Source organism: Streptomyces sp. NBC_01622 (assembly GCF_045209635.1).
Lineage (GTDB): Bacteria > Actinomycetota > Actinomycetes > Streptomycetales > Streptomycetaceae > Streptomyces.
The window spans coordinates 6566755-6679504 of record NZ_CP109293.1; the positions used below are offsets into that span (position 1 = coordinate 6566755).

General features: G+C 69.7%; 105 protein-coding genes, 4 pseudogenes and 1 riboswitch (2 of these 110 running past the window's edge). Of the genes and pseudogenes, 64 read left to right on the forward strand and 45 right to left on the reverse strand.

Annotated features, from left to right (window positions below; genetic code table 11):
- The 6 genes from OH768_RS30255 to ccsB form a co-directional block, all read left to right on the forward strand.
- Positions 1-13, forward strand: partial view of a histidine phosphatase family protein gene (locus OH768_RS30255; RefSeq protein WP_406458827.1) — the 3' portion only. It extends 677 nt beyond the left edge of the window; only the last 13 of its 690 coding nucleotides appear in the window; its start codon lies off the left edge, out of view; it ends in the stop codon at positions 11-13.
- Between the two features lie 147 nt (positions 14-160).
- Positions 161-1462 carry a hypothetical protein gene (locus OH768_RS30260; protein WP_406458829.1) on the forward strand — a complete coding sequence of 434 codons (1302 nt, stop codon included), beginning with the start codon at positions 161-163 and terminating at the stop codon, positions 1460-1462.
- A gap of 77 nt (positions 1463-1539) precedes the next feature.
- The gene (locus OH768_RS30265) at positions 1540-2142 is read left to right on the forward strand and encodes a TlpA family protein disulfide reductase (RefSeq protein ID WP_406458831.1); all 603 of its coding nucleotides are present in this window, start codon (positions 1540-1542) and stop codon (positions 2140-2142) included.
- 6 nt (positions 2143-2148) lie between these two features.
- The gene (locus OH768_RS30270; RefSeq protein WP_406458833.1) at positions 2149-2910 is read left to right on the forward strand and encodes a cytochrome c biogenesis CcdA family protein; all 762 of its coding nucleotides are present in this window, start codon (positions 2149-2151) and stop codon (positions 2908-2910) included.
- Positions 2911-2913: 3 nt separating this feature from the next.
- Entirely contained in the window at positions 2914-4650 is a 1737-nt protein-coding gene (locus OH768_RS30275) for a cytochrome c biogenesis protein ResB (protein ID WP_406458835.1), read from the forward strand.
- On the forward strand, positions 4647-5729 hold the full coding sequence (ccsB, locus tag OH768_RS30280) for a c-type cytochrome biogenesis protein CcsB (protein WP_406458837.1): 1083 nt from the start codon (positions 4647-4649) through the stop codon (positions 5727-5729). Before OH768_RS30275 ends, ccsB begins: the two co-directional genes overlap by 4 nt.
- Before the next feature lie 150 nt (positions 5730-5879).
- On the opposite strand, the gene OH768_RS30285 is transcribed toward ccsB, so the two are convergent.
- From OH768_RS30285 to OH768_RS30305, 5 genes are all read right to left on the reverse strand, one after another.
- Positions 5880-7118: an RNA-guided endonuclease InsQ/TnpB family protein gene (locus tag OH768_RS30285; protein WP_406458839.1), complete on the reverse strand. Its 1239-nt coding sequence runs from the start codon at positions 7116-7118 to the stop codon at positions 5880-5882.
- Between the two features lie 164 nt (positions 7119-7282).
- On the reverse strand, positions 7283-8824 hold the full coding sequence (locus OH768_RS30290) for a hypothetical protein (RefSeq protein ID WP_406458841.1): 1542 nt from the start codon (positions 8822-8824) through the stop codon (positions 7283-7285).
- Positions 8821-10965, reverse strand: coding sequence for a hypothetical protein (locus tag OH768_RS30295; RefSeq protein WP_406458843.1), 2145 nt, complete (start codon positions 10963-10965; stop codon positions 8821-8823). Before OH768_RS30295 ends, OH768_RS30290 begins: the two co-directional genes overlap by 4 nt.
- A 128-nt stretch (positions 10966-11093) precedes the next feature.
- Entirely contained in the window at positions 11094-12071 is a 978-nt protein-coding gene (locus OH768_RS30300) for an isopenicillin N synthase family dioxygenase (RefSeq protein ID WP_406458845.1), read from the reverse strand.
- On the reverse strand, positions 12064-12522 hold the full coding sequence (locus tag OH768_RS30305) for a nucleoside deaminase (RefSeq protein WP_406458847.1): 459 nt from the start codon (positions 12520-12522) through the stop codon (positions 12064-12066). The genes OH768_RS30300 and OH768_RS30305 overlap by 8 nt, the downstream gene beginning before the upstream one ends.
- 100 nt (positions 12523-12622) lie before the next feature.
- Between OH768_RS30305 and OH768_RS30310 the strand changes: the two genes are divergently transcribed.
- The gene (locus OH768_RS30310; RefSeq protein WP_406458849.1) at positions 12623-13888 is read left to right on the forward strand and encodes a PucR family transcriptional regulator; all 1266 of its coding nucleotides are present in this window, start codon (positions 12623-12625) and stop codon (positions 13886-13888) included.
- Here OH768_RS30310 and OH768_RS30315 read toward each other — a convergent pair.
- The 3 genes and pseudogenes from OH768_RS30315 to OH768_RS30325 all read right to left on the reverse strand — a co-directional run bounded on the left by OH768_RS30315 (position 13885) and on the right by OH768_RS30325 (position 17037).
- Positions 13885-14826 carry a transglutaminase-like domain-containing protein gene (locus tag OH768_RS30315; protein ID WP_406465507.1) on the reverse strand — a complete coding sequence of 314 codons (942 nt, stop codon included), beginning with the start codon at positions 14824-14826 and terminating at the stop codon, positions 13885-13887. The genes OH768_RS30310 and OH768_RS30315 overlap by 4 nt on opposite strands.
- Positions 14802-15410 (reverse strand): annotated as a pseudogene (locus OH768_RS30320) (TetR/AcrR family transcriptional regulator); the annotation flags it as partial. The pseudogene OH768_RS30320 and the gene OH768_RS30315, both read right to left, overlap by 25 nt.
- Before the next feature lie 601 nt (positions 15411-16011).
- Entirely contained in the window at positions 16012-17037 is a 1026-nt protein-coding gene (locus OH768_RS30325) for a zinc-binding alcohol dehydrogenase family protein (protein WP_406458851.1), read from the reverse strand.
- A 94-nt stretch (positions 17038-17131) separates the two neighbouring features.
- On the opposite strand from OH768_RS30325, the gene OH768_RS30330 reads away from it, so the two are divergent.
- Complete coding sequence (locus OH768_RS30330) at positions 17132-17470, forward strand: ArsR/SmtB family transcription factor (RefSeq protein ID WP_406458853.1); 339 nt, start codon at positions 17132-17134, stop codon at positions 17468-17470.
- A gap of 53 nt (positions 17471-17523) precedes the next feature.
- Positions 17524-18030, forward strand: coding sequence for a hypothetical protein (locus tag OH768_RS30335; protein ID WP_406458855.1), 507 nt, complete (start codon positions 17524-17526; stop codon positions 18028-18030).
- On the opposite strand, the gene OH768_RS30340 is transcribed toward OH768_RS30335, so the two are convergent.
- The gene (locus OH768_RS30340) at positions 18006-19433 is read right to left on the reverse strand and encodes a purine-cytosine permease family protein (protein ID WP_406458857.1); all 1428 of its coding nucleotides are present in this window, start codon (positions 19431-19433) and stop codon (positions 18006-18008) included. The genes OH768_RS30335 and OH768_RS30340 overlap by 25 nt on opposite strands.
- Positions 19434-19520: 87 nt before the next feature.
- Positions 19521-19820, reverse strand: a complete 300-nt coding sequence (locus tag OH768_RS30345; protein ID WP_406458859.1) for a PLD nuclease N-terminal domain-containing protein — start codon at positions 19818-19820, stop codon at positions 19521-19523.
- A gap of 76 nt (positions 19821-19896) precedes the next feature.
- On the opposite strand from OH768_RS30345, the gene OH768_RS30350 reads away from it, so the two are divergent.
- Together OH768_RS30350 and mqnP are read left to right on the forward strand one after the other, a co-directional pair.
- Positions 19897-21351: a menaquinone biosynthesis decarboxylase gene (locus OH768_RS30350; protein ID WP_406458861.1), complete on the forward strand. Its 1455-nt coding sequence runs from the start codon at positions 19897-19899 to the stop codon at positions 21349-21351.
- Positions 21348-22250, forward strand: a complete 903-nt coding sequence (mqnP, locus tag OH768_RS30355) for a menaquinone biosynthesis prenyltransferase MqnP (RefSeq protein WP_406458863.1) — start codon at positions 21348-21350, stop codon at positions 22248-22250. Before OH768_RS30350 ends, mqnP begins: the two co-directional genes overlap by 4 nt.
- On the opposite strand, the gene OH768_RS30360 is transcribed toward mqnP, so the two are convergent.
- Positions 22240-22842 (reverse strand): rhomboid family intramembrane serine protease, encoded by a 603-nt coding sequence (locus OH768_RS30360; protein WP_406458865.1) that lies wholly within the window; start codon positions 22840-22842, stop codon positions 22240-22242. The genes mqnP and OH768_RS30360 overlap by 11 nt on opposite strands.
- Before the next feature lie 142 nt (positions 22843-22984).
- On the opposite strand from OH768_RS30360, the gene OH768_RS30365 reads away from it, so the two are divergent.
- The 6 genes from OH768_RS30365 (at position 22985) to OH768_RS30390 (ending at position 26954) form a co-directional block, all read left to right on the forward strand.
- Positions 22985-23620: a UbiX family flavin prenyltransferase gene (locus OH768_RS30365; protein WP_406458867.1), complete on the forward strand. Its 636-nt coding sequence runs from the start codon at positions 22985-22987 to the stop codon at positions 23618-23620.
- A gap of 49 nt (positions 23621-23669) precedes the next feature.
- A complete protein-coding gene (locus OH768_RS30370) occupies positions 23670-24125 on the forward strand; it encodes an Lrp/AsnC family transcriptional regulator (RefSeq protein WP_019074324.1) in 456 nt (151 codons plus the stop codon).
- A gap of 40 nt (positions 24126-24165) precedes the next feature.
- Positions 24166-25329, forward strand: a complete 1164-nt coding sequence (gene mqnE, locus OH768_RS30375) for an aminofutalosine synthase MqnE (protein WP_019074323.1) — start codon at positions 24166-24168, stop codon at positions 25327-25329.
- A 15-nt stretch (positions 25330-25344) separates the two neighbouring features.
- Positions 25345-25869: a GNAT family N-acetyltransferase gene (locus OH768_RS30380; protein WP_406458870.1), complete on the forward strand. Its 525-nt coding sequence runs from the start codon at positions 25345-25347 to the stop codon at positions 25867-25869.
- A gap of 85 nt (positions 25870-25954) precedes the next feature.
- Positions 25955-26266 (forward strand): DUF4229 domain-containing protein, encoded by a 312-nt coding sequence (locus OH768_RS30385; protein WP_406458872.1) that lies wholly within the window; start codon positions 25955-25957, stop codon positions 26264-26266.
- A gap of 28 nt (positions 26267-26294) precedes the next feature.
- Positions 26295-26954: a TetR/AcrR family transcriptional regulator gene (locus tag OH768_RS30390; RefSeq protein WP_406458874.1), complete on the forward strand. Its 660-nt coding sequence runs from the start codon at positions 26295-26297 to the stop codon at positions 26952-26954.
- 22 nt (positions 26955-26976) lie between these two features.
- Here the strand turns inward: OH768_RS30390 and OH768_RS30395 are convergent, their stop codons facing one another.
- Both OH768_RS30395 and OH768_RS30400 read right to left on the reverse strand, forming a co-directional pair.
- Positions 26977-28269: a DUF6716 putative glycosyltransferase gene (locus tag OH768_RS30395; RefSeq protein ID WP_406458876.1), complete on the reverse strand. Its 1293-nt coding sequence runs from the start codon at positions 28267-28269 to the stop codon at positions 26977-26979.
- A gap of 207 nt (positions 28270-28476) precedes the next feature.
- Entirely contained in the window at positions 28477-29325 is an 849-nt protein-coding gene (locus tag OH768_RS30400) for a MaoC family dehydratase (RefSeq protein ID WP_406458878.1), read from the reverse strand.
- Positions 29326-29677: 352 nt separating this feature from the next.
- Between OH768_RS30400 and OH768_RS30405 the strand changes: the two genes are divergently transcribed.
- From OH768_RS30405 to OH768_RS30435, 7 genes are all read left to right on the forward strand, one after another.
- Positions 29678-31591: an AMP-dependent synthetase/ligase gene (locus tag OH768_RS30405; protein WP_406458880.1), complete on the forward strand. Its 1914-nt coding sequence runs from the start codon at positions 29678-29680 to the stop codon at positions 31589-31591.
- Positions 31592-31726: 135 nt separating this feature from the next.
- Positions 31727-33499 (forward strand): 3-oxosteroid 1-dehydrogenase, encoded by a 1773-nt coding sequence (gene kstD, locus OH768_RS30410; RefSeq protein WP_406458882.1) that lies wholly within the window; start codon positions 31727-31729, stop codon positions 33497-33499.
- A gap of 223 nt (positions 33500-33722) precedes the next feature.
- Complete coding sequence (locus OH768_RS30415; RefSeq protein WP_406458884.1) at positions 33723-34217, forward strand: SAV_915 family protein; 495 nt, start codon at positions 33723-33725, stop codon at positions 34215-34217.
- Positions 34217-34513 (forward strand): DUF6317 family protein, encoded by a 297-nt coding sequence (locus OH768_RS30420; RefSeq protein ID WP_406458886.1) that lies wholly within the window; start codon positions 34217-34219, stop codon positions 34511-34513. Before OH768_RS30415 ends, OH768_RS30420 begins: the two co-directional genes overlap by 1 nt.
- 7 nt (positions 34514-34520) lie before the next feature.
- Complete coding sequence (locus OH768_RS30425; RefSeq protein ID WP_406458888.1) at positions 34521-35810, forward strand: WXG100 family type VII secretion target; 1290 nt, start codon at positions 34521-34523, stop codon at positions 35808-35810.
- The gene (locus tag OH768_RS30430; protein ID WP_406458890.1) at positions 35788-36324 is read left to right on the forward strand and encodes a hypothetical protein; all 537 of its coding nucleotides are present in this window, start codon (positions 35788-35790) and stop codon (positions 36322-36324) included. Before OH768_RS30425 ends, OH768_RS30430 begins: the two co-directional genes overlap by 23 nt.
- Positions 36321-36602 (forward strand): hypothetical protein, encoded by a 282-nt coding sequence (locus OH768_RS30435; RefSeq protein ID WP_406458892.1) that lies wholly within the window; start codon positions 36321-36323, stop codon positions 36600-36602. The genes OH768_RS30430 and OH768_RS30435 overlap by 4 nt, the downstream gene beginning before the upstream one ends.
- On the opposite strand, the gene OH768_RS30440 is transcribed toward OH768_RS30435, so the two are convergent.
- The 3 genes from OH768_RS30440 to OH768_RS30450 all read right to left on the reverse strand — a co-directional run bounded on the left by OH768_RS30440 (position 36555) and on the right by OH768_RS30450 (position 38293).
- Positions 36555-37220, reverse strand: coding sequence for a class I SAM-dependent DNA methyltransferase (locus OH768_RS30440; RefSeq protein ID WP_406458894.1), 666 nt, complete (start codon positions 37218-37220; stop codon positions 36555-36557). The genes OH768_RS30435 and OH768_RS30440 overlap by 48 nt on opposite strands.
- Before the next feature lie 66 nt (positions 37221-37286).
- Positions 37287-37601 (reverse strand): AzlD domain-containing protein, encoded by a 315-nt coding sequence (locus OH768_RS30445; protein ID WP_406458896.1) that lies wholly within the window; start codon positions 37599-37601, stop codon positions 37287-37289.
- Positions 37598-38293, reverse strand: coding sequence for an AzlC family ABC transporter permease (locus tag OH768_RS30450; RefSeq protein WP_406458898.1), 696 nt, complete (start codon positions 38291-38293; stop codon positions 37598-37600). Before OH768_RS30450 ends, OH768_RS30445 begins: the two co-directional genes overlap by 4 nt.
- Positions 38294-38369: 76 nt before the next feature.
- Between OH768_RS30450 and OH768_RS30455 the strand changes: the two genes are divergently transcribed.
- A complete protein-coding gene (locus tag OH768_RS30455; RefSeq protein ID WP_406458900.1) occupies positions 38370-38936 on the forward strand; it encodes a helix-turn-helix domain-containing protein in 567 nt (188 codons plus the stop codon).
- 121 nt (positions 38937-39057) lie between these two features.
- Here OH768_RS30455 and OH768_RS30460 read toward each other — a convergent pair whose 3' ends face one another.
- Positions 39058-39261 carry a cold-shock protein gene (locus OH768_RS30460; RefSeq protein ID WP_003992177.1) on the reverse strand — a complete coding sequence of 68 codons (204 nt, stop codon included), beginning with the start codon at positions 39259-39261 and terminating at the stop codon, positions 39058-39060.
- Between the two features lie 287 nt (positions 39262-39548).
- Here OH768_RS30460 and OH768_RS30465 point away from each other — a divergent pair, with 287 nt between their 5' ends.
- The 5 genes from OH768_RS30465 (at position 39549) to OH768_RS30485 (ending at position 44529) form a co-directional block, all read left to right on the forward strand.
- Complete coding sequence (locus OH768_RS30465; RefSeq protein ID WP_406458902.1) at positions 39549-40397, forward strand: menaquinone biosynthetic enzyme MqnA/MqnD family protein; 849 nt, start codon at positions 39549-39551, stop codon at positions 40395-40397.
- Between the two features lie 59 nt (positions 40398-40456).
- On the forward strand, positions 40457-42244 hold the full coding sequence (locus OH768_RS30470; RefSeq protein WP_406465509.1) for a protein kinase domain-containing protein: 1788 nt from the start codon (positions 40457-40459) through the stop codon (positions 42242-42244).
- Positions 42245-42251: 7 nt separating this feature from the next.
- Positions 42252-42833 (forward strand): hypothetical protein, encoded by a 582-nt coding sequence (locus OH768_RS30475; protein ID WP_406458904.1) that lies wholly within the window; start codon positions 42252-42254, stop codon positions 42831-42833.
- Between the two features lie 72 nt (positions 42834-42905).
- The gene (mqnC, locus tag OH768_RS30480) at positions 42906-44105 is read left to right on the forward strand and encodes a cyclic dehypoxanthinyl futalosine synthase (protein ID WP_362972868.1); all 1200 of its coding nucleotides are present in this window, start codon (positions 42906-42908) and stop codon (positions 44103-44105) included.
- A gap of 7 nt (positions 44106-44112) precedes the next feature.
- Entirely contained in the window at positions 44113-44529 is a 417-nt protein-coding gene (locus OH768_RS30485) for an imidazolonepropionase-like domain-containing protein (RefSeq protein WP_406458906.1), read from the forward strand.
- Between the two features lie 77 nt (positions 44530-44606).
- On the opposite strand, the gene OH768_RS30490 is transcribed toward OH768_RS30485, so the two are convergent.
- A complete protein-coding gene (locus OH768_RS30490; protein ID WP_406458908.1) occupies positions 44607-45653 on the reverse strand; it encodes a chitinase in 1047 nt (348 codons plus the stop codon).
- Between the two features lie 401 nt (positions 45654-46054).
- On the opposite strand from OH768_RS30490, the gene OH768_RS30495 reads away from it, so the two are divergent.
- The 4 genes from OH768_RS30495 (at position 46055) to OH768_RS30510 (ending at position 50854) form a co-directional block, all read left to right on the forward strand.
- Positions 46055-46363: a hypothetical protein gene (locus OH768_RS30495; RefSeq protein ID WP_365308768.1), complete on the forward strand. Its 309-nt coding sequence runs from the start codon at positions 46055-46057 to the stop codon at positions 46361-46363.
- A gap of 19 nt (positions 46364-46382) precedes the next feature.
- Positions 46383-48785 carry a bifunctional polysaccharide deacetylase/glycosyltransferase family 2 protein gene (locus OH768_RS30500; RefSeq protein WP_406458910.1) on the forward strand — a complete coding sequence of 801 codons (2403 nt, stop codon included), beginning with the start codon at positions 46383-46385 and terminating at the stop codon, positions 48783-48785.
- Positions 48785-50086, forward strand: coding sequence for an acyltransferase (locus OH768_RS30505; RefSeq protein WP_406458912.1), 1302 nt, complete (start codon positions 48785-48787; stop codon positions 50084-50086). The genes OH768_RS30500 and OH768_RS30505 overlap by 1 nt, the downstream gene beginning before the upstream one ends.
- 63 nt (positions 50087-50149) lie before the next feature.
- Positions 50150-50854, forward strand: a complete 705-nt coding sequence (locus tag OH768_RS30510) for a demethylmenaquinone methyltransferase (protein WP_406458914.1) — start codon at positions 50150-50152, stop codon at positions 50852-50854.
- A gap of 14 nt (positions 50855-50868) precedes the next feature.
- Here the strand turns inward: OH768_RS30510 and OH768_RS30515 are convergent, their stop codons facing one another.
- Both OH768_RS30515 and OH768_RS30520 read right to left on the reverse strand, forming a co-directional pair.
- The gene (locus OH768_RS30515; RefSeq protein WP_019074295.1) at positions 50869-51183 is read right to left on the reverse strand and encodes a PASTA domain-containing protein; all 315 of its coding nucleotides are present in this window, start codon (positions 51181-51183) and stop codon (positions 50869-50871) included.
- 120 nt (positions 51184-51303) lie between these two features.
- Positions 51304-51810, reverse strand: coding sequence for a GNAT family N-acetyltransferase (locus OH768_RS30520; protein WP_406458917.1), 507 nt, complete (start codon positions 51808-51810; stop codon positions 51304-51306).
- A gap of 98 nt (positions 51811-51908) precedes the next feature.
- On the opposite strand from OH768_RS30520, the gene OH768_RS30525 reads away from it, so the two are divergent.
- On the forward strand, positions 51909-53192 hold the full coding sequence (locus OH768_RS30525) for a geranylgeranyl reductase family protein (RefSeq protein ID WP_400979569.1): 1284 nt from the start codon (positions 51909-51911) through the stop codon (positions 53190-53192).
- Here the strand turns inward: OH768_RS30525 and def are convergent, their stop codons facing one another.
- The gene (gene def / locus OH768_RS30530) at positions 53193-53819 is read right to left on the reverse strand and encodes a peptide deformylase (protein ID WP_406458919.1); all 627 of its coding nucleotides are present in this window, start codon (positions 53817-53819) and stop codon (positions 53193-53195) included. It abuts the gene before it with no gap.
- A 196-nt stretch (positions 53820-54015) separates the two neighbouring features.
- On the reverse strand, positions 54016-54819 hold the full coding sequence (locus OH768_RS30535) for a C40 family peptidase (RefSeq protein WP_406458921.1): 804 nt from the start codon (positions 54817-54819) through the stop codon (positions 54016-54018).
- Positions 54820-55564: 745 nt separating this feature from the next.
- On the opposite strand from OH768_RS30535, the gene OH768_RS30540 reads away from it, so the two are divergent.
- From OH768_RS30540 to nuoN, 14 genes are read left to right on the forward strand one after another with little or no spacing between them, the layout of a single operon-like run.
- On the forward strand, positions 55565-55924 hold the full coding sequence (locus tag OH768_RS30540; protein ID WP_007383963.1) for an NADH-quinone oxidoreductase subunit A: 360 nt from the start codon (positions 55565-55567) through the stop codon (positions 55922-55924).
- Between the two features lie 14 nt (positions 55925-55938).
- The gene (locus tag OH768_RS30545) at positions 55939-56493 is read left to right on the forward strand and encodes an NADH-quinone oxidoreductase subunit B family protein (RefSeq protein WP_006382209.1); all 555 of its coding nucleotides are present in this window, start codon (positions 55939-55941) and stop codon (positions 56491-56493) included.
- Positions 56490-57233, forward strand: coding sequence for an NADH-quinone oxidoreductase subunit C (locus OH768_RS30550; RefSeq protein WP_406458924.1), 744 nt, complete (start codon positions 56490-56492; stop codon positions 57231-57233). The genes OH768_RS30545 and OH768_RS30550 overlap by 4 nt, the downstream gene beginning before the upstream one ends.
- Positions 57230-58552, forward strand: a complete 1323-nt coding sequence (locus OH768_RS30555) for an NADH-quinone oxidoreductase subunit D (RefSeq protein WP_406458926.1) — start codon at positions 57230-57232, stop codon at positions 58550-58552. The genes OH768_RS30550 and OH768_RS30555 overlap by 4 nt, the downstream gene beginning before the upstream one ends.
- Entirely contained in the window at positions 58549-59397 is an 849-nt protein-coding gene (nuoE, locus tag OH768_RS30560) for an NADH-quinone oxidoreductase subunit NuoE (RefSeq protein WP_406458928.1), read from the forward strand. Before OH768_RS30555 ends, nuoE begins: the two co-directional genes overlap by 4 nt.
- Complete coding sequence (gene nuoF, locus OH768_RS30565; protein WP_406458930.1) at positions 59397-60743, forward strand: NADH-quinone oxidoreductase subunit NuoF; 1347 nt, start codon at positions 59397-59399, stop codon at positions 60741-60743. The genes nuoE and nuoF overlap by 1 nt, the downstream gene beginning before the upstream one ends.
- A complete protein-coding gene (locus OH768_RS30570; RefSeq protein WP_406458932.1) occupies positions 60740-63244 on the forward strand; it encodes an NADH-quinone oxidoreductase subunit G in 2505 nt (834 codons plus the stop codon). Before nuoF ends, OH768_RS30570 begins: the two co-directional genes overlap by 4 nt.
- Positions 63241-64608, forward strand: coding sequence for an NADH-quinone oxidoreductase subunit NuoH (nuoH, locus tag OH768_RS30575; RefSeq protein ID WP_406458934.1), 1368 nt, complete (start codon positions 63241-63243; stop codon positions 64606-64608). The genes OH768_RS30570 and nuoH overlap by 4 nt, the downstream gene beginning before the upstream one ends.
- Positions 64601-65203, forward strand: a complete 603-nt coding sequence (nuoI, locus tag OH768_RS30580; RefSeq protein WP_406458936.1) for an NADH-quinone oxidoreductase subunit NuoI — start codon at positions 64601-64603, stop codon at positions 65201-65203. The genes nuoH and nuoI overlap by 8 nt, the downstream gene beginning before the upstream one ends.
- Complete coding sequence (locus OH768_RS30585) at positions 65200-66045, forward strand: NADH-quinone oxidoreductase subunit J (RefSeq protein WP_406458938.1); 846 nt, start codon at positions 65200-65202, stop codon at positions 66043-66045. Before nuoI ends, OH768_RS30585 begins: the two co-directional genes overlap by 4 nt.
- A complete protein-coding gene (gene nuoK, locus OH768_RS30590) occupies positions 66042-66341 on the forward strand; it encodes an NADH-quinone oxidoreductase subunit NuoK (RefSeq protein ID WP_019074282.1) in 300 nt (99 codons plus the stop codon). Before OH768_RS30585 ends, nuoK begins: the two co-directional genes overlap by 4 nt.
- Before the next feature lie 14 nt (positions 66342-66355).
- Complete coding sequence (gene nuoL / locus OH768_RS30595) at positions 66356-68251, forward strand: NADH-quinone oxidoreductase subunit L (protein ID WP_406458940.1); 1896 nt, start codon at positions 66356-66358, stop codon at positions 68249-68251.
- A gap of 5 nt (positions 68252-68256) precedes the next feature.
- Positions 68257-69828 (forward strand): NADH-quinone oxidoreductase subunit M, encoded by a 1572-nt coding sequence (locus tag OH768_RS30600; protein WP_406458942.1) that lies wholly within the window; start codon positions 68257-68259, stop codon positions 69826-69828.
- Positions 69825-71480, forward strand: a complete 1656-nt coding sequence (nuoN, locus tag OH768_RS30605) for an NADH-quinone oxidoreductase subunit NuoN (RefSeq protein ID WP_406458944.1) — start codon at positions 69825-69827, stop codon at positions 71478-71480. Before OH768_RS30600 ends, nuoN begins: the two co-directional genes overlap by 4 nt.
- Before the next feature lie 58 nt (positions 71481-71538).
- Here the strand turns inward: nuoN and OH768_RS30610 are convergent, their stop codons facing one another.
- Positions 71539-72135: a hypothetical protein gene (locus tag OH768_RS30610; protein ID WP_406458946.1), complete on the reverse strand. Its 597-nt coding sequence runs from the start codon at positions 72133-72135 to the stop codon at positions 71539-71541.
- 216 nt (positions 72136-72351) lie between these two features.
- Between OH768_RS30610 and recQ the strand changes: the two genes are divergently transcribed.
- A complete protein-coding gene (recQ, locus tag OH768_RS30615; protein ID WP_406458948.1) occupies positions 72352-74388 on the forward strand; it encodes a DNA helicase RecQ in 2037 nt (678 codons plus the stop codon).
- A 27-nt stretch (positions 74389-74415) separates the two neighbouring features.
- Here the strand turns inward: recQ and OH768_RS30620 are convergent, their stop codons facing one another.
- From OH768_RS30620 to fahA, 8 genes are all read right to left on the reverse strand, one after another.
- Positions 74416-77226 (reverse strand): fumarate reductase/succinate dehydrogenase flavoprotein subunit, encoded by a 2811-nt coding sequence (locus OH768_RS30620; RefSeq protein ID WP_406458950.1) that lies wholly within the window; start codon positions 77224-77226, stop codon positions 74416-74418.
- A gap of 11 nt (positions 77227-77237) precedes the next feature.
- A complete protein-coding gene (locus tag OH768_RS30625) occupies positions 77238-78017 on the reverse strand; it encodes an ABC transporter ATP-binding protein (RefSeq protein ID WP_406458952.1) in 780 nt (259 codons plus the stop codon).
- A complete protein-coding gene (locus OH768_RS30630; RefSeq protein WP_406458954.1) occupies positions 78001-78885 on the reverse strand; it encodes an ABC transporter permease in 885 nt (294 codons plus the stop codon). The genes OH768_RS30625 and OH768_RS30630 overlap by 17 nt, the downstream gene beginning before the upstream one ends.
- Positions 78882-80228: an ABC transporter substrate-binding protein gene (locus OH768_RS30635; RefSeq protein WP_406458956.1), complete on the reverse strand. Its 1347-nt coding sequence runs from the start codon at positions 80226-80228 to the stop codon at positions 78882-78884. Before OH768_RS30635 ends, OH768_RS30630 begins: the two co-directional genes overlap by 4 nt.
- Before the next feature lie 15 nt (positions 80229-80243).
- Positions 80244-80471 carry a ferredoxin family protein gene (locus OH768_RS30640; RefSeq protein ID WP_010986276.1) on the reverse strand — a complete coding sequence of 76 codons (228 nt, stop codon included), beginning with the start codon at positions 80469-80471 and terminating at the stop codon, positions 80244-80246.
- Between the two features lie 36 nt (positions 80472-80507).
- Positions 80508-81296: a GntR family transcriptional regulator gene (locus OH768_RS30645; RefSeq protein ID WP_406458958.1), complete on the reverse strand. Its 789-nt coding sequence runs from the start codon at positions 81294-81296 to the stop codon at positions 80508-80510.
- A 519-nt stretch (positions 81297-81815) separates the two neighbouring features.
- A complete protein-coding gene (locus OH768_RS30650) occupies positions 81816-82754 on the reverse strand; it encodes a M56 family metallopeptidase (RefSeq protein ID WP_406458960.1) in 939 nt (312 codons plus the stop codon).
- A 174-nt stretch (positions 82755-82928) separates the two neighbouring features.
- Complete coding sequence (fahA, locus tag OH768_RS30655) at positions 82929-84143, reverse strand: fumarylacetoacetase (RefSeq protein WP_406458962.1); 1215 nt, start codon at positions 84141-84143, stop codon at positions 82929-82931.
- Positions 84144-84340: 197 nt separating this feature from the next.
- On the opposite strand from fahA, the gene OH768_RS30660 reads away from it, so the two are divergent.
- Entirely contained in the window at positions 84341-85612 is a 1272-nt protein-coding gene (locus OH768_RS30660) for an ATP-grasp domain-containing protein (RefSeq protein ID WP_406458964.1), read from the forward strand.
- A 67-nt stretch (positions 85613-85679) separates the two neighbouring features.
- Complete coding sequence (locus OH768_RS30665; RefSeq protein WP_406458966.1) at positions 85680-86882, forward strand: FAD-dependent oxidoreductase; 1203 nt, start codon at positions 85680-85682, stop codon at positions 86880-86882.
- On the opposite strand, the gene OH768_RS30670 is transcribed toward OH768_RS30665, so the two are convergent.
- From OH768_RS30670 to OH768_RS30690, 5 genes and pseudogenes are all read right to left on the reverse strand, one after another.
- Entirely contained in the window at positions 86879-87052 is a 174-nt protein-coding gene (locus tag OH768_RS30670; RefSeq protein WP_406465840.1) for a hypothetical protein, read from the reverse strand. The genes OH768_RS30665 and OH768_RS30670 overlap by 4 nt on opposite strands.
- Positions 87053-87132: 80 nt before the next feature.
- Positions 87133-87229, reverse strand: a pseudogene (locus tag OH768_RS30675) (DUF397 domain-containing protein); the annotation flags it as partial.
- Positions 87230-87242: 13 nt separating this feature from the next.
- A pseudogene (locus OH768_RS30680) lies at positions 87243-87593 on the reverse strand (Scr1 family TA system antitoxin-like transcriptional regulator); the annotation flags it as partial.
- Between the two features lie 222 nt (positions 87594-87815).
- Entirely contained in the window at positions 87816-88958 is a 1143-nt protein-coding gene (locus OH768_RS30685; protein ID WP_406458968.1) for an arabinogalactan endo-beta-1,4-galactanase, read from the reverse strand.
- Positions 88959-89011: 53 nt separating this feature from the next.
- Entirely contained in the window at positions 89012-91012 is a 2001-nt protein-coding gene (locus tag OH768_RS30690; RefSeq protein WP_406458970.1) for a beta-galactosidase, read from the reverse strand.
- 189 nt (positions 91013-91201) lie between these two features.
- Between OH768_RS30690 and OH768_RS30695 the strand changes: the two genes are divergently transcribed.
- The 5 genes from OH768_RS30695 (at position 91202) to OH768_RS30715 (ending at position 96396) form a co-directional block, all read left to right on the forward strand.
- Positions 91202-92536 carry an ABC transporter substrate-binding protein gene (locus tag OH768_RS30695; protein WP_406458972.1) on the forward strand — a complete coding sequence of 445 codons (1335 nt, stop codon included), beginning with the start codon at positions 91202-91204 and terminating at the stop codon, positions 92534-92536.
- Positions 92533-93525 (forward strand): carbohydrate ABC transporter permease, encoded by a 993-nt coding sequence (locus OH768_RS30700; protein ID WP_406458974.1) that lies wholly within the window; start codon positions 92533-92535, stop codon positions 93523-93525. Before OH768_RS30695 ends, OH768_RS30700 begins: the two co-directional genes overlap by 4 nt.
- On the forward strand, positions 93522-94388 hold the full coding sequence (locus OH768_RS30705) for a carbohydrate ABC transporter permease (RefSeq protein WP_406458976.1): 867 nt from the start codon (positions 93522-93524) through the stop codon (positions 94386-94388). The genes OH768_RS30700 and OH768_RS30705 overlap by 4 nt, the downstream gene beginning before the upstream one ends.
- A gap of 66 nt (positions 94389-94454) precedes the next feature.
- Positions 94455-95483, forward strand: coding sequence for a LacI family DNA-binding transcriptional regulator (locus tag OH768_RS30710; RefSeq protein ID WP_406458978.1), 1029 nt, complete (start codon positions 94455-94457; stop codon positions 95481-95483).
- 106 nt (positions 95484-95589) lie between these two features.
- Entirely contained in the window at positions 95590-96396 is an 807-nt protein-coding gene (locus tag OH768_RS30715; RefSeq protein ID WP_406458980.1) for an HAD family hydrolase, read from the forward strand.
- 133 nt (positions 96397-96529) lie between these two features.
- Here OH768_RS30715 and OH768_RS30720 read toward each other — a convergent pair whose 3' ends face one another.
- The 3 genes and pseudogenes from OH768_RS30720 to OH768_RS30730 all read right to left on the reverse strand — a co-directional run bounded on the left by OH768_RS30720 (position 96530) and on the right by OH768_RS30730 (position 100974).
- Positions 96530-96997 carry a transglycosylase SLT domain-containing protein gene (locus OH768_RS30720; protein ID WP_200711651.1) on the reverse strand — a complete coding sequence of 156 codons (468 nt, stop codon included), beginning with the start codon at positions 96995-96997 and terminating at the stop codon, positions 96530-96532.
- Positions 96998-97002: 5 nt separating this feature from the next.
- A riboswitch (cyclic di-AMP (ydaO/yuaA leader) is annotated at positions 97003-97204 on the reverse strand.
- A gap of 231 nt (positions 97205-97435) precedes the next feature.
- Positions 97436-99454: a CocE/NonD family hydrolase gene (locus tag OH768_RS30725; RefSeq protein WP_406458983.1), complete on the reverse strand. Its 2019-nt coding sequence runs from the start codon at positions 99452-99454 to the stop codon at positions 97436-97438.
- Between the two features lie 16 nt (positions 99455-99470).
- A pseudogene (locus OH768_RS30730) lies at positions 99471-100974 on the reverse strand (peptide MFS transporter).
- A 208-nt stretch (positions 100975-101182) separates the two neighbouring features.
- On the opposite strand from OH768_RS30730, the gene OH768_RS30735 reads away from it, so the two are divergent.
- Positions 101183-102193, forward strand: coding sequence for a polyprenyl synthetase family protein (locus OH768_RS30735; protein ID WP_406458985.1), 1011 nt, complete (start codon positions 101183-101185; stop codon positions 102191-102193).
- Positions 102194-102199: 6 nt separating this feature from the next.
- Here the strand turns inward: OH768_RS30735 and OH768_RS30740 are convergent, their stop codons facing one another.
- A complete protein-coding gene (locus OH768_RS30740) occupies positions 102200-102715 on the reverse strand; it encodes a hypothetical protein (protein ID WP_406458987.1) in 516 nt (171 codons plus the stop codon).
- Between the two features lie 314 nt (positions 102716-103029).
- On the opposite strand from OH768_RS30740, the gene OH768_RS30745 reads away from it, so the two are divergent.
- The 3 genes from OH768_RS30745 to OH768_RS30755 are packed head-to-tail and all read left to right on the forward strand — an operon-like array spanning position 103030 to position 106115.
- Positions 103030-104244 (forward strand): LolA family protein, encoded by a 1215-nt coding sequence (locus tag OH768_RS30745; protein WP_406458989.1) that lies wholly within the window; start codon positions 103030-103032, stop codon positions 104242-104244.
- Positions 104245-104281: 37 nt separating this feature from the next.
- Positions 104282-105259, forward strand: a complete 978-nt coding sequence (locus OH768_RS30750) for an ABC transporter ATP-binding protein (protein ID WP_406458991.1) — start codon at positions 104282-104284, stop codon at positions 105257-105259.
- On the forward strand, positions 105246-106115 hold the full coding sequence (locus OH768_RS30755; protein ID WP_406458993.1) for an ABC transporter permease: 870 nt from the start codon (positions 105246-105248) through the stop codon (positions 106113-106115). Before OH768_RS30750 ends, OH768_RS30755 begins: the two co-directional genes overlap by 14 nt.
- A 9-nt stretch (positions 106116-106124) precedes the next feature.
- On the opposite strand, the gene OH768_RS30760 is transcribed toward OH768_RS30755, so the two are convergent.
- Together OH768_RS30760 and OH768_RS30765 are read right to left on the reverse strand one after the other, a co-directional pair.
- A complete protein-coding gene (locus OH768_RS30760) occupies positions 106125-106715 on the reverse strand; it encodes a flavodoxin family protein (RefSeq protein ID WP_406458995.1) in 591 nt (196 codons plus the stop codon).
- Between the two features lie 99 nt (positions 106716-106814).
- Positions 106815-107345: a hypothetical protein gene (locus OH768_RS30765; protein WP_406458997.1), complete on the reverse strand. Its 531-nt coding sequence runs from the start codon at positions 107343-107345 to the stop codon at positions 106815-106817.
- A gap of 206 nt (positions 107346-107551) precedes the next feature.
- On the opposite strand from OH768_RS30765, the gene OH768_RS30770 reads away from it, so the two are divergent.
- Positions 107552-108967 (forward strand): tetratricopeptide repeat protein, encoded by a 1416-nt coding sequence (locus tag OH768_RS30770; RefSeq protein WP_406458999.1) that lies wholly within the window; start codon positions 107552-107554, stop codon positions 108965-108967.
- Between the two features lie 19 nt (positions 108968-108986).
- On the opposite strand, the gene OH768_RS30775 is transcribed toward OH768_RS30770, so the two are convergent.
- The 3 genes from OH768_RS30775 to OH768_RS30785 all read right to left on the reverse strand — a co-directional run bounded on the left by OH768_RS30775 (position 108987) and on the right by OH768_RS30785 (position 111518).
- Positions 108987-109469, reverse strand: coding sequence for a VOC family protein (locus OH768_RS30775; protein ID WP_406459001.1), 483 nt, complete (start codon positions 109467-109469; stop codon positions 108987-108989).
- A 67-nt stretch (positions 109470-109536) separates the two neighbouring features.
- On the reverse strand, positions 109537-110529 hold the full coding sequence (rarD, locus tag OH768_RS30780) for an EamA family transporter RarD (protein ID WP_406459003.1): 993 nt from the start codon (positions 110527-110529) through the stop codon (positions 109537-109539).
- Positions 110530-110663: 134 nt separating this feature from the next.
- Positions 110664-111518: an SDR family oxidoreductase gene (locus OH768_RS30785; protein WP_406459005.1), complete on the reverse strand. Its 855-nt coding sequence runs from the start codon at positions 111516-111518 to the stop codon at positions 110664-110666.
- Positions 111519-111607: 89 nt separating this feature from the next.
- Here OH768_RS30785 and OH768_RS30790 point away from each other — a divergent pair, with 89 nt between their 5' ends.
- Both OH768_RS30790 and OH768_RS30795 read left to right on the forward strand, forming a co-directional pair.
- Positions 111608-111997, forward strand: coding sequence for a winged helix-turn-helix transcriptional regulator (locus OH768_RS30790; protein WP_406459007.1), 390 nt, complete (start codon positions 111608-111610; stop codon positions 111995-111997).
- Positions 111998-112232: 235 nt separating this feature from the next.
- On the forward strand, positions 112233-112750 hold the 5' portion of the coding sequence (locus tag OH768_RS30795) for a DUF6082 family protein (RefSeq protein WP_406459009.1). The gene runs 43 nt beyond the window's last position; the window shows 518 of its 561 coding nt (coding positions 1-518); the start codon lies at positions 112233-112235; the stop codon falls past the right edge of the window.

Below are 112750 nucleotides of genomic sequence, written 5' to 3' on the forward strand. Positions count from 1 at the left end.
CTTCGGCGCCTGAGTATCACGGTCCGGTCACCCGTCAGGGCCAGTTGCTGAGACAGGCCTGTGACATTTGTTTCGGAACCCACATGGTTCCCGGCGAACTTTCCCGTCCGCCGCGTCCTCTCACAGGTAGACCACAGAGGATGCGACGGATGGGGAAGCAATGCGGAGTCTCACTCGACGGGGAGTGCTCGGAGTCGGTGCCGGCGCCGCGGCAGCCGTAGGACTCGCGGGGTGTGGCACGCTCGGCTCGGGCGGGCTGGGCTCCTCCGACAGTTCCGGCGGTTCCGGGAAGGGCGGCCACTCCGGCGGCCCCGCCAAGTCCATGGAACCCCGGGCCAAGCCCATCGGTGACGGCTCCACGTCCTTCACCGGCACCCAGCCCAAGCAGCCCGCCAAGCCCGTGCCGCTGGAGGCCGGGCAGACCCCGCCGCAGTTCGTGATCTTCTCCTGGGACGGCGCGGGCGAGGTCGGCAACGGACTGTTCCCCCGCTTCCTCGACCTCGCCAAGCAGCACGGCGCGAGCATGACCTTCTTCCTCTCCGGCCTCTACCTGCTGCCCGAGTCGAAGAAGCGCCTGTACAACCCGCCGAACAACCCGCGCGGCGCCTCCGACATCGGCTACCTCACCGACGAACACGTCAAGGCGACCCTCACCAACGTCCGGCGCGCGTGGCTGGAGGGCCACGAGATAGGCACCCACTTCAACGGCCACTTCTGCTCCGGCTACGGCACCGTCGGCAACTGGACGCCCCAGCAGTGGCGCAGCGAGATCGACCAGGCCAAGTCCTTCGTCAAGGAGTGGCGCACCAACACCGGCTGGCACGACCTGCCGTCGCTGCCCTTCGACTACGAGAAGGAACTCGTCGGCGGCCGTACGCCCTGTCTCCTCGGCCAGAACAACCTGCTGCCCACCGCCCGTTCGCTCGGCTGGCGCTACGACGCCTCCAACCCCGGCGGCCGGCAGGTCTGGCCCGACAAGAAGAACGGCGTGTGGGACTACCCCCTCCAGGCCGTCCCGTTCCCCGGACACAGCTTCGAGGTCCTCTCGATGGACTACAACATGCTGGCCAACCAGTCCGTCAACTCCACCAACGCGCCCGCCTACAACTACCCGGGCTGGCGTACCCAGGCCGCGCAGGCCTACATCTCCGGCTTCCAGCGGGCGTACGAGAGCAACCGCGCGCCCTTCTTCATAGGCAACCACTTCGAGCACTGGAACGGCGGCATCTACATGGACGCCGTCGAGCAGGCCTTCAAGCACATCGCCGCGGAGAAGGAGAAGGGCGCCGACGTCCGCATGGTCTCCTTCAAGCAGTTCACCGACTGGATCGACGTGCAGAAGCCCGAGGTGCTCGCCAAGCTGCGCGGCCTCGACGTCGGCCAGGCCCCGGCCGGCGGCTGGAAGTCCTACCTGGCCGCGAGCTCCAGCGCCTCTTCCACGGCCACTGGAGACGCCGCCTGAAATGCGGGTTTCCGCCCGCCCGGCGCCCTTGAGGGGGGCGCGCAAGATCCCCAGAACGGGCATGCGAAACTTTTCACATGAGTGCCGCCCGTCGCGCCCGTAGCCGCGCCGTCCTGTCGACCGCCGGCGTTGCCGTCGCCGCGTTGGTGCTGTCCGCCTGCAGCTCCGGAGGAACCTCCGGAGGCTCCGGCAACACCAACTTCATCACCGGCTCCGACGGCATCGCGACCGTCAAGAAGGGCGACCGCCAGGCCGCCCCCGACCTGTCCGGCAAGACCATCGACGGCAAGACGCTCGACACCGCCGACTACAAGGGCAAGGTCCTCGTCGTCAACGTGTGGGGCTCCTGGTGCTCCCCGTGCCGCGCCGAGGCGGACAACCTCGTCCAGGTCGCCAAGGCCACCGCGGGCAAGGGCGTCCAGTTCGTCGGCCTCAACACCCGCGACCCCGAGACCGAACCGGCCGTCGCCTTCGAGAAGAAGTACGACGTCCCGTACCCCAGCCTGTACGACCCGACGGGCAGACTGATGCTCCGGTTCAAGAAGGGCACCCTCAACCCGCAGGCCATCCCCTCCACGATCGTCATCGACCGGGACGGGAAGATCGCGGCGCGCACACTCCAGGCACTCAGCGAGGAGAAGCTGCGCGAGATGCTCGACCCGGTCATCGCGGAGAAGTGAGCTGACGTGCTGCTCGCAGCGGTCACCGACCCCAACACCACAGTCCGCAGTGGCGCTTTGCTGCTCGCGCTGCCGATCGCGGTCCTCGGCGGACTCGTCTCCTTCTTCTCCCCGTGCGTCCTCCCGCTCGTCCCCGGCTACCTCTCCTACGTCACGGGAGTCACCGGCACAGATCTCGGTGACGCCCGCCGGGGCCGGATGGTCGCGGGCGCCTCCCTGTTCGTGCTCGGCTTCACCGTCGTGTTCGTTTCCGGCGGGGCCCTGTTCGGCTACTTCGGGCAGACGCTGCAGGAGAACAGGGAAGTCCTGTCCAAGGTGCTGGGCGTGCTCATGATCCTCATGGGCGTGTTCTTCATGGGGATGATGCCCTGGCTCACCCAGCGCGAGTTCCGCTTCCACAAGCGGCCGACGACCGGGTTGATAGGGGCTCCGCTGCTGGGCGCCCTGTTCGGGATCGGCTGGACCCCGTGCATCGGTCCGACCCTCGCATCGGTGCAGGCGCTCTCCATGGACCAGTCGAGTGCCGGTCGCGGCGCCATACTGACTGTCGCGTACTGTCTCGGCCTGGGTGTCCCCTTCGTCCTCACCGCGGTCGCGTTCCGCAAGGCCCTCGGTGCCTTCGGCTGGGTCAAGCGCCACTACGTCTGGGTGATGCGGGTCGGCGGCACGATGATGATCGTGACCGGCGTGCTGCTGCTCACCGGCGCCTGGGACGCGCTGGTGCAGGACATGCAGAGCTGGTCCGACGGCTTCACTGTAGGGATCTGATCGATGAGCAAGACGACCACCGACTCGTCCGCCGCTGAGGAACAGGACCTCGGCGCCGCCGGCTCCCAGCTCTCCACCGCCCCCGTCGAGACCGCCATGCCCGGCTCCTTCGGCGGCAACCGGAAGCCCGGCCTGACCGGCTGGCTCGCCTGGACCGGCCGTGAAGTGCTCGGCTGGGCGCGCTGGATGTGGCGGCAGCTGACCTCGATGCGGGTCGCGCTGATGCTGCTGTTCCTGCTGTCGCTCGGCGCGGTCCCCGGCTCGCTGATCCCGCAGTCCGGCACCGACGCGCTGAAGGTGTCCGAGTTCCAGGCCGCGCACAAGACGCTCGGGCCGATCTACCAGAAGCTCGGCCTCTTCCACGTCTACGGCTCCGCCTGGTTCGGCGCGATCTACGTCCTCCTCTTCGTCTCCCTCATCGGCTGCATCATCCCGCGCACCTGGCAGTTCGTCGGCCAGCTCCGCGGCCGTCCGCCGGGCGCCCCCAAACGCCTCAACCGCCTTCCCGCCTACGCGACTTGGCGCACCGCCGCCGAACCGGACCAGGTCCGCGAAGTCGCCCTCACGGTCCTGAAGAAGCGGCGCTTCCGCGCCCACGTCGCCGGGGACGCCGTAGCCGCCGAGAAGGGCTATCTGCGGGAGACCGGCAACCTCCTCTTCCACCTCGCGCTGATCGTGATGCTGATCGCCTTCGCCTGGGGCCAGCTCTTCAAGTCCGAGGGCGACAAACTGATCGTCGAGGGCGACGGCTTCTCCAACACCCTCACCCAGTACGACGACTTCAAGTCCGGCAACCTCTTCAGCGACGACGACCTCGTCCCCTTCAGCTTCCACCTGAAGAACTTCGTCGGCACCTATGAGCGCACCGGCCCCAACCGGGGCACCCCGCGCACCTTCCAGGCCGACATCACCTACAGCCTCGGCGCCTACGGCAAGGCCAAGAAGCACACCATCAAGGTCAACGAGCCGCTGGAGATCGGCGACTCGAAGGTCTACCTCGTCAGCCACGGCTACGCCCCCGTCGTCACCGTCCGGGACGGCAAGGGCAACGTGGTCTTCCACCAGGCCGTGCCGATGCTGCCGATCGACTCCAACGTCACCTCGCAGGGCGCCGTCAAGGTCCTCGACGGCTACAAGAACGCCCAGGGCGTCGCCGAACAGCTCGGCTTCGCCGCCGTGTTCGTGCCGACGTACGCGAAGAGCAGCGGCACGATGTTCTCCCAGTACCCGGGCCTCGACTACCCGGTGCTCAACGTCACCGGCTACCACGGCGACCTGGGCGTCAACTCGGGTATCCCGCAGAACGTGTACCAGCTGGAGACCAAGAACCTGAAGCAGTTCAAGGACTCCAAGGGCAACATCCTCAAGCAACAGCTGCTGCCCGGCGAGACGATGACCCTGCCGAACGGCGCCGGGTCGATCACCTTCGACAAGCAGATCAAGGAATGGGCGGGCTTCCAGGTCGTCCAGCAGCCCGGCACCGACTGGGCGCTGGCCGGCGCGCTCACCGCGATCCTCGGTCTGGCCGGCTCCCTGTTCATCCAGCGCCGCCGCGTCTGGGTGCGCGCCACCACCGGCGACGACGGCAGCACCGTCGTCGAGATGGCCGGGCTCGGCCGCAGCGAGTCCGCGAAACTCCCCGAGGAACTCGGCGATCTGGCGGCACTCGTGCACGACCGGGCCCCGACGAAGACCGACGACGAACCCTCCGTACCCCCCGAAGGGGCTGAGCAGCAGTGAATCTCGCCGCCGCCACCAACGAACACCTCGCCAACGTCAGCAACACGCTGATCTACTCCTCGATGGCCGTCTACACCTTGGCCTTCCTGGCGTACATCGCCGAGTGGACCTTCGGCAGCCGCAGCAAGATCGGCCGTACGGCCGCCGCGCTGACCGGTGCCGCCGCGAAGAAGACGGGCGCGCCTGCCGTCACCGTCAAGAAGGCCGGCGGTACCGCCGTCCTGGAGCGGCCGAAGGTCGTCGTCCGGGCCGCGTCCGGCTCGCGCGACGTGCCGGACGGTCCCGGCGCGCACGGCGGGGACGAACAGGGTGACCTCTACGGCCGTATCGCCGTGTCCCTCACGGTGCTCGCGTTCCTCATCGAGCTGAGCGGTGTTCTCGCCCGCGCGGCCTCGGTGGAGCGGGCGCCCTGGGGCAACATGTACGAGTTCAACATCACCTTCTCCACGGTCGCCGTCGGCGTGTACCTCACGCTGCTGCTGCTCAAGAAGAACGTGCGCTGGCTCGGCCTGTTCCTGGTCACCACGGTCCTCCTCGACCTCGGTATCGCCGTCACCGTCCTGTACACCGCGAGCGACCAGCTGGTCCCGGCCCTGCACTCGTACTGGCTGTACATCCACGTCTCCACCGCGATCATCTGCGGCGCGGTCTTCTACGTGGGCGCCGTCGGCACGCTCCTGTACCTCTTCAAGGACTCGTACGAGAACAAGCTCGCCACCGGCGGCAAGCCCGGCGCCTTCGCCACCTCCGTGATGGAGCGGCTGCCCGCCTCCGCGAACCTCGACAAGTTCTCCTACCGCGTCAACGCGGCCGTCTTCCCGCTGTGGACGTTCACGATCATCGCGGGCTCGATCTGGGCCGAGTCCGCGTGGGGCCGCTACTGGGGCTGGGACCCCAAGGAGACCTGGGCGTTCATCACCTGGGTCGCCTACGCCTGCTACCTGCACGCCCGCGCCACGGCCGGCTGGAAGGGCCGCAAGGCCGCCTACCTGGCCCTGATCGCCTTCGGCTGCTGGATCTTCAACTACTACGGCGTCAACATCTTCGTCGGCGGCAAGCACTCCTACGCCGGCGTCTGAAGTCCCTTACGGCGAAGGCCGGTTCCGTGTGACGGGGGTCACCGGAACCGGCCTTCGCCGTATAGGACAGGCAAGGAGGCATGAGTCCGAATCTGCGAGGTCGTACGGTCACGAACTCGCGTGTTGGTCGCGCTGATGAAGCTTCTTTCCTCAAGGAGCATCTGTTGACTTCTCCCCTTCCGAATCTGGGGGGGGTCCACAGGTCGCCCCGTGGGTTTCCTGCTTCATCGCCGACTGCCCGCCCGGAATGCTCCGTTGAGGTCTTACACCGGCTCCACAGGCCGAGACCGCCAGCCCGGCGGCCAGAAGGTTGCGTGCCGCGTTCACGTCCCGGTCATGGGTTGTGCCGCAGTTCCCGCACGTCCAGGTGCGGACGTTGAGCGGCATGCGCTGGGAGAGCGCGCCGCAGTGAGAGCACAGCTTCGAGGAGGGGAACCAGCGGTCCACCGCGATCACCTCGCGGCCGTACCAATGGCCCTTGTACTCCAGCATGCTGCGGAATTCCGCCCACGCGGCATCGGAGATGGCGCGGGCCAGGCGGCCGTTCTTCAGCAGGTTCCGAACGGCCAGGTCCTCGATCACGACCACTTGGTTGTCGCGGATGAGCAGAGTGGTGACCTTGTGGAGAGCGTCCCGCCTGCGATCGACGATCCGGGCATGGATACGGGCGACCTTCCGGCTGGCCTTGGCCCGGTTGGCCCCGTCGCCCTTGCGCGACAGCTCCCGTTGGGCCCGAGCCAGCCGAGCACGGTCTTTGCGTTCGTGCCTCGGGTTGGCGATCTTCTCCCCGGTGGACAGGGTCAGCAGGTGGTCCAGCCCGGCATCCACGACGATTGAGCTACCGCTTGGGGCAAGCGGCTGGATGGCGGGATCCTCCACCAGCAGGGACACGAACCAGCGCCCTGCTCTGTCCTGTGAAACGGTCACTGTCGAGGGCTGTACCCCTTCAGGTAGGGGACGGGACCACACGATGTCCAGCGGCTGGGCCATCTTCGCCAGCGTCAGCTTCCCGTCGCGGAAACGGAAAGCGCTGCTGGTGTACTCGGCGGATCTCCTGGACTTCTTCCGTGATTTGAAGCGGGGGTACTTCGCCTGCCTGGCGAAGAAGCGGGTGAACGCTGCCTGCAGGTGTCGCAAGGTCTGCTGCAGCGGGACCGAGGACACATCGTTGAGGAAGGACAGTTCCTCGGTCTTCTTCCAGGCCGTCAGCATCGCCGAGGTGGTGTTGTAGTTGACCCGCTCCTGTCTCAGCGTCCATGCCTCGGTCCGGGCGGCCAGTGCCATGTTGTAGACCTTTCGCACGCACCCGAACGTCCGCGACAGCTCCGCTGCCTGCGCGTCGGTCGGGTTGAAGCGGTACTTGAACGCCCGCTTCACGTGAGTGATCATGTCTCACAAGTTAGCGCGGCTCCTTGTGAAGCAGTTCTTCCTTGTACTTCGGTATCTCACCGGGTGGCTTCCGGGACAGGCTGGTGTCATGACCGGTTCGCTCCGTCACCTCCTCGTCCGGCTGCCCCGGCTCGTCGAGCCCGCGTCGGGCGGGCGGAAGCCGGTCAGGCCGGAGGCAGGCACTCCTTCGACGGGGGCCTGCCCTCCGGCCAGGCAAGCTTCACGAAGCGGGCGGCGCCCTTCGGGGTGAGTTCGACGATCGGTACGGCCTTGTCGTACGGGTTGCCGTGGACGTCCAGGCAGATCCAGCCGCTCGCCCCGCTCACCCGCAACGAGCCCTTGACCTGCGGCCATTGGAGGCCGACGTCGGACAGCGGCGGGATCTTCCGCTGGGCCGGGGTGGCCTCGCGGACGCCGTGGACGGCGAGCTGCATCGCGTCGTAGGCGATGACCGACTGCCCGTCGGCGAGGGCGACCGTGCCGATCGGGCCGACCGGTGCGGCCTTGGCGGCGGCAAGGAGCCTGTCGAGCTCTGCCGAGTCCTGGGCCGAACCCCCGGTCGCCGGGGCGTTCTTGAGCCAGGCGTCCGGGTGGGCGAGCGCGGTGTAGCGGACCGAGACACCGTGCTGGAGCGCACTGGCGTCGAGTTGGCTGTCGCCGGTCAGGTAGGAGCCCTCGTCGCCGGTGAGCACCGTGAACTTCCGTGACTGGCAGCCGCGGCGGCCCAACGCGTTGATGAACTGGCGCAGTTGGGTGTGCCGCCCGGCGAAGAACACGGTGTCCAGCTTGGCGTCCGTGTCACAGACGAGATCGGTGATCTGCCGGAACGTGTTGGGCGTACTGCCCTCCTGACTGCGGTCCGCGGGCGGCGTGAACGGCCAGGAACCGTAGGGCGATCCCTTCAGCAGCGTGGTGAAGGCCTGCTGCAGCGTCTTCGTGTACGGGTCGCCCGGCTTGTCGTAGACCAGCAGCGCCCGGTCCGCCGTCACCTTGGCGAACGAGGCCAGCGCGCGGGCCTCGTCGGTGTTGGTGGGGGAGACCCGGGCAAGACCGGGGTAAGGGTCCTTGCCCTGCTGCCCGTTGGCGAGGTCGTCGGCGGTGATGGAGGAGCCGACCACCGGGACGCCGAGCCGGGTCAGCTTCGCCACGGCCTTCTTGTTGTTGTCGGTGCTCGTCCCTATCCCGGTGACCGCCCGCAGCCGGTCCGACGACTTCGTCATCGCCGCTATCCGGTCGACCGCCCGCTCCCAATAGGCGCCCGTGGCACCGGGGTTGGCGAGCACCAGCCGGATGTACGGGGTCTCGCCGTTGTCGTCGTGATTGGCCGCGTACTGCGCGAGGTACGCGCCCTGCAACTCGTGCAGCACATCGTTCATCGTGTCGGTGTCGGTCGCGGTGAACGGCTCGAAGAGCGCGACCGAGACATACGTCCCCGCCTTCAGGGTGCCGTTCTCGCGGGCCACCGCCCTGATCGTGTCGGCGAGCCGGCGCCGGCCGAAGTCGAACGCCGACGTCGACACCCCCACACACTCGTCGCTTTCCTCGGGACGGGCCACCCCGGCCGCGCAGGACCGGTCCTCGTGCAGCGCCGTACGGACCAGCACGACCAGTCCGGCGACCAGGACGGCCGCCACCACCAGGGCCGTGTACCGGTAGACCGGGATGGTCCGGATCTCCTCGAACAGCTCGCGCAGCCGTCGCCTCACCGCAGGCCCCCGCTTCCGTCGTTGTCGCCGTCCGCACCCGCGGGCACCCGCAGCGGACGCCCCGCCAGCGCGTTCTCCGGCCACTGCTGCGCGGCCCGATACAGCAGTTCGCTGCCCGCCGGCCAGACCGTCGACAGCTGCTCCAGATCGAAGTGCATCCGGTCCGCGACCTCCCCGTCCGGCAGCACCAGCGGATCCGTCACCTGCCACACCGCGTGCAGCAGCCGCCGTACCGTCAGATGCAGAACCGGGTCCACGCCGTCCGGCGGTCGCTCCTCGGCGTCCGTGCGGGCCAGCGCGACGGCCTTGCGATGGTCGCCGGCCGCGCCGATGTCCCGGCCGTGCGGATCGTGCGCGTGGTAGTAGGGCGCCGCGGTCACGAACAGCAGCGTCTCCAGCCAGGCCCGCGGCGGGATGAGGCGGAAGTTGTCCCGCAGATACTCCACCGCGTCCGCCGTGTCGCCGAGCGCGAGTTCGTGATGCAGCCGGTAACGGGCGCGGGCCGGGGCGTCCGGGCTGCCCGGCAGCCCCTCGTAGTGCGAGAGCAGCGAACGGTGCACCGCCCGCCAGCGCCCGTGGTCCGCGTCGTCCAGATGCAGCCGCAGCAGGAGCAGGGTGCGCAGGAACGGATCGCCCACGAAGTAGCCCGCCGCCGGCGGCAGACCCTCCGAAGTGAGCTGCGTGCGCAGCCGGTTCACCCCGGACGCGCCGAAACTGTCCCGCAGCCGCCGCCCCTGGGCCAGCGCCCGCGCCGAGTCCCCGTCGTGCGCGGTGGCCAGCACCGCCAGCTCCTCTGCGATCCCGGGCGCCACCAGCCGGTCCAGCAACTCCCGGTACACGGGCCGCGGATCACTCGTCACGTCACCCTCCGGCTTCAGCCCGGCGGTCAGCAGCTCCCCGGGACTCACGGCCCCGGCCGGCCGGGTCTGCCGTACCGCCTCCCCGAGCAGCGCCGCCCCCAGCGGACTGCCGGCCGTCAACCGGTGGATGGCGTACGGCAGTTGGGGCGGCACCTCGACCCGGATCTGCTCGGTCGCGCAGACGTCCGCGATCACCCGCCGGGTCTCCTCCGGAGTCAGCGGCGGCAGCGTCACCAGCAGGGCCCGCGAGGACGGCGAAGCCCCCGGCACCCAACCGCTCGCCCGCCCCACCTCCGGCAGCGGATGACGCACCGCGTCCGGCAGATCGGGATGCCGGTCGCCGCGCAGCGCGGCGAAGAAGGCCACCTGGTCGCCGACGCCGTCGGAACGCTCCTTCAGTACGGCCTTCATCAGCCCCGGGCCCGGCCCCGACTGCACGTTGTCGACCAGGACGACCGGCCGCCCGACCCGCCGCATCCGCTCCCACCGGCGCCGGTAGGTGTCGCCCAGATCGGCCAGCAGCGCGCGCAGCAGCCAGCGTTCGGCGTCCGTGCGGGAGGTGCCGTCGGCGCGGAAGTCCCGGGCGATCTCGATCAGCCCGCGCTTGGGGTCACCGCTCGCGCCCGGATAGTCGCGGTACCAGTCGGCGCCCGCCTTCAGCAGCCCGTTCGGCGTCCACACCAGGTCGAAGAGGGTGTCGAGGGTCGCCTCGATGAAGGCCTGGCCGACCGGACCGGTACCCGACACATTGGCGATCAGCCGGGAGGCGACCCTGGTCGCCCAGCCCTGCGCGATCACCGACCAGCGCCGGGCCGGATCGCTCAGCAGCAGGATCCGCCGGGCCTCCGCACGGGCACTGTCCTCGTCCCGGGCGTCCCAGCCGGTGGCGCACACCGCGAGCAGCCCGGCCTCAAGGCGCGGGAAGTCGATGGCGCCGGCGCCGTGCACCACCGGCTCCCTGAGCTGCTCCGCGATCGTGGTCAGCGCCTGCCACACCGGGGACCAGGTCGCGGCGGGCCGGCCGTCCGGCAGCCGGGTCAGCCGGTCGGCGTCGCAGTCGATCAGCGCGACCGGCGTGTGCCCGCGGTACGCGGTGCGCAACTCGGCCAGCACCGTGCTCTTGCCGAGCCCGCGCGCGCCCGCGAGCACCACGAAGGGCGGTTCCGGATGTTCGTACGGCGAGGTGAGCAGCTGGTAAGGGCGCAGCCCGGTCAGACGCGAGGCGAGACCGGGCGGCTGTGCCTCGAACAGTGCCCCGCGGCCGTGCAGCCCTCTACCCACCGCATCTCCCCCTGAGCGGTCGCCCTGCACACCGGAACCTGTCTATCAACACCAGGGTAAATAGGGGGAGTTGGTTCGGACTAGGTCACGTGGTGTCCGTTGGGTTACGAAAATGTCGGAACAGGGGCCTATTCGACGGTGATCGAGTCCAGCTTTTCTCGCAGATAGACATGCGAGTCGACGGCCCCGTACGCCACCCGTCCGACCGGCGCGGGCACCGACTCCACGAGCGTGCCCGGGGTGCACTCGCCGAAGTACACCAGCGACATCAGCTCCTCGGCGGGCGCGTCGGCGGGCGGCGGCAGCACCCGGTGCCGCCCCGAACGCCACCGGTCACCGGTCCAACGAGCCATCAGATCACCGATGTTGATGGTGAACGCCTCCGCGTCGAATGGCGCGTCCTCCCACCCGCCCTCGTCGGTGAAGACCTGAAGTCCCCCCTTCCCGGCCTGCCGGTCGAGGATCGTCACCGTCCCGAAGTCGGTGTGCGGCCCGATCCGGAACTGCCCCGGCTCCGGCTCCCCGACGACCTCCACCCCCGGATACCAGTTGATGTTGAACCCGTACGTCGGATGGTCCATGTGCCGCGAGAAGAAGTCGGGTTCGAGCCCGAGCGCCTCCCCGAGCAGCGACAGCAGCTGCTTCTCCAGCTCGCCCATCCGGTCGAGGTACTCCTCGCAGAGCTCCTGGAGCCCGGGGATCTCCGTCGGCCACACATTCGGCGCGTACCATTCGGCGTTGATCACCGGGTCCTCGAACGGCCGGTGCGTGGCGAAGGTCAGCGACTCCTTCAGATCCGGCGGCGTCTCGGTCCCCTCCGAGTACCCGTTGGCCTCGGCGCCGGGCCCGAGCCACCCGCGCCCGCCGACCTTCGCGGAGTACGGCTCTTTGAGGTTTGCCGGCAGCGCGAAGAAGGCGCGCGCGGCCTCCCGGATCCGCGACCGCAGCGCCGGATCGACACCATGCCCGGTGACCAGCAGGAACCCGGCCGTCTGCAGGGCGCTGTCGACGGTACGGGCGATGTCCTTGCGGACCTCCTCGTCCCCGTCGATCCAGGGACGCAGATCGATCGTCGGAATGCGTGGTGGGGTCTGGGGCTCAGTCACCGATGTCCTCGTTCCAGAGAGCCGGGTTGTTCTTGATGAAGTCACGCATCAGCCGGGTGCACTCGGCATCGTCGAGCAGGACGATCTCCACACCGTGCTCGGCGAGCCAGTCGTGCCCGCCGTGGAAGGTGGCGGCCTCACCGACCACGACCCGCGAAATACCGAACTGCCGCACCAGCCCGCTGCAGTACCAGCACGGGGAGAGGGTCGTCACCATCGTCGTACCGCTGTACGACCGCTGCCGCCCCGCCGCCCGGAAGGCGGCCGTCTCCGCGTGCATCGAGGGGTCGCCGTCCTGGACGCGCCGGTTGTGGCCGCGCCCCAGCAGGGTGCCGTCGGCGCCGTAGAGCGCGGCACCGATCGGGATGCCGCCCTCGCCGAGCCCGGCGCGGGCCTCCTCGACGGCGGTGGCGAGCCAGGCGCTCGCCCGTGCCTGATCCAAAGGCTTCATGTGCTCACTCTCCAGTGGCCGAAACACGAGGGCAACGTGCGGAAAGTACTCTCCCCGCAACCCGTACCCGGACGAACTGTCCGCGCCTCTGGAGGTTCCCGTGCCCGCACTCACCCTCCGTGAGTTCCTGGCCCTCGACCCGGTCCGCGCCTCCGAGCCCGAACTCCTCGCCGGAGAGGCCGCCCTCGACCGCCCCGTGCGCTGGGTCCACTCCAGCGAGGTCTACGAGGGCGCGAACTTCCTCGACGGCGGCGAACTCCTCCTCACCAACGGCTTCGGCCTCACCGACACCGCAGCCGAGATCCGCCGCCGCTACGTCCGCGAACTCGCTGCGCGGGGCGCGTCCGGCCTGGCGGTGGAGATCGGCCGCTCCCTGCCCACGATGCCGCCGGAGGTCACGGACGAGGCCCGCCGCCTGGGCCTGCCCCTGCTGGCCCTCCACCGGGTCGTCCCCTTCGTACGGATCACCGAGGCCGCCAACCGGGCGATCGTCACCCGCGGCCTGTCCGGCCACTCCGTCGTACGACCGTGGGGCGACGACCACACCGCCGCCCTGCTGGCGGACCTCGCGGACCGCGCCGCGCTGAACCAGCCGGAGGTCGAGGCACGGTCCGCACTCGCCGGCTTCCACCCCGGCCCCGGCGCCCGCCTGATCGGGGTCTCGGTGCACGGCGCGCGCGAGGTGAGCGCCGTCGACCGGGCGGTACGGGTGCTGGGCGGGGCGAGCGTGCTGCGGGCGGCGTTCCCGGGAGACGTACTGGCGCTGCTGGCCCTGTCCGGCTCCGGCTCCGTCTCGGGCGACCCGATACGCGCTGTCCAGGAGGCCTTCCGTACGGCCGCCGATCCCGGGCTGACCGTCGCGGTCGGGCACGTGGTCGACGCCGGCAGCGGCTGGCTGCGCTGGAGCGACACCCTGCGGGCGGCCCGTACGACACTGGAACTCGCCCTGACGGTCCCGGCCGCCGAACCCGCCGCGCCCGAAGGCCCGTTGGTGACCTCGGCACGGGCGCTGGCACTGGAACGGGAGCTGACCCGGGGCGGCGTCGACGCGAACCGGGACCGGCTGGCGCGGCTGGTACAGCATGCGCTGGGCCCGCTGCTGGCGTGGGAGGCGGCCCATCCCAGCGACCTGGTACGCACGTTGGAGGTCCATCTACGGCACGGCTGCTCGCCCACCCGGACAGCGGCCCTGCTGCACATCGGCCGCCAGTCGCTCTACCAACGCCTGGAACGCATCGAGTCGTTGCTCGGCCTGGAGATCGACGACCCCGATCTGCTGGGGGAGTTGCTGGCGGCGGTGTGCGCGCATCGGGTGGTGCGGGGGATGGGGGCGGCTCAGGTACGTGGGCTGCGGACCGTGGCTTAGTGGCGCAGGGTGACTTGGCTGGGGCCGTTGAAGGGGGCGTAGCAGGTCACCGTCGGCGGGGTGCGCAGGATGTCGTCCTCGGCGAACAGCTTCCGTACGGCGTCGAAGGAGACCTTGCCGCTGACGACCGGGGCGACACGGTCGTAGAAGAGGCGTGAGGACTCCGGCAACGGCTCCCCGGGCTTGCCCTCGTCCTCGCTCCACACATCCCAGAGCAGGGTCTCGAACTTGTTGAGGGCGGCGAGGTCGAGGCGGATGTTGCCGGCGACGAACCGCTCGCCCGAGAACGGCCCTTCCTCCGGCGGGTGCAGTCCGAAGGCCGCCGGATCTGCGGCACCTGCTCGGATGGCCTGCCAGGCCTCGCCCGCGACGAGGAAACGGTCGCGGGGTACGTCCATCGGGTCGAAGTCGATGTTCCAGTGGTCCGCGATGACGGGGTCGGTGAGCTGGGAGTCGGCGAGGAGCCAGCCGCGGTCGTCGTGCCAGTACTCGGTGACGACGTGATCGCTGTGGAAGCGGTCGGAACTGTTCTCGCTGAAGTAGTCGGCGAAGCCCGAGCGGGTGCGGGCCGGGATGCCCAGGTGGCGCAGGAACGAGCAGTGCAGCAACGAGAAGTCCCGGCAGGTCCCGACGAACCGGTCGCCGACGTCGCGTCGTCGGGTGAGCGTGGCGTCGTTCCGGTCGACGAGGATGCGGAGGATGTCGTCGATGTAGCGGGTCTCGGCGTCGTTGTGCAGACGGTCGGTGGGGTGGACGTGGTCGTAGAAGCCGGCTTCCAGGCGGTGGACGATCAAGTCGCGGGTGATACGGGCGAGTCGGGCGGGGTCGCGGGGGAGGCCGGTGTAGCGGGAGGCGAGGGCGCCGGGGTCGGAGTACGTGCTCTGGGTGGCGTAGAAGGTGCGGAAGTCGAGGGCGGGTCGGCGGCGACGGAGCGCCAGATCCGTTCCGGCAGTACGCGTGCGGCCAGGTCGAGGTCGAGTGCGTCGTCGTCAACATCGATGTCGGAGAGCCAGCGGCGGATCACGCCGATCAGCGGGCCCAGCACGAGTGACTCGATGAGAGCTGGGGGAAGCGGCGCCAACTCCCCTGAATCCACATGGACTTGGATCCAGCGTGCGAACACCGACAACCTTGCCTCCTGGGAGTCACGCAGTTCTCTGGCCTGGGTCATGTTGCGTTGGTCGGTTCTGGCGGAGTGCAACAGCAGGGCGGCGTCCCGGTGTTCACGGACGAAGCTCAGATACGTCCGTATGATCGCGCGGATGCCGGTGCGGGCGGTACGGGTCGCCTGCAGCGCGGTGACCAACTCGCCCAGCAGCCGGCTCAACCAGCGTTGCGTCAGGGCGTCGTAGAGCCCGTCGAGACTGCCGAAGTGGTGATACAGGCTGCCGAGGCTGACACCACTGGCCTTGGTCACGGCGTTGACGGTGAGGCCCTGTTCACCCTGTTCCGCGAAGACGTGCAGCGCGGCGTCGAGGAGCAGGTCTGCGGTGACCTCGCCACGGTGTTGCTTGGGGCTCATGCGGGACAGCGTATTGGGGGTCGGTTCTAGAGTGAATTTCTAGAGCAGATTTCTGGAACCCTCTTTCGGTGTGGTCATGGGTCGATCCAGACTTGGGAGTGTTGCCGGGCCTGCGTCCGTCTGTTTCGGGGGATACAGACGGGCGTGGGTTCGGTGAGGGGTGGCTGGGATGGTGCTGGTTGGCCACTCGCTTCTTTGTCAGTGTCGGGCTTCCGCGGACCGAGTAAAGGGCGCTCCCTGCGGTCGGGACGGAGTCCTGCTGCGGGCGGGCACCGCCGTCCTGCTGGTCGCGGGCGGCGCGCTGGTGTTCCTGACGGCACGGAGGTCGCGGCCACAGGACGGCCGCTGACACAGCCGCCCCGGCGCCGCAGGGCGGCAGCGGCCGATGAGGCGTTCCGTAGGGCGAGGCCCGCAGCACACCGCCCGTCTCGACGAGAGTGCCCGTAAGCATGGGTGGTTTCGGCCAGTTGGCGAACGCCTGGGACGGCCGGTGCCCGGTGATGAGCGACCGCGGCAGTCCGGCCCTCTGGGAGTGTTCGGACAACCCGGCGCGTGTCCGAGCGCGGGCGCCGACAACATCGTGTCGAGCGAATGCGAGCCGTCAACTGTGTGCCCGGGTGGACCTCCCAGCGCTGGATTCTGCGCCGGCCAGGCCGTCGCCCACCCGCAACAACAACTTGCCGGTGCTCGTCCGCGCCCCCATCAGCCGGTGTGCCTCCGCCGCCTCCGACAACCCGAACTCCGCTGTCACCGGTAGGGATACCGTGCCGTCGGCCACCGTGGCGAACGCCCGCTCTGTCAGGGCTCTTAGGGCTGCGGGGTCGGTCTGGGCCAGGGTCAGGATCGAGAAGCCGGAGACGGAGAGGGCGCCGGGGTACAGGTCGGGCTGGCCCACCTGCCACGGTGGCGCCGAGCTCGCGTTGCCGAAGGAGACCAGGCGGCCGTAGGTCGCGAGGGAGGCCAGGCCGGCGCGGAGGGTGTCGCCGCCCACCGGGTCCAGGGCCAGGTCGACCCCGCGCCCGGACGTCGCCGCCCGTACCGGTGCCTCGAACTCGCTCACGAACACCTCGTCGTAGCCGTACCCCCGCGCGAACTCCGCCTTCGCCGCGCTCGATACGACCCCGTACACCGTCCCGGCGCCCGCCGCCCGCGTCAACTGCCCCACCACCGTGCCGATTCCGCCCGCCGCGCCCTGCACGAGCAGTGTCTCGCCGGGCTGGAGGCGGCCGACGGTGTGGACGAGGGCGTAGGCGGTCGGGAGGACGGTGGGGAGGGTGGCGGCCGTGCGGAGGTCCATGTCCTCGGGGAGGGGGAAGGTTGTCACCGCGTCGGTTACGACCACCTCCGCGTACGCGCCGCCCGCCGTCAGGGCCGCCACCTCCTGGCCCACAGTGAGGCCCTCGACGCCGGCGCCGATCTGCCGTATGCGGCCCGAGACCTCAAGTCCCGGTACGAAGGGGAGACTCGGCACCCGGTATCCCTCACCCCGCGCCTTGAGGTCGGCGAAGTTCACCCCGGTGTACGCCACGTCGACGCTCACCTGGCCGGGGCCGGGGCGCGGTACCTCCGTCTCCATGACCTTCAGGACCTCGGGACCGCCGTACTCCTGGATCTCGACCGCGCGCATGCCGGACTCCCCGCTCGACTGTTCAATGAAAAGCGAACACTCGCGAGTGTATGGTTTTCATCGAACACTCGGCAAGCGGGAGCGGGAGGCGGGCATGGCGCAGCGAGACGGCAGCACCGGAAGTCACCGGGCCGCCCCCGAACACACCCACCCCGACGACGTCCCCGTACAGACTGCGCTCGCCGCGCTCGCCGACCCCGTACGCCTCACCCTCGTAAGGGAGTTGGCGAGGTCGGCCGAGTGGTCGCGCAGTTGCGGGAGCTTCGATGTTCCCGTCGGCAAGGCCGCGCTCAGCCATCACTTCGCGGCGCTGCGCGACGCGGGCCTCGTGGAGCAGCGTGACGAAGGGCCCAAGCGGGTCAACCGGCTACGGAAGGACGAGTTCGAGGGCCGGTTCCCGGGGCTGCTGGACCTCGTGCTGCGCGCGGACTGAACGCGTCCGCCGCCCGTCGGCGTCACAGTGCCGGGTGAACCGGAGGAGGGGGCATGAGGAAGTACCTGTGGGCCTTCGTCGCTGTCACGGTCGTCGTCGTGGCCGTCGTCGTGGCACTGACTCTGCGCGGGCTGACGAATCTGGGCGCCGCCTCCGCCTCCGGCCCCGATTCCCGGTCCGACTCGGTGACCGGCGCCCGGCCGAAGTCCGAGACCGGGCCCAGCCTCAGCCCCGGTCCCCGCCGGACATGCGTCGGCCCCCGACCCGTCGGCGGCCTCCCCACCCTCGACGACAACAGCCCCATGTACCGCGTCGCCGATCACATCGACAAGCTGGCGGCGGGCGGCTACGCGGCCGTCTACACCGGCATGTCCGTGAACAACGAGACGCAGACTCTCGACGTCTGGCGCATCCCCTCCGCCCGTTTCGACGCCGCCGTCTGCGGCGCGGCGCTGAAGGCCGACAAGGCCGAGCCGATCATCAAGAAGGCGTACGGGGCGGAGAACGCCCCGTACATCAAGGTCGAGTACGTGGATCAGGCGTCGGCCCTGGCCGGTTGAGGCTGAACCCGGCCCTTCAGTCCCGGAACCGACCGCAGCACCGCATACAGCACCGCGCTCAGCACGAACCCCACGATCGGTGTGCTGTCGCCGAAGGACGGCCAGTGCTTCGGGACGTAGCCGACGTAGTCCTCCTGGTTGGAGAAGAGCGGGACCGAGACCGCGATGCCGGTCAACAGGGCTGCCAGGCCGGGCCAGTTGGTGAAGGCGGGATCGGTCAGGCGGGGGGCCAGTTCCTCGGTGGGGGTGCGGGACTGGAACCAGCGCTCCACCAGGACCACGCCCAGCCAGGGTGCCACCCAGTACGCGATGACCAGCAGGAACGCCTCGTACGCCGAGCCCGCGTCGGACAGTGACGCCCACGCCGCCGCCGTACCGGCCACGCCCGAGACCACCACCAGGACACTGCGGTTCAGCCACGCGGGGAGCTTCAGGCCCAGCGCGGTGAGGGAGATCGCGCCGGAGTAGACGTTGAGGGCGTTCGCCGAGACCGCGCCGAGGATGATCGCGATCAACACCAAGTCGCCCAGCCAGCCGGGGAGATGGCCGGTGAAGGCGGCCGTCGGGGTGGCGTCCTTGGGGGCGACGAGGGTTGCCGAGGCCGCGCCCATGACGGCGACGAGCGTGACCGACACGAACAGGCCGACCGCCGGGTACAGGATGGTCTTGAACTTGTTCGCCGTGCGCGGGAGATAGCGCGAGTAGTCCGTCGCGTACGGGTTCCAGCCCGCCGCATAGCCCCAGGCCGCGCTGAAGGCCAGAAGGAAGCCTCCTACGCCGCCGCCCGTGCCGCTTCCGCCGAGATGCGCGTCCTTGAAGGTCCACACGCCGGCCAGCAGGAAGATCACCGCGAGCGCCGGGAACGCGTACTTCTCGAAGGTGTGCACGAAGTTGTGGCCGATGAAGCCGATGAGGATTTCGGCCACGACCACCAGCAACAGCGACGGGAGGGGGCGTAGACCCGTCAGTGTGTTCAGTGCGAACGCCGCGCTCACGCTGTTCACCGCGAACCAACCGACGCCCGCCACAAGGCCGTTGGCCGCCGACGGGAGGATGTTGCCGCGGAAGCCGAAGGAGAAGCGGCCGATCACCATCTGCGGGACGCCGAAGCGCGGGCCGTCCAGGGAGAGGAAGCCCTGTGTGATCGCGCCGAGGCCGGTGCCCAGGACGATCGCGGCGGTCGCCTGCCAGAAGCTCAGGCCGAAGAAGAGGACCGAGATCACGCCGATGTAGACGGTCGCGAACTCGATGTTCGGGGAGGCCCAGGTCCAGAGCAGCTGGAGCGGGCTGCCGTGGCGTTCGGCGTCGGGGATGGGCTCGGCACCGGCCGTCTCGACGGCGATGACCTTGTCACCGTATTCGGGGGCGAGGATGCCGGTTGAGTCGGCGGGAGCAGTCGTCATGCGAGGTAAGTGTCCGGTTCCTGCCGGTCCGGGCCCAGAGGCGCAATGTCCGTACCGGGCCGCTCACCGGCGTACAACCTGCACGTACTACTCGGTCTTCGGGTCCGGCTTGGGATCGTCCTTGCTCAGGGACTTCAGGAACTCGGGGTTGTCGTCCGGCGCGACCCACCGGCCCTGCGCCGCCGACGCCCCGTCCGGGGTGCGCCGCGCCCGGCCCGCGATCAGCCAGGCGACCGGGCCGACCAGGACCTCGCCGAAGAGCAGGATGACGAACACCCACGCCAGCTTCGGCATGCCCCGCACATCCTCCTCGGGCGTGTTCAGGCAGTCCACGAAGGCGTAGATCCACAGGGCCAGGACCAGCAGGAAGGGCAGATACCTGAGCATGGCGGCGAGATTCTCCTGAGTGGTGGGACGGCCCCGGTGACGGGGCCAGGTTAGCGGGTGCCCGATACTTGGACACATGGCTTACGACGATCTTCGCTCCCTGCTCAGGGCACTGGAGCGCGAGGGAGACCTCAAGCGCATCAAGGCCGAGGTGGACCCGTATCTGGAGGTCGGGGAGATCGTCGACCGGGTCCAGAAGGCCGGTGGACCCGCTCTCCTCTTCGAGAAGGTGAAGGGGTCCTCGATGCCCCTCGCCATGAACGTCTTCGGGACCGACCGGCGGCTGCTGAAAGCGCTGGGGCTGAAGTCGTACGGCGACATCTCCGAGAAGATCGGCGGGCTGCTGCGGCCCGAGCTGCCGCAGGGGTTCGTGGGGGTGCGCGACGCCTTCGGGAAGCTCGGCGCGATGACGCACGTGCCGCCGAAGAAGGTCAAGGACGCGCCCGTTCAGGAGGTCGTCCTCCAAGGGGACGACGTCGATCTCGACGCGCTGCCCGCCCTCTTCACCTGGCCTCAGGACGGCGGGTCCTTCTTCAATCTCGGGCTCACGCACACCAAGGGCCCGGAGAGCGGGATCCGCAATCTCGGGCTCTACCGGCTGCAGCGGCACGACAAGCGCACCATCGGCATGCACTGGCAGATCCACAAGGACAGCCGGAACCACTACCAGGTCGCGGCGAGGAGGGGCGAGCGGTTGCCGGTCGCCATCGCCTTCGGGTGTCCGCCCGCCGTGACCTACGCCTCCACCGCGCCGCTTCCCGGTGACATCGACGAGTACCTGTTCGCCGGGTTCATCGCGGGCAAGCGGATCGAGATGGTCGACTGCAAGACCGTGCCGTTGCAGGTGCCGGCGCAGGCCGAGGTCGTCATCGAGGGGTGGCTTGAGCCCGGCGAGATGCTGCCGGAGGGGCCGTTCGGCGACCACACCGGGTTCTATACGCCCCAGGAGCCGTTCCCGGCGCTGACCATCGACTGCGTGACGATGCGGAAGCGGCCGTTGCTTCAGTCGATCGTCGTAGGCCGGCCTCCGACGGAGGACGGACCGCTGGGGCGCGCCACGGAGCGCTTTTTTCTCCCCCTGCTGAAGATCATCGTGCCGGACATCGTGGACTACCACCTGCCCGAAGCGGGCGGATTCCACAACTGCGCGATCGTCTCCATCGACAAGAAGTACCCGAAGCACGCCCAGAAGGTGATGCACGCGGTCTGGGGTGCGCACATGATGTCCCTGACCAAGCTGATCGTGGTCGTCGACGCTGATTGCGATGTCCATGATCTGCACGAGGTCGCGTGGCGGGCGCTGGGCAACACGGACTACGCCCGGGACCTCTCGGTCGTGGAAGGACCTGTCGATCATCTCGACCATGCCTCCTACCAGCAGTTCTGGGGCGGCAAGGCGGGGATCGACGCGACGAGGAAGTGGCCCGAGGAGGGCTACACGCGGGACGGCGGCTGGCCCGAGATGGTGCTGTCCGACCCGGAGACGGCGGCGAAGGTCGACCGCCGGTGGAAGGAGTACGGACTTTCGTGAGCAGCGCATCAGCCGCGATCCCGCAGCCGGGGCGCACCAAGGCGTTCCTACGCCTCGTCATGATCGAGCACTCCGTCTTCGCCCTGCCCTTCGCCTACATCGCCGCGCTGACCGCGATGTTCCAGTGGGACGAGAACATCCACTGGGGGCGGCTGCTGCTGGTCACCATCTGCATGGTGGGGCTGCGCACGTTCGCGATGGCGGTGAACCGGATCATCGACCGGGAGATCGACGCCCGTAACCCGCGTACGGCACACCGTGAGCTGGTCACCGGCGCGATGACGGTGAAGCACGCGTGGACGGGCGCGCTGGTCGCACTGGTCGTGTTCCTGGGTTCGGCGGCCCTGCTGAACCCCCTCTGTCTGGCGCTGGCGCCCATCGCGGTGATCCCGATGGTGGTCTACCCGTACGGCAAGCGGTTCACGAACTTCCCGCAGGCCATCCTCGGTCTCGCCCAGGCGATGGGCCCGGTCGGCGGCTGGCTGGCGATCACCGGCGAGTGGTCCTGGGACGCGGTGATCCTCGGTCTCGCCGTCGGCATCTGGATCGGCGGCTTCGACCTGATCTACGCCTGCCAGGACATCGAGACCGACCGCGAGATCGGCGTCATGTCGGTCCCGGCCCGCTTCGGCATCCCGGCGTCCATCTGGGGCGCGCGCGTCTGCCACACCATCACTACGGTCCTCCTCGTCTGGTACGGCGCGGCGACCGGCGCGGGTGCCTTCTTCTGGTTCGGCCTGCTGATCGTCGCGGGCGCGTTCGTGTACGAGCACTCGATCGTGCGACCCCATGACCTGTCCCGGCTCAACCGGGCGTTCTTCAGCGTCAACGGGTTCATCGGGATTGCCCTGTTCGTGTGCGCGCTGCTGGATCTTCTGGTGCGCGGGCTCACGGTGTAAGCGCGGCGGGCCGCGGTGTCGGCCGGAACGCGAACGCCGCCGTCACCCCCGCCGCCAGTCCGATCAGGTGTGCCTGCCAGCTCACCCCCGACTGGGTGGGTGCGAGGCCGAGCAGGATCGAGGTGCCCCAGACCGCGCCGATGAGCAGGCCGACGGCGATGCCCAGCGGGCGGCGCTCGACGAAGCCGGTGATCAGCAGGAAGCCGAAGAGGCCGAAGATCAGGCCGGAGGCGCCCGCCGTGTTGGTGTGGGCCGGGGATATGAGCCAGACGCCCAGGCCGTCCGCGACGATGATCAGCGCGCAGACCGCGGCGAACCGCCGGATGCCGCCCAGCGCGGCGAGGAAGCCGAACACCAGCAGCGGCACACTGTTCGCCGCCACATGGGCGAAGCCGAAGTGGATGAAGGCGGCCGGGACGATGTCGATCAGCTGGGACGGCTCGCGCGGCACGATCCCGAGGCTGTCGAGCGCGTGGCCGGACGCCACGTCCACCACTTCGAGCAGCCACAACAGCGCGACCCAGCCCACCATCAGCTTGGCCGCGGCCTTCGCGCGGTCGCCCCGCGACCACTCCAACTCCGTACCGGACATGGCACCCCCCACGGTCCACTCGTCCCCACAGAAGAACGCCCCGGCCCCCTTGGCCGGTTCCCGCTCCGCGACGCCAGCTAGGCTCGGTCTCGTGAACCCAGTCAAGCCAGGAGAGACGCCGCGTACGCCTTGGATCGTAGGGGTGTCCGGCGCTTCCGGCACCCCATACGCGGCTGCGGTGCTGCGCGGGCTGCTCGACGCGGGCGAGAGTGTCGACCTCGTCGTGTCCCGGGCGTCCCGGCTCACCCTCCTCGACGAGACGGGGATCTCCTTCAGGGACGCGCACTGGCAGGACGACCTGCGCGAATGGCTGGCCCGCGGCGCCGACGGCAAGCCCGGTACCTTCCAGCCCGACATCGCCGCCGTACGGCACTGGAGCGCGGGCGACCTCGCGGCGGGGCCGTCCTCCGGGTCGTACCCCGCGAAGGGCATGCTGATCGTGCCCGCGTCGACCGCCTGTGTCGCCGGGGTCGCCCTCGGGCTGAGCAAGGACCTGCTGCAGCGGGCGGCGAGCGTGACCCTCAAGGAGCGGCGCAGGCTGGTGGTGTCCGTACGCGAGACGCCGTTGAACGGGCAGACGCTGCGGCACCTGGTGACCCTGGACGACCTGGGCGCGGCCGTGGTGCCGGCCTCGCCCGGTTTCTACGCCGGCGCCACCCACATCCAGGACCTGGTGGACTTCGTCGCCGGGCGGGTCCTGGACGCGGCGGGCGTCGAGCACGATCTGTACCGCCGGTGGAAGGGCGACCTCGGGGGTGCCCGCACCACCGACAACTGACGTACGGCACCCACGAATTCATCCTCATCACCGGAAGGCAATCGATCGCATGGACGCGGTGGACAGGCAGCTCATCCAGGCCCTGAGAGAGAACGGCCGGGCCTCCTACGCGGAGCTGGGGCGCCTCGTCGGCCTGTCGGGACCCAGCGTCACCGACCGCATCAACCGGCTGGAGGCGGCCGGTGTCATCACCGGCTACCGCGCGACCGTCGACTCGGCCTCGCTCGGCCTCGGCGTGATCGCCCTGATCGGCATCTCCCTCTCGGACGCCGCCGACCACGAGGACGTGGCGGCCCGGCTGAAGGACCTCAGCGAGATCGAGGACTGCTGGTTCATCGCGGGCGAGGACTCGTTCATGCTCAAGGTGCGGGCACCGGACGTGGACGGCCTGGAGAAGACCATCCGGCGGCTCAGCGGCACGAAGGGCGTCTCCAGGACCCGTACCACGATCGTGCTCTCCACGAAGTGGGAGAACCGGGTCGGGGAGCTGCCGGAAGAGTCGTAGGCGTACCGTTTAGCAAGCTGTCTCAGGAAGAGGTAAGGGCATGGATGTCGGGCTCAAGCGTGAGCTGGAGCAGAAGGTCCGCTCCGGTGAGCGGCTGTCCCGCGAGGACGGCGTCGCGCTGTACGAGTCGGACGACCTGGCCTGGCTGGGCGGGCTGGCGCACGAGGTGCGGACGCGGAAGAACGGCGATGTCGTCCACTTCAACGTCAACCGCCACCTCAACATGACGAACGTGTGCACGGCGTCCTGCGCCTACTGCTCGTTCCAGCGCAAGCCGGGCGAGAAGGACGCGTACACGATGCGCATCGAGGAGGCCGTCCGCCTCGCGAAGGCGATGGAGGGCGAGAACCTCACCGAGCTGCACATCGTCAACGGCCTGCACCCGAACCTCCCCTGGCGCTACTACCCGCGCTCCCTGAGCGAGCTGAAGAAGGCCCTCCCGAACGTCTCGCTGAAGGCGTTCACGGCGACGGAGATCCACCACTTCGAGACGATCTCGGGGCTCTCCGCCTCCGAGATCCTCGACGAGCTGATCGACGCCGGCCTCGAATCCCTCACCGGCGGCGGCGCGGAGATCTTCGACTGGGAGGTCCGCCAGCACATCGTGGACCACCGCACGCACTGGGAGGACTGGTCGCGGATCCACCGGCTGGCGCACGAGAAGGGGCTCAAGACCCCGTGCACCATGCTGTACGGCCACATCGAGGAGCCGCGTCACCGCGTGGACCACGTGCTGCGGCTGCGTGAACTCCAGGACGAGACCGGCGGTTTCCAGGTCTTCATCCCGCTGCGCTACCAGCACGACTTCGTGGACATGAAGGACGGCAAGGTCCGCAACCGCCTCCAGGCGCGCACGCAGATGGCGACCGGCGCGGAGGCCCTCAAGACCTTCGCGGTCTCGCGGCTCCTCTTCGACAACGTCCCGCACGTCAAGGTCTTCTGGGTCATGCACGGCGTCCAGACCGCGCAGCTCGCCCTCCAGCACGGCGCGGACGACATGGACGGCTCGGTCGTCGAGTACAAGATCACGCACGACGCCGACAACTACGGCACCCCGAACAAGCTCACCCGCGACGACCTCCTCGACCTGATCCGCGACGCCGGTTTCCAGCCGGTCGAGCGGAACACGCGGTACGAGATCATCCGCGAGTACGACGGCCCGGACCCGGCGCGGCGCGAGTCCCCGCAGCCGATGCGAGTGTGAACACGGTTTTCCGACATGACGCTGACTTTTGAACTGGACCCCGCGATAACCCCTGCCCTGCGCGAGGAGGTCCTCACCCTCTGGGCGGACGTCTCCAACGCGGGCGGCTCGGTCGGCTTCGTCGCGCCGGTCACGGTGGACGAGATACGGCCCGAGCTGATCAAGCACTTCGTCTCCATGGCGGAGGGCCGCACCCGGCTGCTGGTCGGCCGGGACGGGACGGGCACGGTCGCCGCGACCGTGTTCCTCGCGTTCAACACGCACCGCCTGATGCTGCACTGGCTGTGGCTCTACACGGTGATGGTCCACCCCCGCCACCAGGGCAAGGGTTATGGGCGGGATCTGCTGGCCGCCGCCGAGACGGCCGCCCGCGGTCTCGACGGCATCGAGGCGATCCGCCTCACCTGCCGGGGCGGGCACGGCCTGGAGCGGTTCTACGGCTCCTGCGGCTACAAGGAGGTCGGCCGGGTGCCCGGCGCGATCCGCGTCGCCCCGGGGGAGGACCGGGACGACATCTTCATGCTGCTGCCGCTGCTGTGAGCCGTGCACCCCGCCCGAAGATCGGTGGGGGCGCGTGCTTCACTGGTTGGGCCTGTTCGTCACGGTTACGGAAGAGTGGATTGAGATGTTCCGCTACACACTGATGCGCCTCGGGGTCTTCGCGGGCTGCCTCGGAGTCGTCTGGGGCCTCGTCTACCTCGGCGTCTTCCCTCGCGGCTTCGGCGAGTCCAACGGCATGTGGATCGTGCTGCTGGCGCTGGTGATCTCGGCGCCGATCAGCTTCGTGGTGCTGCGCGGGGTGCGGGACCGGGCCTCGGTGCAGATCGTCGAGCGGGTCGACCGGATGAAGGCGAACCTGGACGCCAGCCGCAACCAGGAGGACGAGGCGGTCGACGCCGCCCAGCCGACGTCCCACCCGCAGGGGCAGACTTCCTGACACCCGGGGTCGAACTACCCTTGCCCCCATGGGTGCCGTGAAGACCAAGCGGATGCCGCGTGCGGTCCGTGAGCAGCAGATGCTCGACGCCGCCGTGCGGACCTTCGGACAGCGCGGCTACATGGCCGCGTCGATGGACGAGATAGCCGAACTCGCGGGCGTGTCAAAGCCGTTGGTGTATCTCTATCTGAACTCGAAGGAAGACCTGTTCACCGCGTGCATCCGGCGCGAGGGCCAGGCGCTCACCGAGGCGGTGCGGGCCGGAGTCGACACCCGCTCGCCCGCCGACCGCCAACTCTGGGACGGACTGCGGGCGTTCTTCACGCACACCGCCCGGCATCCGGACGGCTGGTCCGTCCTGCATCTCCAGGCCCGCACCCACGGCGAGCCCTTCGCGGCCGAGGTGGCCGCGCTGCGCGCCGAACTCGTGGCGTTCGTCACCGAGTTGATCGCGGTCACCGCCCGCGAGGCGCACCGCGACCCCGACCTCGCCGAGCGCGAGGTGGCCGGTCTCGCCGAGGCGTTGGTCGGTGCCGCCGAGTCCCTCGCCGCCTGGTCCAACGCGACCCCGGGCGTCACCGCCAGGCAGACGGCGGCGACCCTGATGAACTTCGCGTGGGCGGGCCTCGGCAACCTGATGGAGGGGCGGCCCTGGTCGCCGCAGGCGGGCGCCGAGGACCGGTCCTGAGCCGGACCAGGCGTCGTAGGTCTCAGACAGCCCCCCACTTGCGCAGAGTCGGCGCCACCCGCTGATACCCCACCTGGTACACGGCCTTGGCGCCGCGCCTGGCCGCTCCTCGTACGGCCCTCTTCACCCGGCCCGAACCGCCCGCGCCCAGCGGGGTGTTCAGCGGGCGGCCCTTCTCGTCGAAGCCGTTGCGGGCCAGGAGGCCGCCCAGGTAGATGCCGGCGCGCTCCGGCGTGTAGTAGGGGCGCAGCGTCGGCAGCGGTCCCGCGGCGCGCAGCGCGGCCACGCGGGCGCGGGCGGCGGCGTAGGGGTCGCTCTTGCCGATGCCCTGTGCGTCGGCCCAGGCGGGGTCGGGCAACGGGAGGGCGCCGGCGTCGAGTTCGTCCCAGGAGGCCAGGCAGCCGGAGTGGATGAAGTAGTGGTTGCCGTGCGCCTCGCGGACGCCGAAGTCGGTGAGGATCGCGGTGGGGATGCCCCGCTGCATCGACTCCAGCGCGGCGGTGGAGCTGACGGTCACCAGGAGGTCGGTGCGGTCGAGGACCTCGCCCATGTTGCCGTAGACCAACTGGAGGTTGGCGGGGGCGGGTTCGGCCAGGTTCTGGACGAGGAGCTGGTAGGGGTCGGCCTCGACGTGGGTGGTGTGTTCGCCGGGGAGGCTGCGCAGCTTCATGAGGACCTGGCGGTCGGGGTGGCGCCGGGCGTGCGCGGCGGCCCGCTCCAACAGCCGTAGGCGGTCCTGCTTGCTCTTGGGGACGGAGGGCTGGACGGCGAAGGTGAGGGTGAACGGCCGCTCGGTGGACGGCCGGTAGGGCTCGCCGCCGAGGAAGGGCAGCGCGCACTCCACGACCGAGTCCGGGTCGACCCCGACGCTCGCGAACACGGCGCCGAACCGGCGTGCGTCGTAGGCGGAGTTGGCGAGGACGATGTCGGTGCCGCCGCGGGTGAGCAGTCCGTCGATCATCTTCTCGTAGACGACGCCGACGTATCCGGTGACGATGACGGGCCGGTGTTCGCGGCCCGCCCAGGCGAGGCCGAGGCTGTGGGTGAGGGCGAGGACCGTGCCGCCGGAGACGGCCATGACGACGATGTCCGCGTCGGCCAGTTCCGCGTCGTCGACCAGTTCGGCGGCGGGGAGTTCGCGCCGGCTGTCGGGTTCGATGCCGATCTCGGCGAGCTGCCGCTCGGTGGGGGTCGACCGGCCGCGCAGGAAGTACGCGTCGAGGGCGTGCCCGGGAGCGATCTGCTGTGCCACGGACGCGCCCCACTTCCAGCGGGTGTCCGAGTCGGCGAGTACGGCGATGCGTCTGGGGGGCATGGCTCAGGGGCCCTTCCTGGCGGGTCCGACGAAGTGAGGCGAGGGTAGGAAGTGACCCTGAGGAACGTATGAGCGATGTCTTGAAAGTGCCTTGGGTGGGCTGGGGTTTTCCTGTGCGGAATCCTCAAGGGCCCTTTGTCCGCCTGGCGTTCCGCGATGCGCCGAAGGAAGCCGGTCGTCATTTGTTCGCCCAGTGTTCATGGGGGTTCAGGCAACGGCCGGGCGCACGAACCCCTCCACGTGTGTCCGGCCGGTCGCGTCCCGCAGGGCGAAGCGGTCGTCGAGCGCCGCGTACTCCACGGTCCCCGGCAGCAGTACCGGGGCCCTGAACTCGGCCCGCACCAGGGCGCGTTCGGGGGTTCCATGGGCGGCGAGACACCGGGCCGCCGTCCACATGCCGTGCGCGATGGCCCGGGGGAAGCCGAACAGGCGGGCGGTGAGCGGGTAGAGGTGGATGGGGTTGCGGTCGCCGGACGCGGCACCGTAGCGCCGGCCCACGTCCTCGCCGAGCCGCCACTCGGCGACGGTGGGCAAGGGCTTGGGCTCCTCGGCCGCTGCGGGCGGCTGCGCTTCGGTGCGGTGCCGGGCGAGGTAGGTGCTCCGTGACTCCCAGACGAGTGCGCCGTCGGCCCGCATCTCCGTCGTGACCGTCGCCTCGGTGCCGCGCCGGTGCGGGGCCAACTCGTCGACGTAGACGGTGAGTTCGTACTCCCCGGTGGCCGGTGTCGCCGTGTGCCGGGTGATCTCCACCGAGGTGTGGACCAGGCCGAGCAGCGGCAGCGGGAAGGCCCGGCAGCTCATCAGGCGCATGGCCAGCGGGAAGCCGAGGACGTGCGGATAGGTGAAGGGCAGGGCGTCGTCGCCGGTGGGGAAGCCGCACACCCGCTCGTAGGCGGCCAGCTTGGCCAGGTCGACGCGGACGCCGGGCAGGACGAGCCGGGTGCGGGGGAACTCGGCGTCGGCGCGGGGCCGTTTGAAGGGGGAGAGGAGGGCACCGCGGAGAAGGAGCGGGGTGAGCGCGGGGGTGTCGGTGAGGGGTGGATAGGGGTTGGCCATGTCCCACTCCCGGGTGGTGTCCTGGGCGGCTCTTTTCGGCTTACTTCGGAGTAAGGTTACCGCAGGTAAGGCCAAGTGGGGCGAGCCGGGCGGCCCAGGGCGGGTGCACGGGTGGCGCACCGGCGGCACAAGGCCGACGCACGGCCGACAAAAGCCCGCCAACCCGCCGAGGTTGCACAGGCCCGGCTCCGTACCGCCCCCGAACCCGCACAAAGTCCCCACGAGGGGCCCGTACGATCTTCGACCTGACCCGAGGTAACACCCGGCCGTGGGTCGTGGATGAACACCTCGGTACGCACCATGCGTACCTAATGCAGCAGAGCGGTACAAGCTGCACGCCTCAGGAGCTGCCATGTCCCTCGCCTACCCGTCCGGCTACGACTACGACGGCGCGCCCGTACTCGTGGAGCCCGAGATACGGCGGCTGGACGGCGTGGTCCGCGAGGTCTCCGTACCGCCGCTGGTGCCGCCGGCCACGCACGGCTCGCTCGCCGACGTGCCGTTCGAGAACGCGGCGGCAGCCCCCGGCCACCTGGTCCTCAGCAGACAGGCGGAGGACGGGAGTTGGGCGCACGTCACGGCGGCCGAGTTCGCCGGGCAGGTGCAGGCCGTCGCCAAGGGGCTGATCGCGGAGGGCCTCGCGCCGGGCGACCGGATCGCGGTCATGGCGCGCACGTCGTACGAATGGACGCTCCTCGACTTCGCCGCGTGGGCGGCCGGTCTGGTCACCGTCCCCATCTACCCGACCTCCTCCCTCTTCCAGATCCGCTGGATCCTCCAGGACACGGGCGCGGTGGCGATGGCCGCCGAGACCGTCGCGCAGGCGTCGGCGCTCGGCCCGGAGACACCCCGGCTGCCCGACCTGCGCCACATGTGGGTCTTCGAGAAGGGCCACCTGGACCGGCTGGCCGAACTGGGCCGGACCGTCCCGGACCAGGAAGTCGCCGTACGGCGTGGGGTGTTGCTGCCCGACACGCTCGCCACCGTCATCTACACCTCGGGCACCACCGGCCGCCCCAAGGGCTGCGCGATCACCCACGGCAACTTCCTCGCCGAGGTCGACAACGCGATCGAACTCCTCTACGGCGTCTTCAAGAACAAGCCGAACGAGGAACCCTCCACGCTCCTCTTCCTCCCCTACTCCCATGTCTTCGGCCGGATGGTCGCGGTCGCCTGCATCCGCGCCCGGGTCCGCCTCGGGCACGCCGCGAGCCTCAAGTCCGAGGACCTGCTGGCGGATCTGGCGAGCTTCCAGCCCACCTTCCTGCTGGCCATCCCGTACATGCTGGAGAAGGTCTTCAACAACGCCCGGGCGAAGGCGGAGAAGGGCGGCCGGGGCAGGATCTTCGACCGCGCGACCAACGCGGCCGTCCGCTACGGCGAGGCCCTGGAGACCCGTCAGTCCGGCAAGGGCTCGGGCCCGAGCGGCCCGCTGAGGACGGCCCGCGCCTTCTACGACCCCCTGGTCTACCGCAAGATCCGCAACGCGCTGGGCGGCAAGCTCCGTTACGTCATCTGCGGCGGCTCCCCACTGGGCCGCCGGCTCGCCGCGTTCTACGCCGGCGCGGGCATCGAGATCTTCGAGGGCTACGGCCTGACCGAGACGACCGCGGCGGCGACCTGCACGCCACCCCTCAAACCCCGCCTGGGGACGGTGGGCTGGCCGATGCCCGGCACCAAGGTCAGGATCGCCTCCGACGGCGAGATCCTGCTCGCCGGCGGCCAGGTCTTCCGCGGCTACTGGGACCCGCACGGCGACGGGGTCGCCCCCGCCTCCCAGGACGGCTGGCTCGCCACCGGCGACATCGGCCACCTCGACGACGAGGGCTATCTGACCATCACCGGCCGCAAGAAGGAGATCCTGATCACCGCGGGCGGCAAGAACGTGGCCCCGGCCCCGCTGGAGAACTGGCTGCGCTCCCACCCCCTGATCGCCCAGTGCATCGTCGTCGGCGACCGCCGCCCCTATGTCGCCGCCCTCATCACCCTCGACCTCGAAGGCATCACCCACTGGCGCCAGATGAACGGCAAACACCCGGTACCGGCCGAACTCCTGGTCGACGACGAGGAGTTGAGAGCGGTCCTGCAACGCGCCGTCGACGACGCCAACAAGCTGGTCTCCCGCCCCGAGTCCATCCGCCGCTTCAGCGTCCTCCCGGTGGACTTCACCGAGGCGGCGGGACATCTGACGCCGTCGATGAAGCTGCGGCGGGAGGTCGTCATGCGGGACTTCGGGCGGGATGTCGAGGCGTTGTACGCGAACTGACCGCGGTTTGCAGGGCCGAACGCGAACTAAGCGCCGTTCGGGGCGATTTGGCGTATTGGTGCAGGCCTGGTTATTGACTTCACAAGACCCCCGCGCGACATTCCCAGCCCATTTCCCCGTCGGGCTGGAGCGGCCATGACCCCGAGCACGGACGCACATGCGGAACTCCCGGGCAGAAGAAGCGTGTTGGCCGGTGGCGCGGTCGCCGCGCTCGCCGTCGCCGGAGTCTCCTCCTCGGCCCACGCGGCCGACCTTCCCCTCCTCGGCACCTACGACGTCGTGGTGATCGGGTCCGGAGCGGCCGGGATGACCGCCGCGCTGACCGCCGCCAAACAGGGTCTGAGCTGTGTCGTGGTGGAGAAGGCGCCGACCTTCGGGGGCTCGGCCGCCCGCTCGGGCGCCGGGATCTGGATCCCCAACAACCCCGTGATCCTGGCCGCCGGAGTCCCGGACACCCCCGCGAAGGCCGCCGCCTACCTCGCGGCCGTCGTCGGCGCCGACGTCCCCGCCGACCGGCAGCAGTCCTTCCTCGCCCACGGCCCCGCCATGATCTCCTTCGTCATGGCGAACAGCCCGCTGCGCTTCCGCTGGATGGAGGGATACAGCGACTACTACCCGGAGTTGCCGGGCGGCCTGCCCAACGGGCGTTCCATAGAACCCGATCAGCTCGACGGCAACATCCTCGGCACCGAACTCGCCCACCTCAACCCGCCGTACCTGGCCGTCCCGGCCGGCATGGTCGTCTTCAGCGCCGACTACAAGTGGCTCGACCTGGCCGCGGTGAACGTCAAGGGCGCCGCCGTGGCCACCGAGTGCCTGGCCCGCGGCACGCAGGCGGCCCTGCTCGGCCAGAAGCCGCTCACCATGGGCCAGTCCCTCGCCGCCGGACTGCGCGCCGGACTCCAGTCCGCGCAGGTGCCCGTGTGGCTCAACACCCCTTTGACCGACCTGTACTTGGAGAGCGGCGCCGTCACCGGAGCCGTCGTCACCCGCAATGGAACCGCCGGACTGGTCCGCGCCCGGCGCGGGGTCGTCGTCGGCTCGGGCGGCTTCGAGCACAACGCGGCCATGCGCGCCCAGTACCAGCGCCAGCCCATCGGCACGGACTGGACGGTCGGCGCGAAGGAGAACACGGGCGACGGCATCCAGGCCGGCCAGAGGGTGGGTGCTTCGCTCGCGCTCATGGACGACGCCTGGTGGGGCCCCACCATCCCGCTCCCCGCCGACCCGTACTTCTGCCTGGCCGAACGCACCCTCCCCGGCGGCCTGTTGATCAACCAGGCCGGGTCCCGCTTCGTCAACGAGGCCGCCCCCTACAGCGACGTCGTCCACACGATGTACGACCGCAACGCCGCCGCCCCCGACATCCCGGCCTGGCTGATCGTCGACCAGAACTACCGCAACCGCTACCTCTTCAGGGACGTGCTGCCGACGTTCGCCTTCCCCGACGACTGGTACAGCTCGGGCGCGGCCTACAAGGCATGGACGTGGGACGCCCTGGCCTCCTCGATCGGCGTCCCGGCGGCGGCCCTCCGCTCCACCGTCACCCGCTTCAACTCCCTTGCGGCGAGCGGCAAGGACACCGACTTCGGGCGCGGCGACAGCGCCTACGACCACTACTACACGGACCCCGCGATCCTCCCCAACGCCTGCCTCGCCCCGCTCTGGCTGCCCCCGTACTACGCCCTCCGCATCGTCCCCGGCGACCTCGGCACCAAGGGCGGCATGCGCACGGACGCACGGGCGCGGGTGCTGCGGGCGGACGGTTCGGTGATCCCCGGTCTGTACGCGGCGGGGAACGCGAGCGCGGCGGTGATGGGCCACAGCTACGCGGGCGCGGGCTCGACGATCGGTCCGGCGATGACGTTCGGATATGTGGCGGCGCTGGATCTGGCGGGGGCGCTGTAGCGGCCGTAGCGCTGCCGGCACGGCCCGGTCGTCACCCTGGTCATCACCCGGTCAAGGGATGGCCAGGCCGGAGCCAAGCGGCCGTATGCATTGCGCATGCAACGGGCCGGCAGGCCTGACATAGCCGGATTTGGGCCCTCGGTCGGTGGCTACTGTGATGGCGCGAACACGTCCACAGCGACCACGACGACCTACGGGGAATCACGGGGAAGAGGAGACGGCGGTGGGGGAGCCGAACCGTTCACGCCTTCTTGAGTACACGCAGGGGCCGACGGCCGCGGGGATGCCCGAGGTGCGCCGGTCGAGCCTGCTCGACTACGCGGAGGCGACACCGCCACCGGGTCCGGCGGCGAACGGGCGGCCGGGGCCCCGGCCCGGGGTGCCGCCGTACGAGACGGCTGTCTTTGTGCCTGCCCATCCCCGGTATGTCGACACGACGTACGACGACGGACGTCCGGTCCGCGTGCCGTTCATCGCGTACGAACTCTTCGCGCACCCCACCGACGCGACCGGGACCGTGGCCTTCGCCTTCACGACCCTGGAGAAGCTGGTCGCCGCGCTCGGGGAGGCCCAGCCGTGGGTCGCCACCTCCCTCGGGCCGCTGGCCGAAGGAGTGGGCGAGCAGGGAGTCACCGTGCTGCTCGACCCGCGGGTGGCTCCCGGACAACGCAACTGGCAGGTGGCCGATCTGGCCGCCTACGCGCGGGAGGTGCGCTGATGCCGGCCGACTTCAAAGCGGTCATGAGCGACCTGACCTCGATGGCCACGACGTTCCACGACCAGGCCACGGACTACCGGAAGCTGCACGACCAGGTGGCCCCGCCCGTGGTGAGCGGCGGGGACGCCGGCCTCGACCACGCCATCAAGGAGGTCGCCGATCTCATCGTCGCCCTCCACATCGGCTTCGCCGACCGGCTGGACGACCGGGGCGACAAGGTCGCGTACGCCCGCGACTCCTTCCACCGGCACGACATCGACGTCCACGGCGTGTTCGAAGACCTGATGGCGGGATGAGGGGCCGATGACCGACAGCTGGGTCGGCGGCGATATCGGCGGACTCCGCACGATGGCCACGACGTACAAGAACGCCAAGGACAAGCTCGACGACGTCATCACTCCACTGACACGTGCGGTGGACGCCCTGGTCGACGACGCGGGATGGAAGGGCGAGTCGGCGGAGTCCTTCCGTGCCACGTACACCGAGGACGCGGTGACCGCCGGGGCCTTCGCCGGTCTGGTGCACTCCGCCGGAGAGATCCTCGACACCCTCGCCGACGCGCTGTCTGCGTGCGAGACGGCGCTGCAGAACGCCGAACATGTCGCCACGGGCAAGGGCGTTCCGATGGGGGACAAGGGCGTGCCGCTGGCCATGGTCACGGCGAATCCGCCCAGCGCGGCGGACCAGAAGACGATCTCCGCGATGACCGAGTACGACACGGTCCGCAAGGAGGTCCTGCACACCGCCCAGCAGGCCAGGCTGGTGGCCGCGGACCGGCTCGCGGGGCTGTACGAGCAGGTGACCGCGGCGGTGCCGACCGGCGACAAGGTCACCCTCGCGGACTACCTGCGGGGTCTGTACGCGTTCGACGCCGAGGACACCCGGGTCGACGGCGCCAAGGCACGCACCAAGATCGACGACGCCAAGTCCGAGGCACAGGCAGCCAAGAAGGAACTCCGCGCGGAACGCAAGGCGTTCCGGAAGGCGGGCCGCGCACTGCCCAAGGATCTCCCGGCCAAGGGGGCCTACGCGGACGCGGTCGCCAAGGTGAGGTCCCTGGAGGACGACATTGCCGCCGCGGACAACGGCAGCACGAAGCTGCCCTACGACCGCGCCCTCAACGTCAAACTGGGGGACGCCGCGGACGCGTTGCGCACGGGCGAGAGCCTGGACAAGCTGCCGGACTTCCTCAAGGAGATCCCGGTCCTGGATGTCGCCGCAGCCGGCGCCTGCGGGCTGCTGGAGGCATCCGACGATCACGACAAGGGCTGGTCCTGGCAGCACTCGGTCGCCGTGGACGGCGGTGCCAACGTGGCGGGGCTGGTCACCGGTGCGGCCATCACGGCCGGTCTGGTGGCCGCCGCACCCTTCGAAGCGCCCGCGATCGTCGTGGCCGGGGTGGGCGGCGCGATCGTCGTCGGGGCGACCGGTGTCATCGACCACGCGTTCCACGAGCACTGGAGCGAGGACATCCACGACCACGGGGTGGTCGGTGGTGTGCTGCACGGCGCAGGCAATGTCATGACGGAGACCGGGCATGACTTCACACGACTGAAGGACGACGTCTGGCATGGCATCAAAAGCATCTTCTGAGGCCCCCGACTCTGGAACCCCGGCCCGGATTCCCGCCCTGCCCGGGCTCGGCACCACTTGGTACGAGCGAGGCGCGCGCTACTGGCTGCGCCGTGCTTCCGGGGCCCTCCTCTGGTTCGCCGTGCTGGCCTTCTTCTGCTACATCGCGCTCGTCCTCTACGGGAGTTTCCGCACCAGCCTGCCGCCGACCGTGCGCACGGTGTGGGACTGGGCGCAGGCGGTCCTGTCCTTCGTGGCCTTTGCCTGGGGGTGGCGGGTGCAGCGGCGGGACCTTCACAAGAAGCTGCTGGACCCACCGACGCCCGGCCAGGCCCGCCAGGCCAAGCGGGACGAGACCCGGCGCTCCACCGGACTGGCCGTCGCGGGCCGCGCCCTCTGGCTGGTCGCGGCACCGGTCGCCCCGGCCCTCGCGGCGGGCTGCGTCGGCTGGGTGATCGCCGCGTTCGCGGTCCGCGAATACCCCAGCGAGGTCGGCGCCCGCCGCTGGCTGCAGGAGCACCCCTCCCGAACATGATCCCCTCCGACGTCCCGAAGCTGCCCGGGCTCGGCAGGACCTGGTACAAGCGCGGCGCGGTCGCATCGTGCGGATTGGTGGTCTGGGGTTGGTTGCAACAGCGCCGGGCCATCCGCAAGAAGCTGCTGAACCCGCCAACCCCTGCCGCATGGAGCGTCGGCAGGCTGGCCGCCGCATTCGCGGTCCGCGAATATCCCAGCGAGGTCGGCGCCCGCCGAGCCATGGAAGCCTCAGCCGACCTTCACCGGCTTGCGGGCGGTAAGGAACGCCTGCGCTGACGACTCCCCGAGTTCCTCGTCCGCTTCCCGAACCGTCCGCGAGCGCACCGCGAACCCCGCCGCCTCCAGCAACTCGGCCATCCGCTCCGGTCGCCGCCGTTCGAAGTCCAGGCGTACGGGGTGACCGAAGGGCCGGTCGAGGGTGAGGGGCCGGTCGCCGGCCTGGAAGGCGAGCAGCAGGTGGCCGCCCGGTGCCAGCACGCGGCCGAACTCCGCGAAGAGGGACGGGAGTCGGTCCACAGGGGTGTGGATGGACGAGTACCAGGAGACGGCTGCCGCCAGCGTTCCGTCGGGGATGTCCAGGTCCAGCATCGAGCCCTGCCGGAAGCGCAGGCCCGGGTTCTCGCGGCGGGCGATCGCGAGCATCGAACCGGACAGGTCGAGGCCGAAGACGTCCAGACCGAGGGAGGCGAGATACGCGGTCGTCCGGCCCGGTCCGCAGCCGAGGTCCGCGACCTGTCCGCCTCCGCCACGGCTCACCAGCTCGGCGAAGGCGGCCAGCACCGTCCCGTCCCGCGGCTCGGTGAGCTCCCCGGCGAACATCTCCGCGTAGTCCTCGGCGACCGCGTCGTAGAAGGTCCGGGTGCTGGTCACGAAGTCGGCCTCAGTCGATGTCATGGCCGGGGACCCTACCGACCCCCACTGACACCGCCCGCTGACAACGCCCGTTCCACGCACCCCGGTTCAGGCCACCCCGGCCACCCGGAGCACCGCCGTCACCCCGGCCGCCCCCAGCACCACCACCACGAACGGCGCCCGCCTCCACGCCAGCACACCACCCGCCAGCACCCCGGCCGGCCGGGCCCACCCCGCGAACCCGCCGCCTTCCGTCAGCGCCCCGGTCGCCAGCAGCGCGACCAGCAGCACCACCGCCCCGGCGGACAGCAACTCCTGCACGCGGGCCGAGAGTTCGACCCGCCCGTGCAGCACCGGCCCGACCAGCCGGAAGGCATACGTCCCGACCGCCAGCGCCAGGATCACGGCCACCGTCGGGCTCACGCCGCCGCCCTCCGCCGGTACAGCACGAGTCCCACCAGGGCCAGCAGCACCGGCACGCCCGCCGGCACGCCCGGCGCCACCGTCACCGCGACCGCCACGGCCGCACCGAGCAGTGCGGCCCGCCGTACCCCCGCGTCCTTGCGCACCGCGGGAAGGGTGAGGGCCACGAGGACGGCGGGGAAGGCCGCGTCCAGGCCGTAGGCGTCGGTGTCGCCGAGTGCGCCTCCGGCGAGCGCCCCGATCAGCACCCCGGCGTTCCAGGCCGCGAAGAGGCCGAGCCCGGAGACCCAGAACGCGATCCGGCGTCGTAGCGGATCCTGCTGTGCGAGGGCGAAGGCCACCGTTTCGTCGGTCACGAGGTGCGCGCCGGCCAGCCGGGTGAGGCGGCCGCTGCCCAGGATGTCGGCCACGGCCAGGCTGTATGCGGCCGTGCGGGTGTTGAGGAGCAGGCCGGTGGCCGTCGCGGCGAGCGGGCCACCGCCGGCGAGGAGTACGCCGACCGCGCTGAACTGCGCCGAGCCCGCGTAGACGAGCAGGGACATGGCCACCGGGACCCAGACCGGCAGCCCGCCGGCCACCGCGATCGCGCCGAAGGAGACGCCCACGATGCCCCCGGCCAGCCAGACGAGGGAGGCGTCCCGGATCATTTCCCGGAGCACCGCGAGAGAGGGTGTTCGCTCTGCCGTACGCATGTTCTCTACAATGAACAGCAGAGGCTTCGTTCGTCAAGGCGAACGGTCGTACCGATGGAGCGAACATGGAGCGAACGTGACGTCCGACGTGCCACCCCGGCTCCCCCTCGACTGGATCGCCGCCGCGCTCCGGCGGGAACGCACCCGCGTCGGGCTCTCCCTCTCCGAGCTGGCCAAGCGGGCCGGTATCGCGAAGTCCACGCTGTCCCAGCTGGAGGGGGCCGGCGGGAATCCGAGCATGGAGACGATCTGGGCGCTGGCCGTCGCGCTCGGGGTGCCGTTCAGCGTGCTGGTGGAGCCGCCGGCGCCGTCCGTGCAGGTGATCCGCGCGGGGGGCGGGCCGGCCGTCCACTCCGAGCAGTCCAGCTATACGGCCACGCTGCTCTCGGCGAGCCCGCCGGGGGCGCGGCGGGACATCTACTACGTGTGGCTGGAGCCCGGGACCGTGCGGGACTCCGAACCGCACATCCCGGGGACGGTGGAGCACCTCGTCGTCAGCGCGGGGCGGGTGAAGGCCGGGCCGGGCGGCGAGACGGTGGAGCTCGGGCCCGGGGACTACATGGCGTATCGCGGGGATGTGCCGCACACCTATGAGGCGCTGGCGGCCGGGACCATGTTCGTACTGGTGATGCAGCACGTATGACGCCCTTGTGCGGGTAAAGGCAGGAGCCCCGTCGCCTTGCGGCGCGGGGCTCCTTGGGTACTGCTATCTGTTCCGGATCAAAGCACCAGGCTCCGAGACCGAATAACTACGATCGTGTGACTCAGACGGGGGTGACGTTCTCCGCCTGCGGGCCCTTCGGGCCCTGGGTCACGTCGAAGGAGACCTGCTGGTTCTCCTCCAGCGAACGGAAACCGCTCGCGTTGATCGCGGAGTAGTGAACGAAGACGTCGGGGCCGCCGCCTTCTTGGGCGATGAAGCCAAAGCCCTTTTCGGCGTTGAACCACTTCACGGTTCCGGTAGCCATAAGCCCTCCTTGGGCCCAAAGGGTTGCCCTGCTCCAGAACCCTGCAAGTGTGAAAACAAGTCCCGCACTACTGCATACGTCTGAAAACGACTAGAGCCTGCGGTTACATGCTCCGCAGGCTCTGTACTGCAAGGGAAACCAAACTGCAACTTGGCGGCGAGCCTAGCACGCGGGCAGCCGAAAGCAATAGAGGCCAAGATCACATCACCCGGACGTTTGAAGATCGCCAAAGGCTTGACTGTGGGGCCGAAGTATGGAGCGTACCTCATGAGGTCTAGCCTCGCGTTGTGGACAATTCTCGCACCCGGCCGCGCGTCGGCCACATTCAGTTCCTGAACTGCCTGCCCCTGTACTGGGGGCTCGCGAGGACAGGCACGCTTCTCGACTTCGAGCTCACCAAGGACACCCCGGAGAAGCTCAGCGAGCAGCTGGTGCGCGGAGACCTCGACATCGGGCCCATCACGCTCGTCGAGTTCCTCCGCAACGCGGACGACCTGGTCGCCTTCCCGGACATCGCCGTCGGCTGCGACGGCCCGGTGATGTCCTGCGTGATCGTCTCGCAGGTCCCGCTGGACCGGCTCGACGGCCGCCGGGTAGCCCTCGGCTCCACCTCGCGCACCTCGGTCCGCCTCGCCCAGCTCCTGCTGGCCGAGCGCTACGGCGTCCGCCCCGACTACTACACCTGCCCGCCCGACCTGAGCCTGATGATGCAGGATGCCGAGGCCGCCGTACTCATCGGTGACGCGGCGCTGCGCGCCAACCTGCTCGACGGGCCCCGCTTCGGCCTCGAAGTGCACGACCTCGGCACGCTCTGGAAGGAGTGGACCGGGCTGCCGTTCGTCTTCGCCGTGTGGGCCGCCCGCCGCGACTACCTGGAGCGCGAGCCCGTCATCACCCGCAAGGTGCACGAGGCCTTCCTCGCCTCCCGCAACCTCTCCCTGGAAGAGGTCGGCAAGGTCGCCGAACAGGCCGCCCGCTGGGAGGACTTCGACGAAGTGGTCCTGGAGCGCTACTTCACCACCCTCGACTTCCGCTTCGGCGCGCCCCAGTTGGCCGCGGTCGCCGAGTTCGCCCGCCGTGTCGGCGCGACGACCGGCTTCCCGGCCGACGTGAAGGTGGATCTGCTCCAGCCGTAAGAAGTGGAGGGTGCGGCGCACTACCCTGCTGGAAGTCGTACGGGGGAGGGGTGGACGGCATGCAACCGCTCGGCAGCGACGAACCCACGGTCGTGGGGCCCTACCGGCTGCTCGGACGGCTCGGCTCCGGCGGGATGGGGCGGGTCTATCTCGGGCGCAGCGCGGGCGGCCGTACGGTCGCGGTCAAGATCGTGCATCCGCACTTCGCGCTCGACGAGGAGTTCCGCGCCCGCTTCCGCCGCGAGGTCGACGCCGCGCGCCGGGTGGGCGGCGCCTGGACCGCGCCCGTCCTGGACGCGGACCCGGAGGCCGCCGTGCCGTGGGTCGCCACGGCGTACGCGGCCGGTCCGTCGCTCTCCGCCGCCGTCACGGACGGCGGGCCACTGCCCACCGCTTCCGTACGGGCCCTGGGCGCGGGGCTCGCCGAGGCGCTGACGGCCGTCCACGAACTGGGGCTCGTGCACCGGGACGTCAAACCGTCCAACGTGCTCCTCACCCTCGACGGCCCCCTCCTCATCGACTTCGGGATCGCCCGCGCCACGGACGGCACCGCTTCCCTCACCTCCACCGGCGTCTCCGTCGGCTCGCCCGGTTACATGGCCCCCGAGCAGATCCTCGGGAAGGGCGCGACAGGTGCGTCGGATGTCTTCTCTCTGGGGGCCGTGCTGGTCTACGCGGCCACCGGCGAGTCGCCCTTCCCCGGTGACTCCTCGGCCGCGCTGCTCTACAAGGTCGTCCACGAGGAACCCGAACTGGGGGACATGGGGGGCGAGTTGCGGGAGTTGGCCATGGCCTGTCTCGCCAAGGACCCCGCCTCGCGGCCGAGTCCGGGCGAGGTGTCCGGGCGGCTCGCGCCGGAAGGGGCCGCGCGGCTGGTCGCCGGTGGCTGGCTGCCGGGGGCGCTGGTCGAGCAGGTCAGCCGAAGTGCCGTACAGCTGCTGAATCTTGAGGCGGCGGGGGTGGCCGAGGGAGTGCCGTCGGGGCCGGTGGCGTTCAGCAGTCCCTCGGTGGGGGCGGGGGTCGGCACCGCCGAGGCCGGGGCGTTCGGGCCGGCGCCGGTGATGCCGAAGCAGCCCGTGGGGTCGCCCGTGGGGCCGCCCACTTTTGTGCCCGAGCCTCGCGACGCGCCCCCGCACGACGGCCTGCCCCTGAACGACACCGTCCCGCCGGACTCCGGCAAGCGGCCTGGGAAGTTCTCCGTGTCCGTCGCCGCCACGACGGCTCCGGGCGCGGACGGGCGGGGGCGCAGGGTCGGTTGCACGGTGGCCCTGGCCGTCGCCGGAGCGCTCGCGGTGGCAACCCTGGTGCCGGTCTTCCTTTACTGGATCCAGCCGGGCGACAAGGGCACGGACAACTCCGCGGGCTCGGCCCCCACCGCGACCTCGACCGGCGGGCCGGGCAACGGATCCAGCCCTGAGCCGAGCGGCGCGGCGAGCACCGCGTCCAGCAAGGAGCCGAGCGGCGGGCCGAGTTCACCCGTGCCCACCCCGCTGCAGTCCATCCCCGACGCCTACCTCGGCACCTGGCAGGGCGAGGGCACCGCCCTCGGCGGCACGCTCCCCGACGGGAGCTTCCGGATCACGATCGCCAAGGTGGGCGTGGGGCAGCGGTTGGGCATCCTCCGCCAGACCGACCAGCTCGGCGGCGTCTGCGACGACATACTGACCCTGAAGCAGGTGACGAAGACCCAACTCGTCGCCTCGGCCGCCGGTGCGCAGTCGAACCGCAGCGTGTGCAACCAGGATGCCCACACGGTCACCCTCACCCCCGTCGGTGACGACCTCAAGTACACGTCGGACAGCTCCGCCGAGGGCTCCCCGACCGCACGGCTGTCCAAGGCCGAGTAGCCGCCGCATGGACTACGACCATGTCCTCATCGCCCTCGCGGGGGTGTGGGGCGCCGGTGCGGGCGCGGTGGTCGCGCGGGCCGGGCGGCGCGGTGCCGGTACCGCGCTCCTCGTGGTCCTCGTGTGCGTCGCCCTCGCCGTCGCCACCGGGATCAGGCCCGAGCTGGCGGTCTGGCTGCTGCTCGCGCCGGTCGCGCTCCTGCCCGCCGTCACCGACCTGGCGCTCCCCGTCACGGGCGTCGCCCTCGCCCTCCTCGGTGTCGTGCGTTTCCTGCCCGAGCACGCCGGTCACTGGACGACCGCACTGCTCGGGGCGCTCGCGCTCGGCGCCGGGTACTACGGGCTGTCCCGCCTCGACCCCGGCGGCGGTGGCCTCGGCGCCGGGGAGGTGAAACTCGCGGTCGGGGCGGGGGCCGTGCTCGGGTGGTACGGGTGGCCGACGCTGATGCTGGGCGCGTTCGCGGGGTTTCTGCTGCGGGCTGTGTACGGGGCTGTCCCCGGTGGGAGAGGGCGGACCGGCGTCCGGTTCGGGCCGTTTCTGCTCGCCGGTGCCTTCCTCGGGCTGCTGGTCGGGGCGTACACGGCCTGAGGTCGGTTCGGGAATTCTGCTGGCGTAGGCTGGCAAGGTCCGTCCGCAACCCTTGACGAAAGGGACCTCCCGGTGACCGAGAAGGCCGAGCTTCAGTCCGTCCTCGACCGTGCCGCCGAGGGCGGGCGCATCACCCCCGAAGAGGCGCTCGACCTCTACCGCGACGCCCCGCTGCACGCGCTCGGCGCCGCCGCCGACGCCGTACGCAAGCGGCGGTACGCGGGTACGGAGCACATCGCGACGTACATCATCGAGCGGAACATTAACTACACGAACGTGTGCGTCACGGCGTGCAAGTTCTGCGCCTTCTACGCCGCGCCCAAGGACACCGCCAAGGGCTGGACGCGTGACCTCGACGACATCCTGCGCCGCTGCGCGGAGACCGTCGAACTGGGCGGCACGCAGATCATGTTCCAGGGCGGACACCACCCGGACTTCGGCGTCGAGTACTACGAGAAGCACTTCGCCGCGATCAAGGCCGCGTACCCCCAGCTGGTCATCCACTCCCTCGGCGCGTCCGAGGTCGAGCACATGGCCCGGATCTCGAAGGTCTCCGTCGAGGAGGCCATCTCGCGCATCCACGCGGCCGGTCTCGACTCCTTCGCCGGCGCGGGTGCGGAGCTGCTGCCCGCCCGCCCGCGCAAGGCGATCGCCCCGCTCAAGGAGTCCGGCGAGCGCTGGCTGGAGATCATGGAGGCGGCGCACAACCTGGGTGTCGAGTCCACGTCGACCATGCTCATGGGCACCGGCGAAACCAACGCCGAGCGCATCGAGCACCTGCGGATGATCCGTGACGTACAGGACCGGACGGGCGGCTTCCGGGCCTTCATCCCGTACACCTACCAGCCCGAGAACAACCACCTCAAGGGCCGCACGCAGGCCACGCTCTTCGAGTACCTGCGCATGATCGCCATCGCGCGCCTCTTCATGGACAACGTCGCCCACATCCAGGGCAGTTGGCTCACCACCGGCAAGGAGGTCGGCCAACTCTCCCTGCACTACGGCGCGGACGACCTCGGCTCGATCATGCTGGAGGAGAACGTCGTCTCCAGCGCCGGCGCCAAGCACCGCTCCAACCGCCTGGAGATCATCGACCTGATCCGCAAGGCGGGCCGCGTCCCGGCCCAGCGCACCACCACCTACGAGCACATCGTCGTCCACGACGACCCGGCGAACGACCCCGTCGACGAGCGGGTCATGTCCCACATCTCGTCCACGGCGATCGAAGGCGGCACGGCCCACCCCGAGTTGAAGCTCCTGTCCGCCAACTAGGGCTGCTGTGCTGACGATTCACACTGCGGACGAGGGCGGGGCCGTCGCCGTCGAGGGCGCCCGGATCGCGGGTGTCGGGACACTGGCGGAGATCCAGGACCGCTTTCCCGGCGCACGGGTGCGGAGCTGGCCGGGCGTCCTGGGCCCGGCCCGCGTCCACGAGGGCCCGCTTCCGGACGCCCCGAGCCCACGGGAGCGGATCCACGCCGTACTGAAGACGGGGGCGACCGCCGTCCTGGCGGAACACGTCGACTCACCCGAACTCCGGGCGGCGGCGGAGCGGAACGATGTGGTGATCCTCGCCGCCCCAGGTCCCACAACTCCGGCCGACCGAGCCGACCGCGCCGACCTCGCTGTCTTCGACGAGGCCGGCGAGTGCATCGCAACGGTGTGTGCAGGGCGGTTGGTTCACAGACGCCGCTAGGCGCAGCTCTTTCAGGGGCGCGGGGCTGCGACATTGTGCGGCTCCGCCGCGTGGGCGCGCCCAGCCACAACCAACCGTCACCCGGCAAACGCTTCCCCGAACGCTCCCGAACCCTGCGTCACCCCACTGCAATCGGTAGCAGCGTCATCATTCGAACTCCCGCTCTCACACTGCTGATCCCGAAATGTCGACCACATGGAAACCCACGCGATCTCCTTCTCCTCGGCGAACGTCCGCACCTGCGCGGCGTCCGACAGCGAAAACGTCTCCCCCGACACATCGTTCACCCCGATCATCGAGGTGAGCGCCATCCCCTGCCACGCCCCGGCGTCCGAAATACCGAACACCTTCTTCAACTGGGTGTGCGTGGCCGTGGCAGACGTGATCGCGTAGTCGCCCATGTCCTTGGTGTACGACTCGCCGTAGTTCATCGTCATGATGTTGACCGTGGAGACGGCGACCGCGTTGTCGTTCGCGGACTCCAGCAGCGCCAGGCTGTCGGAGTCGAGACCGGACGGCATCACGGGCAGCGTGAAGGACACCTTGAGGTCGGTGCGTTCCTTCTGGAGCACGGCTATCGCCTTGGAACGCAGGGCGACCGACGCCGAGTCGGTGAGCGCGTCGCCCTCGATGTCGAAGTCGGCCTGCGTCGAACCCGCCGCGTCCAGCGCCTCGCCGTACGCCTTCGCGAGCGCGGTCACACTCGTGCAGGTCTCCGCCAGCTCCTTCCCGGAGGCCCCGCCGAAGGAGACCCGGACAGTGGCGCCGGACGTCTTGAGCGCCGTGATCCTGGACTTCACGGCCGCGTTGCCGATCGCGGTCGTACCGTTCCACTTCGGCGTGCAGCTGCTGCCGGAGGCGATCGCGAAGGCGAGGTTGTACGTCGTCGGGGACCCCGTGCCGTCCATGCCGGAGGCGGTGGTGACGCTGACGTACGGGGCGTAGGACGTGCTCGACGAAGACTCCGAAGGCGTCGAAGAGGCGCTTTCGGAGGGGGTGCTACTGCCCTTCTCCGTCGCTTTGGGTGCCGCATCCGACGAGTCACCGGAACTGGAGGAGCAGCCGGTGACCGCGAGGGCAAACAAGCAGGTGAGCCCGGCCGCCGGTTTCAGGAAACTCCTCATTGAGCATGCACCCTTTCCGTCTCGGGACGGTGATTTCTGTCTCAGGATGGAAACAGAGTCGGTTTCCGAAGCCTAAATGAAGCACATGGGGCTGTGTCTTACGAAGACAGAGGAAACATAGGAAACCCACGGGTACCGTTGCTCGAATCGGTCAAGTCGGGCGACGAAGTGGAAGATTGAGGACACTACCGACACCGGCCGTTCATAAGGCATTTCCTGGGTTCTCTAAGGAAAGGCACAGGTTGCGGCATTTTTCTTGGCGGGCTCACAAGAGAACCAGAGTTTTGGTCACATAAAGGCGGCCTAATGTCTGGGGAATGCAATCCGAGTCCGCCATCGATAACCACGCCTCTGCGCGCGGTCGCCGCCGCAAAGCCGGCAACGGGGCCGCAGAAGGCCCCGTGTTCGTTGACAACTCCGGCCGCCGGTCAAAGGTGCTGCGCCGGATCGGCCTCCTCATGGGCACCGTCTGCCTGGGGTACGCGTTCGTACTCGGCATGGCGTTCATGGGCTGGGGCATCTCGCTCAACCCCTCCTCGCTGCTGCCCTTCGGCGGCGGCCAGGCCGGTTCCGCTCCCGGCGGTGGCTACGGCCCCAACGGCGGCAGAGGCGGCGTAGCGCCCTCCGGTGTTCCGACCGGCGCTCCGACCGACATCCCCTCGGGCGCCCCCACGGGTGCGGCCCCGTCCTCCTCAGCCACCGCACACTGACCGGAGCGCCACCGCAGCCATGACTACGACGACTCCCTCGCGTGGGCGCCGACGCGCCCCCACTCGGATGGAGCGCGCGGCCGGCAAGGCCGCCGCGCTCCAACGGCCCCGAGTGATCCTCGCCCTGCTGCTTCTTCTCGGCCTCACGTGCGTGATGCTGCTCGACGGCTACCTGCGCGCGGAAGTCGGCGGCGACCAGCGCGTCCGGGACGGCGCGAGCGCCAGCAAGGTCCCCGACAAGGTGCTCAACGGCGGCCCGATCCTGACCTTCCGGGGCGGCAAGCCGGTCACCCAGACCATCCCGAAGAAGACGATCGTCCTCACCTTCGACGACGGCCCGAACCCCACCTACACGCCCACGGTCCTGAAGATCCTCAAGAAGTACGACGTGCCGGGCACGTTCTTCCTGGTGGGTTCGATGGTCTCGCGCTACCCGAGCATCGTGAAGCAGATGGTCGCGCAGGGCGAAGAGGTGGGCATCCACACCTTCACCCACGTCGACTTGTCCTACCAGAGCGACGCCCGTATCAAGCGGGAGATGGAACAGACGCAGCTCGCGCTCGCGGGCGCGGCCGGCATCACGACGACGCTGTTCCGCGCGCCGTACTCCTCGGAGACGGACGCCATCGACAACTACAGCTACCCCGTCTACAAGAAGCTCGGCGCCTCCGGCTACACCAGCGTCTTCGTCGACACCGACAGCGACGACTGGAAGCAGCCCGGTGTCGCGAAGATCATCAAGTGGGCGACGCCGTCCGGGACTTCGGGTTCCTCGGTGCTCTTCCACGACGCCGGTGGTGTGCGCTCGCAGACCATGAAGGCGCTGCCCACGTACATCGAGAAGATGAAGGCGAAGGGCTACACGTTCACCACCGTGAGCGGCGCCATCGCCAAGAACACCTCCGCCGAGCGGGCGGCGAACGGCACGGGGGCGGGCGCGGGCACGGGTGCCGCCGCCGGGACGAGCACCGGCACCGTCGAGGCCGGCGCGCAGCCGTCCGCGGCACCTTCCGGAGCTCCCGGCACCACCACCCCCGGCGGCGGCCAGACGGTCGGCTCGGCTGTCGGCGGCGGCACGGGCGGCACCCAGAACGGCACCCGCACGATCTCCATCCAGCAGGGTGCCCACCGCGAGGCGACCGGCATGACCCTCTACGAGGGCAAGGCGCTCATCTACGCCGTCATGGTCGCCGAGTGGGTGGTGCCGGGACTCGCGGCGGGCCTCACCGTTGTCGGCGTCGCCGTGATGAGCCGGTTCGGGATGATGCTGATCCTCGCCCGGCGCCACTACAGACAGCGCAACAAACGCCGGTTCAGCTGGGGTCCGACCGTCACCCGCCCGGTGACGGTGATCGTCCCGGCGTACAACGAGAAGGAGTGCATCGCCAACACCCTTGAGTCGCTGGCGAAGAGCACCCATCCGATCGAGGTCATCGTCGTCGACGACGGTTCCTCGGACGGCACCTCCGAGATCGCGCGTGAGGCGGCCAGGTCGTTCGGCATGACGAACGTCCGGGTCATCCGCCAGGAGAACGCGGGCAAGCCCGCCGCCCTCAACAACGGTGTGCGCAGCGCGAGTTACGACATCGTCGTGATGATGGACGGCGACACCGTCTTCGAACCCGACACCGTACGACAGCTCGTCCAGCCCTTCGCCGACCCCGAGGTCGGCGCGGTCGCGGGCAACGCCAAGGTCGGCAACCGCAACACGGTCATCGGCGCCTGGCAGCACATCGAGTACGTGATGGGCTTCAACCTCGACCGCCGCATGTACGACCTGCTGCGCTGCATGCCCACCATCCCGGGCGCGATCGGCGCGTTCCGCCGCGACGCGGTACTGCAGGTCGGCGGTATGAGCGAGGACACCCTCGCCGAGGACACGGACATCACCATCGCCATGCACCGCGAGGGCTGGCGGGTCGTGTACCAGGAGCACGCCAGGGCCTGGACCGAGGCCCCGGCCTCCCTGAAGCAGCTGTGGTCGCAGCGCTACCGCTGGTCCTACGGCACCATGCAGGCCCTGTGGAAGCACCGCAAGTCCCTTACGGACAAGGGTCCTTCGGGCCGCTTCGGCCGGGTCGGCATGCCCCTGGTGGTCATCTTCCAGATCATCACGCCGGTCTTCGCCCCGCTGATCGACGTCTTCACCGTCTACTCGATGATCTTCGTCGACTTCTGGGCGTCCCTCGCGATGTGGTTCGCGGTCCTCGGCATCCAACTCCTGTGTGCGGCCTACGCGTTCAGGCTGGACCGGGAGAAGTACCGCTACCTGCTGATGATGCCGCTGCAGCAACTGGCCTACCGCCAGATGATGTACCTGGTCCTCATCCACTCCAGCATCACCGCCCTGACCGGCGGCCGGCTGCGCTGGCAGAAACTCAAGCGCACCGGCGAGGTCGGCACACCGGCGGGGGCGAGCTGATGACCTGGGAGCAGCAACAGGGATACGGCGGGTACGGCCAGCCCCAGCAACCTCAATACCCCCAACAGCCTTACGGCTACGACGGATACGGCCAGCCGCAGCAGCCGTACCCGTATCAACAGCAGGAACAGCCTCCGCAGTACGTCGACTACGGGCCGCCGGTGTACGCCACGGCACCTCTTCCCGTCGTAGAACCGGAGTTGGAGCCGGAGCCCGAGCCGGTTGCCGAGGAGGTGGTCGAGGAGACCGCGCCCGCGCCCAAACCGGTCGGCCGTGACCGGTACTTCGACACCCTGCGGGCCGTCGCGCTGATCCGGGTGGTGACCTACCACACCTTCGGGTGGGCCTGGTGCGGGATGGTGTTCCCCTCCATGGGGATCATGTTCGGGCTGGCCGGGACGCTGATGGCGAAGTCGCTGGAGCGGCCCGCGTTCAAGGTGGTCAAGAGCCGGATGCGGAGGCTGCTGCCGCCGTTCTGGTTCTGGGGCTTCTTCGTGGTCGTGGCGATGATGATCCACGACTGGATGCCGGGCTGGCAGATCATCTTCTGGGTGGTGCCGGTCGGGGATCCGCCGGGCAACGCCTGGGGTCTTCAGGCCTGGGAGATCCTCTGGTACCTGCGGACCTACCTCTGGTTCGTGCTGCTCTCGCCGGCACTGCTGTGGATCTTCCGCAAGGCGCCGATCCCGGTGCTGCTGCTGACGCTGGTGCCGATCGTGGTCCTCAAGTACGTGTGGGCCGGGCCGGACAACCGCTTTGGCAACGCCCTGTGGGACCTGTCGACGTACCTCTTCTGCTGGATCCTCGGCTTCGCCCACCGCGACGGTGTGCTCCAGAAGCTGAAGCCCTTCCTGGTGGTGACCCTTTCGGTCGCCGCGATCGTGTTCGGCGGCTGGTACGCCTTCACGCACCAGGCCGAGGCCGGTACCTACGACCTGGACGAGAACCCGCTCGCCCAGACCTACTGGTCCGCCGGTTACGTCATGCTGCTGATGTGGGCCAAGGCCTACTTCAACATCGACTTCGCCTGGCTGACCCGCTTCAAGCGGCTCGACCGGGTCGTCACGATCTTCAACTCCCGGGCCGTGACGATCTATCTCTGGCACGAGATCGCACTCGTGCTGGCGGTGCCGCTGACCGACCAGTTCTGGAAGGTGCCCGCCTTCGAGAAGTGGCTGCCGCTGGAGAGCCAGTGGTTCATGTTCGGCATCGGCTGGATTCTCATCGCCGTCTTCATCGTGCTGTGCGGCTGGGTGGAGGACGTGGCGGCGAAGAAGAAACCGAGACTCCTGCCGTCGTGAAGTCTCTGGGCTCATGGGCCGGGCGCCTTCGGGGTGTCCGGCCCGTACTGCCACAATGGGCCCGTGACCCGCGCATCCCTGGACAAGCAGCCGCACGAAGTCGCCTCGATGTTCGACGACGTGGCGGAACGGTACGACCTGACCAACGACGTGCTGTCGCTCGGCCAGGACCGCCGATGGCGCAAGGAGGTCACCAAGGCGGTCGACGCCCGCCCCGCGCAGAAGATCCTGGACCTGGCCGCCGGTACGGCCACGTCCTCGCTGCCCTTCGCCCGGAGCGGCGCCTATGTCGTCCCCTGCGACTTCTCCCTCGGCATGCTCCAGGTCGGCAAGAAGCGCCACCCCTGGCTGCCGCTCACGGCCGGCGACGCCACCAGGCTGCCGTTCAAGGACGACACGTTCGACGCCGTGACGATCTCCTTCGGGCTGCGCAATGTGCAGGACACGGACACCGCGCTGCGCGAGCTGTACCGCGTGACCAAGCCCGGCGGCCGGGTGGTGATCTGCGAGTTCTCGCACCCGACCTGGGCGCCCTTCCGCACGGTCTACACCGAGTACCTGATGCGCGCGCTGCCCCCGGTCGCCCGCGCCGTCTCCTCGAACCCCGACGCCTACGTCTACCTCGCCGAGTCCATCCGCGCCTGGCCCGACCAGCCCGCGCTGGCCGAGCGACTGCGCAAGGCCGGCTGGTCGAAGGTCGCCTACCGCAACCTGAGCGGCGGAATCGTCGCCCTGCACCGCGGCTTCAAGAACGCCCCGGGCTGCTGACGGCGTGGGCCCCGCTAGCTGATCACCGTCGCGAAGAACGCGTCACCCGGCGGCTCGTCCAGCTCGCGCTGCATCCCGCCGCTCGGCGGCCGCGGTATCCGCGGCTCGCGCATACCGCCCCCGCCGTCCCCCTCACCGAAGTCGAACCACACGTAGACCATGGAGTCCCGCGGCACCTCGGCATCGGGCTGCGGGTACTGCCGTACGACGTAGTCGACGACGGCGAGATGGAAGTCGGGCCGGTCCGGCGCGTTGATGAACAGGCCGCGAGCCTGGGCTGTCTCGCGCGCGTCCACGGCCATCAGGCCGACGAGCCGCGGTACGCGCACTTCAGGTGTTTTGGGCGTTAAGCGCACAGATGTCACCCCCAGCGGTACCGGAAGGGTAACCCCGGTCCGGTGCCGACCGGAAGCGTCAAGTGTCGTTCTGTAGCTGTTGGTTACTTTCAGTTACAGTACGAGCCGGTAGCAGTGTCCCTCCTCCGCGCGCGAGGGCGTGGTGAACACCTCGGCGAGGCTCATCCCCAGCCGCCGGGTCACCGCGATCGACCGGGTGTTGCGGGCCAGCACCATCGCCACCACGCTCGGCACACCCGCTGCGCGCACCCGCTCCACGGTCATCTCCGCCGCCGCCGTGGCGTACCCCCGGCCCCAGAACTCCCGCCCCAGCCGCCAGCCGATCTCGATCTCGCCCTTCGGCCCCCAGTCCTGCGGCCACGGCTGGGCACCGGTGAAGCCGATGACCCGGCCGGAGTCGTCGAGCATGGTCCACAGACAGAAACCGCGCTCCGCGTCGTGCCGGCGCTGGCGGGCGGTGAGCTCCTCGTAGACGGACAGTTCCGCGGGCCTGCCGCCGTGGAACTCCATGACGTCCGGGTGGTCGAAGACCCGGTGCCAGGCGACGGCGTCCTCGTCGGTGGGGACGCGCAGCCGTACTGCGGGGAGAGCTCGGTTCACGGGGGCAGCCCTTCAGCCTGGTGATCAGTGGCGCTGAATAGACTGCCCATGTCCAGTGCCGGTCGGCACGCAGATTCCGAACTTGGGGAGATCCCGCCGTGACCGAGCCCCTCTCCGAAAACACCGCCGATGTGATCGTCGTCGGCGCGGGGCCAGCCGGCTCCGCCACCGCCTACCACCTCGCCAAGTCCGGACTCGACGTCCTCCTCCTGGAGAAGACCGAGTTCCCGCGCGAGAAGGTCTGCGGCGACGGCCTCACCCCGCGCGCCACCAAGCAGCTCGTGGCCATGGGCATCGACATCTCCGAGGAGGCAGGCTGGCTGCGCAACAAGGGCCTGCGCATCATCGGTGGCGGCGTCCGCCTCCAGCTGGACTGGCCGGAACTCGCCTCCTTCCCGGACTACGGCCTCGTCCGCAAGCGCGACGACTTCGACGAACAGCTCGCCCGCAACGCCCAGAAGGCGGGCGCCCGCCTCTACGAGCGCTGCAACGTCGGCGCCCCGATCATCGACGAGCGCACCGGCCACATCACCGGCGTCAACGCCAAGCTCGGCGAGGAGAAACGCGAAGTCACCTTCCACGCGCCCCTGGTGGTCGCCGCCGACGGCAACTCCACCCGCCTGTCCCTCGCGATGGGCCTGCACCGCCGCGAGGACCGCCCGATGGGCGTCGCGGTCCGCACCTACTTCACCTCGCCCCGGCACAAGGACGACTACCTGGAGTCCTGGCTGGAACTGTGGGACCGCCGCGGCGCCGAGGACCGCCTCCTGCCCGGCTACGGCTGGATCTTCGGCATGGGCGACGGCACCTCGAACGTCGGCCTCGGTGTCCTCAACACCTCCGACTCCTTCAAGGAGTTGGACTGGCGCGAGGTGCTGAAGGCCTGGTGCGCGTCCATGCCCGAGGACTGGGGCTACACCCCCGAAAACATGACCGGCCCGATCCGCGGCGCCGCCCTCCCCATGGCCTTCAACCGCCAACCCCACTACACGAAGGGGTTGTTGCTGGTCGGCGACGCCGGCGGCCTGGTGAACCCCTTCAACGGCGAGGGCATCGCCTACGCCATGGAGTCCGGCCAGATCGCCGCCGACGTCATCGTCCAGGCCCACGCCCGCCCCACCCCCGCGAGCCGCGAACTGGCCCTGCGCCGCTACCCGCAGGTCCTCAAGGACACCTACGGCGGCTACTACACGCTGGGCCGCGCCTTCGTGAAGCTCATCGGCAACCCGAAGGTCATGAAGATCGCGGCCCAGCGCGGCCTGACGCACCCCCTGCTGATGAAGTTCACCCTGAAGATGCTGGCCAACCTCACCGACCCCACGGGCGGCGACGCGATGGACCGCATCATCAACGGGCTGAGCAAGGTGGCGCCGAAGGCCTGATCAGTCGCTGAGCGCGGCCGTCTTGGCGGACCGGCGGGCGAACACCTCGTCCCGCCGGTCCGCCACCTGCCGCAGCGCCTCCTTGCGGTCCCGCTTGGAGAGCCGGTCCAGATAGACCCGGCCGTTGACGTGGTCGGTCTCACGGGCGAGGCAGCGCGCGAAGTACCCCGTGCCTTCGATCACCAGCGCGTTGCCGTCCTTGTCGAGCCCGCGCACCACGGCCCGGTCCGGACGCGGTACGTCCATCACCGCACCGGGCACCGACAGGCACCCCTCGCCCTCGTCGAGCAGCCGGCGCCCGGCCGGGTCGAGCGGGTCGAGCACCGGGTTGACGATGTGTCCGACATGTCGGACACCATCGTCTTCGGGGCAGTCGTACACGAACAGGCGCAGATCCACGCCCACTTGATTGGCCGCGAGGCCGGCTCCGTCGGCGACGTACATGGTGAGGAACATGTCGTCGATGAGTGCGGCGAGGTCGGGCCCGAACTCGGTGACGTCCCGACTCGGCCGGTGCAGGACCTCTTCGCCGACCTCGGTGACACGGCGCACGGAACCGCGCCCGGCCTCGGGCACGGGGCGGGGGTAGGAGTCGACGGGACTTCCCTGGACGAAGACACGTGGCATGACTTGCTCTCCTCGGGTTTGGCGTCCGGCTGTCTGGTCAGCCGAACTTGAGAACCTTGGGAGAAGAGCCTTTCAGGCGAGCCGCGAACTCCGGTAGAGGGAACGCCGGGTGTGCCCAAAGAGCCCGGTGGGGGTACGCCGAGGGGACCGCTGCCCCCGAGGCAACGGTCCCATGCTCACGGCGTCGTGCGCGGGCTCAGAGCACCCGCACCGCGCCGGTCGGCGGGTCGTAGGACAGCGGCCGCTCCACGATGCCGGTGGAGGGGTTCTGCGCGCCGACGAACATGCCGTCGCCCACATACACCGCGACGTGGTACGCACTGCCCGCGCTGCCCCAGTACAGGATGTCGCCGGCCTGAAGGTTGCTCAGGGATACCTGAGTACCGGCGGTCGACTGGTCCTGAGAGACACGCGGCAGGCTGATGCCGACCTGCTTGAAGGCGGCACCGACGAGCCCGGAGCAGTCGTAGGCGCTGGGGCCGGTGGCGCCCAGGACGTAGGACTTGCCGATCTGCGCCTTCACGAAGGCCACGACGGCCGCGGCCGAACCCGTGGCCGTGGACGAGCCCGTGGAGGTGCTGGTGCCCGTGGAAGCGGCCAGGGTGGTCCGCTCGGTGCTCCGCGACGTGGCGCGCTCCGCAGCGGCCTTACGGGCGTCCTCCTGGGCCTTCTTCTTCGCCTCCGCCTTCTTCTTGGCGTCCGCCAGGTCCGCCTTCGCCTGCTTCGCGGCGTTTGCGGCGGCCGCGTCGCGCTCGGCGCGCAGCTGGTAGTTCGCCGCGGCCTGCTGGGTGGCTTCGGCGGACTGTGCGACCTGGCTGGACAGATCGGCCGTCAGGGTGGGCAGTTGCAGGGTCTGCGTCGTCTCGGCCGCGTTGGCCGAGGCCGCGCCCGCCGCCGCCATGCTGAGAACGCCACCGGCAACTCCGGCACGCACGGCGATGTTCGTCGTCGCGCTGCGGCGGGGTTTCCGGTGGCTGCGTATGTGAGCGGTGTGGGACATGAGACCAACCGGTATCAGGGGCTCCTCCATACCTTCAAGAAACGTGTGCTGCGCCACAATTGTTCAACGGGCACTACGAACTTCGGGTGTGTCGTTCCTTATTGACGCCGTAACGGACATTGCGGACCTGGGCGATCAGGCCGGTGATCACGGTCTTTCATCGTTACGCCCGAATTGCCCGCCGCCTACCACTGGTTGGGACAGGTGGCCAAGCCCGGTTCTCATGCACCTCTCATGAGTGTGGTGCAGGTCACGGAACGGTTACCGGAATGCTCGCGTCTCGCGTGGGTATCGCGAGCGGTCGACTTCGTGAACGCGTGCACGCGTCCACACCGTGCCGCCCGACTCCTTCCGACGTGTGAACGGGCTCCCACTATCAAGCCGTCGCGTCCAACTCCAATTTGCATGCAAGGGAAGTCTCTTGATATTGAGACGCCGCTCTCGGCCTGCGGTGACGAGCGCATATGTCACGTCTGGTGATCGCATGGGCGCTTCACGTGTGAAGATCGCTGCTCACTCGACGTGATGATCCTTCGCCGGGTGGTGGAGATCACAAAGCTTGTGTAATACCCCGTGTCGCAGATCACAGAGCGACGGGCATAAGATGCGAAGCGGTTGGGCTTGTGACCTGCTTCACATGTTCGCGATCTTCGCCGGGACGGGCGGGAGTTGCCGAGTGTGTGAGGTGGGTGTGAGTCCGACGCCATCGCCAGCAGTCAGTGCCGACTGAGAGGAGCGAGGAGCGGTGAACGCGTATGCGCCCATCCTCGTACTGGGAGCCCTCGGGGCAGGCTTTGCGATCTTCTCCGTGGTCATGGCCACGCTGATCGGTCCGAAGCGGTACAACCGGGCCAAGCTCGAAGCGTACGAGTGCGGCATCGAGCCGACCCCCACGCCGGCCGGCGGCGGGCGCTTCCCCATCAAGTACTACCTGACGGCGATGCTCTTCATCGTCTTCGACATCGAGATCGTCTTCCTCTACCCCTGGGCCGTCACCTTCGACGCCCTGGGTGTTTTCGGGCTCGTGGAGATGCTGCTCTTCGTGCTCACCGTCTTCGTCGCGTACGCGTACGTATGGCGGCGCGGCGGCCTGGAATGGGACTGAGGGGCCTTTAACTCATGGGACTCGAAGAAAAGCTGCCGAGCGGCTTTCTGCTCACCACCGTCGAGCAGGCCGCGGGCTGGGTGCGCAAGGCGTCCGTCTTCCCGGCCACGTTCGGCCTCGCCTGCTGCGCCATCGAGATGATGACGACCGGCGCCGGACGGTACGACCTGGCGCGCTTCGGCATGGAAGTCTTCCGCGGCTCTCCGCGCCAGGCGGACCTGATGATCGTCGCGGGCCGGGTCAGCCAGAAGATGGCGCCGGTGCTGCGGCAGGTCTACGACCAGATGCCGAACCCCAAGTGGGTGATCTCCATGGGGGTCTGCGCCTCGTCGGGCGGCATGTTCAACAACTACGCGATCGTGCAGGGCGTCGACCACATCGTCCCGGTCGACATCTATCTCCCGGGCTGCCCGCCACGGCCCGAGATGCTGATCGACGCGATCCTCAAGCTCCACCAGAAGATCCAGTCCTCCAAGCTCGGCGTGAACGCCGAGGAGGCGGCCCGCGAGGCGGAGGAGGCGGCGCTCAAGGCACTGCCCACCATCGAGATGAAGGGCCTGCTGCGGTGAGTGACGCGAACGGCACCAACGGAGCCAACCCGGAGAAGGATCTGAGTGCCTCCAACCTCCCCGGCCAGCGCGGCGACGGTGGTGAGGAGATCCGCGTCCAGCGCGGCATGTTCGGCGCCAACAACGGTGGCGACACCTCCGGTTACGGCGGCCTGGTCCGCTCGGTCCGCCTGCCGGGAGCCGCGAGCCGGCCCTATGGCGGCTGGTTCGACGAGGTCGCCGACGAACTGGAAGGCGCCCTGGAGGAACAGGGACTGCTGCCCGACAACGCGATCGAGAAGACGATCGTCGACCGCGGCGAACTCACCTTCCACATCGAGCGCGAGCACCTGCTCCGCGTCGCCCAGACCCTGCGTGACGACCCGGCCCTGCGCTTCGAGCTCTGCACGGGCGTGAGCGCGGTCCACTACCTGCATGACAAGGGCCGCGAGCTGCACGCCGTCTACCACCTGCGCTCGATCACCCACAACCGGCTGATCCGCCTCGAAGTCAGCGCCCCGGACAGCGATCCGCACATCCCGTCACTGGTCTCCGTCTATCCGACCAACGACTGGCACGAGCGCGAGACCTACGACTTCTTCGGCATCGTCTTCGACGGTCATCCGGCCCTGACGCGGATCATGATGCCGGACGACTGGCCGGGCCACCCGCAGCGCAAGGACTACCCCCTCGGCGGCATCGCCGTCGAGTACAAGGGCGCCCAGATCCCGGCTCCGGACCAGCGGAGGTCGTACTCGTGAGCACGCAGTCAGCATCCGCCCGGGAAACCACCGAGGGCACCGTATATACGGTCACCGGTGGCGACTGGGACGAGGTCGTCCAGTCCGCGGCCCGGGCCGACGACGAGCGCATCGTCGTCAACATGGGGCCCCAGCACCCCTCCACCCACGGTGTGCTCCGTCTGATCCTGGAGATCGACGGCGAGACGGTCACCGAGGCCCGCTGCGGCATCGGCTACCTGCACACCGGCATCGAGAAGAACCTCGAGTACCGCACGTGGACGCAGGGCACCACGTTCGTGACGCGCATGGACTATCTGACGTCCTTCTTCAACGAGACCGCCTACTGTCTCGCCGTCGAGAAACTCCTCGGTGTCGAGGACCAGATCACCGAGCGGGCGAAGATCATCCGGGTGCTCCTGATGGAGCTGAACCGGATGTCCTCCCACCTGGTGTGCATCGCCACCGGCGGTATGGAGCTCGGCGCCACCACGATCATGATCTACGGATTCCGTGATCGTGAAATGATTCTCGACATCTACGAGCTCATCACGGGCCTGCGGATGAACCACGCGTACATCCGCCCCGGCGGACTCGCCCAGGACCTGCCGCCCGGCGCGGTGGACCAGATCCGCGAGTTCGTGAAGAAGATGAAGAAGAACCTCCCGGAGTACGACAAGCTCGCCACCGGGAACCCCATCTTCAAGGCCCGTATGCAGGACGTCGGTTACCTCGACCTGGCCGGCTGCATGGCTCTCGGCGCCACCGGCCCGATCCTGCGCTCCACCGGTCTGCCGCACGACCTGCGCAAGGCTCAGCCGTACTGCGACTACGAGACGTACGAGTTCGACATCCCGACCGCCGACACGTGCGACTCCTACGGCCGCTTCCTCATCCGCCTTGAGGAGATGCGCCAGTCGCTGAGGATCGTCGAGCAATGTCTGGACCGGCTGCAGCCCGGGCCGGTCATGGTCGCCGACAAGAAGATCGCCTGGCCCGCCCAACTCGCGCTCGGGCCAGACGGGTTGGGTAACTCGCTCGACCACATCAAGAAGATCATGGGCACCTCCATGGAGGCCCTGATCCACCACTTCAAGCTGGTGACCGAGGGCTTCCGCGTACCGCCGGGACAGGCGTACGCGGCGGTCGAGTCGCCCAAGGGCGAACTCGGGGTGCACGTCGTTTCCGACGGAGGCACCCGCCCCTACCGGGTCCACTTCAGGGACCCGTCCTTCACCAACCTTCAGGCCATGGCGGCGATGTGCGAGGGCGGCCAGGTCGCCGACGTCATCGTCGCCGTCGCGTCCATCGACCCCGTGATGGGAGGCGTCGACCGGTGACCACCAGTTCTTCGGAGCAGGGCGTCAGCCTGGGCATGCCCCAACTGCCCGCGCCCGCTTACCCGGACGACGTCCGGGCCCGGCTGGAGGCCGACGGACGGGAGATCATCGCCCGCTACCCGGACTCCCGCTCGGCCCTCCTGCCGTTGCTGCATCTCGTGCAGGCGGAGGAAGGCCATGTCACGCGCACGGGGCAGCAGTTCTGCGCGGATCTGCTGGAGCTGACGACGGCAGAGGTCGCGGCCGTCGCGACCTTCTACACGATGTACCGGCGCCGGCCGAGCGGCGACTACCAGGTCGGGGTCTGCACCAACACGCTGTGCGCGGTGATGGGCGGCGACGCGATCTTCGAGTCCCTCCAGGAACACCTGGGCGTCGGCAACGGTGAGACCACCGACGACGGCAAGGTCACCCTGGAGCACATCGAGTGCAACGCGGCCTGCGACTTCGCGCCGGTGGTGATGGTCAACTGGGAGTTCTTCGACAACCAGACCCCCGCCAGCGCCCGGCGCCTCGTCGACGACCTGCGTACGGGCGCACCCGTGGAGCCCACGCGCGGGGCGCCGATGTGCACCTTCAAGGAGACCGCGCGGATCCTCGCCGGCTTCCCCGACGAGCGGCCCGGGGCCGTCGAGGCGAGCGGCGGTGCGGGACCCGCGTCGCTGGTGGGCCTCCGCCTGGCCAGGGGAGAGACCGCACCCGCGCGCGTGGTCCATCCGCGCGGCTCCGGAGCGCCGCAGGACCAGTCGACGGCCGAGCACCTCAGTTCGCACGATGCGCCGCAGGACACGTCGGCCTCCGACCCCGCCCACCCGGCGGGGCCTGTCGCCGAGGAGGGGGAGTGATGACCTTGGCACCCGAACTGAAAGACCACAGTCCCGGGAAGCTGCTCGCACCCGTGCTGTCGGCCTTCTGGGACGAGGACGAGTCCTGGACTCTGGACACGTACCGAAGGCACGAGGGATACGAGGGGCTCCGCAAGGCGCTCGCCATGTCGCCGGACGACCTCATCGCGTATGTGAAGGACTCCGGTCTGCGCGGTCGCGGTGGCGCCGGCTTCCCCACCGGAATGAAATGGCAATTCATTCCCCAAGGGGATGGAAAACCACACTATCTAGTTGTCAACGCCGACGAGTCGGAGCCCGGAACCTGTAAGGACATCCCGCTCCTCTTCGCGAACCCGCACAGCCTCATCGAGGGCATTGTCATCGCGTGTTACGCCATCAGGTCTTCGCATGCCTTCATCTATCTGCGTGGTGAAGTCGTCCCCGTATTGCGGCGGTTGCACGAGGCCGTACGAGAGGCCTACGCGGCGGGCTACCTCGGCGAGAACATCCTGGGCAGTGGCCTGGACCTGCAGCTCACCGTGCACGCGGGTGCGGGCGCGTACATCTGCGGTGAGGAGACCGCACTGCTCGACTCGCTCGAAGGCCGCCGTGGTCAACCGCGGCTCCGTCCCCCTTTCCCTGCGGTCGCGGGCCTCTATGCGTGCCCGACTGTGGTGAATAACGTCGAGTCGATCGCGTCAGTTCCCGCGATTCTGCAAAAAGGCAAGGAATGGTTCAGGTCGATGGGCAGCGAGAAGTCTCCGGGCTTCACGCTCTACTCGCTCAGCGGCCATGTCACCAGTCCCGGTCAGTACGAGGCGCCGCTCGGCATCACACTCCGCCAACTGCTCGACATGAGCGGCGGGATGCGCGCCGGGCACCGCCTCAAGTTCTGGACGCCGGGCGGGTCCTCCACGCCGATGTTCACCGACGAGCACCTCGACGTCCCTCTTGATTACGAAGGAGTGGGTGCCGCGGGTTCCATGCTCGGCACAAAAGCTCTGCAGTGTTTCGACGAGACGACCTGCGTCGTGCGTGCCGTCACCCGCTGGACCGAGTTCTACGCCCACGAGTCCTGCGGCAAGTGCACACCGTGCCGCGAAGGGACGTACTGGCTCGTGCAGTTGCTGCGCGACATCGAGGCCGGCAAGGGCGCGATGTCCGACCTCGACAAGCTGAACGACATCGCCGACAACATCAACGGCAAGTCCTTCTGCGCCCTCGGCGACGGCGCCGCCTCGCCGATCTTCTCCTCGCTCAAGTACTTCCGTGAGGAGTACGAGCAGCACATCACGGGCCGGGGCTGCCCCTTCGACCCGGCCAAGTCCACGGCCTGGGCCGACCGCACGGAGGTGAACGCATGACGGTGACCACGAGCGCTCCCTCGGGTGGGGGAGAGGCGGCGGTCCCGCCGGAAGATCTCGTCTCGCTGAAGATCGACGGCGCCGAGATCAGTGTGCCCAAGGGCACCCTGGTCATCCGCGCCGCCGAGCAACTCGGCATCGAGATCCCCCGGTTCTGCGACCACCCTCTCCTCGACCCGGTCGGCGCCTGCCGTCAATGCATCGTCGAGGTCGAGGGTCAGCGCAAACCGATGGCGTCCTGCACGATCACGTGCACGGACGGCATGGTCGTCAAGACCCAGCTCAGTTCGCCCGTGGCCGAGAAGGCCCAGCGCGGTGTGATGGAGCTGCTCCTCATCAACCACCCGCTGGACTGCCCGGTCTGCGACAAGGGTGGCGAGTGCCCCCTGCAGAACCAGGCGATGTCGCACGGTCAGGCGGAGTCCCGCTTCGAGGGCAGGAAGCGGACCTACGAGAAGCCCGTCCCGATCTCCACCCAGGTACTGCTCGACCGCGAGCGGTGCGTGCTGTGCGCCCGCTGCACCCGCTTCTCCAACCAGATCGCGGGCGACCCGATGATCGAGCTGCTGGAGCGCGGCGCGCTGCAGCAGGTCGGCACCGGTGAAGGTGATCCCTTCGAGTCGTACTTCTCCGGGAACACCATCCAGATCTGCCCGGTGGGCGCGCTGACCTCGGCGGCGTACCGATTCCGCTCCCGCCCCTTCGACCTGGTCTCCACGCCCTCCGTGTGCGAGCACTGCTCCGGGGGCTGCGCGACCCGCACCGACCACCGGCGCGGCAAGGTCATGCGGCGCCTGGCGGCCGTCGACCCCGAGGTCAACGAGGAGTGGATCTGCGACAAGGGGCGCTTCGCCTTCCGGTACGCGCAGCAGCGCGACCGGCTGGAGACGCCGCTGATCCGCAACCCCGAGGGCGAACTCGTCCCTGCCTCCTGGCCGGAGGCGCTGCAGATCGCCGCGCAGGGACTGCTCGCCTCACGGGGCCGCACCGGTGTCCTGACCGGTGGCCGGCTCACCATCGAGGACGCCTACGCGTACAGCAAGTTCGCGCGCGTGGCGCTCGACACGAACGACATCGACTTCCGCGCGCGCGTCCACAGCAGCGAGGAGGCCGACTTCCTGGCCGCCCGGGTCGCGGGCCGCGGCCGGGACCTCGACGGCAACGGCGTCACGTACACCTCCCTGGAGAAGGCGCCCGCCGTACTGCTGGTCGGGTTCGAGTCCGAGGAGGAGGCGCCCGGCGTCTTCCTGCGGCTGCGCAAGGCCTCGCGCACGCACGGGCAGCGGGTGTTCTCGCTGGCCACGTTCGCCACGCGCGGGCTGGAGAAGGCGGGCGGCATTCTGCTGCCGGCCGCTCCCGGCACCGAGACCGAATGGCTGGACGCGCTCGCCAGCGGGGTCGGTCTGGAGGATGACGGAGCCCGCGCCTCCGAGGCGCTGCGCACCGAGGGCGCGGTGATCGTCGTCGGCGAGCGGCTGGCCGCCGTCGCCGGGGGCCTCACCGCCGCCGTACGGGCCGCGTCCGCGACCGGTGCCGGGCTGGTGTGGATTCCGCGCCGGGCCGGGGAGCGCGGCGCGATCGAGGCGGGGGCGTTGCCGTCGCTGCTGCCGGGCGGGCGTCCGGCGACCGATCCACGCGCGCGTGAGGAGGTCGCCGCCGCCTGGGGTGTCGCCGAACTCCCACACCGCTACGGCCGCGACGCCGGCCAGATCGTCGAGGCCGCCGCCGGTGGTGAGCTGCGGGCGCTGCTCGTCGCCGGTGTCGAGCCGGGTGACCTGCCCGACCCGGCACGCACGCGTGCGGCACTCGACGAAGTCGGCTTCGTGGTCTCGCTCGAACTGCGGCCCAGTGAGATCACCGAACACGCCGATGTCGTCCTTCCGGTCGCGGCGGTCGCCGAGAAGGCGGGTGCCTTCCTCAACTGGGAAGGCAGGGTGCGCTTCTTCGACGCCGCGCTCAAGCCCGACCAGATGCCCCGCACCCTCGCTCCCACCGACGCGCGGGTCCTGCACATGCTGGCCGACGCCATGGACGTACACCTGGGACTGCCCGATCTGCGCACCGCGCGCGCGGAGTTGGACCGGCTCGGTGCCTGGGACGGACCGCGGGCCACCGAACCGCTGGAGACCGCGGGCGTGCTGCCCCGGCCCGCCGCCGGGGAGGCCGTGCTCGCCGGGCACCGGCTGCTGCTCGACCAGGGCGCCCTCCAGGAGGGTGACGACGCGCTCGCCGGCACCCGGCACGCCGCCCACGCGCGCGTGTCGGCCGCCACCGCCGCCGAGGCGGGCGTCAAGGACGGCGACACCCTCGCCGTGACCGGCGCCTCCGGAACAGTCGAACTCCCGCTGTTGATCACGGAGATGCCCGACCGCGTGGTCTGGCTCCCGCTGAACTCCACCGGCGGGGGCGTCGCCTCCGACACCGGGGCGCTGCCCGGCGCACTCGTCCGCATCGGCCCGGCCACGCTCGCGGGCGAGGCCCCCAAGGAGGTGGAGGCATGAGCAATCTGTACCTCGCCGCGGAAGACCTCTCGATGTTCGGCCGCGACCCCTGGTGGCTGGTCGTCGTCAAGGCGGTGTTCTGCTTCGCCTTCCTGATGATCACCGTGCTGTTCTCGATCGTCTGGGAACGCAAGGTCGTCGCCTGGATGCAGCTGCGCATCGGCCCCAACCGGCACGGCCCCTGGGGCATGCTCCAGTCGCTCGCCGACGGCGTGAAGCTGATGCTCAAGGAAGACCTCATCGTCAAGCGCGCCGACAAGGTGGTCTACGTCCTGGCGCCGGTCGTCGCGGCCATCCCGGCCTTCATGGCGATCGCGGTCATCCCCTTCGGACCGGCCGACAACGAGGTGTCGATCTTCGGCCACCGCACCACGATGCAGCTCACCGACCTCCCGATCGCGATGCTCTACATCCTCGCGGTCGCCTCGGTCGGCATCTACGGCATCGTCCTCGCGGGCTGGAGCTCCGGCTCCACCTACCCGCTCCTGGGCGGCCTCCGCTCCTGCGCGCAGATGATCTCCTACGAGATCGCCATGGGTGCCGCGTTCGCCTCGGTGTTCCTCTACTCCGGGTCGATGTCCACGTCGACGATCGTTGAACAACAGCACGACCGCTGGTACATCCTCCTGCTGCCGGTCTCCTTCATCATCTACGTCATCACGATGGTCGGCGAGACCAACCGCGCCCCCTTCGACATGCCGGAGTCCGAGGGCGACCTGGTCGGCGGCTTCAACACCGAGTACTCGTCCATCAAGTTCGCGCTCTTCATGCTCGCCGAGTACGTGAACATGGTGACGGTCTCCGCGGTGTCGACCACGCTCTTCCTGGGCGGCTGGCGGGCCCCGTGGCCGATCAGCTCCTTCTGGGAGGGCGCGAACCACGGCTGGTGGCCGATGCTCTGGTTCGTCGTCAAGGTCCAGCTGCTGCTGTTCTTCTTCATCTGGCTGCGCGGCACCCTCCCGCGCGTGCGTTACGACCAGTTGATGAAGCTCGGCTGGAAGGTCCTCATCCCGGTCTCCGTGGTCTGGCTGATGCTCGTCGCGACCGTACGGACCCTCAGGAACCAGAACTACGACTTCGCCGACATCACCCTCTACATCGTCGGCGGTGTGCTCGCCCTGCTGTTGCTGTCCTTCATCGCGGACATGTTCCGCCAGAAGGCCAAGGAGGACGCGCAACTGGCCGAGGAACCCGCCGGGTTCGACGCGATGGCGGGCGGATTCCCCGTACCGCCGCTGCCGGGACAGGAGTTGCCGCCGGTGCCTCGGCGCCCCTCGCGACGCGAGCGGGAGCTGATTGTCAGTGGCGGCTCGGATACTGGCAGTGACGGATCTCTGGATGGAAAGGAGGCGTCCGATGGCTGAGGAGCCCAAGGAGACCAAACCCGGTTTCCAGAACCCCGTGGCCGGCTTCGGCGTGACCTTCAAGGCCATGTTCAAGAAGCGGCTGACCGAGCAGTACCCGGAGCAGCAGAAGACCACAGCCCCCCGGTTCCACGGACGGCACCAGCTCAACCGCCATCCGGACGGCCTGGAGAAGTGCGTCGGCTGCGAGCTGTGCGCCTGGGCCTGCCCCGCCGACGCCATCTATGTGGAGGGCGCCGACAACACCGACGAGGAGCGCTACTCGCCGGGCGAGCGGTACGGCCGCGTCTACCAGATCAACTACGCCCGCTGCATCCTGTGCGGCCTGTGCATCGAGGCCTGCCCCACGCGCGCGTTGACGATGACCAACGAGTTCGAGCTGGCCGACAGCAGCCGCGCCAACCTCATCTACACCAAGGAACAGCTGCTGGCAGGCCTCGACGACACCATGGTCGACAGCCCGCACGCCATCTACCCGGGGATGGACGAACAGGACTACTACCGGGGCCTGGTGACGGAGGCCGCACCCGGCACGGTGCCCCAAGTCGCCGTCTCCAAGGGCGAGAAGCCCAAGGAAGAGGGGGTGGAAGCATGAGCCCCCAGCTCGCCGCCGCCTACTCCACCTCCACCGGCGAGGCCTTCCAGTTCTGGGTCCTCGGCACGGTCGCGGTGATCGGCGCCCTGTCCACCATCCTCATGAAGAGGGCCGTGCACAGCGCCCTCTCCCTCGCCGGGACCATGATCATCCTGGCGGTGTTCTACCTCGCCAACGGCGCCTACTTCCTGGGCGTCGTCCAGATCATCGTCTACACCGGCGCGATCATGATGCTGTTCCTCTTCGTGGTGATGCTGGTCGGCGTCACGGCCGCCGACTCCCTGACGGAGACCATCAAGGGCCAGCGCTGGCTGGCCCTTCTCTGCGGGCTCGGCTTCGGCATCCTGCTGGTCGCGGGCATCGGCAACGCCTCCCTCAACCAGTTCGACGGCCTGAGCACGGCCAACGCGAACGGCAACGTGCAGGGCCTGGCCGCCCTGATCTTCACCAAGTACGTCTTCGCGTTCGAAATCACCGGCGCCCTGCTGATCACGGCAGCCGTCGGCGCCATGGTGCTCACGCACCGCGAGCGCACCGAGCGGCCCAAGACCCAGCGCGAGCTGTCCGAACAGCGCGTCCGCGAGGGCAAGCACGTCCCGCCGCTCCCGGCCCCCGGTGTCTACGCCCGGCACAACGCGGTGGACGTCCAGGGCATGCTGCCCGACGGCACCCCGTCCGAGCTCACGGTCAGCAAGACGCTCCGTGATCGCGGTCAGATCCGTGACGTGTCCAGCGAGGCGCTGGGCGATCTGCGGGCCCTGGAGCAGCGTGCCGAGGAGCGTCTGGAGCGCACCGAGATCGCGCCGACGAACCTCAAGCGGACCGAGGAGGCGTCGAAGTGAACCCCGTCAACTACCTCTATCTCTCCGCCCTGTTGTTCACGATCGGCGCCACCGGCGTCCTGATCAGGCGGAACGCGATCGTCGTCTTCATGTGCGTCGAGCTGATGCTCAACGCCTGCAACCTCGCGTTCGTCACCTTCTCCCGGATGCACGGCAACCTCGACGGTCAGGTCATCGCCTTCTTCACGATGGTCGTCGCCGCCGCGGAGGTCGTGGTCGGGCTCGCGATCATCGTGTCGCTGTTCCGTTCCCGCCACTCGGCCTCGGTCGACGACGCCAGCCTGATGAAGCTCTGAGGGGTCGCTGAATCGTGGAGAACCTGATTGCGCTGCTGGTAGCGGCGCCTCTGCTCGGAGCGGTCGTACTGCTGTGCGGCGGCCGGCGGCTCGATGCCGTCGGCCACTGGATCGGCACGCTCCTGTCGTCCGCCTCCTTCGTGATCGGTGTCGTCCTCTTCACCGACCTGCTGGGGAAGAACGCCGAGCACCGGACGCTCATGCAGCACCTGTGGACCTGGGTCCCCGTCGAGGGCTTCCAGGCGGACGTCACCTTCCGCCTCGACCAGCTGTCGATGACCTTCGTCCTGCTGATCACCGGTGTCGGCTCGCTCATCCACCTGTACTCGGTCGGGTACATGGAGCACGATGAGCGCCGCCGCCGCTTCTTCGGCTATCTGAACCTGTTCCTCGCGGCGATGCTGATCCTCGTCCTCGCCGACAACTACCTGCTGCTGTACGTCGGTTGGGAGGGCGTCGGTCTCGCCTCCTACCTGCTGATCGGCTTCTGGCAGCACAAGCCCAGCGCGGCCACCGCCGCGAAGAAGGCCTTCCTGGTCAACCGGGTCGGCGACATGGGCCTGTCGATCGCCATCATGCTGATGTTCACGACGTTCGGGACCTTCGCCTTCGGGCCGGTCCTCAGCCACGTCGGTGACGCCTCCGAGGGCAAGCTCACCGGCATCGCCCTGATGCTGCTGCTCGCCGCCTGCGGCAAGTCCGCCCAGGTGCCGCTGCAGTCCTGGCTCGGCGACGCGATGGAGGGCCCGACCCCGGTCTCCGCCCTCATCCACGCGGCGACCATGGTGACCGCGGGCGTCTACCTGATCGTCCGCTCCGGAGCGATCTTCAACGCGGCGCCCGACGCACAACTCGTCGTCACCGTCGTCGGCGCCGTCACGCTCCTGTTCGGTGCGATCGTCGGTTGTGCGAAGGACGACATCAAGAAGGCCCTCGCCGGCTCGACCATGTCGCAGATCGGCTACATGGTGCTCGCCGCGGGACTCGGCCCCATCGGCTACGTCTTCGCGATCATGCACCTGGTGACACACGGCTTCTTCAAGGCCGGGCTGTTCCTCGGCGCCGGTTCGGTCATGCACGGCATGAACGACGAGGTCGACATGCGCAAGTACGGCGGCCTCCGCTCGTACATGCCGATCACGTTCATCACCTTCGGCCTCGGCTACCTCGCCATCATCGGCTTCCCGGGCCTGTCCGGCTTCTTCTCCAAGGACAAGATCATCGAGGCGGCCTTCGCGAAGGGCGGCACCGAGGGCTGGATCCTCGGCGGCGCGGCCCTGCTGGGCGCGGCCATCACGGCGTTCTACATGACGCGCGTGATGCTGATGACGTTCTTCGGCGAGAAGCGCTGGCAGCACGACGAGAACGGCAACGAACCGCACCCGCACGAGTCCCCGAAGACGATGACGATCCCGATGATCGTGCTGGCCTTCGGGTCGGTCTTCGCCGGCGGCATCTTCGGCATCGGCGACCGCTTCCTGCACTGGCTGGAGCCCATCACCGGCTACGAGGAGGGCAACTCCCCGGTCAGCGCCCTCACGGTCACCCTGGCCACCATGGTGGTGCTCGTCATCGGCGTCGCGATCGCCTGGGCGCAGTACGGGCGTCGTCCGGTCCCGGCCGTCGCCCCGCGCGGCTCGCTGCTCACCCGGGCCGCCCGCCGCGACCTCCTCCAGGACGACTTCAACCACGTCGTCCTGGTGCGCGGCGGCGAGCACCTCACCCGCTCCCTGGTCTACGTCGACCACACCCTGGTCGACGGCGTCGTCAACGGCACGGCGGCCTCCATGGGCGGCCTCTCCGGAAGGCTGCGCAAGCTGCAGAACGGCTACGCGCGGTCGTACGCGGTCTCGATGTTCGGCGGTGCGGCCATCCTCGTCGCCGCGACCCTGCTGATGAGGGCGGTCTGATACCGATGTCCTTTCCCCTCCTGACAGCGACGGCGGCGCTCCCGGCCCTCGGGGCGGTCGCCACGGCCGCCGTCCCGGCCGCCCGGCGAACCGCCGCGAAATGGCTGGCGCTGTTCGTCTCGCTGGCGACGCTCGCGCTGGGTATCACCGTCCTGGTGCGCTTCGACCCGGGCGGCGACCGCTACCAACTCACGGAGTCCCACGCCTGGATCGCCGACTTCGGGGTCCGCTACGAGCTGGGTGTGGACGGCATCGCGGTCGCGCTCGTCGCGCTCACCGCCCTGCTGATCCCGTTCGTGATCCTGGCCGGCTGGCACGACGCCGACCCCCTGGAGACCGGCAGCAAGCGCTGGCGGCCCACCCAGGGTTTCTTCGCCCTCATCCTTGCGGTGGAGGCGATGGTGATCATCTCCTTCGAGGCCACCGACGTCTTCCTCTTCTACATCTTCTTCGAAGCCATGCTGATCCCGATGTACTTCCTCATCGGCGGCTTCGGGGACCGGGCCCACCAGCACGGCGACAAGGCGGCGGCCACCCAACGGTCGTACGCCGCCGTCAAGTTCCTCCTCTACAACCTGGTCGGCGGCCTCATCATGCTGGCGGCCGTGATCGGCCTCTACGTAGTGGCCGGGAACTTCTCGCTCGCCGAGATCGCGCAGGCGCGGGCCAACGGTTCGCTGCACATGGCGACCAACACCGAACGCTGGCTGTTCCTGGGCTTCTTCTTCGCCTTCGCGGTGAAGGCGCCGCTGTGGCCGCTGCACACCTGGTTGCCCAACGCCATGCAGGAGTCCACCGCGCCGGTCGCCGTGCTCATCACGGCGGTCGTCGACAAGGTGGGCACCTTCGCGATGCTCCGCTTCTGCCTCCAGCTCTTCCCGGAGGCCAGCAAGTGGGCGACGCCCGTCATCCTCGTCCTCGCCCTGATCAGCATCATCTACGGGGCGCTGCTCGCGGTCGGGCAGCGGGACATCAAGCGGCTGGTGGCGTACGCGTCGATCTCGCACTTCGGGTTCATCATCCTGGGCATCTTCGCGATGACCAGCCAGGGCCAGTCCGGTGCGACGCTCTACATGGTCAACCACGGTATTTCCACGGCCGCGTTGATGCTGGTCGCCGGATTCCTGATCTCGCGGCGCGGCTCGCGTCTGATCGCCGACTACGGAGGGGTGCAGAAGGTGGCCCCGGTGCTCGCCGGCACCTTCCTGATCGGCGGTCTGGCCACCCTGTCGCTGCCGGGACTCGCGCCCTTCGTGAGTGAGTTCCTGGTCCTGGTCGGCACGTTCTCGCGCTACCCGGCGATCGGGATCATCGCGACCTTCGGCATCGTCCTGGCCGCGCTGTACACCCTCGTCCTCTACCAGCGGACGATGACAGGCCCGGTGAAGCCCGAGGTCGCCGCGATGCCGGACCTGCGACCGCGTGAACTCCTGGTCGTCGCCCCGCTGATCGTGCTGCTGATCTTCCTGGGCGTCTACCCGAAGCCGGTCACGGACATCGTGAACCCGTCGGTCAAGCAGACCCTGTCCGACGTACACAAGAAGGATCCCAAGCCCTCGGTGGAGGCGGCCAAGTGAGCGCAACAGCCGTCCACAGCCTGTGGACAACGGCGGCAGCCGCGGACCCGATCTCGAAGATCCCCGCACCGAAGATCGAGTACGGGCAATTGTCGCCCACCTTGATCATCCTCGGCGCGGCGCTCATCGGGGTACTGGTCGAGGCGTTCGTCCCGCGCAAGTCCCGTTACTACGCTCAGGTGTTCGTGTCCGTCGTGGCGCTCTGCGCCGCCTTCGCGGCGGTCGTGGCACTCGCGGCGGACGGGTACGGCACCACCAAGGCGCACATCGCGGCGATGGGCGCGATCGCGGTCGACGGACCCTCCCTGTTCCTCCAGGGCGTGATCCTGCTCTCCGGACTGGTCGGCCTGTTCACCTTCGCCGAGCGGCGGCTCGACCCGGAGGCGCACGGCAACCGCGTCGACTCCTTCGCCGCGCAGGGCGCGTCCGTGCCCGGCAGCGACAGCGAGAAGGCCGCCGTCAAGGCCGGGTTCACGACCACGGAGGTGTTCCCGCTCCTGCTCTTCGCGGTCTCCGGAATGCTTGTCTTCCCGTCCGCCAACGACCTGTTGACCCTGTTCGTGGCCCTGGAAGTCTTCTCCCTCCCGCTCTACCTCCTGTGCGCCCTGGCCCGCCGCAAGCGGCTCCTGTCGCAGGAAGCGGCGGTCAAGTACTTCCTCCTCGGCGCCTTCGCCTCCGCGTTCACCCTCTTCGGCATCGCGCTGCTCTACGGCTACGCGGGCTCGATGTCGTACGCCACGATCTCGCAGGTCGTCGACGGCTCCATCACCAACATCAACCCGGCCCTCGCGGACACCATGGGCAACGACGCGCTGCTGCTCATCGGCGGCGCGATGATCGTCATGGGGCTGCTGTTCAAGGTGGGAGCGGTGCCGTTCCACATGTGGACGCCCGACGTCTATCAGGGCGCGCCGACCCCGGTCACCGGCTTCATGGCCGCCGCGACCAAGGTGGCCGCCTTCGGAGCGCTGCTCCGGCTCCTCTACGTCGTGCTGCCGGGCCTGCGCTGGGACTGGCGGCCCGTCATGTGGGGCGTCGCGATCATCACGATGCTGGGCGGCGCGATCGTCGCGATCACCCAGACCGACATCAAGCGGCTCCTGGCGTACTCGTCGATCGCGCACGCGGGCTTCATCCTCGCCGGCGTCATCGCGACCACCCGGGACGGCGTCTCGTCCGTGCTCTTCTACCTGGGCGCGTACTCGTTCGTGACGATCGGCGCCTTCGCGGTCGTCACCCTCGTACGGGACGCGGGCGGCGAGGCGACGCACCTGTCCAAGTGGGCTGGGCTCGGGCGGAGGTCGCCACTGGTCGCGGCCGTCTTCGCGGTGTTCCTGCTGTCCTTCGCGGGCATTCCGCTGACGGCCGGCTTCGCCGGGAAGTTCGCCGTGTTCAAGGCGGCGGCGGCCGGCGGCGCGGCCCCGCTGGTCGTGGTCGGTGTGCTCTCCTCCGCCATCGCGGCGTTCTTCTACATCCGCGTGATCGTGCTCATGTTCTTCAGCGAGCCGAGGCCCGACGGCCCCACCGTCGCGGTCCCGTCCCCGCTGACCATGGCGACGATCGGGATCGGCGTGGCGGTCACGCTCGTCCTCGGTGTGGCCCCGCAGTACTTCCTGGACCTGGCGAACCAGGCGGGGATCTTCGTCCGCTGAGTACGGGCCGAAGGCCCCGGTTCCCCTCGTGGGGGCCGGGGCCTTCGCGCATGTGCGGTCAGACCTTCGGGCAGACGACCTCGGGGTTCCAGGGGGCGAACAGGCTCTTGGAGCTGGGCTCGTAGATCCAGGCGTGGAGCGTGAAGTAGCCGGGGTGCTTCGGGTCCTTCTGGAAGGTCTGCCCGAACAGCGTCGGCGCGGTCGTCCGGCCCGTGTCCTTCACCATCCACTCGACCGCGACCAGCCGGCGCCCTTCGACGAAGTCGGACCCATCCGCGTACAGCAGGGCTGCCGGTTTCGCCGGATCGAGTGAATCGATGTCCGCCTGGTTGATGTAGTGGTAGCCCATACCGCCCTCGGGCGGGTTGGCGACGCAGTCGTCCGAGCGTTGGTATCCGGCGCTCGGGGTGACCGCGAACGCCTCGTACCCGTACTTAGAGGTGGCCTGGTACGTCTTGCTCAGCGTGGTCCACACGGACGGGTCGGGGTCGGACGCGGCATGGGCCGGGGCGGCCGACAGTGCGAAGGCCGCGGCCGTCGCCACCGCGACGGCGGTCTTGACGGCGCCCCTCAGGGGCCGGGAGGACGGGGGCCGAGGGGACGCGGCCGAGGGAACATGGTGGGGCTCCTTGGGCTTCTCTAGGCGTCCGCGCACGGCGCGCCGTCCGTTCGGTGGCGTGGCGGACCTCCCCCGGCCCGCCCGAGCAGCATGTTCCGGCCGTACCGGTCGCGCCATGTGACGGGAGCCATTCGACTGGCCACACCCGGTCACCGCCGCCGGCCTGTGGATAACTCCGACGCTGTCAGCGCGGAGCCCTATCGTGGACGCAGTGGTCGAGGGACGACGTACGGGGGACGAGCGATGCACGGGATGGGCGGGACGGTTGTGACGACCGAAGTACGGACGCCGACGGCGCACGGCGAGAGCGAGGCACTGGCCACGCTCCACCGCGTCTTCGGCTACGACAGCTTCCGCGGCGCGCAGGAAGAGGTCATCGAGCATGTGGTGGCCGGTGGCGACGCCGTGGTCCTGATGCCGACCGGCGGCGGCAAGTCGCTGTGCTACCAGATTCCGTCCCTGGTCAGACCCGGTACGGGCGTTGTCGTCTCCCCGCTCATCGCGCTGATGCAGGACCAGGTGGACGCGCTGCGGGCGCTGGGTGTGCGTGCCGGGTTCATGAACTCGACGCAGGACTTCGACGAGCGGCGCGTGGTCGAGGCCGAGTTCCTCGCCGGCGAGCTGGACCTCATCTATCTCGCGCCGGAGCGGCTGCGGCTCGACTCCACTCTGGACCTGCTCTCGCGCGGCAAGATCTCGGTGTTCGCGATCGACGAGGCGCACTGCGTGTCCTCGTGGGGCCACGACTTTCGCCCGGACTATCTCTCCCTCTCGCTCCTGGGCGAGCGCTGGCCGGACGTCCCGAGGATCGCCCTCACGGCGACGGCCACGGACGCCACGCACAAGGAGATCACCCAGCGGCTGAAGATGCCGGACGCCCGGCACTTCGTGGCGAGCTTCGACCGGCCCAACATCCAGTACCGGATCGTGCCGAAGGCCGACCCCAAGAAGCAGCTGCTGAGCTTCCTGCGCGAGGAGCACGCGGGCGACGCGGGCATCGTGTACTGCCTCTCGCGCAAGTCCGTCGAGGCGACCGCCGAGTTCCTGTCCCGCAACGGCATCGAGGCGGTGCCGTACCACGCGGGCCTCGACTCGGGCACCCGCGCGGCACACCAGTCCCGGTTCCTGCGCGAGGACGGACTGATCGTCGTCGCGACCATCGCTTTCGGCATGGGCATCGACAAACCGGACGTACGCTTCGTCGCCCACCTCGACCTGCCCAAGTCCGTCGAGGGCTACTACCAGGAGACGGGCCGTGCCGGGCGTGACGGAATGCCCTCCACGGCCTGGATGGCATACGGCCTGAACGACGTCATACAGCAGCGCAAGATGATCCAGTCCAGCGAGGGCGACGAGGCGTTCCGCCGCCGGGCCGCCGCCCACCTGGAGGCCATGCTCGCGCTCTGCGAGACGGCACAGTGCCGGCGCGGCCAACTCCTCGCCTACTTCGGGCAGGACCCGGACGCGGCGGCCTGCGGCAACTGCGACACCTGCCTCACCCCGCCGGAGACCTGGGACGGCACGGTCGCCGCGCAGAAGGTGCTGTCGACGGTGGTACGGCTGCAGCGCGAGCGGGGGCAGAAGTTCGGCGCCGTGCAGATCGTCGACATCCTCATGGGGCGCCGGACCGCCAAGGTGATCCAGTTCGACCACGACCAGCTGTCCGTGTTCGGCATCGGCGAGGACCTGGCCGAGGGCGAATGGCGGGGCGTCGTACGGCAGTTGCTGGCGCAGGGGCTGCTCGCGGTCGAGGGGGAGTACGGCACGCTGGTGCTCACCGAGGCGAGCGGCACGGTGCTGCGGCGCGAGCGGGAGGTGCCGCTGCGCAAGGAGCCGAAGAAGCCGGCGGCTGCGCGGTCGTCGTCCTCTGGCCGGGGTGAGCGCAAGGCGAAGGCCGCGGCGGTCGAACTGCCCGAGTCGCTCCAGCCCGCCTTCGAGGCACTGCGCGCCTGGCGTGCGGAGCAGGCCCGTGAGCAGGGGGTTCCGGCGTACGTCATCTTCCATGACGCCACGCTCCGGGAGATCGCGACGGTGTGGCCCACGTCGGTGGGGCAGTTGGGGGACATCAGCGGGGTCGGCGAGAAGAAGCTCGCGACGTACGGGGAGGGCGTGATCGGGGTGCTGGCTTCGCTGGGCGGGGCGCCGACGGTGACTCCGGCCGCGGCGCAGGAGCCCGCGCAAGCGCAGACGTCGGCACCCGCACGGGGCCAGACGGCGAAGGACGTTGACCCCGGTGCGGATTACTGGCCCGAGATGGACGCGGAGCCGGAGCCCGAGGACTGGATATAGGGGGCGACCTCTCTGATCCCCCGCTCGCTACAGCGCGCGGGTCGCGTATGCCCTGACGTCCGCGTCCGAGTCGGCGGTCGCCGTGGCGAGGGCCGCGCGGGCGTCCGTGGTGCGGTGCCGGGTCAGGGCGAGGACGGCCGCCTTGCGTACGTCGGCGTTCGGGTCGGCCAGGGTCTTGGCCAGGGCGGGGACCGCGGATTCGGGGTCTGCGGCGGACAGCGCGGTCGCGGCACCGGCCCGGACCTGCCAGGCCGGGTCGGCCAGGGCGGCGATTGCACGTGCCGTGAGCGGCGCCGGGCAGCCGGTGGTGCCCAGGGCACCGTAGGCGGCGGCGCGGACCAGGGCGTCGGAGTCTTCGGTGAGGGTGGTGAGGGCGGACTCGGCGCCCGTGTCGGACGCGACCTCGCCGGGGTCACCCAGGCGCCCCGCCGCCACCGTCCCCAGCGCCTTGGCGAAGGTGACGCGGACCTCGCGGGACGGGTCCGAGGGTGCCGCGTGGGCCAGCTCGGCGGTGGCGTCGACCGAGACCAGGGCGCGGACGGCCTCGATGCGGACGGTGGTGTCGGAGTCGGTGAGGGAGCGGGCGAACAGGGCGGCGTCGCCGAGGCGCAGCGCGCGCAGGACGTCGAGGGCGGCGGCGCGGACGACGGGGGCGGGCCCGGTCAGGGCGGCGGTGAGGCCGTCGCGGAGGGCGGGTGAAGGGGGCAGTGTCTCGACAAGTTCGCGCAGGGAGGCCGCGGCGGCCGTGCGGACCTCGGCGGCGGGGTCGCGGAGGGCCTCGGCGAGGGCGGGGCCAGTGCCGGGCGGGAGGGTCTCCGTCAGGACGGTGATCGCCTCGCGGCGGACGGACGGGGCCGGGTCGGTCAAGTAGGGGCGCAGGGCGTCGAGTTCGGGCTCTTCCTCGGCGAGGGCGACGAGTTCGAGGAGGCGGGAGGAGGTCTGTTCGGCGGTGGGAGCCGGAGCCGTACCGGGGGTGGGAGTTGTGGTCGTGGGGATGTCCGCGCCCCGCTCCGCGGACAGCTCTGTCGGGGACACCAGCGGGGCCGTGTCGCGGGAGCCCGCCGTCGCCACGTTCTCGGGATGTACCTCGCCGAGTCGGCGGGAGGGACCGCCGGTCGGGGTGAAGTCCTCGATCGGGACCAGGTAGGGGGCCACGGGTCGGGCCGTGAACTCCATCGCACCGGAGGGGGACTTGTGCAGGTCGAGGTGGTGGAACCAGGAGACGTCGTCGCGGGCCGGATGGTCGAGGCGGTCGTGGTAGAGGCCCCAGCGGGACTCCGTGCGGGCCAGGGAGGCGCGGGCCGCCATCTCCGCGCAGTCGCGGATGAAGGTGACCTCGGCGCAGCGCATCAGTTCGTGCGGGGTGCGGGCGCCCATCTCGGCGATGTCCGCGCGCATCCGCTCGAACGCCTCCAGGGCGAGCGACAGCCGGGCGCCGGACTTCGGCGGGGCCACGTAGTCGTTCACGAAGCGGCGCAGCTTGTACTCGACCTGGGGCTGCGGCGGGCCGTCCGGGTTGCGCAGCGGGCGGTAGATCAGCTCGTGCGCCTCGCGGAGCTGGGAAAGCGGCAATTTGCCCTCGTACGCGGTGTATTGGGCCGCGTCCGCGCCCGCGAGGTCGCCGAAGACGAACGCGCCGATCATGTAGTTGTGCGGGACGCAGGCGAGGTCGCCGGCGGCGTACAGGCGGGGGACGGTGGTACGGGCGTGGTCGTCGACCCGTACCCCCGAGGCCGAATGGCCGCCGCACAGGCCGATTTCGGAGATGTGCATCTCGACGTCGTGGGTGCGGTAGTCGTGGCCGCGGCCTTCGTGGAAGGTCCCGCGGGTGGGCCGTTCCGTCGAGTGCAGGATCGACTCCAGGGCGGAGATCGACTCCTCCGGGAGGTGGCTCAGCTTCAGGTACACAGGCCCGCGGTCGCTCGCCACTTCCGCCGCGAACTCGGCCATCATCTGGCCGGACCAGTAGTCGGAGTCGACGAAGCGTTCGCCGTGCCGGTTGACCTGGTAGCCGCCGAAGGGGTTGGCGACGTAGGCGCAGGCGGGGCCGTTGTAGTCCTTGATCAGCGGGTTGATCTGGAAGCACTCGATGCCGGTGAGTTCGGCGCCCGCGTGGTACGCCATCGCGTAGCCGTCGCCCGCGTTCGTCGGGTTCTCGTACGTGCCGTACAGGTAGCCGGAGGCGGGCAGGCCCAGTCGCCCGCAGGCGCCGGTCGCGAGGATCACGGCGCCCGCGCGGACCGAAACGAAGCCGCCCGTACGGGTGTTGAAACCCGCCGCGCCCACCGCGCGCCCCCCGGTGGTGAGTACGCGGACCGGCATCACCCGGTTCTCGATGCGGATCCGCTCCCGCATCTCGCGCCGCCGCAGCTGCCGGTACAGGACCTTCTTGACGTCCTTGCCCTCCGGCATCGGCAGCACGTACGAGCCGGAGCGGTGGACCTGGCGGACCGCGTACTCGCCGTGCTCGTCCTTCTCGAACTTCACGCCGTACGACTCCAGTCGCTGCACCATGGCGAAGCCGCGGGTGGCGGTCTGGCGGACGGTGGACTGGTCGACGATGCCGTCGTTGGCGCGGGTGATCTCGGCGACGTAGTCGTCGGGCTCGGCGCGGCCAGGGATGACCGCGTTGTTGACGCCGTCCATGCCCATGGCGAGCGCGCCGGAGTGGCGGACGTGCGCCTTCTCCAGGAGGAGGACGTTCGCGCCGCGCTCGGCGGCGGTCAGGGCCGCCATGGTGCCGGCCGTGCCGCCGCCGATGACCAGGACGTCGCAGGTCAGCTCTTCGGCCTCGGCGAGCGAGGGGATCTCCAGGGGCGTGTGCACGGGGGTGGTCACCAGGGGGCCTTTCAGGAACCGAGCGAGGTCAGGACGTCGCGGCGCAGTGCCACGCGCGCGGGAACGTCGTGCGCGGCACGGTCCCGTGGACGCGGCACCTCGCGTACGGCGACGAGCCGGCCGGCGCCGAGGAGGGCGACGCGGTCGCCGAGGTACAGGGCCTCGTCCACGTCGTGGGTGACGAAGACGACCGTGGCGCCGGTGCCGCGCAACACCTCGACCAGCAGGTCCTGCATGCCGGCGCGGGTCTGGGCGTCGAGGGCGCCGAAGGGTTCGTCCATCAGGACGGCGCGGGGCGCTCCGGCGAGGGCGCGGGCCAGTTGGGCGCGCTGGCGTTGTCCGCCGGAGACGCGGTGGGGCAACCGCCGTGTCTGCGCGGTGAGTCCGACCCGGTCGAGCCAGGCCCCGGCCTGGGTCCTGCGCTCGGCGCGCGGCAACTTCTTGATGGCCAGCGGGAGTTCGACGTTGGCACGCAGGGTGCGCCAGGGCAGGAGGGCGTCGTCCTGGAAGATCAGGGCGCGGTCGGCGGCGGGGCCGGTCAGCGGGCGGCCGTCCTGGGTGACCTCTCCGGCGAGCGGTGACAGCAGCCCGGCGAGCGTGCGGAGCAGCGTGGACTTGCCGCAGCCCGAGGAGCCGACGACGGTGAGGATCTCGCCGGGGGAGACGTCGAGGTCGACGTCGTCCAGGACGGGCGCGCCGGGGCGGCCGAGGGCGGCACCGCGCAGGGCCAGCCCGGCACCGGTGCGGGAGCCGGTTCCGGCGGGCGAACGGACGTCAGACGAGCTGGTCATGGGGCACGTCCTCCTGGGTCGTGGGGCTCGCCGGGACGGGTGCCGGGGCACCGTTCACCCGGCGCGGGGCGCGGCCCACCGGGACGTAGGACGTGCGCGGCAGCCAGTGGGTCAGGCGGCGGCCGAGGAGTTCCACGGCCGTGGAGGTGAGCCAGCCGAGCAGGCCGATCGTGACCATGCCGACGAAGACGCCCGGGTAGTCGACGACCGTGTAGTCCTGCCAGGTGCGGTAACCGACGCCGTACTGGCCGGAGATCATCTCGGCGGAGATCACACAGATCCACGAGACGCCGATACCGACCGACAGGCCGCCGAAGATCCCGGGCAGCGCGCCCGGCAGCACCACCGAGAACAGGACCCGCCACCGGCCGCCGCCCATCGTGCGCACCGCCTCCTCCCACACGGGGGTCAGTGCGCGGACGGCGTGGCGGGTGGAGACCAGGACGGGGAAGAAGGCGGCCGTGCAGGTGATGAAGACGATGCCCTGTTCGTTGGAGGGGAAGAGGAGGATCGCGACGGGGACGAGGGCGATCGCGGGGATCGGGCGCAGGACCTCGACGAGCGGGCCGAGCAGGTCCTCGGCGAGCCGCGAGCGGGCCACGAGCACGCCCGCAGCCACGCCCAGGACGGCCGCGAGCGCGAAGCCGGTGAGGATGCGGGTGAGGCTGTCGGTGAGGTCCGTCCAGTAGTCGTCGCCGGTGACCCGGTCGGCGAAGGCGCGGGCCACGTCGGCGACCGTGGGGAACTGCGAGAAGCGCAGCCACAGGTCGACGTTCAGGCTGGTCAGCAACTGCCAGATGCCGAGGGCGGCGGCCGGCGAGCCGAGCCGGAGCGCGTAGCGGCCCGACCGCCGCGGATACCGGGTCACGACGCCTGCTCCAGGGCTTCGGCGTACGTCACGACTCGCGCACCCCCGTGCGCGGCGACGTAGGCCTGCGCGGTCGCGGGTGCCACGAAGGGCAGAAGCTGGTCGCCGTCGCTCACCCAGACCGCCTTGTCCGCGAACCACAGGGTGCCGGTGGTGGCGTCGGGGACGTAGGCGGCGCGGATGCCGGTGCGGTGCGTGGAGACGTAACTCAGCAGCTCGGCAGGGGACTTGAAGCTGAGGGTCTTCTCGGAGTCCTTGGGCCATGCCTCGCTCGCGGCGGCCGGTGGTGTCGCGGCGAGTTGGCGGGCGTAGGCGGTCGTGCCGAGCGCCTGCTTCACATACCGGTCGTCCACGAAGGAGTCGACGTCGACGTCCCGGACGAGCTTCGCCGATTTCAGGACCGAGACGTCCTGCTTGAGGGCGGAGACCAGTTGGGGCTTGAGGGCCGGGTCGAAGGTGGCGATGCCGTGGGCGCCGTTGTAGAGGTACACGACCTCGGCGGGCAGGCCGGTGGCTTTGGCGACCTTCTCGGCGGCGGTCACCGGGTGGGCGGTGAGGTAGTCGGTCGCCTGGGCCTGGGCCTTGAGGAACGCGTCGAGTACGGAGGGGTGTTGCTCCGCGAAGTTCTCGCGGGCGGTGACGCCGTGGAAGGTGGGGAGGTTCAGTCGGGCACCGTCGTAGAGGGCCTTCGCCCGGCCCTGGAAGGCGAGCAGGCCGGGCCAGGCGACGAACTGGGAGAGCGCGTCCGCGCTGCCCGCCGTGAGGGCCGAAGCGCCCACCGCGGGCTGCTGGTTGAGCTTCTCGATGCCCTTGTCGGGGTCGATGCCGGCGCGTTGCAGGGTGCGGACGAGGGTGCCGTCGGCGGCGGAGCCCACGCTCGTGGAGACCTTCTTGCCCTTGAGGTCCTTGAGGGAGGTGAGGTGCGAACCCGGCGCGGTGACGATGGTGTTGAGGCCGCCGCGCAGGTTGTAGCCGGTGACGGAGACGAGCCGGGTGGGCCGGCCGAGCTGTTTGCCGCGGGCCGCGTTGATGAGGAGCGGGAAGTCGCCCATCGAGCCGATGTCGATCTTCCCGGCGGTCATCTGCGCGGTGATGGGGGCGCCGGTCGCGTAGTCCTGCCAGGCGACCTTGTAGGTGTGGCCGTCGTGGAGGGCGTTGAGCTGCTGCTCGAAGTAGCCGAGGGAGCGCAGAAGGGTGCCGGCGGTGACGGTGTTGATGGTCTTCGACTGGTAGCCGACGGTGACGGTGACCGTGCTGCCGCTACCGGCCTCCGCGCTGCCGCCGCAGCCGGACAGGGGGAGCAGCAGGGCGACCGCGGAAAGGGCAACTGCCTTGCGTTTCATGGGGGTTCGGGCCTCTCACCGGAGCAGATAGGGCATGTTGACCGTGACGGCTCCGGTGGGACAGCGGGCCGCGCACGGGCCGCAGTACCAGCACTCGTCGACGTGCATGTAGGCCTTGCCGTTGCTCTCGTCGATGGCCAGGGAGTCCAGCGGGCACATGTCGACGCACAGGGTGCAGCCGTCGATGCACTTCGACTCGTCGATGGTCACGGGCACGTCGGCCCGCTGGGGCGCCAAAGGCATGGCTGTCTCCAGGGAGGTACAGGCAGGAGGGAGAGGTCAGACGGACCGGTGCAGCAGGCCGCTCATGGTGATGCGGTCACCGCGGAAGCGGATGAACTCCAGGTCGACCGGGCGGCCGTCGGCGAGGTGGGTGAGGCGTTCCAGCATCAGGACGGCCGCGCCGCGCGGGGCTTCGAGTACGGCGGCGGAGTGGGCGTCCGCGTTGACGGCCTCCAGGGTGATCTCGGCGTGGCCGAGGCCCTGGCCGGTGACGGACTCCAGGAGGCGGAAGACGTCGGTGTTCTCCAGGTCGGCGTCGAGCAGCGCGGTGCCGATGTCGAGCGGGAGGTAGGTGAGGTCGAGGGAGAGAGGGATGCCGTTGAGGCGGCGCAGGCGTTCGATGTAGAGGACGTCGGCGCCGGGCTGGACGCGGAGGCGTTCGGCGACGGGGGCCGGTGCCGGGGCGGGGCCCATGGTGCGGACCTCGTTGGTGACCCGGCCGTGTTCGCGCAGGGTCTCCGCGAGGCCCATCAGCCGGTCCAGGCCGTGCGGGTACTTCCGCGCGACGACGACCGTGCCGACGCCGGGCAGCCGGTCGACGAGACCTTCCGCGCGGAGCAGGTCCAGGGCCTGGCGGACCGTGTTGCGGGAGGCGCCGTACTCGGTGGCGAGGGTGGTCTCGTGCGGGAGCGAGCCGTCGGGGAAGCCGTCGGCGAGGAGCTCGTGGCGCAGCAGATCGGCGAGCTGGCGGGCCTGGTCGGCACGCAGCCGGCGCCGCGCGCGGTGGGCGGCGACGGTGGTCGCGCCCTGTCCGGCGTGGTCTCGGATGCGGTCCGTGGGTGGCATGTTTCGAACCATAGCGAGCGGGTGGGGAATGGGGTGTTGCGGGAGTGTTGCGCCACCGGTGCCTCCGGCGGCGAGGCGGCTGAGCTGGGCGGATGGTTGCTCGTGGGGGACATCTGCCACGTTCGGGGTGGCGGGCGGTGGGCTGCGCGACGTGGGGTGTGGGCTGCGGGCGGGGCAGGCCGGAGGGGGATCGGTCGAGCGGCGTCGGGCGGCTGCCGCGGGGTCGGCGTGGTCGTTCCGACGTCGCCGGCCGGGCCGTCGGCCAGGGGGTCGTCAGCCGAAGGTCGGCAGCGACGTTCGGCGGCCTCGGTCGTCCACTGCCGGGCCGAGGTGGCCGCGCCGACGCTGCCGGCCGGGTGTTGTCGCCGACCGCCGACCCGATCGCCTGCCGCCGACCGCCGCCCCGGCAGCCTGCCGCCGACCGCCATCAGGCCGACGGCCCAGCGGTTGTCAGCCGACGGTCATCGACCAGGGGCATCGGTCGAGGGGCAGCAGGCCACGTTCGTCGGGCCACGGGCATCAGGTCAGCGCCGTCAGCCCCGGCGCGAACACGATCAGGAGCGGGAGCAGCGGGATCAGTGCCGCCACCGTCGTCGTCAGGGCGCGGCGGCGGCGGTCCAGGCGGGGGCGGGGGTCCAGGAGGCGGTCGACGCGTTCGCCGAGGAGGCGGTGGCTGGAGGCGCAGGAGAGGACGCCGCGGTGGTTGTTCAACTCGATCAGGGCCAGCGCCGTGGTGAGGTGGCCGCATTGGCGGGAGGCGGTGTCGTCGGCGGCGAGTTCCACCAGCCGGTGGGTCTGGTCGCAGAAGTGGGCGAACAGCGGAACGCGCGGGAAACCGGAGGCCAGCGCGGTCGACAGATGCAGCAGCCAGTCGTGGTGGGCGCGGGCGTGACCGCGTTCGTGGGTGAGGACCGCGTCGAGCTGGTGGCCGGTGAGGCGGTGCAGGGCACCCGTGGTGACGACCAGTTGGGGCGGATGGCCCGGCATCCACCAGGCGTCCGGGTACTCGTCCTCCAGGACGAGGAGGGGGCCGCGCGCCGGGGGCAGCCCGGCGGGCAGGTCGGGGGCGCGCTCGCGCAGATGGGCGCGGGCCTGACCGCGCCGGCGGCGGGCCTCGGCGAGTTCGCGGGCCAGCATCGCCGTCGTCCAGGCGGCACCGCAGGCCAGCGACAGCGTGAGGGCGACGGCCCAGACGGGAGCGGCGGAGAGGTCGTAGGCCGCGGTGACGGCGGGCGGAGCCGGGGCGAAGACATGGTCGCGGACGGTGTGGAAGACGGCCGCCGCGCCGAGCACGAGGGCGCCCAGACAGCACAGCAGGACCGTGGCGACCAGGCACTGCCACACCCACAGGCCGACCACGGGTTCCCGCTCGGGCCACCCGGCCCGGGTCAGCGCGCGCGGAACCGGCACGGCGGCCGAGAGGGCGACGACGCTCAGCAGGAGCAGGCAGACAGTCATGCCACGGGCTCCGGATCCTGGTCAACGGCACAGACAGGGGGAACAACGGGAGGTGCGGGTGCGGCTGTACCCGAGGGCGAGCGCACGAGGTGTGGGCCCGCCCGCCGTCAGTATGACTGTCCGGACGGCCGGAGTCAGGTGTACGGCGAGCACCGGACGCACCCGCGACCCACCTCAGCCCCGCGCCACGATCCGCCCGGTGACCTCGCCAAGACCCACCCGTGTGCCGTCCGCGCCCGGCGCCCACGCCGACAGGGTCACGACATCCCCGTCCTCCAGGAACGTCCGCTTGCCGTCCGGGAGTTCGAGGACGTCCCGCCCGTTCCAGGTCAGCTCCAGCAGCGAACCGCGCTCACGCTCGGCGGGCCCGCTGACCGTGCCGGAGCCGTACAGGTCGCCGGTGCGCAGGGAGGCGCCGTTGACCGTCATCTGGGCGAGCTGCTGCGCGGCCGTCCAGTACATGGTGGCGAACGGCGGCTCGGAGACGACGTGGCCGTTGATCGCCACCGAGATCCGCAGGTCGTAACCGCCGGGCTCCTCCGCCGAGTCGTCCAGATAGGGAAGGAGTTCGTGCGTGCGCTCGGGCGGCGCCACCCGGGCCTCCTCCAGCGCGTCCAGCGGGGTGATCCACGCCGACACCGAGGTGGCGAAGGACTTGCCGAGGAACGGGCCGAGGGGGACGTACTCCCAGGCCTGGATGTCGCGTGCCGACCAGTCGTTGAGGAGGCACAGTCCGAAGACGTGCTCGCGGAAGTCGGCGAGCGCCACCGGCTCGCCCATCCGCGACGGCGTGCCGACCACGAAGCCGACCTCCGCCTCGATGTCCAGGCGGATCGACGGGCCGAAGACGGGCGCCGGGTCGGACGGGGACTTGCGCTGCCCGGACGGTCGTACGACCTCCGTGTCCGAGACCACGATCGTGCCCGAGCGGCCGTGGTAACCGATGGGCAGATGCTTCCAGTTGGGGGTGAGGGAGTCGGGCGCGTCGGGGCGGAAGATGCGGCCGACGTTCCGGGCGTGGTTCTCGGAGGCGTAGAAGTCGACGTAGTCCGCGACCTCGAAGGGGAGGTGCAGGGTCACCGCGGAGAGCGGGTGGAGGAAGGGGGCGATCGTCTCCTGGTGGGACGGCACCGTCACCCACGCGGTCAGCGCGCGCCGGACGTCCGACCAGGCCGTACGGCCCGCGGCGAGCAGCGGGTCGAGGGTGGGGTGCGCGAGAAGGGAGACATACGGCGAGCCGAGCGCGGCGGCAGCGGCGCCCGCGTCCAGCACCTGGTCGCCGTACCGGACGCCGACGGTCCGTTCGTCCGAGCCGAGGGGCGAGAAGACGCCGTAGGGAAGGTTGTGCGGGCCGAAGGGATCGCCCTCGGGAAGATCGAAGGGGGGCATGGGGTGCTGCCTCACTCTCGTACGTACTCGCATGTGGCCGCGCCACAGGTTACGGGTGAGTTGCAGGGAGCGGCAGTGTCTAAAGAGTTCGCAATGTCCGAATAGGTCTTGTCGGAGGAGGCAATTCCGGCTTAGCGTCCTTTGGGGGACACGGACGGGGTGGGTCCGGTCCGTAGGGGGGACACGTGGGGGGACCCGTGGCCAAACGCACCAGCAGTGTGCCTTTCGAGGCCGACCGCGCGGTGCCGGGCCTGATCGTGAAGTTCGGCGCCTATCCGCTGCATCACGGCGGGGTGGGCGCGATCCGCAGTCTCGGCCGTCTCGGCGTGCCGATGTATGCAATCACGGAGGACCGATACACGCCGGCCGCGGCATCCCGTTATCTGGAACGCGCGTTCGTCTGGCCGACGACCGGCACCGAGGAACCCGAACGACTCGTCGAGGGACTGCTGCGCATCGGGCGCCGCATCGGCCGTCCCACCGTCCTCATCCCCACCGACGAGGAGGCCGCCGTCCTGATCGCCGAACACCAGGACGCACTCACCGACCGTTTCCTGTTACCGCGCGTGGACCCGAAACTGCCGCGCCACCTCGCCAGCAAGCAGGGGCTGCACGAACTCTGCGTGGAACACGGCATACCCAGCCCCACGGCCGCCTTCCCGCAGTCCTACGACGACATCGTCGACTTCGCGGAGAAGGCCCGCTTCCCGATCGTGGCCAAGAACCGGGAGGCGTTCGTACGACGCTCCCGGCCCGCGGTGAACGGCACGACGAGGATCACCACCCGCGAGGGACTGCTCGCGCTCGCCCGTGACTGGGGCGAGCACCCCGGCGTGATCCTCCAGGAGTACCTGCCGAGGGAAGAGGCCGAGGACTGGATCGTGCATGCCTACTTCGACCAGGACTCCACCCCGCTCGCCATGTTCACCGGCGTCAAGGTGCGCTCCTGGCCGCCGCACGCGGGCATGACGGCAAATGCGTATGTCGTGGACAATCCGGAACTCGCGGATCTCGCCGCGCGTTTCATCAAACAGATCGGCTTCACCGGAATCATCGACCTCGACCTGCGCTTCGACCGGCGCGACGGTCAGTACAAACTGCTCGACTTCAACCCCCGCATGGGCGCCCAGTTCCGGCTCTTCGAGAACGAGTCGGGGGTGGACGTCGTCCGCGCCATGCACCTCGACCTGACCGGCCGCCCCGTCCCGGAGGGGGAACAGCGCGCCGGCCGCCGGTACATCGTGGAGAACATCGACCTGCCCGCGCTCCTCGCCTACCGCCGCAGCGGCTATACGACGCCGCACGCGCCGGCGAAGGCGAGCGGGACCGAGCTGGCCTGGCTCGCGGGTGACGACCTGCGGCCGTTCTTCACGATGCTCGCTCGCTTCGTGCGGCCGGGCGCGAAGCATCTGTATCAGCTGTGGCGCACCAACCGGCGCGGCAGCAGCACCAGTAGCGGCCGACAGTAGCCAGTAGGAAACAGTTGGCGGCAGCTCCAGCACGAAGTGGCGAATTGACGTCCTGGGGAGGGACTTCGTGATTCAACCGGTAGCAGTCATCGGCGCCGGCCCGTTCGGCCTGTCCACCGCCGCGCATCTGCGGGCGCGCGGCATCCCGGTCCGTGTGTTCGGCGAGCCCATGGTCAGCTGGCGCGACCACATGCCGGCCGGAATGCTCCTGAAGTCGACCCCGGCCGCCTCCAACTTCGACGCCCCGCAGCCCGGCCACAACCTCGTCGACTACTGCGACGCGGCCGGCATCCCCCGCCTGGTCACCGACGAGGACATCATCCCCGTCGAGACGTTCATCGGCTACGGCGAGTGGTTCCAGCAGAAGCTGGTGCCCGAGCTGGAGCGGGTACGGGTCGTGTCGGTGGACCGGAACAAGGGCGGCGGCTTCGAACTCAAGCTGGACTCGGGGGAGTTGTTCGCGGCCCGGGCGGTCGTGGTGGCCACGGGCCTGTACGGCCTGGCCCGCCTCCCGCCGGCACTGGCGGCAGCGGCGGCCGACGGCCCCGCACCCACCGGTCCCGTCTCGCACAGCTCCCAGCACCACGACCTGAGCGGGTTCAAGGGCAAGGAACTGATTGTCGTCGGCGCCGGCCAGTCCGCGCTGGAGACGGCGGCACTCGCGGCGGAGGCGGGCGCGCAGGTCCGGATCGTCTCGCGCGGGCGCGGCCGGGTCGCGTTCGGCGCGGCGCCCTGGGACCAGCCGAAGCTGCGCCCGGAATCGCCGTTCGGCCGTGCCTGGTCGCTGTGGGCGCTGAGCTACTACCCCCAGCCGTACCGCTACCTCCCCGAGCCGACCCGCCACTACCTGGTGCGCCGGGTGCTCGGTCCGCTCGGTGCGTGGTGGCTGCGGGAGCGTTTCGAGGGGAAGGTGCAGGTCAGCGAGGTCGAGCGGATCGTACGGGCGGATGTGGAGGCGGGCGGCCCGGTCCTGACGGTCTCCACGCACCGCGGCGGCACCGAGCAGCTCACCGCCGACCACGTCATCTCGGCGACGGGCTATCGGGTGGACATCGCGGCGATGGACTTCCTGGGCCACGAACTGCGCACCCAGCTCGCGGTGAGCCGGGGTACGCCGAAGCTCGGTGCCGGGTATGTGTCGTCGGTGCCGGGGGTGTACTTCACGGGGCTGCCGGCCGCGTCGTCGTACGGGCCGGTGATGCGGTTCGTGTGCGGGACGGAGTTCGCGTCACCGCGGTTGGCGAAGCATCTGGCGGCGGCGCACGGCTAGTTGACGGTCTGCCGGTGGGTGGTCACCTCGTCGGGGAGGAGGTGGGCGCCCTTCGAGTAGGCGGTCGGGAGGTCAAGTCGTAGGCAGGCGAGGGCGATCAGCTGATCGCGCAGGGCGTTGATCCAGTGCGCCGCCTGCCAGGTGCGGTCGCGTTGTTCGGGGGTGGACATGCCAGGGTGGTCCCGGGGGAGGGGTTGTGGAAGTGTGACGGTTCGGGGGGAAAGTGACACACTTTTTTGGGAGGGGTGGGGAGGGGCGGGGGTGGTGGCTACTTCGACGCAGGAGTCGCCCTCGGAGCCGCTGCTGTAGCCGCTCTTGAACCAGGCCAATTCGGGCTCGCGGATCATGTTTCCCCCAGCAGAGCTGCCTGGGCTCCGAGACGGGCCGGCCGTTCGCTACGACCGGCGAGCGTCCCACTGCCGAGCCGTCGGCGAACTTCAGCACATCGATTCCGCCGTCGACTCCCGCGTGCTCCTCGCGATCCATCGGCATCACCTGAAGCTCGACGTTCCTCAACTGCCCCGTCTCCAGAAGATGTTCCAGCTGCCGGCGCGGCAATGCCTTCCCTCCGAGCGGACGCCGAAGTGTCCACTCCTCCAGGACGAAGCCGAGTTCGGGCCCGGGGTCCCGCTTGAAGATCGCCTTGCGGGCCAGGCGCGCGGCGATGTACCGCTCTACCTCGTCCTCGGTGTACGCGGGGCGCCTCATCAGACTGACGACCCACGGTCGCCAGGACCGCGAACCCCCCTCGTCGTCCGGGTCCACCTCCCAGCCCGGCTCGTCCACCTCGTTGTCCACGCTCATCCCGCGCCCCTCCGTCGTACGGCCATGCCGCACACGCCCCTACCCGTACAGCACTTGCCAGCAGCCCGGACAGCACCGGACAAGCACTGGACAAGTCACCGTACGGATTGGACTCGTCACGCTCAGGCGTTACGACCGGTATCGCCCCAGCGTCCTCAACCCCGGCAACGCCCTGTCCTGGAAGTCGAACAGCGCCAGGTTCTCCCACGCGTTCCCGGACGTCGGGTCGGTCGGGTCCCAGCCGTCGCCCTTGCGGTACGTCCAGACGCCCTCCCAGTAGCAGTAGCCGAGGCCCTTTCCGCCGGGGACATCCACCATCAGGTCCGCCACCGTGCGCAGCCACGCCGCCTGGCCCGCCGGCGTCGCCGGGTAGCCCTCCGTGAGCTGTGAGGGGTCGTACATGATGTCGTTCGTCGTGTCCTCGCTCTCCAGCGTGAACGGATACGCGGTCTCCGCGATCAGCACCGGCTTGTCGTAACGCGCGGCCAGATCCGCCAAGTTGGCCGCAGCTGCCGCCGGGGCGCCGTGCCAGAACGGGTAGTACGACTGGGCGATGATGTCGAAGTCGACGCCGTCGGCCACCACGTTGTCGTACCACCAGCGCGACGTGCCGTTGTCGCCGCCCGACGCGATGTGGAGCATCGTGCGGATGCGCGGGGTCGTATCGCGCGCCGCGGTCAGGCCGGCCTTCAGGAATGTCGTCAGGTTGCCCCAACCCCCGGCGTCGTCACCCCAGTTCTTGCCGGTGGGCCAGAGCAGGCCGCCGTTGATCTCGTTGCCGATCTGGACCAGGTCGGCCGGGGTGCCCTGGCGGCGCAACGCGCCCAGCACGTCGGCGGTGTGGTCGTAGACCGCCCTCGTCAGGGCCGCCACATCCAGGTCCGCCCAGGCGGCCGGCTTGGTCTGGTGGGACGGGTCGGCCCAGGTGTCGGAGTAGTGGAAGTCGACCCAGATGCCGATCCCGGCCCGGCGCAGCCGCTTGGCCAGCGGGAGGATGTGCTGCTTGTTGTTGTAGCCGTCGGCCGGGTTCACCCAGACCTTGAGGCGGGCGTGGGTCACGCCGGCATCCGCGAGGATGCGGATCGGGTCGTCCCGGCGGCCGTCCGCACGGCGGTACACCGCGCCGTACGCCTCGTCCTTGGGGAGGGACGAGATGTCCATCCCCCGGATCTCCAGCCGGCGCCGGTCGGCGGCCATCGCGGGCGCCGCGCCCAGCACCGGTATCGCGAGTGCGGCTGCACCGGCCGCCGTAAGAACACTGCGTCTGCGCATCACAAAGCTTCCCTTCAGTAAGTGACCAAAGAAACAAGCGAGTTGAGCCGAGGTCAGCGCGGGTCGCGGAAGACCTCCACCCCGCCCGCCGGTACCGCCGCCCGGCTCCCGTCCGGCAGCACCACCTTCACCTCGCTCCCGGTGTGGTTCACCGCGAAGCGAAACGTCCCCGACTCGCCCTCCCGTACGACGAGTTCGACATCGCGGGGCAAGTCGACCGGCGTGATGCCCGCGTCCGCGAGGGCGAGGTCCACCACGGCGGCCAGGTCGGCACCGGTCAACCGCGTCGCCAGGTACCACGCCGCCCCCGACCCCACCGCATGCCGCGTCAGCGCCGCCCCTCCCGCCGTACGACCGTCCGCGAAGACCGCGACCGTCTCGCAGCCGGCACCAGGGATCACTACCTCCGACCACAGATCCGCGGTGTACGACGACCCGTCCGCACCCCGCACCGACACGGTCTCGCCCGGCAGCAGCGGGTCGAACTCCTCGACGGTCAGGCCGAGTACGTCCCGCAGCGCCCCGGGATACGCGCCCGGATGCAGCGTGTCGTTCTCGTCGACGATCCCGGAGAAGAAGGAGACCAGCAGCGTCCCGCCCCGCGACACGTACCGTTCCAGGTCGGCGCCCACCCCGGCCGGCGCCGAGTACAACTGCGGTACCACCAGCAGCGGATACCGCGATGGGTCCAGGTCCCCCAACCCCGTCGGCGGCAGGAAGTCCACCGTCAGGTGCCGGTCGTAGAGCGCCTCGTAGAACGAATCCAACCGCTCCCGCGCGTCCAGGTCCTGGCTCGGCCGCCACTCCAGGCTCTGCGCCCACCACGAGTCCCACGACCACACCATCGCCACGTCACCCCGGGTCCGCGTACCCCGCAGATCGGCGAGGCCGGCGATGCGTCGGCCGAGGTCCGTCACCTCGCGCCAACCCCGGTTGTCCGTACCGGAGTTCGCCAGCATCGCGGTGTGGAACTTCTCCGCGCCCGACTGCGACTGCCGCCACTGGAAGAACATCGCGCCCTCGGAGCCGCGCGCCACGTGCCCGAGTGAGTTGCGGGCCATCTCGCCGGGGCGCTTCGCGGGGTTGTACGGCTGCCAGTTGACCCCGGACGTCGCGTGCTCCAGCAGCAGCCACGGACCCCCGCCCGCCACCGAGCGGGTCAAGTCCGCCGCCAGCGCCAGGTTCACATGGGTGCGGCGGCCGTCGGTCATCAGGTAGTGGTCGTTGGTGACGAGGTCGACCTCCTTCGCCCAGGCCCAGTAGTCGACGGTCTGGCCCTGGCTCGGGGCGACCATGAAGTTGGTGGTGACGGGCACGCCGGGGGAGAGGCGGTGCAGGATGTCCCGCTCGGCGACGAAGTTGGCGCGGGCCTGCGCGTCGGCGAAGCGGTGGTAGTCGAGCTGCTGGGTGGGATTGCATACGGACGGGGTCGCGCGGGGCGGGGTGATCTCCTCCCAGTCGCCGTACTGCTGGCCCCAAAAGGCCGTTCCCCAGGCGTGGTTGAGGGCGTCGAGGGTGCCGTAGCGCTCCCGCAGCCACCCCCGGAAAGCCGCCGCACAGACATCGCAGTAGCAGGCGAGCACAGGCGCGCCGTACTCGTTGTGGACGTGCCACAGGACCACGGCCGGGTGGCTGCCGTAGCGCTCCGCGAGGGCCTTGGTGATCGTGGCCGCCGCCGCACGGTAGTCGGGGTTCGAGTGGCAGATCGCGCCGCGCGAGCCGAAGGCGAGGCGCACGCCCTCGCGCGTCACCGGCAGCGCGGAAGGGTGCGCGCGGTAGAACCACGCCGGCGGTACGACCGTCGGCGTGCCGAGGTTCACCGCGATGCCCGCCCCGTGCAGCAGGCCGATCACCGTGTCCAGCCACTCCCAGTCGTACTCGCCGGGGCGCGGCTCCATCCGGGCCCAGGAGAAGACGCCGAGGGAGACCGCCGTGACACCGGCCTCCCGCATCAGCCGTACGTCCTCCTCCCAGACCTCCCGCGGCCACTGCTCGGGGTTGTAGTCACCTCCGAAGGCGAGCGGCAGACGGTCGTGCGGGGCGGGGGACGGCATGGGTTCGCTCCCGAAGGTCGACAGGTAAGAATCGGCTATTTCTGTGATCGTGCACATGGATGGTCGCGGGTCGCACCCATCAGCAACAAGTAGGTAACCCCAGGCGACACCCATTGACAAGGGTCCGAAACAATTCTCTACTGTGCACGGTCACAGAGCCGTGGACAGGCTCGCACTCAGTCAGGGGAGATGAAGATGTCGATCCACCGCCACCAGTTCAGCAGGCGCAGCATCCTTGCCGGGGCAGCAGCTGTCGGCCTCACCGGCACCCTCGCCGCCTGCGGCGGTTCCGGCGACGACTCCGGCAAGAGCAGCGGGCCCGTCAAGCTGACCTACTGGTCCTGGGCGCCGAACATGGACAAGGTCGCCGCGATCTGGAACAAGAAGAACCCGGACATCACGGTCACCGTCTCCAAGCAGGCCGCCGGCAAGGACATCGTCTCCAAGCTGATCACCGCGAAGAAGGCGGGCAACGCCCCCGACCTGATCCAGGTCGAGTACCAGTCGCTGCCGACGCTGGTCTCGAACGACGTCCTCGCCGACATCTCGAAGTACGCGAAGTCCGCCAAGTCCCAGTTCGCCGAGGGCCTTTGGGGCATGGTCACGCTCGGCACCGACGCGGTCTACGCGATACCGCAGGACTCCGGCCCGCTGATGTTCTTCTACCGCGAGGACCTGTTCAAGCAGCACAACCTGACCGTCCCCGCCACCTGGGACGACTTCGCCAAGACCGCCCGCGCCGCCAAGAAGGCAGTCCCGAACGCCTACTTGACGACGTTCTCCTCCAACGACCCCGGTCTGTTCGCGGGGTTGGCGCAGCAGGCCGGCGCCAAGTGGTGGACCGTGGGCAGCGGCGGCAAGTGGACCGTCGGCATCGACGACGCGGCGACGAAGAAGGTCACCGACTTCTGGGGCGGTCTCGTCCAGGAGGGCGTGATCGACAACCAGCCGATGTACACGCCGGCCTGGAACAACGCCCTGAACAAGGGCACCCACCTCGGCTGGGTCTCCGCCGTGTGGGCGCCCGGTGTGCTGGTCAGCGCGGCCCCCGACACCAAGGGCAAGTGGCGGATGGCCCCGCTGCCGCAGTGGAGCGCGGGCGAGAGCGTCACCGGCAGCTGGGGCGGCTCCTCCACCGGTGTCTCCACCGACTCCAAGCACGCCGAGGCCGCGGCCAAGTTCGCGGCCTGGCTGAACACCGACCCGGAGGCGCTGGCCGCCCTGGTCAAGGAGGTCGCCATCTACCCGGCGGCCACCAAGGGCCAGTCCGGCTCGGTCCTCACCCCGCCCGCGTTCTTCCCGAACCAGACCGACTTCTACGACACCGCCGCCAAGATCGCCGCCACCACGGCCGCCTCCGCCTGGGGCCCGAACGTCCAGGTCGCCTACGACACCTTCAGCGACGCGTTCGGCAAGGCCACCAAGGCGAAGAAGGCCGCCCAGTTCGACACCGCGCTCGCCACCATGCAGTCGGCGACCTTCACCGACATGAAGAAGCAGGGCTTCAAGGTGACCGAGGCATGACCAGCACTCCGCTCAAGGGCTCCGACCTGACGGCCGGGCCCTTGGCGGACGGCACCGCCACCTCCGTCCGCCCCCGCCGCCTCCGTCGCCGTGGCCGTGGCCGCAGCGCGCCGTACTGGTTCCTCGTACCGGCCGTGCTCCTGTTCGCCGGCTTCACCGTCGTACCGATCGGGTACGCGGTGTGGCTCAGTCTCCACAAGGTCCAGGTCAAGGGCATCGGCCTCGGCAAGGGCGCCCGCGAGCAGGTGTGGAACGGCATCGGCAACTACACCGATGTCCTGCACGACTCCGAGTTCGGCCACAGCGTCCTGCGCGCCTTCGGCTACGGCCTGATCGTCATCCCCACGATGCTCGGTCTGGCGCTGGTCTTCGCGCTGATGCTGGACACCCCGCAGGCGCGCAGCGCCAAGTTCGCCCGGCTGGCGATCTTCCTGCCGTACGCCGTCCCGGGCATCATCGCCGCCCTGATGTGGGGCTTCCTGTACCTCCCGACGGTCAGCCCCTTCTACTACCTCCTGCGCGAGTTCAATCTCCCGCAGCCCGACCTGTTCGACGGCGGCAACCTGTACCTGTCCTTCGCGAACATCGCGGTGTGGGGCGGCACGGGCTTCAACATGATCGTCATCTACACCGCCCTGCGATCGATCCCGCAGGAGATCTACGAGGCCGCCCGCATCGACGGCGCGTCCGACCTGAAGATCGCCCTGCGGATCAAGATCCCGATCGTGATGCCGTCGCTGGTGCTCACGTTCTTCTTCTCGGTCATCGCCACGCTCCAGGTCTTCACCGAGCCCATGGCGCTCAAGCCGCTGACCAACGGCCTCTCCAGTTCCTGGAGTCCGCTGATGGCCATCTACGACGCCGCCTTCCTCAGGTCGGACATCTACGGCGCCTCCGCCACCGCCGTGGTGCTGGCCCTGGCGACCTTCGCGCTCTCCTTCACGCTGCTGCGCGTCTCCGACCGCTACACCCGGGAGGACCGGGCATGACCCCCCTCACCCTCACCGCCGCCGAGACCAGGCCGAAGCGCACCGCGTGGGTGCCGACCGTGGTGCTGATCCTCGGCTCGCTGTACTGCCTGATCCCCGTGGCCTGGGTGGTCATCGCGGCCAGCAAGGGCCACGGCGAACTGTTCTCCACCTTCACCTTCGCCCCCGGCACCGGATTCCTCGACAACCTCAAGGAGTTGAGCTCCTACCGGAACGGCATCTACTGGGAGTGGATGGTCAACTCCCTCGTCTACGCGGGCGGCGGCGCCCTGCTCTCCGCCGCGGTCTCGGCCGCCGGCGGCTACGCGCTCGGCCGATTCGCCTTCAGGGGACGGGAGTTCGTCTTCAAGCTGATGCTGGCCGGCGTCCTCGTCCCGAGCATCGTGCTCACGGTCCCGCAGTACCTGCTCCTCTCGAAGCTGGGCCTGGCCGACTCGTACTGGTCGATGCTCCTGCCGTCGATCCTCTCCCCCTACGGCGTCTACCTCGTCCGTATCTACGCGGCGGCCTCCGTGCCCGCCGAACTCCTCGAAGCCGCCCGTATGGACGGCGCGAGCGAGTGGCGGATCTTCTCGCGGATCGCGGTGCCGATGATGATGCCGGGGCTCATCACGGTGTTCCTGTTCCAGTTCGTCGGCATCTGGAACAACTTCCTGCTGCCGTACGTGATGCTCGCGGACGACACCAAGTTCCCGCTCACGCTGGGCCTTTACACCCTCCTCAACCAGGGCGCCTCCCAACCCGCCCTCTACACCCTGGTCATCATGGGCTGCTTCCTCGCGATCCTGCCGCTGATCGCGCTCTTCCTGGTGATCCAGCGCTTCTGGTCCCTGGACCTGCTGAGCGGCTCGGTCAAGGCGTGAGGCACAAGTGATGCAGGTACTGAGCCGTACCTCCCCCCACCGCACTGAACCGGCAGAACGAGGACCATGACCACCAGTCCGAACGGACGCCGCAAACCGCCCACCATCCACGACGTGGCCCGGGAGGCAGGGGTCTCCCGGGGGACCGTCTCCCGCTTCCTGAACGGCGGCCACTACGTCTCACCGGCCGCCCGCACCGCCGTGGAGACGGCGATCAGGAAGACGGGCTACGTCGTCAACCGGCACGCCCGCTCCCTGAGCACCGGACGGTCGGACTCGGTGGCGTTCCTCCTCACCGAGCCGCAGGAGAAGTTCTTCGAGGACCCCAACTTCAATGTCCTGCTGCGGGGTTGCACCGAACACCTGGCCCGCCACGACATCCCCCTGCTCCTGATGCTGGCCTCCTCCAAGGACGACCGCCGCCGCCTCACCCGCTACATCACCTCGGGCCACGTGGACGGCGTGCTGCTCGTCTCCAACCACAGCGGCGACCCGGTGGCGGCCGAACTCCGCGACGCCGGCATCGCGTTGGTGGCCTGCGGCAAACCGCTCGGCCCCGCCTCCAAGTACAGCTACGTGGCCGCAGCCGACCGCGACGGCGCCCAGGAGATGGTCCGCCACCTCATCTCCCGGGGCAGACGCCGCATCGCCATGGTCACCGGCCCGCTCGACGCCCCCGGCGGCCCCGACCGCCTGGCCGGTTACCGGGACGTCCTCACGGAGGCGGGCTTGCCCCACGACCCCGCACTCGTGGTGGAGGGCGACTACCGCCGCACGGGAGGCGAGGAAGCAGCCCGCCGACTCCTCACCCAGGCCCCCGACATAGACGCGGTGTTCGTGGCCTCGGACCTCATGGCCCTAGGAGTCGTCAACACCCTCCAGCAATCCGGCCGTTCGGTCCCGGATGACATCGCTGTCGGAGGCTTCGACGACTCGGCGGCGGCCACGGCGATCACCCCGGCACTCACCACCATGCGGCAGCCCTACGACCGCATCAGCGCCGAGATGGTCCGCATGCTGCTGGCTCAGATCGCCGGCGAGGACACGGCGGGCGTGATCCTGCCCACCGAACTGGTGGTCCGGGAGTCGGCATAACCGCCGTAACTGTCAAACCAACCGGAACTCGGGTCAACGGATGTGAAGGCAGCAGCCGTCCGGTTCGTGTCGAGTCGGTGGGGCGTTCCATCCGTATTCTCTGATCATGGCCGCACCCCTCGCATATGCACTGATCGCCACCGACCTGGACGGAACGCTGCTGCGCGGCGACGACACACTCTCCGACCGGTCCCGCATCGCACTGGCGAGGGCGACGGCGGCCGGCGCCCGGCACCTGGTCGTCACCGGCCGGCCCGCCCCGAGGGTGCGACCGCTCCTCGAAGACCTCGGCAGCAGGGGGCTCGCGGTGTGCGGACAGGGCGCGCAGTTGTACGACGCCGGCGCGGACCGTCTGCTCTGGTCGGTCACCCTGGACCGGGAGTTGGCGGAGACCGCGCTCGGCAAGATCGAGGCGGAAGTGGGCCAGGTGTACGCGGCGGTCGACCAGGACGGAGTGGACGGCCTCACGCTGATCGAGCCCGGCTACCTGATGCCGCACCCCACGCTGCCCGCAGTGCGGGTGGGCAAGCGCGACGACTTGTGGTCCGAACCGATCAGCAAGGTGCTGCTCCGTCACCCGGCCCTGGAGGACGACGAGTTGGCGTCCACGGCGCGCTCGGTGGTCGGTTCACTGGCCTCGGTCACCATGTCGGGCCCCGGCACCGTCGAACTCCAGCCACTCGGCATCACCAAGGCGACGGGCCTCGCCCTCGCCGCCCGACACCTCGGCCTCCACCCCTCCGACACCATCGCCTTCGGCGACATGCCGAACGACATCCCGATGTTCGACTGGGCGGCACATGGAGTGGCGATGGCGAACGCCCACCCCGAACTCAAGGCGGTGGCGGACGAGGTGACGTCATCGAACGAGGACGACGGCATCGCGGTGGTACTGGAAAGACTCTTCGGCTGAGCTTTGAATGGCGCCGAAGGGGCCCATTCGGGGGCGCGGGGCTGTGTCAATTTGCGGCTCCGCCGCGCGGGCGCGACCAGCCACGACGGCGCGTCAGACGCACAAACAACCCGTCGTGACTGGTCCCACGTTTCTAGTAAGCCCCGTAAACGTTGTCGATCGACCCGTACACCGCCGCCGCGTAGTTGCAAGCAGCCGTGATGTTCGCAACCGGGTCATACGGGTCGAACGAAGTCCCGGCAACGTGATACGCGTTGAACGTCGGGTCGATGACCTGGAGCAGCCCCTTCGACGGCGTACCGGCCGCCGCGTTGGAGTCCCAGTTGTTGATCGCGTACGGGTTGCCGGACGACTCACGGATCACGTTCCGGTAGATCCCGTTGTACGTCCCCGGAATCCCCTTCTGCGCCATGATCGCGAGCGACTCACGGATCCACCCGTCAAGGGTGTTGGGGTACCCGGCGACCGTGGTCGACGAGGTCGTGGCGGCCGAGGCGGTGGTCGCCCCCACGACGGGCAGGGCGAGGATCGCGACACCGGTACCGGCGACAACGACACGGCGGACAAGGCGGGCGCGGCGGGACTGAGCGGATGCAGGCATGACGAGGTTCCTCTCCGTCGCCTGCGAGGTGAGCTGTCGGGTTCGGGCTGGGAGGTGCCCGGCCACGCCCTCACGGACGTGACTTAACCCCAAGCCGTCCCGGTCGTGCTGACCGGTCCGGCGACTTACCTGGGTCCCCCGCTCCTGCCGTGCGAGAAGTTCGTGACTGGGATGCCGGGCGGCGGCAGGATTCGGCGTTCCGCTCGACAGGCCCGGAAACTATGCGAGAGCACATGTCCGGAACAAGTGGCGGAATCACACCTAACCCGTATTGACCTTGATCTGAGGCGTATGGGGCAGTTGATCCTTTGCGTAAGCCAAGGTTCAACTGTCAATAGCCGCAAGGGGAAACCTAAAAACACAGGACCACAGGTCACCCACAGAAATACGTGACCCAACTCACGACGGGATTAAGAACGGCAAATCGGGCATTCGTCCTCAACTGGCAGTTCTCGGAATCCTTTTCTCCCAGGTGCGATGAAAGATCACTTCGCTGCCCTCGGTGCAGATCACCTCATTCGAGGTAATAAAGTCCGTTTCGTCGCAAGTGATCTCGGACCGCGTGCGCACGGTCGTGTCCCATCCCAGCTCCGGCCGATGCAGCCGGATCGTCCAATCGGACCGCGTACGGGCGGACAACGGATCCGACTCGTCGATCGTGTACGTCTCCAGCGCGTCCTCGGTGAACTCAAGCCCGTCCGGATACACACGCGTGCCGCCGTACCGGGGATCCACCTCCAGCCGCCACTCGCCCTTCGCCACGTCCCGCACGACCAGCCGCTCGGGCCGCGGCTCGTCCAGCGTGGCCGGGTAGTTGACCCCGATCGGCGCGGCCTCCTCGGGCTCGTCGAAGCGAATGTCGTAGGTCAACTCCCGCTCCCGCACGGGAAGTTCCAGCGCACTCCCCTCCGGATCCAACGTGAACCCCGCCCCCGACTCCGGCTGCGGCCAGATCCACGGCCAGTACGCCGACGACACCGCGAGCCGGATGCGATGCCCGGGCGGGAACGCGTGCCCGATGGCGTTCAGCTCGAAGGTCACGTCCTCCGTGGCGCCCGGCGTCCACGGCACCGCCCGGTCCCGCCCGTGCCGAGCCGACAGGTTCAGCACCCCCCGGGTGACCAGCGTCGAGGAACCGTCCGGGGCGACATCGCACAGCCGGGCGATCACCTGCCCGCGCTCCACCTCACTCGTCAGCCGCAGCCGCACCCTCGGCCGCCCCAGCACCCACGTCTCGGCCGGCACCTCGAACTCGAAGCACGCCGACCGCGCGTCCTCGTCCCGCTGGTCCGGCGGCAGGTCGGCGTCGTTCCCGAACGGGAAGAAACGGCCCGCGTCCACACCGGTGTGCATGGGGGAGCGGACCACGACGGGCGCGCCCCGCAGACCGTACGTCGTCGTCTTCACGTGCGGCGAGGGCCACGCGGGCTCGCCGACCCAACGGCCGGGCAGGGTGTCGTAGACCGTGGCCGGAGGATGCGAGTCGCTGACGTAGGCGCGCAGGAGCGGGTCGGCGGTGACTCCGGTGTCCCCCGTGCCGGAGGCACTGTCGGATGCAGGCTTCAGCCAGTGGTCCCACCAGCGGAGGGTCTCCTGGAGGAAGCCGATCGCGGGTCCTGGCGGCAGGCCCCGGTCGGGGTACTGGTGGGACCACGGCCCGATCAGGCCGCGCACCCGGTCGGGCGGGAGGTGTTCGACGAGCCGTAGGACCGTGTCGCGGTACGGGTCGTGCCAGCCGCCCACCGCGAGGACGGCCGCCCGGATCGCGCCGTAGTCCTCGCAGACGCTGCCGTGCTTCCAGTAGTCGTCGCGGAGCTGGTGGGCGAGCCAGGTGTGGATGAACGGGTCGATCCGTTCGAGGCGCTTGAGCCACATGTCGCGCCAGATCAGGCCCGCGTACTCGGGGTCCGGCGGGCGGGCGACGAAGGCGAGCATGGTGGCCGCCCAGGCGTGCAGGTCGACGGCGAGGGCCGAACCGCCCATGTAGTGCACGTCGTTGTCGTAGCGGTCGTCCGTGGCGCAGACCGTGACGATCGCCTTCAACGGCTCCGGGGCGAGGGCGGCGATCTGGAGGGAGTTGAAGCCGCCCCAGGAGATGCCGAACATGCCCACCTTTCCGGTGCACCAGGGTTGTGCGGCAAGCCAGTTGACGACCTCGACGCCGTCGGCGAGTTCCTGCGCGTCGTACTCGTCGCCGGGTGTGCCCTCGCTGTTGCCGTGGCCGCGGACGTCGACGCGGACGGAGGCGTAGCCGTGGCCCGCGTACCAGGGGTGGCGCTGGGCGTCGCGGGGCGCGGTCCAGTCGGTCAGGCGGTACGGGAGGTATTCGAGGAGCGCCGGCACGGGTTCGTTCGTCAGCGGGCGCCACACGCGCGCGTAGAGCCGTGTTCCGTCGGGCATCGGGATGCGGATGTCCTCGTGGGCCGTCTCGTTGGGGAAGGACGTACGGATGCGCATGAGGGGACCCCTCGGTTCAGTGGGCCGGGTGCATGGTGCGGCGCAGCCAGGGCGCGGCGGCCATCACCGCGAGGCCCGCGGCCACCGCGATCGCGCCGTTGACGCCGAAGTAGGCCGGCTTGAAGACGTCGTCGTAGAGCTTCACCGTCTGGGCCTGGATGCCGTTCGCGAGGGCGAGGGACAGGAACCAGAGGGACATGGTCTGGCTGGAGAACGCGGCCGGGGTGAGCTTCGTGGTGGCCGACATGCCGGAGGTCTCCAGGAGGATGTCGCCGAGGCCGAGCAGGAAGTACGAGCCGACGATCCACCAGGCCGACATCCGGTAGGCGTCGCCGCTGTGCCCGCTGGTCGGCAGGACCATCAGCAGGAAGGAGAGTCCGCCGAGGACGACGCCGATCGCGATCTTGTTGGAGGCGTGCGGCCGGCCACGCCCCATGCGGACCCGGAGCGCGGCGACCACGGGCGCGAGCCCGACCTCGAAGGCGCCGAGCGCGCTTGCGTACCAGCTCGCGGGGAAGTCGAAACCCAGGATGGTCGTCTCGGCGTTCGACGCGGCCAGCAGCATCATCGTCGAATAGGCCTGGAAGAGAATGAAAGTTGAAGACGGTCGAGGCCAGGAAGAGCACGATGTACGGGCGCAGTCGGCCGCGTTCCTCGGGGGTCACCCGGGGGCTCATGAACATCACCGCGAAGTACACGACGGGCGCGATCACGGAGATCACCGTGAGCAGGTCGACGAAGCGGCCCATGGTGAGCCACCCGGCGAGGGCCAGGCCGGTCGCGAGGACGGCGGCCACCAGGATTCCTACGACGACGAGCCGCACCGCGCGGCACAGCGCGTCCGGTGCGAGTGCGAACTCGGCCGTGTTTGTGCGCCCGGCGAGATGACGGCGGCCGGCGACGTACTGGATCAGTCCGAAGGTCATGCCGATCGCGGCGGCCGAGAAGCCCCAGTGCCAGCCCTCGTGGTCGCCGAGCCAGCCGGTGATCAGCGGGCCCGCGAACGCGCCGATGTTGATGGCCATGTAGTAGAGCGCGAAACCGGCGTCCCGGCGCTCGTCGTCGGTGCGGTAGAGCTTGCCGACCATGGTGGCCACGTTGGGTTTGAGCAGGCCGGTGCCGGCGCTGATGAGACCGAGGCCGACCCAGGTCATCGTGGAGGTCGGGACCGCCATCGCGTAGTGCCCGCACGCGATGAGGACACCGCCCCACAGCACCGCCCGGTACGAGCCGAGGATGCGGTCGGCGAGCCAGCCGCCCGCGACCGAGACGAGATAGACCAGGGTTCCGTAGGCTGCGGATACGGATGCGGCCGTTCCGGACGACATGCCCATGCCGCCGTGCGCGACGGTATCCGCGAAGCAGAGGACGAGGATGGCCTGCATGCCCAGGAACGAGAAACGCTCCCAGACCTCGAGACCGGAGAGCGTGAGCAGCCCCTTGGGCTGGCCGAAGAAGGCGTGGTCGTCCCCGGGAGGCGGCTGGTCGGCGGGCTCGGCTTCAAGTGCGGTACGAGACACGATCCACGGCTTCCACCTAAGTCAACACATATCCGTTCTTATCAGGTGATCAAAAACATACCGGTCATGATCCGATACCGCCTGGGGTGGACGGGGTGGGCGGCATGGGTGATCGAAAGCCGACCGGATACGCTGACTTGAGTGATGGCAGCGACCTATCGACAATCCGTGTGACCGCCCAGGGACACCAGCAGACAGGAGACCCCTCGTGACCGTCGTCGGGCCGTTCGGGCTGAGCGTGCGGGACCAGGCTCTGGAAGCCGATGTCCAGGCCGGAATGGCGGCAGTCGAGGAGGGTCTGCTCGAAGCCACCAAGAGCGAGGTGCCCTTCATCACGGAGGCCGCCCAGCATCTCGTGCGCGCGGGCGGGAAGCGGTTCAGGCCGCTCCTCGTGATGCTCGCCGCACAGTTCGGCGATCCCTACGCGCCGGGGGTCGTCCCCTCGGCGGTAGTCGTCGAGCTGACCCATCTCGCCACGCTCTACCACGACGACGTGATGGACGAGGCGGCCGTGCGCCGGGGCGTGGAGAGCGCCAACACCCGCTGGGGCAACTCGGTCGCGGTCCTCACCGGCGACTTCCTCTTCGCGCGCGCGTCGCACACCCTGGCCGACCTCGGGCCCGAGGCGGTGCGCGTGCAGGCCGAGGCGTTCGAACGCCTGGTCACCGGCCAGATCCTGGAGACCGCGGGACCCTCGGACGGGCGCGACCCGGTCGAGCACTATCTCGACGTGCTCGGCGGCAAGACCGGCTCCCTGGTCGCGGTCGCCTGCCGGTTCGGCGCGATGATGTCCGGCTGCGACGAGACCGTCGTCGACGTCCTCACCCAGTACGGCGAGCGGCTCGGCGTCGCCTTCCAGCTCGCCGACGACGTCCTGGACATCGCCTCCGACGGCCACGAGTCCGGCAAGACCCCCGGCACGGACCTGCGCGAGGGCATCCCCACCCTGCCGGTGCTACGGCTGCGGGAGCGCGCGGACCGCCTGGGCCTGGCCGAGGACATCGCCCTGTGCGAACTCCTCGACTCCGACCTCACGGACGACGCCCGCCTCGCCGAGGCCATCTCCCGGCTCCGGGACCACCCGGCCCTGGAGCAGGCCCGCCGCGACACCGTCCGCTACGCGGAGGACGCCCGCGCGGCCCTCGCCCCGCTCCCCGAGTGCGCCGCCAAGGTCGCCCTCCTGGAGATGTGCGACGCGGTGGTGCACCGCGCGGGCTGAGCCGGTTCAGTAGCCACTGCCTCCCGTGCTGGAGGAGGCGGCTGCCGTGGCCTTCGCCCCGGTGGGCGTCACCGCCCACCAGGTGCCGTCCACGCCCTGGCCGTAGGCCTCCTTGGGCTTGTCGTCCTTGGCGTACCGGTAGAGGGGCCAGCCGGCCAGCGTGAGCTGTGAGGTCCCGCCGGCGCGCTTGACCGTCGAGACGAGCTTCTTGTCGATGCCCTTGACGGTGACGGAGCCCTTGACGGTCGCGGCGGGCCAGACCACGGCGCAGGTGCCGTAGCAGCTGACCTTCGTCGGGTGGACCGAGTCGGCGTCGAAGCGGTAGAGGACGTACCCCTTGCTGTCGGTCACGACGGTGCCCACCTTGTCGACCTTGGCGGTCATGAGGGTCGTCCCCGCGGTGGCCGTGGCCGTAGTGCCGGCCGAGCCGCCGCTTCCACTGCTTCCGCATCCGGCGAGCGCGAGTGCGAGGATCGCGGCGCCCGTGGCCGCGTATCCGGTGAGGTGCTGGGTGGTGTGCATGGCGACCCCTTTGGTCGATGCGGTCTGCTGCCACCCATATGTACGCATTCAAGATGGTTTCTACTCGATGCCGGTCAACTGCCCTGTGCGGGCGACGGCTTCCCCTAGGGGTTTCGGGGAGGCGCCGCCTCCGCGTGTCATACCCCAGGTGTACGCGGAGTTGGCTCCCGGGTCTGACGCTTATCCCTCGCGGATTTGGTCAGATGGAGAACACGGAAATCACCACTCCTCACCGATTCGGGTGAGAATGGCGGCACAGAGTGGGACGAGTACAGGACGCGAAGGCCGCCGCCGACGACGGAGGTAAGGCAGACATGGCACCGTACGAAACCGACGACAGCACGGACACCGGAGAGGCCGACGAGCTCCGGTCCGGGCGGCGCAGGGCGGCGCGGTACATCGTCCCGGTCACCGTGGTGGGGGTGGCGGCGGCGACCATCGGACTGGTCCCGGCGCTCGCCGACTCCGGCGACCCGAATCTCCCGAAGATCACCGCACAGCAACTCCTCGACAAGGTCGCCAAGTCGGACGTCCAGCAGCTGTCCGGCACGGTGAAGATCAGCACGGACCTCGGCCTGCCCGACCTCGGCGGCCTGGAGAGCAGCATGCTGTCCGGCGCCACGAAGTCCGGCGACGGCTCCTCCGCCGACCCCACCGCCAAGCTCACCGAGCTGGCCACCGGCACCCACACCCTGCGCGTCGCGGCCGACGGCCCCGACAAGCAGAAGGTCTCCCTCCTGGAGAACGCGGCGGAGTACAGCCTCATCCACAACGGCAAGGACGTCTGGGGCTACGACAGCCAGTCGAACGAGGTCTTCCACGGCACGACCTCCGCCGACACCTCCAAGAGCGACGAGACCAGGGCCACGCCCAAGGGCCTCACCGACGAGGCGCTGAAGTCGGTCGACGACACCACCTCGGTCACCGTCGACGGCACCGAGCACGTCGCGGGCCGCGACGCCTACAAACTGCTGATCAAGCCCAAGCAGTCCGGCACGACGGTCGGCGCGATCAGCATCGCGGTGGACGCGAAGACCGGCCTGCCGCTCAAGTTCACGCTCACCCCGGCGAGCGGCGGCGCGGCCGTCGTCGATGTCGGCTTCACCCAGCTCAGCCTCGCCAAGCCGGCCGCCTCGACCTTCGACTTCAAGACGCCCAAGGGCGCGAAGGTCACCACGGAGGACAGCGCGGACGCCACCAAGACGGCTCCGGACCACTCCTCCAAGTCCGGCAAGTCCGAGGACGACCTCGGCAAGGGCCTCGCTGACCCGACGGTCCTCGGCAAGGGCTGGAACTCCATCGCCGTCCTCGACACCGGCGGCAAGGGCATCCCGACCGGCTCCTCGTCCGGCGGCGGCGACCTCGGCGGCTTCCTCAGCTCGCTCGGCGACCAGGTGAAGGGCTCGTTCGGTTCGGGCACGGTCTACTCGACCCGGCTGATCAACGCCCTGGTCACGGACAACGGCAAGGTCTACGTCGGCGCGGTCACCAAGAGCGCGCTGGTGAAGGCGGCCGACGCGGCGAAGTAGGCAAGTACCCTGTGGAGCACGGGAATTGAGGGAGCCGATGGACGAACCGTCCGCTGAGGAGACGGAACAGGCGGACGCGGGTGGCGGCGGCATCATCGCCACCCGCGGCCTCACCAAGCGCTTCCGCGGCGGACAGCTCGCCGTGGACGGTCTCGACCTGGCCGTCCCGGCGGGCAGCGTCTTCGGCTTCCTCGGTCCCAACGGATCCGGCAAGACCACCACCATCCGCATGCTGATGGGCCTGATCGAGCCCACCTCCGGCACGGCCCGCGTCCTCGGCCGCCCCATGCCGAGATCCGTCCGCACGGTCCTGCCGCACGTCGGCGCCCTGATCGAGGGCCCCGCCCTGTACGGCTTCCTCTCCGGCCGCGACAACCTCCTGCGCTACGACGCCGCCGACCCGACCGCCGACCCGCGCACCCGGCGGACCCGTGTCGCCGCCGCCCTCGACCGGGTCGGCCTGACAGCGGCCTCCGGGAAGAAGGCCAAGGCCTACTCCCTGGGCATGAAGCAGCGGCTGGGCCTCGCCTCCGCACTGCTCCAGCCCCGCAAGCTGCTCGTCCTGGACGAGCCGACCAACGGCCTCGACCCGCAGGGCATGCGCGAAATCCGTTCCCTGATCCGGGAGTTGGCCTCGGACGGCACGACGGTCTTCCTCTCCTCCCACCTCCTGGACGAGATCGAGCAGGTCTGCACCCACGCGGCCGTGATGACCCAGGGCAGACTGATCACCCAGGGCTCGGTGACCGAGCTGGCGGCCGGGGCGAGGGGGCGGCTGTTCGTGACGACCCCCGACACCGGCGACGCGGCCCGCGTGCTGAAGGAACAGGGGCTGGCCGACGTGGTCGTGGCGGAGGAGCGGGTGACGGCGGAGCCGCCGGACCGTGAACTGGCCGAGGTGAACAAGGCGTTGGTGACCGCCGGGGTCCGCGTCCGCGGCTTCGGCGTCGAACGGGCCTCCCTGGAGGACGCGTTCGTGGCGCTCACGGGGGAGGGCTTCGATGTCGCAGGCTGAAGTGCTGCGCAGAGTCAGCCCGTTGTGGACCTTCGGACTGCTGCGCAGCGAGCTGGTCACCACGTTCCGCCGCTGGCGCACGCTCGCACTCCTCGGCGTCCTGGCCGCCGTCCCGATCCTGGTCGGCATCGCGGTCAAACTGGAGACACAGGACGGGGCCGGGCCCGGGCGCGGGGACGGCGGGGGACCGGCGTTCATCGCGCAGATCACCAACAACGGCCTGTTCCTGGTGTTCACCGCCCTGGCCGCGACCCTCCCGTTCTTCCTCCCCATGGCGATCGGGGTCGTCGCGGGCGACGCGATCGCCGGCGAGGCCAGCGGCGGCACCCTGCGCTACCTCCTGGTCGCCCCCGCGGGCCGCACCCGACTGCTGCTCACCAAGTACGCGACGGTGATGACGTTCTGCCTGGTGGCGACCCTGGTCGTGGCGCTCTCGGCGCTGACGGTCGGGGCGCTGCTCTTCCCGCTGGGTGACCTGACGACGATCTCCGGCACCCAGATCAGCTTCGCGGACGGACTGGGCCGGGCGTTGCTGATCGCGCTGGTGGTCGCCGCCTCCCTCATCGGTATAGCGGCCCTGGGGCTCTTCATCTCGACGATGACGAGCAGCGGCATCGCGGCGATGGCGACGACCGTGGGCCTGCTGATCACCGTCCAGATCCTCGACCAGATCCCCCAACTGCACGCGCTCCAGCCGTACTTCTTCTCCCACTACTGGCTGTCCTTCGCCGACCTCATGCGCGACCCGGTCTACTGGGACGACCTGGTGAAGAACCTCGGCCTGCAGGTGCTGTACGCGGCGGTGTTCGGCTCGGCGGCGTGGGCGAGGTTCACGGCGAAGGACATCACGGCGTAGTGGCCGCTCTCAGTCTCCGCTCGTCTCGTGCGGGAAGCGGGCGAGGGCCGCGTCCCGCGCGAAGAACGTCTTCGCCCGGGCCAGTGCCCGCTCGTCCTTCATTACGTCACCCCGGTCGCTGCCGTTGCCCAGCAGGACCCCGCCGAAGCGCATCTTCATGTACGCGGCCGAGTTGTTGAGCGTGCCGACCAGCGGATCGGCGACCACCTCTTCCTCCTCGGCGAGGACGGAGACGCCCCAGAGGGTGCGGCCGGCCATCGTCGCCCTGAAGTCGGCGCCGGGGACCCGCAGCCAGCCGGACCAGTAGTCCAGGTAGCGCTTGGTGAGGCCGGACACGGAGTACCAGTAGACCGGCGAGGCGATCACGACGTCCGTCGCGGCGAGGGTCGCGTCGAGGAGCCGCGTGGCGTTGTCGGCGGTGGGCGCCTGGACGGGGCCGTCGTGCCGGAGGTCCACGAAGTCGGGGAGCGGATGCTCGGCGAGGCGTATCCACTGCTGCTCGACGTCCGGGGGCAGCTGCTCGGCGGCCCGGCGGGCGAGCAGTTCGGTGTTGCCGTCGGTGCGGGCGCTGCCCAGGACGAAGAGGAAACGGCGGGTCATGGGTCCCCCAGGGATGGTCGGCGCGCGGGTGTTATAGCCGTCTGCATTATATGCGCGCGCAATTAATTGTCCATCGTGCGCATGGGGGTACCCGGGGTGTCAGCGAGGGTGGCGGTCCGCCCCCGTGAGCCGGACCAGCGCCTCGGTCTCGCGGGGCGGCTCACCGCTCAGATCGCCGAGCCGCCAGGCCGGTACCCAGGGCACCCGGTACACGTCGATGACCGACTCGATCGTTTTGACGTACGCGGCGAGCTCGCGCGGCAGCCGCCCCGGCGCGTCCGCGACCAGGACCACCGCGTCGAGGTCCAGCCCGGCCGGCGCCGCACCGCGCCGGAACACCTCCACGGCCCGCGAGACGGACGCCAGCCCGGCCGCGTGCGTACGGGCGACGAACAGCACCGACGGCGGGTCCTCCGGCCCGGGCCAGTCGCGACCGCAGTCCTGACCGCCGTAGACCGCCGTGAGGGTGGTGACGCCGGCGCCGCCGTGGGTGGCGACCCAGGAGAAACGGCGCGGGGAGGCGGGGATACTGGAGACACGCCCGGGCGCCGCAGGTGTGCCCGTGCGTGGACCGTCGTCCACCGGTCCACGGAGCCAGATCTCCGGCCCCCGCCGTCCACCTGTCTGCATGACCGAGCTCCTCCCTCGTGGCCCCGCCGGATCCTCACGGCCTCCGAACGGGCGCGACGGGTCCGGGAACTCCTGGGACGAGGCTGTGACGTCGCGGTGACCTGAGAACCGGAAGGGAACGGCGAGACTCAACAGTACGCGTACGAACGGATCTTGACGCTGGGGAGCGCCGGCCGGCTCCCCGGCGCATGCGAGTGAGGGAACCGATGTCTCGACTCAGCCGCGAGAAGAAGCGGGAACAGAAGCGAGCGGCACGCTCGGCACCCGCGGCGTCACCCTTCGAGGTACGCGTCCCCGTGGACGGCCCGGGCGCGGGCGGCGCGTCGATCGGCGGCGTGCCGGTCACCGTGCCCCCGGGCGAGGAGATCCAGCAGGTGGTCCTGACCCACCTCCACCGCATCGCCACGGCCACCGGCCACCCCGTCCACGCCACGATCCACGACGACCGCATCGGTTATGTCGTCCCCCTCCAGATCGACCTGGACGGCTCTACGCACTTCACGGCGGAGCCGCGGGCGACGGGGGGCGCGGCAGGGGTGGGCGAGATCGCTGCGGCGCCCTCGGGTACCGGTGCGCCGGCGGGCTTTCCTCCGCCGCAGCCCGCGCTTCCGCCTGCGCTTCCGCCCGCGTCGGCGCCCGCAGGGGTCGTAGCAGCGGAGCGGCACCCGGAGCCGGAGCGGGAGCCCGAGGACCGCCTTCCGGGCGGCGACCCGGCGACGCATCGGCTGCGGGCGGTGCCGGTGCAGGAACCGGAAGGAGGGGCGGCGGGGCCGGTGGTCCCGACGTTCCCGTTGCGGGCGGTGCCCGAGTCGGCGGGGGAGACTGCGCCGACGTTCCCCCTGCCCGCCGTACCGGAACCGGCACAGACCGGCACACCGCTCGGTTCGGTCCGGCCCCCGACGGGGCAGTTCGGCCCGCCGCCGAGCATGGACGGTCCGCCGCGGGCCCTGCCCGCCCTTCCGCCGGTCGCGGACGCACCGCCGGTCGCCGCGGAACGGCTTCCCTTTACTGCTGAGCGCGCCCCCCAACCCGCCCCCGCCCCCATCCCCGACCTGGTACTCACCGCCCCCGAACCGGATCCCAAGCCGACGCCCGCCCGCGGCTTCGACGCGGTGGCCGAGGCCGTGCTCGGGGACGATCCGATGGTGACCGCCGGTGAAGGTGTCGCGTTTCTCGCGGAGCCGATGGCGCTGATCAACGAGGCCGTGAAGGCGGGCCGGATCGAGGAGGCGGCGTCGCTGGCGGAGCGGACCGTGGACGAGGCCGCCGACGCCCTCGGGCCCGACCACCTCGAAGTACTGCGGCTGCGCGAACTCACCTCCTACATCGCCTACTTGGCCGGTGACCCGGTCCGCTCCTTCCACCTCTCCCTCGACCTCGCCGGCATCCGCCACCGCGCCCACGACGCGGAGGGCGCCTACGGCAACGTCCAGAGCGCGGCCACCGCCTGGCGCGCCGTACGCGACCCCGGGCAGGGCCTGTCCCTCGGCCGCGCCCTGATCGACCTGTGGACCGAACTCACCACCGAGGACGGCCCCGCCGTCGACGACATCGAGCAACTGGAGTCCGCCCGCGCCCGCATGGGCCGCCTCACCGAACGCGCCCGCCGGGCCGCCGACTGAACCCCGTCGCCGGAAAGGCCTACGACACGCAGAACTCGTTGCCCTCGGGGTCCGCCATCACCACCCACGCGCCGGCGGGCTCCGACACCTGGCGCAGCACGCTCGCCCCCAGCCCCGTCAGCCGTTCCACCTCGGCCTCCCGCCGTCCTTCCCCCGGATGCAGATCGATGTGCAGCCGGTTCTTGACGGTCTTCGCCTCCGGCACCCGCTGGAACAGCAGCCGCCGGCCGAGCCCGGTGCCGCGCTCCTTGTCGTACGGGTCGTCGGGATGCCGTACGGCCATCAGGTCGCGGAAGGCCGGGCGGCCGTGGAAGTCGACGGTCGCGGCGGCGGGCAACGCGCCCAGTTCCAGGAGCCGTTCGACGAGCGCGCTGTTGTCCTCGGCCTCGTAGTGCAGCGCGGCGGCCCAGAAGTCCGCCTGCGCGTGCGGGTCGGCGGCGTCGATGACGAGCTTCCAGTGGACCGGGGCGGGGGTGCCTGTCGGCGCGGGAGTCTGTGTCATGCCTTCCACTGTGGCACCCGGCACTGACAGCCGGCGCGGACAGGACGTGCCCGTCGCGCCCGCCGGACTACGCCTCGACCGTGTCGACCGTGTCCACCGGGTTCGTACGCGCGGTCGCGGCCCTGTCCTTCAAGACCGCCGCCGCTGCCGCCCTGCCCCTCCGTGCCGTGCGCCACGCGTCCGTCGTCAGCAGGACGAGGGCCAGCCACACCAGTGCGAAGCCCGCCCAGCGTGCGGGCGGCATGGACTCGTGGAAGTAGAGGATGCCGAGCAGGAACTGGAAGACCGGTGCCAGGTACTGCAGCAGGCCCAGCGTCGACAACGGCACCCGGATCGCCGCCGCGCCGAAGCAGACGAGGGGCAGTGCGGTGACGATGCCGGTGGAGGCGAGCAGCGCGGCGTGTCCGGCGCCCTCCTGCGCGAACGTCGCCCGGCCGTGTGCGCCCAGCCACAGCAGATAGCCGAGCGCGGGCAGGAACTGGATCGCGGTCTCCGCGGCCAGTGACTCGATGCCGCCGAGGTTGACCTTCTTCTTCACCAGGCCGTAGGTCGCGAAGGAGAAGGCGAGGCAGAGGGAGATCCACGGCGGCTGTCCGTAGCCGACGGTCAGCACGATCACGGCGGCGAGACCGACGCCGACCGCGGCCCACTGCGCCGGGCGCAGCCGTTCCTTCAGGAGCAGGACGCCGATCGCGATGGTGACGAGGGGGTTGATGAAGTAGCCGAGCGAGGCCTCGACGACATGGCCGCTGTTCACGGCCCAGATGTAGACGCCCCAGTTGACGGTGATGAAGCCCGCGGCGATCGCGACGAGCCCCAACTTACGTGGCTGGCGCAGCAGTTCGCCGATCCAGGCCCAGCGTCGGACCACGAGCAGCGCCACGACGACGAAGGCGAGCGACCACACCATCCGGTGGGCGAGGATCTCGGCGGCGCCGGCCGGCTTGAGCAGCGGCCAGAACAGCGGGACCAGTCCCCACATGCCGTATGCCGCGAAGCCGTTCAGCAGCCCTATGTGGTGCTGTTCGCCCTTCGGCCTCCCGCTCGGCTTCTCGCTCACGGGCCCCTCCTTCGCGCGCCATGCCCCGGCTGCGTCGGTGCAACCTGCACGAAGGTAGCGCCGAGCGCCCCCGTCTGTCATGCCCGTATCGCCATACGGTCATGACAGACGGGGGTGCTCCCGTGTGGGCGGTGTCAGCCCTTGAGCGCGACGGCGATCGCCTCGGCGATCGGCGTGGTCGGACGGCCGGAGAGCCGGGACAGGTCACCGGTGGCGACGACCAGCTCGCCCTTCTCGATGGAGGCGTCGACACCGGCGAGGATCGCCGCGAACGGCTCGGGCAGGCCGGCGCCGGTGAGGATGCCGATGAGGACCTCGCCGGGGACGTTGTTGTGGGCGATCTCCTTGCCGGTCTGCCGGCTCAGCTCGGCCGCGTACTCGGCGAAGCCCCAGGCCTCGTCGCCGCCCAGCTCGTACGTCTGGTTCTCGTGGCCCTCGCCGGTCAGTACGGCGACGGCGGCAGCGGCGTAGTCGGCGCGGGCGGCGGAGGAGACCCGGCCGTCACCGGCGGCGTTCACGACGGCGCTGTGCTCCAGGACCGGGGCCAGCTGCTCGGTGTAGTTCTCGTTGTACCAGCCGTTGCGCAGCAGGGTGTACGGCAGGCCGGAGGCGAGCAGCGCCTCCTCGGTGCCGCGGTGGTCGTCGGCCAGGGCGGCGGTGAGGGAGCCGGGGGCGCTGGTGTAGGCGAGGAGGGCGGCTCCGGCGGCCTTCGCGGCGTTGATGACGACCTTGTGCTGCTCGACCCGCCCCTTGTCGAACTCGTTGCCGGAGATCAGCAGCACCTTGTCGCCGGCGGCGAAGACGGAGTCGAAGGTCTCCGGGGCGTTGTAGTCGGCGACGACGATCTTCACGCCGCGCTCGGCGAAGTCGGCGGCCTTCTCCGGGGTGCGCACGACAGCGGTGACCTGGTCGGCCGGAACCTTCTCCAGCAGCTGTTCCACGACGAGGCGGCCGAGGTGTCCGGTGGCTCCGGTGACGACGATGCTCATGATGACTACTCCTTGTGGGGTGCGATGGCACTAACCCTAGGAGGTGCGCTAACTCAGCGAAAGTACCCACTTTGAAGTAAGGTACCGGCATGGCAGTAAGTAGCGAGGTGGCAGGCAAGGACACCGTGGGCGCGGTGATGTGCCCGTACCGCCTGGTCCTGGAACACGTCACGTCCCGCTGGGGCGTCCTCGTCCTCATCGAACTCCTCGACCGCCCGTACCGCTTCAGCGAACTCCGCCGGGCGATCGGCAACGTCAGCGAGAAGATGCTGACCCAGACGTTGCAGACGCTTGAGCGGGACGGCCTGGTACATCGCGACGCCAAGCCGGTGATCCCGCCGCGGGTCGACTATTCGTTGACCGACCTGGGCCACGAGGCGGCGGAACAGGTGCGGGCGCTGGCGCTGTGGACGGAGTCGCGGATGGGGGAGGTGGAGAAGGCGCGGGAGGATTATGACGCACGGAAGAGGGGGCTCTGAGCAGGAGCGATGCGGTGTGCCCCGGGCGACTGAGGGCATGTGCACGGCGCCAGGGGGCACACATATGTCAGGGCGTTGGTCGACATGTGAGACACAACCATCCATGCGCCCCCTCTCCGCCTCCGCGCCGACTTGAGTTGCAGGGCACGCTGGAGGTGGGGTGCGCGACTGCTGTGCCCAGCCCGCGTTCCCCCTGGTCGGATCGCGGGTCACCAGATCAGGGGGATGCCGTCACATGCCCACACGGAATTCGGCCGCGCGAAGTATCGGTTCTGCAGTGGTGGCGGGACTGGCGTGGATGCGTTCTCCTTTCGTCGGCGGGGCCCGGCGCAGGAGTCAGGACGAGTTCTTCGCGGAGCTGCTGCGGCAATTGGCGCGCATGACCGAGGAGGTGCACCGCGCCAACCTGATCCAGGAATACCGCATCGCCATGGAGCAGATGGACCGGACGATCGACGACCCTTCGCTGGCCGACGCGCGGAGCACGCTGGGCGGGATCTCCGACGCCAAGCGTCGACAGATGATCTTCGCCAACCGCCAGTACGCGTCTCTCCTCCTGTCCTATCGCATAGGGACGTTCGGCTGGGGAGAACTCCTCGGCCATCTGAGAATTCTCTGTAGGAACTCCCTTTTCGCGGAATATTGGGACCGGACGGGCGAGCATCGCAGAAGTCTTCCGGTCGACTCGCTGGAACGGCGCGTCGGTGAAGCGCTGGACAGCATCATGGAAGAGCTTGCGGATGAACCGGATGA

What these genes read in the sequence shown, in the direction of transcription:
- OH768_RS30260 (WP_406458829.1), top strand. Translation starts at nt 161, where the DNA reads ATGCGGAGTCTCACTCGACGGGGAGTGCTCGGAGTCGGTGCCGGCGCC.
- OH768_RS30755 (WP_406458993.1), top strand. Translation starts at nt 105,246, where the DNA reads ATGTCGCAGGCTGAAGTGCTGCGCAGAGTCAGCCCGTTGTGGACCTTC.
- fahA (WP_406458962.1), bottom strand. Translation starts at nt 84,143, where the DNA reads ATGCCCCCCTTCGATCTTCCCGAGGGCGATCCCTTCGGCCCGCACAAC.
- OH768_RS30425 (WP_406458888.1), top strand. Translation starts at nt 34,521, where the DNA reads ATGACCGACAGCTGGGTCGGCGGCGATATCGGCGGACTCCGCACGATG.
- OH768_RS30470 (WP_406465509.1), top strand. Translation starts at nt 40,457, where the DNA reads ATGCAACCGCTCGGCAGCGACGAACCCACGGTCGTGGGGCCCTACCGG.
- OH768_RS30785 (WP_406459005.1), bottom strand. Translation starts at nt 111,518, where the DNA reads ATGAGCATCGTCGTCACCGGAGCCACCGGACACCTCGGCCGCCTCGTC.
- OH768_RS30750 (WP_406458991.1), top strand. Translation starts at nt 104,282, where the DNA reads ATGGACGAACCGTCCGCTGAGGAGACGGAACAGGCGGACGCGGGTGGC.
- OH768_RS30745 (WP_406458989.1), top strand. Translation starts at nt 103,030, where the DNA reads ATGGCACCGTACGAAACCGACGACAGCACGGACACCGGAGAGGCCGAC.
- OH768_RS30585 (WP_406458938.1), top strand. Translation starts at nt 65,200, where the DNA reads ATGAGCCCCCAGCTCGCCGCCGCCTACTCCACCTCCACCGGCGAGGCC.
- mqnE (WP_019074323.1), top strand. Translation starts at nt 24,166, where the DNA reads ATGGATGTCGGGCTCAAGCGTGAGCTGGAGCAGAAGGTCCGCTCCGGT.
- OH768_RS30765 (WP_406458997.1), bottom strand. Translation starts at nt 107,345, where the DNA reads ATGCAGACAGGTGGACGGCGGGGGCCGGAGATCTGGCTCCGTGGACCG.
- OH768_RS30725 (WP_406458983.1), bottom strand. Translation starts at nt 99,454, where the DNA reads ATGCGCATCCGTACGTCCTTCCCCAACGAGACGGCCCACGAGGACATC.
- OH768_RS30335 (WP_406458855.1), top strand. Translation starts at nt 17,524, where the DNA reads ATGAGGAAGTACCTGTGGGCCTTCGTCGCTGTCACGGTCGTCGTCGTG.
- recQ (WP_406458948.1), top strand. Translation starts at nt 72,352, where the DNA reads ATGGGCGGGACGGTTGTGACGACCGAAGTACGGACGCCGACGGCGCAC.
- OH768_RS30460 (WP_003992177.1), bottom strand. Translation starts at nt 39,261, where the DNA reads ATGGCTACCGGAACCGTGAAGTGGTTCAACGCCGAAAAGGGCTTTGGC.
- OH768_RS30500 (WP_406458910.1), top strand. Translation starts at nt 46,383, where the DNA reads ATGACTACGACGACTCCCTCGCGTGGGCGCCGACGCGCCCCCACTCGG.
- OH768_RS30535 (WP_406458921.1), bottom strand. Translation starts at nt 54,819, where the DNA reads ATGTCCCACACCGCTCACATACGCAGCCACCGGAAACCCCGCCGCAGC.
- OH768_RS30345 (WP_406458859.1), bottom strand. Translation starts at nt 19,820, where the DNA reads ATGCTCAGGTATCTGCCCTTCCTGCTGGTCCTGGCCCTGTGGATCTAC.
- OH768_RS30395 (WP_406458876.1), bottom strand. Translation starts at nt 28,269, where the DNA reads ATGCCCCCCAGACGCATCGCCGTACTCGCCGACTCGGACACCCGCTGG.
- OH768_RS30700 (WP_406458974.1), top strand. Translation starts at nt 92,533, where the DNA reads ATGACCAGCACTCCGCTCAAGGGCTCCGACCTGACGGCCGGGCCCTTG.
- OH768_RS30770 (WP_406458999.1), top strand. Translation starts at nt 107,552, where the DNA reads ATGTCTCGACTCAGCCGCGAGAAGAAGCGGGAACAGAAGCGAGCGGCA.
- OH768_RS30640 (WP_010986276.1), bottom strand. Translation starts at nt 80,471, where the DNA reads ATGCCTTTGGCGCCCCAGCGGGCCGACGTGCCCGTGACCATCGACGAG.
- OH768_RS30490 (WP_406458908.1), bottom strand. Translation starts at nt 45,653, where the DNA reads ATGAGGAGTTTCCTGAAACCGGCGGCCGGGCTCACCTGCTTGTTTGCC.
- def (WP_406458919.1), bottom strand. Translation starts at nt 53,819, where the DNA reads ATGCCACGTGTCTTCGTCCAGGGAAGTCCCGTCGACTCCTACCCCCGC.
- OH768_RS30405 (WP_406458880.1), top strand. Translation starts at nt 29,678, where the DNA reads ATGTCCCTCGCCTACCCGTCCGGCTACGACTACGACGGCGCGCCCGTA.
- OH768_RS30390 (WP_406458874.1), top strand. Translation starts at nt 26,295, where the DNA reads ATGGGTGCCGTGAAGACCAAGCGGATGCCGCGTGCGGTCCGTGAGCAG.
- OH768_RS30670 (WP_406465840.1), bottom strand. Translation starts at nt 87,052, where the DNA reads ATGTCCACCCCCGAACAACGCGACCGCACCTGGCAGGCGGCGCACTGG.
- OH768_RS30265 (WP_406458831.1), top strand. Translation starts at nt 1,540, where the DNA reads ATGAGTGCCGCCCGTCGCGCCCGTAGCCGCGCCGTCCTGTCGACCGCC.
- OH768_RS30600 (WP_406458942.1), top strand. Translation starts at nt 68,257, where the DNA reads ATGTCCTTTCCCCTCCTGACAGCGACGGCGGCGCTCCCGGCCCTCGGG.
- OH768_RS30435 (WP_406458892.1), top strand. Translation starts at nt 36,321, where the DNA reads ATGATCCCCTCCGACGTCCCGAAGCTGCCCGGGCTCGGCAGGACCTGG.
- OH768_RS30720 (WP_200711651.1), bottom strand. Translation starts at nt 96,997, where the DNA reads ATGCCTGCATCCGCTCAGTCCCGCCGCGCCCGCCTTGTCCGCCGTGTC.
- OH768_RS30275 (WP_406458835.1), top strand. Translation starts at nt 2,914, where the DNA reads ATGAGCAAGACGACCACCGACTCGTCCGCCGCTGAGGAACAGGACCTC.
- OH768_RS30715 (WP_406458980.1), top strand. Translation starts at nt 95,590, where the DNA reads ATGGCCGCACCCCTCGCATATGCACTGATCGCCACCGACCTGGACGGA.
- OH768_RS30385 (WP_406458872.1), top strand. Translation starts at nt 25,955, where the DNA reads ATGTTCCGCTACACACTGATGCGCCTCGGGGTCTTCGCGGGCTGCCTC.
- OH768_RS30285 (WP_406458839.1), bottom strand. Translation starts at nt 7,118, where the DNA reads ATGATCACTCACGTGAAGCGGGCGTTCAAGTACCGCTTCAACCCGACC.
- OH768_RS30475 (WP_406458904.1), top strand. Translation starts at nt 42,252, where the DNA reads ATGGACTACGACCATGTCCTCATCGCCCTCGCGGGGGTGTGGGGCGCC.
- OH768_RS30705 (WP_406458976.1), top strand. Translation starts at nt 93,522, where the DNA reads ATGACCCCCCTCACCCTCACCGCCGCCGAGACCAGGCCGAAGCGCACC.
- OH768_RS30420 (WP_406458886.1), top strand. Translation starts at nt 34,217, where the DNA reads ATGCCGGCCGACTTCAAAGCGGTCATGAGCGACCTGACCTCGATGGCC.
- OH768_RS30400 (WP_406458878.1), bottom strand. Translation starts at nt 29,325, where the DNA reads ATGGCCAACCCCTATCCACCCCTCACCGACACCCCCGCGCTCACCCCG.
- nuoH (WP_406458934.1), top strand. Translation starts at nt 63,241, where the DNA reads ATGAGCAATCTGTACCTCGCCGCGGAAGACCTCTCGATGTTCGGCCGC.
- OH768_RS30360 (WP_406458865.1), bottom strand. Translation starts at nt 22,842, where the DNA reads ATGTCCGGTACGGAGTTGGAGTGGTCGCGGGGCGACCGCGCGAAGGCC.
- OH768_RS30380 (WP_406458870.1), top strand. Translation starts at nt 25,345, where the DNA reads ATGACGCTGACTTTTGAACTGGACCCCGCGATAACCCCTGCCCTGCGC.
- OH768_RS30545 (WP_006382209.1), top strand. Translation starts at nt 55,939, where the DNA reads ATGGGACTCGAAGAAAAGCTGCCGAGCGGCTTTCTGCTCACCACCGTC.
- OH768_RS30330 (WP_406458853.1), top strand. Translation starts at nt 17,132, where the DNA reads ATGGCGCAGCGAGACGGCAGCACCGGAAGTCACCGGGCCGCCCCCGAA.
- nuoI (WP_406458936.1), top strand. Translation starts at nt 64,601, where the DNA reads ATGGCTGAGGAGCCCAAGGAGACCAAACCCGGTTTCCAGAACCCCGTG.
- OH768_RS30690 (WP_406458970.1), bottom strand. Translation starts at nt 91,012, where the DNA reads ATGCCGTCCCCCGCCCCGCACGACCGTCTGCCGCTCGCCTTCGGAGGT.
- OH768_RS30710 (WP_406458978.1), top strand. Translation starts at nt 94,455, where the DNA reads ATGACCACCAGTCCGAACGGACGCCGCAAACCGCCCACCATCCACGAC.
- OH768_RS30775 (WP_406459001.1), bottom strand. Translation starts at nt 109,469, where the DNA reads ATGACACAGACTCCCGCGCCGACAGGCACCCCCGCCCCGGTCCACTGG.
- OH768_RS30450 (WP_406458898.1), bottom strand. Translation starts at nt 38,293, where the DNA reads ATGCGTACGGCAGAGCGAACACCCTCTCTCGCGGTGCTCCGGGAAATG.
- OH768_RS30645 (WP_406458958.1), bottom strand. Translation starts at nt 81,296, where the DNA reads ATGCCACCCACGGACCGCATCCGAGACCACGCCGGACAGGGCGCGACC.
- OH768_RS30505 (WP_406458912.1), top strand. Translation starts at nt 48,785, where the DNA reads ATGACCTGGGAGCAGCAACAGGGATACGGCGGGTACGGCCAGCCCCAG.
- OH768_RS30650 (WP_406458960.1), bottom strand. Translation starts at nt 82,754, where the DNA reads ATGACTGTCTGCCTGCTCCTGCTGAGCGTCGTCGCCCTCTCGGCCGCC.
- OH768_RS30325 (WP_406458851.1), bottom strand. Translation starts at nt 17,037, where the DNA reads ATGCGCGCGGTCGAGATCCAGGAGTACGGCGGTCCCGAGGTCCTGAAG.
- OH768_RS30635 (WP_406458956.1), bottom strand. Translation starts at nt 80,228, where the DNA reads ATGAAACGCAAGGCAGTTGCCCTTTCCGCGGTCGCCCTGCTGCTCCCC.
- OH768_RS30305 (WP_406458847.1), bottom strand. Translation starts at nt 12,522, where the DNA reads ATGAAGCCTTTGGATCAGGCACGGGCGAGCGCCTGGCTCGCCACCGCC.
- OH768_RS30340 (WP_406458857.1), bottom strand. Translation starts at nt 19,433, where the DNA reads ATGACGACTGCTCCCGCCGACTCAACCGGCATCCTCGCCCCCGAATAC.
- kstD (WP_406458882.1), top strand. Translation starts at nt 31,727, where the DNA reads ATGACCCCGAGCACGGACGCACATGCGGAACTCCCGGGCAGAAGAAGC.
- OH768_RS30740 (WP_406458987.1), bottom strand. Translation starts at nt 102,715, where the DNA reads ATGCACACCACCCAGCACCTCACCGGATACGCGGCCACGGGCGCCGCG.
- OH768_RS30760 (WP_406458995.1), bottom strand. Translation starts at nt 106,715, where the DNA reads ATGACCCGCCGTTTCCTCTTCGTCCTGGGCAGCGCCCGCACCGACGGC.
- OH768_RS30430 (WP_406458890.1), top strand. Translation starts at nt 35,788, where the DNA reads ATGGCATCAAAAGCATCTTCTGAGGCCCCCGACTCTGGAACCCCGGCC.
- OH768_RS30440 (WP_406458894.1), bottom strand. Translation starts at nt 37,220, where the DNA reads ATGACATCGACTGAGGCCGACTTCGTGACCAGCACCCGGACCTTCTAC.
- nuoF (WP_406458930.1), top strand. Translation starts at nt 59,397, where the DNA reads ATGACCTTGGCACCCGAACTGAAAGACCACAGTCCCGGGAAGCTGCTC.
- OH768_RS30370 (WP_019074324.1), top strand. Translation starts at nt 23,670, where the DNA reads ATGGACGCGGTGGACAGGCAGCTCATCCAGGCCCTGAGAGAGAACGGC.
- OH768_RS30570 (WP_406458932.1), top strand. Translation starts at nt 60,740, where the DNA reads ATGACGGTGACCACGAGCGCTCCCTCGGGTGGGGGAGAGGCGGCGGTC.
- OH768_RS30685 (WP_406458968.1), bottom strand. Translation starts at nt 88,958, where the DNA reads ATGCGCAGACGCAGTGTTCTTACGGCGGCCGGTGCAGCCGCACTCGCG.
- OH768_RS30695 (WP_406458972.1), top strand. Translation starts at nt 91,202, where the DNA reads ATGAAGATGTCGATCCACCGCCACCAGTTCAGCAGGCGCAGCATCCTT.
- OH768_RS30790 (WP_406459007.1), top strand. Translation starts at nt 111,608, where the DNA reads ATGGCAGTAAGTAGCGAGGTGGCAGGCAAGGACACCGTGGGCGCGGTG.
- OH768_RS30625 (WP_406458952.1), bottom strand. Translation starts at nt 78,017, where the DNA reads ATGACCAGCTCGTCTGACGTCCGTTCGCCCGCCGGAACCGGCTCCCGC.
- OH768_RS30350 (WP_406458861.1), top strand. Translation starts at nt 19,897, where the DNA reads ATGGCTTACGACGATCTTCGCTCCCTGCTCAGGGCACTGGAGCGCGAG.